This window comes from Homoserinimonas sp. OAct 916, assembly GCF_003260275.1.
Taxonomy (GTDB): Bacteria; Actinomycetota; Actinomycetes; order Actinomycetales; family Microbacteriaceae; genus OACT-916.
This window is the reverse complement of the sequence record NZ_QJHB01000002.1, coordinates 230,687-321,396: the sequence shown is the minus strand read 5'-3', so window position 1 is coordinate 321,396 and position 90,710 is coordinate 230,687. Positions and strand designations below refer to the sequence as shown.

Annotated in this window: 94 protein-coding genes, 2 pseudogenes and 1 riboswitch (1 of these 97 cut by a window edge); of the genes and pseudogenes, 55 read left to right on the top strand and 41 right to left on the bottom strand. The window is 61.8% G+C overall.

Annotation, left to right across the window (positions count from 1 at the left end):
• Positions 1-228 precede the first annotated feature (228 nt).
• Positions 229-930 carry a hypothetical protein gene (locus tag DL891_RS03875; RefSeq protein ID WP_111719097.1) on the bottom strand — a complete coding sequence of 234 codons (702 nt, stop codon included), beginning with the start codon at positions 928-930 and terminating at the stop codon, positions 229-231.
• Positions 931-1,875: 945 nt separating this feature from the next.
• Between DL891_RS03875 and DL891_RS03865 the strand changes: the two genes are divergently transcribed.
• The gene (locus DL891_RS03865) at positions 1,876-2,451 is read left to right on the top strand and encodes a CPBP family intramembrane glutamic endopeptidase (RefSeq protein WP_157962376.1); all 576 of its coding nucleotides are present in this window, start codon (positions 1,876-1,878) and stop codon (positions 2,449-2,451) included.
• Between the two features lie 204 nt (positions 2,452-2,655).
• On the opposite strand, the gene DL891_RS03860 is transcribed toward DL891_RS03865, so the two are convergent.
• Positions 2,656-3,378 carry a polysaccharide deacetylase family protein gene (locus DL891_RS03860; protein ID WP_198668759.1) on the bottom strand — a complete coding sequence of 241 codons (723 nt, stop codon included), beginning with the start codon at positions 3,376-3,378 and terminating at the stop codon, positions 2,656-2,658.
• Positions 3,379-3,557: 179 nt separating this feature from the next.
• On the opposite strand from DL891_RS03860, the gene DL891_RS03855 reads away from it, so the two are divergent.
• Complete coding sequence (locus tag DL891_RS03855; RefSeq protein WP_157962375.1) at positions 3,558-3,755, top strand: hypothetical protein; 198 nt, start codon at positions 3,558-3,560, stop codon at positions 3,753-3,755.
• Between the two features lie 118 nt (positions 3,756-3,873).
• On the opposite strand, the gene DL891_RS03850 is transcribed toward DL891_RS03855, so the two are convergent.
• The 3 genes from DL891_RS03850 to DL891_RS03840 form a co-directional block, all read right to left on the bottom strand.
• Entirely contained in the window at positions 3,874-4,473 is a 600-nt protein-coding gene (locus DL891_RS03850; RefSeq protein WP_111719093.1) for a hypothetical protein, read from the bottom strand.
• A 65-nt stretch (positions 4,474-4,538) separates the two neighbouring features.
• Positions 4,539-4,841, bottom strand: a complete 303-nt coding sequence (locus DL891_RS03845) for a type II toxin-antitoxin system RelE/ParE family toxin (protein ID WP_198668758.1) — start codon at positions 4,839-4,841, stop codon at positions 4,539-4,541.
• Positions 4,842-4,855: 14 nt separating this feature from the next.
• Positions 4,856-5,125, bottom strand: a complete 270-nt coding sequence (locus DL891_RS03840) for a type II toxin-antitoxin system ParD family antitoxin (RefSeq protein WP_111719091.1) — start codon at positions 5,123-5,125, stop codon at positions 4,856-4,858.
• A 1,396-nt stretch (positions 5,126-6,521) separates the two neighbouring features.
• On the opposite strand from DL891_RS03840, the gene DL891_RS03835 reads away from it, so the two are divergent.
• From DL891_RS03835 to DL891_RS03815, 5 genes are all read left to right on the top strand, one after another.
• Positions 6,522-7,283 (top strand): hypothetical protein, encoded by a 762-nt coding sequence (locus DL891_RS03835; protein ID WP_157962374.1) that lies wholly within the window; start codon positions 6,522-6,524, stop codon positions 7,281-7,283.
• Between the two features lie 4 nt (positions 7,284-7,287).
• Complete coding sequence (locus DL891_RS17755) at positions 7,288-7,626, top strand: trypsin-like serine protease (RefSeq protein ID WP_111719089.1); 339 nt, start codon at positions 7,288-7,290, stop codon at positions 7,624-7,626.
• Positions 7,627-8,052 carry a hypothetical protein gene (locus DL891_RS03825; protein WP_111719088.1) on the top strand — a complete coding sequence of 142 codons (426 nt, stop codon included), beginning with the start codon at positions 7,627-7,629 and terminating at the stop codon, positions 8,050-8,052.
• A gap of 407 nt (positions 8,053-8,459) precedes the next feature.
• Positions 8,460-8,747, top strand: a complete 288-nt coding sequence (locus DL891_RS03820) for a ribbon-helix-helix protein, CopG family (RefSeq protein ID WP_111719087.1) — start codon at positions 8,460-8,462, stop codon at positions 8,745-8,747.
• Positions 8,744-9,007, top strand: coding sequence for a type II toxin-antitoxin system RelE/ParE family toxin (locus tag DL891_RS03815; RefSeq protein WP_111719086.1), 264 nt, complete (start codon positions 8,744-8,746; stop codon positions 9,005-9,007). Before DL891_RS03820 ends, DL891_RS03815 begins: the two co-directional genes overlap by 4 nt.
• Positions 9,008-9,168: 161 nt before the next feature.
• On the opposite strand, the gene DL891_RS03810 is transcribed toward DL891_RS03815, so the two are convergent.
• Complete coding sequence (locus DL891_RS03810) at positions 9,169-9,444, bottom strand: type II toxin-antitoxin system RelE/ParE family toxin (RefSeq protein ID WP_111719085.1); 276 nt, start codon at positions 9,442-9,444, stop codon at positions 9,169-9,171.
• A complete protein-coding gene (locus tag DL891_RS03805; protein WP_111719126.1) occupies positions 9,441-9,719 on the bottom strand; it encodes an antitoxin of toxin-antitoxin stability system in 279 nt (92 codons plus the stop codon). The genes DL891_RS03810 and DL891_RS03805 overlap by 4 nt, the downstream gene beginning before the upstream one ends.
• Positions 9,720-10,110: 391 nt before the next feature.
• On the opposite strand from DL891_RS03805, the gene DL891_RS03800 reads away from it, so the two are divergent.
• The gene (locus DL891_RS03800) at positions 10,111-10,401 is read left to right on the top strand and encodes a DUF4287 domain-containing protein (protein ID WP_111719084.1); all 291 of its coding nucleotides are present in this window, start codon (positions 10,111-10,113) and stop codon (positions 10,399-10,401) included.
• Positions 10,402-10,598: 197 nt separating this feature from the next.
• On the opposite strand, the gene DL891_RS17750 is transcribed toward DL891_RS03800, so the two are convergent.
• On the bottom strand, positions 10,599-10,721 hold the full coding sequence (locus DL891_RS17750; protein ID WP_198668757.1) for a hypothetical protein: 123 nt from the start codon (positions 10,719-10,721) through the stop codon (positions 10,599-10,601).
• A gap of 28 nt (positions 10,722-10,749) precedes the next feature.
• On the opposite strand from DL891_RS17750, the gene DL891_RS17260 reads away from it, so the two are divergent.
• Positions 10,750-11,160, top strand: coding sequence for a hypothetical protein (locus tag DL891_RS17260; RefSeq protein ID WP_198668756.1), 411 nt, complete (start codon positions 10,750-10,752; stop codon positions 11,158-11,160).
• A 166-nt stretch (positions 11,161-11,326) separates the two neighbouring features.
• On the opposite strand, the gene DL891_RS03790 is transcribed toward DL891_RS17260, so the two are convergent.
• Positions 11,327-11,980, bottom strand: a complete 654-nt coding sequence (locus DL891_RS03790; RefSeq protein WP_111719083.1) for a GNAT family N-acetyltransferase — start codon at positions 11,978-11,980, stop codon at positions 11,327-11,329.
• Between the two features lie 182 nt (positions 11,981-12,162).
• On the opposite strand from DL891_RS03790, the gene DL891_RS03785 reads away from it, so the two are divergent.
• The gene (locus tag DL891_RS03785) at positions 12,163-12,426 is read left to right on the top strand and encodes a type II toxin-antitoxin system Phd/YefM family antitoxin (RefSeq protein WP_232818992.1); all 264 of its coding nucleotides are present in this window, start codon (positions 12,163-12,165) and stop codon (positions 12,424-12,426) included.
• Positions 12,423-12,680, top strand: a complete 258-nt coding sequence (locus tag DL891_RS03780; protein WP_111719082.1) for a type II toxin-antitoxin system RelE/ParE family toxin — start codon at positions 12,423-12,425, stop codon at positions 12,678-12,680. Before DL891_RS03785 ends, DL891_RS03780 begins: the two co-directional genes overlap by 4 nt.
• A 90-nt stretch (positions 12,681-12,770) precedes the next feature.
• On the opposite strand, the gene DL891_RS03775 is transcribed toward DL891_RS03780, so the two are convergent.
• The 3 genes from DL891_RS03775 to DL891_RS17025 form a co-directional block, all read right to left on the bottom strand.
• A complete protein-coding gene (locus tag DL891_RS03775) occupies positions 12,771-14,624 on the bottom strand; it encodes a DUF2207 domain-containing protein (RefSeq protein WP_111719081.1) in 1,854 nt (617 codons plus the stop codon).
• 153 nt (positions 14,625-14,777) lie between these two features.
• Complete coding sequence (locus tag DL891_RS03770) at positions 14,778-15,401, bottom strand: M23 family metallopeptidase (RefSeq protein WP_232818991.1); 624 nt, start codon at positions 15,399-15,401, stop codon at positions 14,778-14,780.
• Between the two features lie 392 nt (positions 15,402-15,793).
• Positions 15,794-16,603: a hypothetical protein gene (locus tag DL891_RS17025; RefSeq protein ID WP_232818990.1), complete on the bottom strand. Its 810-nt coding sequence runs from the start codon at positions 16,601-16,603 to the stop codon at positions 15,794-15,796.
• A gap of 248 nt (positions 16,604-16,851) precedes the next feature.
• On the opposite strand from DL891_RS17025, the gene DL891_RS03760 reads away from it, so the two are divergent.
• From DL891_RS03760 to DL891_RS03720, 9 genes are all read left to right on the top strand, one after another.
• A complete protein-coding gene (locus DL891_RS03760) occupies positions 16,852-17,148 on the top strand; it encodes a hypothetical protein (RefSeq protein ID WP_232818989.1) in 297 nt (98 codons plus the stop codon).
• Between the two features lie 106 nt (positions 17,149-17,254).
• Positions 17,255-17,689: a VOC family protein gene (locus tag DL891_RS03755; protein ID WP_111719077.1), complete on the top strand. Its 435-nt coding sequence runs from the start codon at positions 17,255-17,257 to the stop codon at positions 17,687-17,689.
• 319 nt (positions 17,690-18,008) lie between these two features.
• Positions 18,009-18,272 (top strand): DUF1905 domain-containing protein, encoded by a 264-nt coding sequence (locus tag DL891_RS03750; protein ID WP_111719076.1) that lies wholly within the window; start codon positions 18,009-18,011, stop codon positions 18,270-18,272.
• A 266-nt stretch (positions 18,273-18,538) separates the two neighbouring features.
• Entirely contained in the window at positions 18,539-19,432 is an 894-nt protein-coding gene (locus DL891_RS03745) for a GNAT family N-acetyltransferase (RefSeq protein WP_157962371.1), read from the top strand.
• A 345-nt stretch (positions 19,433-19,777) separates the two neighbouring features.
• Complete coding sequence (locus tag DL891_RS03740; protein ID WP_157962370.1) at positions 19,778-20,449, top strand: hypothetical protein; 672 nt, start codon at positions 19,778-19,780, stop codon at positions 20,447-20,449.
• Between the two features lie 645 nt (positions 20,450-21,094).
• Entirely contained in the window at positions 21,095-21,430 is a 336-nt protein-coding gene (locus DL891_RS03735; protein WP_157962369.1) for a helix-turn-helix transcriptional regulator, read from the top strand.
• The gene (locus DL891_RS03730; RefSeq protein ID WP_111719072.1) at positions 21,427-21,921 is read left to right on the top strand and encodes an SRPBCC domain-containing protein; all 495 of its coding nucleotides are present in this window, start codon (positions 21,427-21,429) and stop codon (positions 21,919-21,921) included. The genes DL891_RS03735 and DL891_RS03730 overlap by 4 nt, the downstream gene beginning before the upstream one ends.
• Positions 21,922-22,423: 502 nt before the next feature.
• Positions 22,424-22,825, top strand: coding sequence for a VOC family protein (locus tag DL891_RS03725; protein ID WP_111719071.1), 402 nt, complete (start codon positions 22,424-22,426; stop codon positions 22,823-22,825).
• Between the two features lie 255 nt (positions 22,826-23,080).
• Positions 23,081-23,815, top strand: coding sequence for a GAF and ANTAR domain-containing protein (locus DL891_RS03720; protein ID WP_111719070.1), 735 nt, complete (start codon positions 23,081-23,083; stop codon positions 23,813-23,815).
• Positions 23,816-24,187: 372 nt separating this feature from the next.
• On the opposite strand, the gene DL891_RS03715 is transcribed toward DL891_RS03720, so the two are convergent.
• On the bottom strand, positions 24,188-24,412 hold the full coding sequence (locus DL891_RS03715) for a VOC family protein (RefSeq protein WP_111719069.1): 225 nt from the start codon (positions 24,410-24,412) through the stop codon (positions 24,188-24,190).
• Between the two features lie 164 nt (positions 24,413-24,576).
• On the opposite strand from DL891_RS03715, the gene DL891_RS03710 reads away from it, so the two are divergent.
• From DL891_RS03710 to DL891_RS17020, 3 genes are all read left to right on the top strand, one after another.
• Positions 24,577-25,008 carry a nitroreductase family deazaflavin-dependent oxidoreductase gene (locus tag DL891_RS03710; RefSeq protein ID WP_111719068.1) on the top strand — a complete coding sequence of 144 codons (432 nt, stop codon included), beginning with the start codon at positions 24,577-24,579 and terminating at the stop codon, positions 25,006-25,008.
• 165 nt (positions 25,009-25,173) lie between these two features.
• A complete protein-coding gene (locus DL891_RS03705; RefSeq protein ID WP_111719067.1) occupies positions 25,174-26,076 on the top strand; it encodes a formate/nitrite transporter family protein in 903 nt (300 codons plus the stop codon).
• 23 nt (positions 26,077-26,099) lie between these two features.
• Positions 26,100-26,270 carry a hypothetical protein gene (locus DL891_RS17020; protein ID WP_157962368.1) on the top strand — a complete coding sequence of 57 codons (171 nt, stop codon included), beginning with the start codon at positions 26,100-26,102 and terminating at the stop codon, positions 26,268-26,270.
• Between the two features lie 233 nt (positions 26,271-26,503).
• On the opposite strand, the gene ppk2 is transcribed toward DL891_RS17020, so the two are convergent.
• The 5 genes from ppk2 to DL891_RS03680 form a co-directional block, all read right to left on the bottom strand.
• Positions 26,504-27,310 (bottom strand): polyphosphate kinase 2, encoded by an 807-nt coding sequence (gene ppk2, locus DL891_RS03700; RefSeq protein ID WP_111719066.1) that lies wholly within the window; start codon positions 27,308-27,310, stop codon positions 26,504-26,506.
• A gap of 120 nt (positions 27,311-27,430) precedes the next feature.
• Positions 27,431-28,840, bottom strand: a complete 1,410-nt coding sequence (locus tag DL891_RS03695) for a hypothetical protein (RefSeq protein WP_111719065.1) — start codon at positions 28,838-28,840, stop codon at positions 27,431-27,433.
• Positions 28,841-29,074: 234 nt separating this feature from the next.
• On the bottom strand, positions 29,075-29,584 hold the full coding sequence (locus tag DL891_RS03690) for a universal stress protein (RefSeq protein ID WP_111719064.1): 510 nt from the start codon (positions 29,582-29,584) through the stop codon (positions 29,075-29,077).
• Between the two features lie 59 nt (positions 29,585-29,643).
• A complete protein-coding gene (locus tag DL891_RS03685; RefSeq protein WP_232818988.1) occupies positions 29,644-30,528 on the bottom strand; it encodes a DNA-3-methyladenine glycosylase in 885 nt (294 codons plus the stop codon).
• On the bottom strand, positions 30,525-31,019 hold the full coding sequence (locus DL891_RS03680) for a methylated-DNA--[protein]-cysteine S-methyltransferase (protein ID WP_111719063.1): 495 nt from the start codon (positions 31,017-31,019) through the stop codon (positions 30,525-30,527). Before DL891_RS03680 ends, DL891_RS03685 begins: the two co-directional genes overlap by 4 nt.
• Before the next feature lie 59 nt (positions 31,020-31,078).
• On the opposite strand from DL891_RS03680, the gene DL891_RS03675 reads away from it, so the two are divergent.
• Positions 31,079-32,482: a CoA transferase gene (locus DL891_RS03675; protein WP_111719062.1), complete on the top strand. Its 1,404-nt coding sequence runs from the start codon at positions 31,079-31,081 to the stop codon at positions 32,480-32,482.
• Between the two features lie 63 nt (positions 32,483-32,545).
• On the opposite strand, the gene DL891_RS03670 is transcribed toward DL891_RS03675, so the two are convergent.
• From DL891_RS03670 to DL891_RS03650, 5 genes are all read right to left on the bottom strand, one after another.
• Positions 32,546-33,340 (bottom strand): aspartate dehydrogenase domain-containing protein, encoded by a 795-nt coding sequence (locus DL891_RS03670; protein ID WP_198668755.1) that lies wholly within the window; start codon positions 33,338-33,340, stop codon positions 32,546-32,548.
• A complete protein-coding gene (locus DL891_RS03665; protein WP_198668754.1) occupies positions 33,337-34,329 on the bottom strand; it encodes a pyridoxal-phosphate dependent enzyme in 993 nt (330 codons plus the stop codon). Before DL891_RS03665 ends, DL891_RS03670 begins: the two co-directional genes overlap by 4 nt.
• A gap of 64 nt (positions 34,330-34,393) precedes the next feature.
• Entirely contained in the window at positions 34,394-35,977 is a 1,584-nt protein-coding gene (locus DL891_RS03660) for a S8 family serine peptidase (protein ID WP_232818987.1), read from the bottom strand.
• A gap of 92 nt (positions 35,978-36,069) precedes the next feature.
• A complete protein-coding gene (locus DL891_RS03655) occupies positions 36,070-36,402 on the bottom strand; it encodes a multidrug efflux SMR transporter (RefSeq protein ID WP_111719059.1) in 333 nt (110 codons plus the stop codon).
• A gap of 14 nt (positions 36,403-36,416) precedes the next feature.
• Positions 36,417-36,480: riboswitch (guanidine-III (ykkC-III) riboswitch) on the bottom strand.
• Positions 36,481-36,556: 76 nt separating this feature from the next.
• Positions 36,557-37,216: a TetR/AcrR family transcriptional regulator gene (locus DL891_RS03650; RefSeq protein WP_111719058.1), complete on the bottom strand. Its 660-nt coding sequence runs from the start codon at positions 37,214-37,216 to the stop codon at positions 36,557-36,559.
• Positions 37,217-37,394: 178 nt separating this feature from the next.
• Here DL891_RS03650 and DL891_RS03645 point away from each other — a divergent pair, with 178 nt between their 5' ends.
• The 7 genes from DL891_RS03645 (at position 37,395) to DL891_RS03615 (ending at position 45,183) form a co-directional block, all read left to right on the top strand.
• Complete coding sequence (locus DL891_RS03645; RefSeq protein ID WP_111719057.1) at positions 37,395-38,999, top strand: carboxyl transferase domain-containing protein; 1,605 nt, start codon at positions 37,395-37,397, stop codon at positions 38,997-38,999.
• A gap of 6 nt (positions 39,000-39,005) precedes the next feature.
• Entirely contained in the window at positions 39,006-41,063 is a 2,058-nt protein-coding gene (locus DL891_RS03640; protein WP_111719056.1) for a biotin carboxylase N-terminal domain-containing protein, read from the top strand.
• 89 nt (positions 41,064-41,152) lie between these two features.
• Positions 41,153-41,914, top strand: coding sequence for a CoA transferase subunit A (locus DL891_RS03635; RefSeq protein WP_111719055.1), 762 nt, complete (start codon positions 41,153-41,155; stop codon positions 41,912-41,914).
• Positions 41,911-42,564 carry a CoA transferase subunit B gene (locus DL891_RS03630; protein WP_111719054.1) on the top strand — a complete coding sequence of 218 codons (654 nt, stop codon included), beginning with the start codon at positions 41,911-41,913 and terminating at the stop codon, positions 42,562-42,564. Before DL891_RS03635 ends, DL891_RS03630 begins: the two co-directional genes overlap by 4 nt.
• Positions 42,565-42,581: 17 nt before the next feature.
• Entirely contained in the window at positions 42,582-43,181 is a 600-nt protein-coding gene (locus DL891_RS03625; RefSeq protein ID WP_111719053.1) for a MaoC family dehydratase, read from the top strand.
• Positions 43,178-44,014 (top strand): CoA ester lyase, encoded by an 837-nt coding sequence (locus DL891_RS03620; protein WP_111719052.1) that lies wholly within the window; start codon positions 43,178-43,180, stop codon positions 44,012-44,014. The genes DL891_RS03625 and DL891_RS03620 overlap by 4 nt, the downstream gene beginning before the upstream one ends.
• Before the next feature lie 248 nt (positions 44,015-44,262).
• Positions 44,263-45,183: a succinylglutamate desuccinylase/aspartoacylase family protein gene (locus tag DL891_RS03615; RefSeq protein ID WP_111719051.1), complete on the top strand. Its 921-nt coding sequence runs from the start codon at positions 44,263-44,265 to the stop codon at positions 45,181-45,183.
• An 81-nt stretch (positions 45,184-45,264) separates the two neighbouring features.
• On the opposite strand, the gene DL891_RS03610 is transcribed toward DL891_RS03615, so the two are convergent.
• The 3 genes from DL891_RS03610 to DL891_RS03600 form a co-directional block, all read right to left on the bottom strand.
• On the bottom strand, positions 45,265-45,744 hold the full coding sequence (locus DL891_RS03610) for a GNAT family N-acetyltransferase (protein WP_157962367.1): 480 nt from the start codon (positions 45,742-45,744) through the stop codon (positions 45,265-45,267).
• A gap of 39 nt (positions 45,745-45,783) precedes the next feature.
• A complete protein-coding gene (locus tag DL891_RS03605; RefSeq protein WP_157962366.1) occupies positions 45,784-47,061 on the bottom strand; it encodes an amidase in 1,278 nt (425 codons plus the stop codon).
• A gap of 123 nt (positions 47,062-47,184) precedes the next feature.
• The gene (locus DL891_RS03600) at positions 47,185-48,759 is read right to left on the bottom strand and encodes an ABC transporter substrate-binding protein (protein WP_111719048.1); all 1,575 of its coding nucleotides are present in this window, start codon (positions 48,757-48,759) and stop codon (positions 47,185-47,187) included.
• Between the two features lie 377 nt (positions 48,760-49,136).
• On the opposite strand from DL891_RS03600, the gene DL891_RS03595 reads away from it, so the two are divergent.
• From DL891_RS03595 to DL891_RS03560, 8 genes are all read left to right on the top strand, one after another.
• Complete coding sequence (locus DL891_RS03595) at positions 49,137-50,720, top strand: ABC transporter substrate-binding protein (protein ID WP_111719047.1); 1,584 nt, start codon at positions 49,137-49,139, stop codon at positions 50,718-50,720.
• A gap of 83 nt (positions 50,721-50,803) precedes the next feature.
• Complete coding sequence (locus DL891_RS03590; protein ID WP_111719046.1) at positions 50,804-51,763, top strand: ABC transporter permease; 960 nt, start codon at positions 50,804-50,806, stop codon at positions 51,761-51,763.
• On the top strand, positions 51,760-52,644 hold the full coding sequence (locus DL891_RS03585) for an ABC transporter permease (RefSeq protein ID WP_111719045.1): 885 nt from the start codon (positions 51,760-51,762) through the stop codon (positions 52,642-52,644). Before DL891_RS03590 ends, DL891_RS03585 begins: the two co-directional genes overlap by 4 nt.
• Before the next feature lie 38 nt (positions 52,645-52,682).
• Positions 52,683-53,639, top strand: coding sequence for an ABC transporter ATP-binding protein (locus DL891_RS03580; protein ID WP_198668753.1), 957 nt, complete (start codon positions 52,683-52,685; stop codon positions 53,637-53,639).
• The gene (locus DL891_RS03575) at positions 53,636-54,664 is read left to right on the top strand and encodes an ABC transporter ATP-binding protein (protein ID WP_111719043.1); all 1,029 of its coding nucleotides are present in this window, start codon (positions 53,636-53,638) and stop codon (positions 54,662-54,664) included. Before DL891_RS03580 ends, DL891_RS03575 begins: the two co-directional genes overlap by 4 nt.
• Entirely contained in the window at positions 54,661-55,497 is an 837-nt protein-coding gene (locus DL891_RS03570) for a M55 family metallopeptidase (RefSeq protein ID WP_111719042.1), read from the top strand. Before DL891_RS03575 ends, DL891_RS03570 begins: the two co-directional genes overlap by 4 nt.
• Positions 55,498-55,545: 48 nt before the next feature.
• Complete coding sequence (locus DL891_RS03565) at positions 55,546-56,460, top strand: isoaspartyl peptidase/L-asparaginase family protein (RefSeq protein WP_111719122.1); 915 nt, start codon at positions 55,546-55,548, stop codon at positions 56,458-56,460.
• A gap of 70 nt (positions 56,461-56,530) precedes the next feature.
• Complete coding sequence (locus DL891_RS03560) at positions 56,531-57,427, top strand: MurR/RpiR family transcriptional regulator (RefSeq protein WP_111719041.1); 897 nt, start codon at positions 56,531-56,533, stop codon at positions 57,425-57,427.
• A gap of 6 nt (positions 57,428-57,433) precedes the next feature.
• Here DL891_RS03560 and DL891_RS03555 read toward each other — a convergent pair whose 3' ends face one another.
• The gene (locus DL891_RS03555; RefSeq protein WP_198668752.1) at positions 57,434-58,237 is read right to left on the bottom strand and encodes an SDR family NAD(P)-dependent oxidoreductase; all 804 of its coding nucleotides are present in this window, start codon (positions 58,235-58,237) and stop codon (positions 57,434-57,436) included.
• Between the two features lie 214 nt (positions 58,238-58,451).
• On the opposite strand from DL891_RS03555, the gene DL891_RS03550 reads away from it, so the two are divergent.
• The 12 genes and pseudogenes from DL891_RS03550 to DL891_RS17430 form a co-directional block, all read left to right on the top strand.
• Positions 58,452-59,204 carry an alpha/beta fold hydrolase gene (locus DL891_RS03550; RefSeq protein ID WP_232818986.1) on the top strand — a complete coding sequence of 251 codons (753 nt, stop codon included), beginning with the start codon at positions 58,452-58,454 and terminating at the stop codon, positions 59,202-59,204.
• Positions 59,205-59,477: 273 nt separating this feature from the next.
• On the top strand, positions 59,478-60,176 hold the full coding sequence (locus DL891_RS03545) for an SDR family NAD(P)-dependent oxidoreductase (RefSeq protein ID WP_198668751.1): 699 nt from the start codon (positions 59,478-59,480) through the stop codon (positions 60,174-60,176).
• A gap of 56 nt (positions 60,177-60,232) precedes the next feature.
• Positions 60,233-61,939, top strand: coding sequence for a DUF885 family protein (locus DL891_RS03540; protein ID WP_157962365.1), 1,707 nt, complete (start codon positions 60,233-60,235; stop codon positions 61,937-61,939).
• Positions 61,940-62,003: 64 nt separating this feature from the next.
• A complete protein-coding gene (locus tag DL891_RS03535) occupies positions 62,004-62,852 on the top strand; it encodes an alpha/beta fold hydrolase (RefSeq protein ID WP_111719037.1) in 849 nt (282 codons plus the stop codon).
• Positions 62,853-62,878: 26 nt separating this feature from the next.
• The gene (locus DL891_RS03530; protein ID WP_111719036.1) at positions 62,879-63,835 is read left to right on the top strand and encodes a ketopantoate reductase family protein; all 957 of its coding nucleotides are present in this window, start codon (positions 62,879-62,881) and stop codon (positions 63,833-63,835) included.
• A gap of 147 nt (positions 63,836-63,982) precedes the next feature.
• A complete protein-coding gene (locus DL891_RS03525; protein ID WP_111719035.1) occupies positions 63,983-64,696 on the top strand; it encodes a creatininase family protein in 714 nt (237 codons plus the stop codon).
• Positions 64,697-64,713: 17 nt separating this feature from the next.
• Positions 64,714-66,096, top strand: a complete 1,383-nt coding sequence (locus tag DL891_RS03520) for a M20/M25/M40 family metallo-hydrolase (RefSeq protein ID WP_157962364.1) — start codon at positions 64,714-64,716, stop codon at positions 66,094-66,096.
• Positions 66,096-67,283, top strand: coding sequence for a dipeptidase (locus DL891_RS03515; RefSeq protein ID WP_111719033.1), 1,188 nt, complete (start codon positions 66,096-66,098; stop codon positions 67,281-67,283). The genes DL891_RS03520 and DL891_RS03515 overlap by 1 nt, the downstream gene beginning before the upstream one ends.
• Before the next feature lie 10 nt (positions 67,284-67,293).
• Complete coding sequence (locus DL891_RS03510; protein WP_111719032.1) at positions 67,294-68,529, top strand: CaiB/BaiF CoA-transferase family protein; 1,236 nt, start codon at positions 67,294-67,296, stop codon at positions 68,527-68,529.
• On the top strand, positions 68,526-69,374 hold the full coding sequence (locus DL891_RS03505) for an acyl-CoA dehydrogenase (RefSeq protein ID WP_111719031.1): 849 nt from the start codon (positions 68,526-68,528) through the stop codon (positions 69,372-69,374). The genes DL891_RS03510 and DL891_RS03505 overlap by 4 nt, the downstream gene beginning before the upstream one ends.
• Positions 69,375-69,478: 104 nt before the next feature.
• Complete coding sequence (locus DL891_RS03500) at positions 69,479-70,759, top strand: methylaspartate ammonia-lyase (RefSeq protein WP_111719030.1); 1,281 nt, start codon at positions 69,479-69,481, stop codon at positions 70,757-70,759.
• Positions 70,760-70,786: 27 nt separating this feature from the next.
• Positions 70,787-70,981, top strand: a pseudogene (locus DL891_RS17430) (CoA ester lyase); the annotation flags it as partial.
• Between the two features lie 58 nt (positions 70,982-71,039).
• On the opposite strand, the gene DL891_RS03490 reads toward DL891_RS17430, so the two are convergent.
• The 5 genes from DL891_RS03490 to DL891_RS03470 all read right to left on the bottom strand — a co-directional run bounded on the left by DL891_RS03490 (position 71,040) and on the right by DL891_RS03470 (position 76,649).
• Positions 71,040-72,488 (bottom strand): cytosine permease, encoded by a 1,449-nt coding sequence (locus tag DL891_RS03490; protein WP_111719121.1) that lies wholly within the window; start codon positions 72,486-72,488, stop codon positions 71,040-71,042.
• 209 nt (positions 72,489-72,697) lie between these two features.
• Positions 72,698-73,714: an ABC transporter ATP-binding protein gene (locus DL891_RS03485; protein ID WP_232818996.1), complete on the bottom strand. Its 1,017-nt coding sequence runs from the start codon at positions 73,712-73,714 to the stop codon at positions 72,698-72,700.
• A gap of 26 nt (positions 73,715-73,740) precedes the next feature.
• Positions 73,741-74,553 (bottom strand): ABC transporter permease, encoded by an 813-nt coding sequence (locus tag DL891_RS03480; protein WP_232818995.1) that lies wholly within the window; start codon positions 74,551-74,553, stop codon positions 73,741-73,743.
• A gap of 17 nt (positions 74,554-74,570) precedes the next feature.
• Positions 74,571-75,392 carry an ABC transporter permease subunit gene (locus DL891_RS03475; RefSeq protein ID WP_232818994.1) on the bottom strand — a complete coding sequence of 274 codons (822 nt, stop codon included), beginning with the start codon at positions 75,390-75,392 and terminating at the stop codon, positions 74,571-74,573.
• Between the two features lie 129 nt (positions 75,393-75,521).
• On the bottom strand, positions 75,522-76,649 hold the full coding sequence (locus DL891_RS03470; RefSeq protein ID WP_111719026.1) for an ABC transporter substrate-binding protein: 1,128 nt from the start codon (positions 76,647-76,649) through the stop codon (positions 75,522-75,524).
• Positions 76,650-76,914: 265 nt separating this feature from the next.
• Here DL891_RS03470 and DL891_RS03465 point away from each other — a divergent pair, with 265 nt between their 5' ends.
• The 4 genes from DL891_RS03465 to DL891_RS03450 all read left to right on the top strand — a co-directional run bounded on the left by DL891_RS03465 (position 76,915) and on the right by DL891_RS03450 (position 81,346).
• Positions 76,915-78,294, top strand: a complete 1,380-nt coding sequence (locus tag DL891_RS03465; RefSeq protein WP_111719025.1) for a glutamine synthetase family protein — start codon at positions 76,915-76,917, stop codon at positions 78,292-78,294.
• A gap of 2 nt (positions 78,295-78,296) precedes the next feature.
• A complete protein-coding gene (locus tag DL891_RS03460) occupies positions 78,297-79,736 on the top strand; it encodes an aldehyde dehydrogenase (RefSeq protein ID WP_111719024.1) in 1,440 nt (479 codons plus the stop codon).
• Positions 79,737-79,814: 78 nt separating this feature from the next.
• Entirely contained in the window at positions 79,815-80,597 is a 783-nt protein-coding gene (locus tag DL891_RS03455; protein WP_111719023.1) for a 3-oxoacyl-ACP reductase, read from the top strand.
• A gap of 35 nt (positions 80,598-80,632) precedes the next feature.
• Entirely contained in the window at positions 80,633-81,346 is a 714-nt protein-coding gene (locus tag DL891_RS03450; protein WP_111719022.1) for a gamma-glutamyl-gamma-aminobutyrate hydrolase family protein, read from the top strand.
• A gap of 29 nt (positions 81,347-81,375) precedes the next feature.
• On the opposite strand, the gene DL891_RS03445 is transcribed toward DL891_RS03450, so the two are convergent.
• The 9 genes and pseudogenes from DL891_RS03445 to DL891_RS03405 all read right to left on the bottom strand — a co-directional run.
• Positions 81,376-81,768 (bottom strand): globin, encoded by a 393-nt coding sequence (locus DL891_RS03445; RefSeq protein WP_111719021.1) that lies wholly within the window; start codon positions 81,766-81,768, stop codon positions 81,376-81,378.
• 21 nt (positions 81,769-81,789) lie between these two features.
• Positions 81,790-82,815 (bottom strand): mechanosensitive ion channel family protein, encoded by a 1,026-nt coding sequence (locus DL891_RS03440; RefSeq protein ID WP_111719020.1) that lies wholly within the window; start codon positions 82,813-82,815, stop codon positions 81,790-81,792.
• A 120-nt stretch (positions 82,816-82,935) separates the two neighbouring features.
• Positions 82,936-83,637 carry a response regulator transcription factor gene (locus DL891_RS03435; RefSeq protein WP_111719019.1) on the bottom strand — a complete coding sequence of 234 codons (702 nt, stop codon included), beginning with the start codon at positions 83,635-83,637 and terminating at the stop codon, positions 82,936-82,938.
• Positions 83,634-85,082 (bottom strand): sensor histidine kinase, encoded by a 1,449-nt coding sequence (locus tag DL891_RS03430; RefSeq protein ID WP_111719018.1) that lies wholly within the window; start codon positions 85,080-85,082, stop codon positions 83,634-83,636. The genes DL891_RS03435 and DL891_RS03430 overlap by 4 nt, the downstream gene beginning before the upstream one ends.
• Before the next feature lie 10 nt (positions 85,083-85,092).
• On the bottom strand, positions 85,093-85,944 hold the full coding sequence (locus tag DL891_RS03425) for an ABC transporter permease subunit (RefSeq protein WP_111719017.1): 852 nt from the start codon (positions 85,942-85,944) through the stop codon (positions 85,093-85,095).
• A complete protein-coding gene (locus tag DL891_RS03420) occupies positions 85,941-86,852 on the bottom strand; it encodes an ABC transporter ATP-binding protein (protein WP_111719016.1) in 912 nt (303 codons plus the stop codon). The genes DL891_RS03425 and DL891_RS03420 overlap by 4 nt, the downstream gene beginning before the upstream one ends.
• Before the next feature lie 232 nt (positions 86,853-87,084).
• Positions 87,085-89,628: an aminopeptidase N gene (pepN, locus tag DL891_RS03415; protein WP_111719015.1), complete on the bottom strand. Its 2,544-nt coding sequence runs from the start codon at positions 89,626-89,628 to the stop codon at positions 87,085-87,087.
• 292 nt (positions 89,629-89,920) lie between these two features.
• Positions 89,921-90,454, bottom strand: coding sequence for a hypothetical protein (locus DL891_RS03410; RefSeq protein ID WP_198668749.1), 534 nt, complete (start codon positions 90,452-90,454; stop codon positions 89,921-89,923).
• Positions 90,455-90,690: 236 nt separating this feature from the next.
• Positions 90,691-90,710, bottom strand: a pseudogene (locus DL891_RS03405) (nitroreductase family deazaflavin-dependent oxidoreductase) (it continues 424 nt past the right edge of the window).

Sequence of the window (90,710 nt, the reverse complement as noted above, 5' to 3'; positions counted from 1 at the left end):
TGGCGCCAACGTCGTCCAGTTCGTCGATCCACACCCACAGCATCACACGCCGCAGACGATGTCGAACCCCCAGCAACTAACACCCAGAATCGTTCCCGCTTCTGAACCAACTCATCCTTTGACCACATGGGCAACACCTCACAGATAAACGAGTGTTGCAACGACCGGTTGAACCCAAGATCCGCCTGCGGGCGTGTTTCTGTTGATCGCTGGCCATCCACCAACAAACTACGGGTGCCCTACGATACTGCCTGAAGGAAGCGTGTCTTCAATGGCGCCGATTTGCACATCGTCGCCAAGAGGCCAAACGATTTCCTTCGATTGTGCATACTGCACCGCGAAACCCTGCGGCGAGATGAGCATGTACAGTTCTTGCCCAGCCGGGCGACCCGCGTTTGGCTCCACGAGCCGTATCTCATCAATCTCACCCTGTGCGCCATCCCATGCCAGTTGCAGGTACGCAACAACGGACGTATTGGCGGGCAGAACCTTCTCGTACACATCTGCGCCTTGTCCTCCTGGCGAGAGAAGTTCGATATACGCATATCCGTCGGACGAGCTTGACATAGTGCCTTGAGCCACTTCGGTGGGCCTGATGACGACCACTATTGTTTTAGTTGGCACCCCACCTGCAGCAGATTGTTGCTCTCGGCCTTTCTGGACCGCGACGACCTCCCCTTGCAGAACGAGTTCAGCGTTTTGCGCCAATTCCTTTGGTGATTCGGCAACATTGTAGTCAGCATGATATCCGCTGAACACCGCGGAAAGTTCGTCACTCCGAGGTGTCTGGACTTGTTCCGGTTGAACTTGTTCCGCCTGACCGAGTGCCGTGCAACCACTAACGAGGACCATCGTCAGCACAATGATGGGGATCGCGAAAAGTCGTAGACCAAACATTGAGTGCGCCTTCCTGATACGGATGTTCAACATGCTCTAATAGTTCGCGTCGACGTGCGTGGCGTGGTGCGATGAATACGTGCTGTTCGTTGAGGAGGCCGAGACCATACATCCCCGTAGCCGCTCCCGTGGGAGCCCGACTGCGTGGCCAGTCTCATGGACATAGTTTCGCGTCGTTGAAACAAAAGGCGGTCATCGTTCAAACGTAATTCGCCTTCGCCGCATTTCGCATGCGCGCCTGTGGATAGCGTCACTGGCCTCATTGTCAGTTCTCTCTCCAGGAATCGCCGGGCAGGCGGTACTGGCTCTCTACCCAAGTTATGTGCAACCGCAGTCACATCGTCTCATTCTGGTTCACGCGACGGCGACTACCCTGCTACGCACAGCGATTCATCGGTGATCCAGCGGGTGGCGGAGTACATCCCGTCCCTCGCGGACGTCCGTAGACGGACCCGCTTGCGGGTCAGATGACACACGTCGCGCGCTAGCTAAAGGTCCGTTGCGGTCACTAATCGGACTTGAGTCGATTTAAAGTGCCCGGTACCATCTCGATTTTTAGTCAGTTGAGTTGGACTCGTCGGGTCTGATTTGCTGTGAAACAAGCTGTTCTTCGATCAACAGTAAGGAGTCAAGTAATGAAAAAGATCCGAAACGCACAGCTCTTTTCTGCAGTCGTCTTTCTTCTTACGGCCGTTGCATTTCTCTTCGGTGACTCTGACATTCAGTGGGCCTGGAGGGACAACCCAATTGTGGGTGTGATTTTGGCCGCAGTATCGCTTGTTTTCTGGGGATTCTTTGCATGGTCGGTAATAAGAATCCGTCGCGCGGGGATCCAGGAGTAGTAGTACTCGCCATTACGGTGGCGGCTGCTTGCGGACACGACCAATCCACTATCGGATGAACCGTTGTAGGATCCTCTCACGTTTCCTGCGAGTCGGCGCTTTCGTTCTTGAGCCAGGGCAACTGCATAATGGGGTCGTGCGGTATCGATTCTTCCTTAGTGCGGGCATGCTGTTCGTGTGGGTCACTATTGTCGCGATTCTGGGCGTTTTCTTGATGTTCCCGCGCATTCACTCCACATGGGTCCTGACTGGCACACAGGTCCTGCTCTACTTCGCAATGGTTCTCCCGATACTTGTGTGGTCGCGAACCACATTCCGCGACTTTGCCTCGCCGAAGTGGCAGCGACTGGCCGCAGTGTTGTTGGCGGCAGGCTCGCTGGTCATTGCCGCCGTCATACACCATCAGGGGATCGAGTTGATCGGGGCTGTGGTTCGCGTTGGGGTCACCGCTGTCGGGGAGGAGGTCATCTTCCGCGGGTTCATCTGGGACCGAACGAGACGTGCAGGATGGGGAGCACCGTTGGCTATCGCTGTGAACGTCGTTGCATTCGCACTTTGGCACATCCCCTCAATGCTGGCAGGATACAGCTCGGCATCATTGGGAGCGTTCGTGGTGCTCTGCCTGGTTGGCCTAACTTTGTGTGTTCTGCGACAGGTCACCGGTAGCCTGATTCTTCCCACTGCAGCGCACTTTGCCATAGACATCTTCTGAACTCACAGCTGTTTGATCGGAGACCAGATCCGCCCACTTAGGGGCACCCTGCGGGCACCTGGTCCAGGCCGGGACTCCGGTCTCGACCGGCCCTACCCAAGGGCATGAATTGCGTCCGGTGATGGATCTACTTCCGGGGAGTCTCCTTCGAAGGTCGGCGCGGTTGTCTGCGAGTGAGAATCGTGGACTGCAGGCGGCCGGCGGCTACTGGTGATGTGTCAACTCGTCCACTGTGACGAATCGGTATCCCTCTTGCTTGAGGGAGCCGATAATGAGGGCAGTGGCGGTTTGGGTTGTGGTGCGGCCGTCCATCGGGTGCAGCAGGATGATTGAGCCTGGTCGAACGGCTTCCATCACAATGTCGCGGAGTTGCTCTGCGGTCTGGGTCTTGCCGGTGAAGTCTTCCGGGGAGACATCCCAGGTGATAGTGCGGGTGCCGCGCTCTTGCAGCATCCAAGGCAGCACGAACAGTTTCTTCCCATACGGTGGCCTGAAATCTATACTTCCCCGGTAGCCGGCAGCGCGGATCGCTTCATCCGTGTCCTCCAGCTCGGTTCGCACCTCGTCAGGGCTGACAAACCTCATGCGACGGTGAGACCAAGTGTGGTTGCCCACTTGATGGCCGGCATCGACGATCTCCCGTGCCTGGGCCGGGTGCTCGTCGATGGCAAAACCACACAGGAAGAAGGTTGCCGTGACGTCTTCGTCGGCGAGGATCTGCAGCACGTTCTCGGTGTCGCCGGGCGTGGGTCCGTCATCGAAGGTCAATGCGACGACCTTCTCGGTGGTGTTTACCCTCTTGATCAACTCGCCGAACGCTTGAAACTGCCGGGAGTTGCTTCCCTTATCTACGACGACTGCGAGAATGAGAATCAGAACGACAGTCCCGGCCATCCACGCGAAAATCTTCCAACGTCGACGGTTCATGCGATAAGTCTTTCATGACACCGTGTTGCAACGTGGCACGGCTGGGAGGAGGCTTAGACACCACGAAGACACTTGGCGAAAAACCGCGGCCCTGACTGATCGTTGAGTGTTGGAGCGAGCGGCTCGCGCAAGGATCGCCTACTGGGCGCCTCGATAGCGCTCGTGTGAAGCATGACTACATGGAAGAATCGCAGATGAGCGGGCTGAGTGTTTTTGCCTCTGGCGTGTATCCCGTTGAACTGTCCGTCGGAAAGCGTGTCGATGCACAGCACAGAGCAGCTGTTCGAGCTTCGGTGGATTTGTCGACCGGCGAGGTGCGCTTCTATGTTGATACGGAGGCGATCGAGGTTTTGAGCCGTGATAGCGATCGTCCTTGATTGTGCCCCAATCGCCGGCTGCTCAATTGCCGTCGAGAGACTCCGGGACGCGGGCGCGCGGTCGCCTTGCGGAGACACCGGTAAGGCATCAAATCGTGGGCTCCCGGGCTCTGTTCGTCTACCGCGTGACGGATCGTTGGGTCAAGGTGTGAATGGCGACGATGAATGCTGTGCCCAACAGCACGATTCCTGAGCCGACACCAGATACCAGAGTGACAATATCCATATTGTGCGTGGTGAAGGCGAGCACCAGGCCAACAATGCCGAGCACGGTCATGGCGTACGCGATCGCCACAATCTGGGCGCGGCCTGAGGACCACAAGCGCGAGAGCGGGAAGAAGTGCACGCCGACGACCAGGGCGATCCAACCGAGGGTGGCCGCCGGTTCGAATTGCTGGATGATTGCGAGTCCACCGAATAGCAGAATGGCCTCGGTACCGACGATGATCCAGTAGCGAAGCGGGAAGCCGACGACGGCATCATCCGCTTCACCGTGTAACGCTCCGCCACGCCGCGACAATCGAGCAGTGCGACCGAAGGCAGCGAGGATGACAAGGAACACAGCCACAGCCAATACACTTGCGCCGATGCGGAGCCAAGGCGTGAACGGTGCACTGTTGACGAGCACGAAAACCAGACCGAATGAGGAGCCGATGACGTGGCCGATAGTTGTGGGGGCGATCGTCGGCTGCCTGGAGAGGGACTGGTGAGAGCTCATTTGATTTAGTCAAACACACCCGCGCCACACACCCGCGTTTGGGCGAGTAGAGGATCCACTATCGGTCAATCGGGCTGCGCTGCGGAAGCTAGTAGGGCCTCGTGGTCCTGGCCACCATAGAAGATACCAACGACCGCGACGGTCTCGTTCAGCACGGCGTACGCTACGACGACCCGTTTTTTGTACCCGATCGTCCGCAGCCTCGGACGGAGGTCGTCTCGTGCTGTCCCGCGATACGGAAAATCGGCGAGCCCCTCACAGAACGCGACGATCGATTCAGTGAAGCCTGCCGCGTTGCTGGGTGAGGCGGCATTAGAGATGAAGTCGTAAAGCTCCTCAAGCTGTAGGGCGGCTTCGGGGCGGAACACAACTCGGTAGCGTGTCACCGCTGCGCGGAGTGCTTGGCTGAAAGCTTCGCACGCACCTCATCGACGCTCACTACAGCATCTGGATCGGCCACGAGTGCGTCATAGGCGTCCACAATCTCGGTGCGCAACCAGGACTCCAAAGCTTGATCGCGGGCGAATAAGGTGCGCAGCCCATCTCGAATGACTTCGCTCTCGCTCGCATACGCGCCCGACGCCACTCGTTCCCGTAGTGCGTCCGCCATCTCGTTCGGAAGGGTAATGCTCAGTTGCCGCGTGGTACGCATGATCGCTCCAATGCCAGTAGGACTAAATCATACTCGTCGCAGATTGTGATGGGTAGGTGCCATGTGCGATCCGTGAAACCCACTCAGAATCGGCTACCGACGAACTTTCTGTTTCGTTCGACGACCCTTCTGTGGGCCACGAAGAGATGCGACGCCCACCCTGTACTTGCGTGCGTTCCGCAACAATTATCGGCGATAATCTAGGCATGACTACTGTCGGCGTCGAGACTCTCCGAGCTCGATCACGCATATGGGTGTCGCCGATGAGTCAATTCATGGTCGATGTTGTCGGAGCGCCGATGCGGTTAGTCTTCTCCTCCATACAGTCTGATCCGGCACATTCGAGAGAACCGAGGATCCCGCGATGACGCGAATCCGAAGATCTACCACTGGGTACATGTGGCTTATACCGTTGGTGGGCAGTGTTGTCGGGGCCGGTTACGGCGCGGCTATCATCGCTATTCAGTCTCCGGAGTTATCTGGACTGGTCCTCTACGGACTAGTGCTTGGAGCGGTCCTTGGCCTTTTCGTTGGCGGGTTAGCTGGCCTTGGATGTTGGCTTTCGTTGCGTTGGTCGTCGTCAGTCGCAACCGTTCTTTTCAGCACCGTAGGTGTTGTCATCGCGTGGTCATTGATTCTGGCTTGGTCTCTTGCGACGACTACTTCAAGTATTGACAGCACCACCTGGCTCGCTGCGATTCTCAGTGTGACGCTCGTAGTCATCTATACGGCACTCGTCTACAGTCGTATTTCCGGCCAGCCCACTGCTGACAAAGTAGGTCATGGCTGAACCGTTCTCGTAGCCCCTGAAACGCTCAATCAGACAGGTCCATTTTAGTCAGGGTTGTGACTGCCGGATCGGTGCCACTGGCTCCTGGATTCAGTCCGTGATTGACGCCCAACAATGATCTCGAACTCACCGCGGACGCCCGTTAGCCGGTCGGCTTGCGGGCCGGTCCGGACAGTCCTCGTATTGGCAAGGCTCTCGGAAGTAAGTCTGTTGGATTAATCGTAAAACGGTGGGGCGGGTTTTGGATCTGAAAGGTGTCGAGCTGCTGCCAGAGTATATACCCGCCACTGAACTGCGTGTTGCCGAGGGCGTCGCGCGTCAGATTGGTTTCCGGTTGAGGCCGGAAGTAGCGGCCGTGACAAATAGGCATAGTTCTGCGCTTGGTTATGTACATCCCCGCCGTTCAGTGTTACGTTCGCGGGAATACTTTGCGTCAAATTGAGTGCAGCAAAGGAATGGGCAATGATGCTTTCTAGGTTGGGTCAAGCTTCAGGGCTAATCGCACTTGCCCTCATCGCTTGCGTCATGCAGGGCACGAGCGCTACAGCGGCGCCTTTTGAACCGCCCCGAACTCAGTGGGAGCAGCCCGCGACGGAGGCTTCGCCTGTGAAGGCTGTTCCGCCAGATTCACCGAGCTACGCTGAGTGGCAGATCGCTTTTGGCGAATTGACGATGCAGCTTCAGAGGCACTTTCCCGCAGCTTACGCCGGTCACACTATCGCGTCCGACCACGTGTCGGGAACGGTGATGTTCGCAGATAGGATCCCGGCCGCAGCCGAAGAGCTACTTCTCCTTTCCGGTATCTCCGGAGTCAGCGCTGTGGGAGGGACTGGATACACGATCGAGGATCGCGAAGCGACAGAACAGGTTCTCTATAAGGCCGCAACGGAGGCTATCGGCGGCGACACAGAGTACCTGATCCATTATGACTACGCTACTAACACCCTTTTTGTGGATTACGGTGGCTCGGATGTGTCCTTGAACGGTAATCAGTTGCAGATCGAGATCGAAACTGAGGTGCGGGCGGCCATCGAAAGTCCTGAGGTTCCGAAGGTAGTGATCAAGAAGAGTGACAGCCCGCCATTGACTGCGCAAGCGCTTACCGCCGGAGGCAAAATCTACAAGGGTGGCGCTTTTCAAGGTAGTTCTGCATTCTCAGTCAAAAAGACAAACGGTCCGCAACTTGGCCTCCTTACGGCCGGGCATTGCCCCGGCCGAAACGTTTCGTATAACTCGCCCACTTCTCCGGAATATTTCACGGTACTTCCGTATTCGCAAGCAACCACGACAGCTTCTCCAGGCGGGGACTTTCGATGGCTCTGGAGCGACACCATGTTCAACGGATATACCACATATTGGGGCTACTAGCAGGATGTTCGCATCGAGCGCTGTTGCCCAGACTGGTTATTACATTTGTCGATTCGGTCACACAGGAGGTTACGCGTGTGGGACAGTGGCAGGGTCAAATTACATTGCGAACATCACTCTCCCCTCTGAGCCCGGGGGCGGGATACGTCAGGTTGGCCCCTTGGCTTGTGTCACTGCCGTCCAAAATGGAGGGCAGTCCCAACCAGGTGATAGCGGGGGACCGTGGTTTCTGAACAATACGGCTTATGGAATTCACAGTGCCGGAGACGGCTCCACTATTTCTTGCTTCTCACAAGTGAACAATGCATTGTCTCGATTTGGCCTTAAGCTCTGGGCCGGGTAAATGAAAAGTGCCGCGCTTCTGCTCTCCCTTCTCGTCATGGTGGTTGGGGTGACGGGATGCACTTCGGGGCCGGAACTAACGCCCATTCTTTTGCAAGGGCGCATCATCCCTGATGGCGTCGGTATAGAGCCGCTCTCAGGGCACGTTGTCGTCTCTGACGGCTGTCTCGCCATCGCGCTTGATTCGGGGCCGACATACCCAGTTGTCTGGCCAGCGGGTGCCGCACTCGAGTCCGGCGAATCGACACTCATTGCGTTCCCAAACGGCAAGATCGCTGTCGGCGACAGGCTCGACCCGTCGGCCGGCTTCCTGATCCCGGCTAGCTCTGTGTCCAAATCGGTAGTCGACATCGACTCATGCGTCGAAGCACCCGATGAAATTGTTGCCGTTCTGACCTCGATCAACGGCATCGTTTTCGGGCAGTAGCAAGGTATTGCGCCGTCCGACGTGGACTTGATCTAGGAACTGCTCCTGGCCGTTTTCGTGGGCACCCTCGCGATACCATGCGGTCTCCACGACTACAAACACTTCGTGGCCCGCATCGACGGCGCGACCATGTACCGCTCGAATGTTTCGCACCTCGATTTGGAGTTTCAACTCATTGCCGCGACGGAGGATCGAGCGGTGGAATTCGCCGGAAGCCGATCCACTTGCGGGCGCGGTGGCGAGCATATTGGGGCAGTGCCGTTTGGTCTGAGAAAGTGTCGACCATATCCTCGCCACAGCGAGCTGGCCTCAGCAGACAATTCGAGCAGCAGTCACGACGCACCGAACAGGAGATATGCAGGAGCCAATAGTGCCGCATTTCCGTAAACATCGCTTACAATGTTTACATGAACCCTACGACACCACTTGGACGACCCATCTCAGTGCGGCTTCCCGAAGACCTGCGCGAGCGCGTCGAGGCACTTGCCAAAGCGACCAGGCGCAGCAAGGGTGATGTCGTGCGCGAGGTATTGGAGCGCGACCTCTCAGAGCTGGAGTGGGAGCAGCGCATCATCGACCGTGCTGCGGATCTTCGCTCGGGTCGGGTACAGGCCGTCCCGCTTATTGTGGTCGAGCGCGAACTGGGGCTCAACGACGCCCCAGTCGATACCAGCATCCTGAATGAGGTCGAGTGACTTGGGAAGTCAATCTTTCGCCCGACGCGGTGAAGTGGTTTCGGAAAGCTGACCCGCAGACGGCCCGACGAATCCGTGCCGCACTTCGAGCAATCACGACCCTTGATAACCCCCGAAACCGGGGCAAAGCCCTCACCGGGGGACTAGCGGGCCTGTGGCGATATCGCGTCGGTGATTATCGAATTGTCTGTGACCTTCAAGACGCAGGCCTGGTCGTCTTGGTGATCGATATTGATTATCGCAGCAGCGTCTATGAATGAGTAGAGGGCCTACTGCATCACGAGAAGCCATTCAGACACCAAAACTTGAGTGCGGGTCATTCAACTCCAGCCCAATCCATCGTGTCTTTGGGTAATGCGACAGGAATGTACCGCAAGTGGATCGGTTCACGGATGCGTGCGGTACGACGCCGGCAGGCTGTTTAGAGCTTGCGATAGACAACACTGCGATGCGCGACGCGAAGGACAAGCACGATCAGCTCGGCGCCTTTGACCGTGTAAACGATGCGGTAGTCACCGACCCGAATTCGAAACAGGCCAGGAAAGCCCACGAGTGCCCGCACTCCTGCGGGGCGAGGCTCAGAACTTAGTCGATCAATCGCTTTGACGACACGGCGCGCGACCGCTTTGTCGAGGTTGCCGATCTCTTTAAGCGCTTTTGGGTCATAAAGAACCGAGTACCGTGATTCCTCGTTCACAGCCCGAGCGCCCGGGCAACCTCATCTGCCGGGATGGCGTTCACTGTTCCCGCATTGATGTCGTTCAATCGCTCTTGCGCAATTCGTCCCTCTTCTTGGTCGATCATTGCTTCAAACTGTTCGACAAGCTCGGCAGGGACGATCGCCGCGGCACGTTTTTGGTTTCGACCACGCGTGATGAAAGTAATTTCTCCGCCGAACGCAGCACGATTGACCGCATCAGAAAAATGATCCCGCGCACTGCTGACTGACAACTCGATCGATTCTGAACTCATATAACCATTATGCGCCAAGTACGCCAACATGGTTAGTATAATTCTCATTTGAGGATCCACAAATGAGCAAGATCTCACCGCGCAGCAAAACGCCTTGGAATCACGTGGCGTTGGATCGAACTTCGTCAACACCGACCACGGGCTCACCGGCACCAATCGTCTACCGGACCGTTCAACGACAGACGGGATGACTGCAACGTAGGCAATGCGCAGTATCCCGCCAGAGCAATTTGTCAGAACTAGCCGCTCTCAGCTAATGCTCTGCCTCACAGGGCAAGGACGTGCCGCGTATACCGCACACTGGAAAGCCCTCGAAGACATCGCCCGCTCACCACTTGGCGCCCGCATATAATCGCACCATCCACAAACGCAAGGCTAGGGAGCTAACGCGATGTCGTTCCAAGCATACCTCGACACTATCGAAGTCAAGACAGGCCTCACGCCCCGAGCGCTACTCGCCAAGGCACATGAACGCGGTCTTGACGAATCAACGGTGAAAGCCGGCACGATTATCGATTGGCTCAAGGAAGATTACGGGCTTGGGCGCGGACACGCGATGGCCATGGTTCATGTGATCAAGAACGGGACGACCATAAGCGAGAAACACGTTGGCTCGGACGGAGTTCACCGGGATGTGTCGACCGAACTCTGGCTGGATGGAAAGAACAGTCGTCCCAATTAGATTTTCCGCGACCACACCCCCGGATTCGACGTCCGTAGGTTGATACCATGCCGGCGCCCGTGCCGAGTTGAAATTGGCTCTGTAATCGCATTTCGCGAGCTCTCGAAACTACGTGCGGTGATGGACCGGCTATCGGTGTGCTTCGGTCTCATTGATCGATTCACTAACTTGACAGGATGGGTGTTGGCGGCGAAACGTTACGCGGCAAAGCCGAGAAACACGATAAGTGCCCGATCAAGTCGAACAAGGTCGGAGTCTTCGAGTCGTCCGAGTCGATCACTCACGTTTGCTCGCGGCATGGTCGTTATCTTGTCGACCATGATGTAGCTCTGGTGCTCAATCCCTGTGATGCTGCTCTCGCTTCTCGTGATGGTGGTTGGGGTGACCGGATGTACGTCGGTACCTGAACCGACCCCCATTCTTCTGCAAGGGCGCATCATTCCTGAGGACGCCGTTATAGAGCCCCTTCCGGGGCACGTCGTCATCTCCGGCGGCTGTCTCGCACTAGCGCTTGATTCGGGGCCGACGTACCCAGTTGTCTGGCCAGCGGGTGCCGCGCTCGAGCTCGGCGAACCGAAACTCATCACATTCCCGAATGGCAAAATCTCGGTGGGCGACACGCTTGACCCATCGGCGGGATTACTAATCCCGGCGAGCTCCGTGTCCAAAGCGGTAGTCGACATCGACTCATGCGTCGAATCAGCCGACGACATCGTTGCCGTTATGACCTCGATCAACGGCATCCTATTCGGGCAGTAGCAAGGAATTGCGCCGTCCGACCGCCCACTATCCGCACATATCCCGTCGCACTGACGGGTCGACTATCGGTGCATGCTGTTGCGTTGACCGACCGACTTGCGGGACGATTGAGATTGCCTCCTCCCGCGCCAGGGGACGTTGACTGGTCTTCGCATTCACATATATTTCAGTTCTCGATGCGCAATGCTTTTCGGACAGGTTCCAAGCCGTGTATCTGAACGTCGTCGCGCTGATGCCGTTGCCATCGTTCACGGCTGAGCTTCCAGCGCTGCAGCTCGGCCGTCGCGCCTCGGCGCGTTGCCCAGTTTGTGCCATTGGCTTCATATTCGAGTGCCTCGGACACCCTGTTGGAACCGATGTTGTCCAGAAACGCCTCACTGTGGGCTTCCTTGGCGTCGAGTCCGGCGAACGCCAAATGCAAAATTGCTGACCGCATTTCACGCCCGAGACCCTGTCGGCGCTCGGACGACGATAGCCAAGAAAAGCTGTCCACCGAACCGAAAGCTCCAAACTGTGTGCCAACCAAATCCTGCATTCCGACCGCTCGTCCATCGAGAACGACGGCAAAGTACAGACGCCAATTTCCGGGGCCAAAGTTGCCTCGACCGCGCCAGATACCCTGTAACCAGGTTGATACTCGGACCTCCGGATCGTTTTCATACAGCGAAATCGGATCGTCGTATGGCGGTGGTTCCGCAGAGGCGAGGCCAGCTTGAACGATGGGCGCCAGCTGAAAGAGAATTTCGTCTGTAGCTGCTACCAGCTCAATTCGGGGCGTCACAACTCGCAGGCCGAACGGGGGATATGAATTCTCAAGCATCCCCTGACTCTAATCGCGGTGACGGCGAACCAGACGCGAAAGCCGGGTTGTTCAACCACAATCAGGAACGTCTGCCGTCCATCCGGTCGGCTCTCGTTCACTGAGGGTTCTATCAGTGGGTATAGCGATCAGCGTGACTTCCCTTTCAAAGAGTCAGATTCATGTACATTTCGAGATATAGGATGCACGACAAGACTATGTCCGTAGTCAGCGTCGCAGACGCACGCAACCACTTTTCAGACGTCATCGATCGCTCGAAGACCGAAGCGGTGTTCATCGAACGCCGCGGTCAGCGCGCCGCCGTGGTTGTCAGTCCTGAGCATTACGAGCGGATGCTCGAAGCTCTGGAAGAAGTCGAAGATGTCGCCGCGTTCGACGAGGCGATGGCAGAGGAGGGACCCAATATCCCTTGGGCTCAGGTGAAAGCCGATCTGGGCTGGGTATGACCTACCAAATCGAGTTGCGACCTGCCGCAGTTCGCGCGTTGAAACGAATTGACCATCAGGATCGCGACCGCATACGTGGAGCGATTGCGCTCCTCGGAGAGGATCCACGTCCGCCAGGTGCCAAAGCTCTCCAAGGGCGTCCCGGCCTCAGGGTTCGTATAGGGGCCTACCACATCGTCTACACGGTTGACGACAACATCCTCGTTGTCGCAGTAATCACCCTCGGTCGTCGAAGCAACATCTACGAACGCTGACTGCCCCGGTGGATCCTCTTTTCGCTCACCCCCTGGTATCCCGCTGAGGGTTCGATCACCGGGCAGCGTTCCACCGGCTGGTCGAGAGCGCTAGACGCCTCCGCCACCTCCGCCACCTCCGCCACCCCCTGACGCTGCCCCGCCGCCGGAGCCACCGGAGGTGCTGCTGTATGCGGACGACGCGCTCACCGACATCGAACCGATGCTGCTGGCGAACAGTGCCGCGTTGAAGCCCCCAGATCCGACAAACCAGGAGGGACGCTCGCCCACTTGTTCGTAGTTCCGACCGAGCTCCTCCGCCCACGACTTCTCAATGCCGAACAGGACTGCATACGGGAGCAGACGTTCGTTGATCTTGATCACCTGTCGCGGGTCGCCCGTTGTGACCGGCGTGCGCTCAGCGCCCTTGATTGACTGTAGGTAACGAAGGCGATCTGCTTCTGCCAACGAGATGTACTCTCGGAGGCCCAACAAATAGTCCCGCAGCTTCACGCCTTTCGTATCCAACGGATTGTGCGAGATCAGAACGGCACTGGTGGCGAACGCCAGCACGGAGATGAATAGGAAAACCGCCAACAAGGCCGGGCTGCCGTGCACCGAAGACAAGGAAACGATGGCGAAGACGACTCCCGAGATCGAAGCCAGGACGGACGCAAGCACCAGCAAACCGAGGAGCCCGGCCGGCCTGCGCCGTCTATAGCCGTTGGCCACAGCATCTGCTGTTACTCGCTTGGTCAGTTCGGTGAGCCGCTTGATAGCCTTCTGGTCTCTCTTCTTCAGATTGCGGTGCTCGCCCTCGGTCAGCGTGTCTCCGAAGACAGCGTGCAGGAACTCTGTCGCATCAGCATCGGCGCCGTCGGCTGACACAAACTCCAGCTCATAGCTCGGTTTGCGGCTGAAGCCGGATGCTTCACTCTCGATGATTCGCAGATTGCCGGCCACCGCAAGCGCGAGAACCTGTGCAGGCGTGGACTTTGCTGTCGTCCTCGTTATCACTGAAGACAGGAGCAGGCTCGCATCTTTCGGCGGTAAATATTCTGCGATGATGATGCCGCGGCTTGGGGCATCCCGCAGGTGGGTTCGTCGGATTAACAGCGCCCATCCTGCCACCAGCAGGGCAGCCAGTGTCCCGAGAAGTGACAGGATTGGCCAGGGCGCCGACAGGAACGAGTCATCGCGCGGAGTGAACGTGCCGGGGTCGAAGCCGATCGCGAAGGTGAGATTCTCACCCGGTCCAAGGTTCGTTGCCGACACCGCGAATCCGTCGTCGGTCTCCGTGATCGTCGCCGGACCCCTCTCACCCTCGAGCCCTGAAGCCGCATTCGCGTTCCCTGTCAGCTTCGCTTGGAGCGCCGCAGACAGATGAACCTCGGCCGATACTTTCCCGAACGGCTGTCCCCATCCTGTTCCGTTGGTGTCCCAATAGAACTCGTCGGCGTTCGTATCGGCGAAGTACCGGGTCACATTACGTGAGGTGTAGGTGATGACGTAGATCTCCGTACCGTGCACGTAGTCACTGTCGGCAATCGTCAACGTGCGGAACCCGTCGTCTGAGGATTCCGTAAACGCTCGCGGTTGTCCGCGTTCATCAGTCACCGAGGTGACATTGAGGTCGATGGGATGCCCGTCATATCGCTCGGCGAGCTCGCGACGGATCCCACGGTTCTGGTCCGAATCGGGAAAGCGGGCGACCAACGTTTCGACCGTCTTCAGTGTGGACCGGCCAGCCGAATCTCGCCCGAGCGTGTAGTCTCCGTCGAAACTATCGAACTCGAAGTCATTGACCCCGGTTGTGACGGGCCCAGTGCCGACCGCCACGGTATCAACGGTGGCACTCTCAAGGGATGCGGCAGCCACTGGCTGTGCGGTCCAGCAAGTTGTCGCCGCAAGAGCCCCGAGAGCAAGTCCTGCGGTCACTGCCATCACGAGAAGTCGTCGACTCATTCAACCCAGCGTACAACGAGGGTCCACGAAGCGAGTGCACGGATCATGATCCCACGAACTCTTTCAACCCTCCAGAAGGCGCCCGCAGGGGATCCAATTGAGCACGCATTGTTGGCCCAGGAACTAGTACTGGTTTACTGGCTGTGCGGAGCTCTAGCCCTGAACGATTTCGGATTCTCTTGGCAGCCAGCTCGAGCCGTCGGTCTTGCGAAAGACGATGGGAATGCCACGCGCGTCGACCCATGCGGTCGAATCGGAAACCTGCACGTGAACGTGCGGCTCCGTACTGTTGCCCGAGTTGCCGCACCGGCCGATCTTTTCGCCCGCTTGCAGGTGATCGCCGACACGGACGTTCACCGTGCCCTCCTGGAGGTGTGCCACAAGAACGAAAGGGCCGCGATCGCTCATGGCGATGACGACATGATTGCCTGCCAGCCCAGCAGCTCCTCGCCGTGCCCGTTTGGCCTGTCCCAGCATGTACGGAATGAGTATCAGCTGTGAGCGCCGGCCGTCATGGTCCGGCTCGTGATTATGGGTTGCCACGACGACACCCGTCACTGGCGAAAGGATCGGCACCCCAAAGCCGAGAAATCGCTCAGGAGGTTCAGCGGCCACCATACTTCGCCAGGTAAAAGGTGCAGAGCGACCATTTTTGTCCACGTGGACGAAGTCGATGGCGTATGAGGAACCAAAAGCGGCGGTGCCGTGGCTCGGGACACGACGCGCTGGACTGTTCTCCACCCGCCACATACCGTGAAACGGAAGATCAAGAACCACTGTCGTCGGCGATGATCTCGGAAGCATAGGACCAGTATGGTCAAATCGGATGAACCAAAACTGAATCAACCGTTCGGCACCTGCTTCTAGGTAACTGCTGTTCGTACCCCTTTCCACCACTCCGAGAGCTCGTACGCGTTGACTCGGTCGATGGGTGTATGTGAGATAAGTGAGGTCGGCACCTCATTCTGTAGGCCTCGAGAGTGCGAGTCCACCAAGCTCCGGTGATTCACCGCGAGGAGGCAACAAGACCCGAACCGTGCGCGTGACCAAGGCGAACAGCTGAGCAAATAGATGGCCGATATAACCTGCCCCGACAACACCGACCGCACCACCAACAGTGCTTTGCGCCTTCATTTCGGTGCCAGCATGGCTTGAGCGCGATCGCGTGCTCATGGTCGATCGAGTTGTTCGAGGCGTCGGTCGGTGCGCCGTCGTGCAGCAAATGCCCAGAACGGTGTCGCAACCGCGGCAAGGATGAAGATGATCATGAAGACAAACCCTTGGATCCGTTGTGGGGTTGCTGGATCAAACAGCAGCCAGGCTGATATCGCGGCCAGCAGTATGAAGATGATCGGCCCCAGCCACACGGTGATGGATTGGCCGCGTCGCTGACGCTCCAACCGGGGCCTCGCATGCTGGGCGGTTTCGCAGTCGGCTTCGCGGGCGTTCTGCTGGTGCCGCCGCTGACTCAGTGCGGTCGTCATACCGCCGACGAACAGGCCGACTCCGGCGTAGCTGATCAGCAGGCGCCCATCCAAGGGTTTGCCCATGATGAGGCCGAACGCCAGGGCTGCGATGAAGAAGATCACGGCTGAGATCAGGGCCCGGTAGGTAGCCGCGAAACGACCCGGACCAGGCTCCGGGAGTGGAGTTGATTGAGACATCGTGGTTCTTACTTCCTTCGAACGCTGGCAAGCTCGACTGCAATGGTTCTGCGAAAGCATCCGGGGTATCACTGTAGGGAAGTAGGCCACTCCCAGCGTACGCTCTCCGGGTGACAGACCCAGCCCGACGCAAACACATTCAAGCCGCACCGAAACCAGCACCCTGAAAGCGATCGCCTGGCCGGACCAAAAGGAAGAAGAGAGCGCCCACGTCAACGGCCCAAGAGGCACAAGATACTGAGGCAGATCCAGTTTTAGCAGCAGAAGCACCGTGACCAGGATGACCACCGTTTCGACAACAAGCACCACCACCACGAATCGTGAGTCCGAGGGAGCCGATACTTGAGGACCCTGCCCTGGCCCAGGACCGCCCACGCCCCAGGGAAAATTCCCATGGCGACCAAGCCGGTTCGCTGCGCTCGCATCGCATCCGGGCTCGGAGTCATCTGGCGAGGTTGCCGATCGGCCTGCGAGCAACCTGTGAGCCAGATCGTTATCGTTGAGGCGTGGAAGCGGACTGGATTGAGCATCGGCGATCTGATGATGGTGAGCGCGTGGGCTGGATGAAACCTGTTGACGAAGGATTCGTCGCCATCGATTTACTGGGCCGTCCGCGGACAGGCGTAGTGGGCTGGATGGTCGCAGACGAGACTCTCGACGACCTCGGACTGGGCTACCTTGCCGACCCATACGAGTTGCTACTAGACGACGGCTCATGGTTGCGAGTGCGCATCGCCGAAGTGTCGACCGGCAGAATCCGTGTGAAGAAGGACGATTGGGGTGACATGAACGCAACTCAGATCTATTACACCGCTTCACTTCCGGTAACCGAAGACAAGCTTCGACCACTGTCTCGCTGAACGATCCGCTATCGCGACTGAGTGTGTGCGAGTGATGGATCTGCGCCAGGATCAGACCTTGCCGACCTCTTATGATCGGTGGCGATGCTGGTGTGAGAATGTGCTTATGGCAATCGCAGCGAACTTCACAATAGTCACTCTCGGTGTCGCCGACCTGGACAGAAGCGCGACTTTCTACCGAGCGCTCGGCTGGCAGCAACGCGGAGATCCGTTGGCCGGCATCACTTGGTTCCGGACCTCGGGAACGTGGCTCGGCCTCTTCGGATACGAAAACTTGGCGGCCGATGTAGGTGTACTTTCGGAGTCGCCCGCTGTATATCGCGGGATCACGTTGGCCCTGAATTTCAACGACACGACTTCGGTTGATCTGGCGCTAGCCGAAGCTGTTGAAGCGGGGGCGCGACTGGTCAAGGCTGCGGAGCGCGCTGAGTGGGGCGGATACTCCGGATACTTCGCTGACCCTGATGGGCACCTCTGGGAGGCTGCATTCGCACCTGGGTTTCCCGTCTCGGACGAGGGCACCATCGAGATTGAAGAATGATCAGTCACGCCCGCGAATATTCCCAGAGGCCGCTTTAAGCATCATCCGCACCGCGATTCCATGCGGCAGCTGCTACTACGCGGAAGCCCACGTAAACTGTGCTCTCGTCAGGCTGTGAAACACCGCGCTATGACGGACGGGTCACCGACGCATCACTCGCTCTCACGATGGTCATGAACGGACGCGCCAGCTTTTGCGCTGAGCCTGATGGAGAGGGTGTGGAAGCCCTGCACGGGCGTTGCGCAAGCAAGGAGCACGAATTAGAACCGCCTGCCCGACCAGCCAACAGAAGCGCGTCAGAGGCATCTAGAATATCGGCATGTCTGACACTCTCTCTTTTACAACCGATATTGTGAATCCCGAATGGATGCCGGACTGGTCAGTGATCGAGGTGCCCGGTTCACGCGAATTCTTCGGTACCGGCAAGTCGGTGAAGGCCAACACGACGGTAGACGGCATCACGGTGACGTCTGCGCTGATGCCCACCGGGCAAGGTCACCACTTCATCTCAGTGAGTGCCGTCCTGCGCAGAAAGCTCGGTAAGGGCGTCGGGGACAGTGTCGAGGTTGTAATCGTGCGATGACTCCACGGTCGACACCGTTTCGGCAGATGTCGTGCTCGGCGAGGATCGCGCGCAAGCGGCGCGCGTCGCATCGTCATCGCAACGACGCAACTTCGCGAAGCGGAACCACGCCTCACCCTCAAGGCAGCCAGGTTCAGTTCAGCAAGTGCGCGCGCGGATTGTTCATCTATCCTGAAGTTCACCCCCAGAGCTGCCGCCTCATCCTTTCGCGGCCGGCGACCAAGAATTCGGGCGACGGATCGCACGATTCTGACTATCGTGGTGGTATGCCGATCCTCACGCCGAACGCTGACCAACTGGCAGCTGCCCGGAGCCTCCTGACTGCGGCTCAACAGGACCCGCGAACCGCATGCGCTTATGTGGGGACCGAGCCAGCCGGGGTCGAGGCAGAGCTAGAGGGGTTGTCACCGCCGTGGACCCAGACTGCGCGGGTGGCCGTGCGTGGGGAGCACGTCGTGGGCGTGGTAATCGTCGACAGCGATGAGGAGACCGGACGCAGCTGGATCCACGGTCCCTGGACGAAGGATGAGGACGCCTGGGAGCAGTGGGCTCGACCACTCGTCGACGCCGCTATCGAGCAGACCTCGGACGGCATCGATGACCATGAGATCAGCGCGGATCCGGCCAACACGCGGATTGCCGGTCTCGCCCGCACGCTTGGCTGGCACCGCAGCGCGGTCAATATCGCCTACGTCGCCCGAGGCGATGAGGGCTGGCCACTGCCCGACGGAGGGTCTACGAGTGTCGTGCCGCGTCGAGCCACGGCTGCGGACCTCCCCTCGATCGCGGAGTTGCATGTCGCGGCGTTTCCCGGCACCTACGCAACTGCGCGCCAGCTTGTCGAGGACGACGAGCGCGTCACCCTGGTCCTAGCCCACGAAGGTGGGTCCGAGATCCTGGGCTATGCGTCGGCGGAGGTGCAGGCAGATGGGGCGGGCTACCTCGACTTCATCGCGATCACACCGCCGTCCCGCGGAAACGGGCTGTCCAAGGTGCTTCTCGCTGCAATCGGACGGATGATCCTTGCCGCGTCGGACAAAGGCAGCCTGAGCCTGACGGTCAAGGAGGACAACGCGCCGGCGGTAGCTCTCTACGAGTCCTTCGGATTCACCCGCGACGCCGTGCTCGTCGGCTATCGCAGCAAGCCCTATCAAGGGTGAGGCTCGCGGACTGGGCGTGGCAAGAGAATGTTGTGTGATCTTGGACGAGTGGTGACACGTGAAAGCGCCCAGGTAGAGCCGACGGTCAGACCGTTCGCCATGACGAGCCCGAGACAGGTCATCGGAGCATCACACGGCATCACGGCCACGCGTGGACCGTAAGGGTTGCACAGCCCTACCGCGCATCCGCTGTAGCCCAACCGCTCAGAACCCCAATCGCAATACGGCGCCCATTCACCGCGCTTTGGCGCGTGGGGTAACGAGGACGGTGGAGCCGCGGAGGCTTCGCTGTTATGGTGGGGGCCAGCCCGCCAGCCAGCGTCGACGCTACGAAATGGTTCCAGAATGAATGACAGAGCCGCACGTTCGCTCTTATTCCGAAAAGGGCCAATGCTCTCGGCCGGCCTCAGCGTTGCTCTCGTCGGTGGGTTGCTTCCCGTTTCTATCGCAGCGGGCAACGCAAATAGCAGTTCTTACGTGGCGACGGACGGATCTGAGCAAATGGTCTTGCCTGATTCAAGCCAAGCGCTGAACGACGGTGAGCCACTCGCGGAAGCGCTCCGTATTCTTCAGACTGTTCGGCATTCATCAACTCTCAATCACGTTCGGGTCGACGACAGTTCCGGAGAAGTGGAGATTTACTATGACGGGACAGCTGACCCCGTCGAAGTACAAAATTTTTTGGCTGATGTCGAGAACCTGCCGAAGATAGCCGGTGTGACTGTTTCGACTTCTGAATTGGACTACTCGCGACAGGACAGTCAGGCAGTGGTCGAAGAAATATTTGAGGAACGAGAGCATTGGGCTGAGGTGTTCGGTGGTCCGATGATGAGCCTCGGCGTAGATTCTGAGACTGGCGCGGTTCGGATAGCGCTCTCTCATAAGGTTTTAGAAGCGTCGAAAAGTGTACTCAGTGAGGTGGACGGCGTTCCAGTTGTCTTCGACGTTTTTCCTGACAGCGATGCAACAGAAATTGGCCCACAGGTGTTGTCTCGTGTGACCGAGGTAAATCCATGAGCAGGTAAGCCGGCTCTTTCTTCCAACGCGAGTAGCAGCGCTCGCAACGCGTTTCGCGAATATCGAGCGGCGCAGAACGCGGCAGCTCGGGCGCTAACGCAGCAATGCCTCCGAGGGTCACTTCTACGTTTTCGTCATCGGCACTCGACCAGAATGCTTCGAGCCGTTCTTCTCACTCCGCGATGGTTCCGGTATTCGTGCGGTCACGGTGACAGAGACACGCTGCGTGATCAGACGCGACTGGCTGTAATGTTTGCGCAAGATGTGACCGCTTCCGCCCCAAGTTGTTCAGCTTTTGCGCGCCCCAGGCAGCAGAACCGTCCCGACGCCCCGGCACCCGAACGCAGGGTCCCTGAACATCATTGATGTAGCGCGCGGTACTCACATCGGTAGATCCTGCGCCTGCGCCACGTCCGCTGCGACTGACGCGGTGAGCTGCAGTGGCGGCAACCGGCGTCAAAACGCCGAGAAGTACCGCACTGACAGCAACCACACCAATAACTCGCTGGGTCATGGCCTGCTGCTCCCGTCATGGCCTGCCTCTCCGCCTGGGCGGATGCCGCTCACCATGAAACAAGTGGTGAAAATACTCAAATCGTTTGATATTCAAGCATCGGGTTGAATAATGGGAAGGTGACTTCAGCTGTGACACAAACGTTCGCCGCCATCGGTGACCCCGTGCGATCGACCATCATTGACCGACTGGCGACATCGGATGCCACTGTTGGCGAGCTTGTCGCCCTGTTCGAAATCTCCTTTCAAGCCGTCTCCCAACAACTTGACGTGCTCGAACGGGCTGGACTGATCACACGCCACAAGGAGGGCCGAACGCGCCGTGTGCGAATCGAGTCACAGCCACTGGACGACGCAATGCGCTGGATGGAAGCTCAAAGACATCGGCTCGAGGATCGATACCAACGACTTGATCTCGTACTCACTACTCTCACCGATCCGACCGAACCACATGAGGAGAAATCATGAACGACCACGACATCCGCCAGCCAGGGCTCACCGAGCACTCACGCACCGGCGAACAAAGCATCTTTCACCGGAGAGAGTTCGCCGCACCAGCAGCACTCGTGCAACGAGCGCACACCGAAGTTGACCTGTTCACACAATGGATGGGCCCGCGAGGGACAACTGTGCGGGTTGACCGTTTCGATGCGACTACCGGTGGAGCATTTCGATATGTCGTCGAGGCGGCATCCGGCGGCAGCTGGCCGTTCCGAGGCTCTTACCACAGGGTCGAGCCGGGTCTCATTGTGCACACCTGGGAGTACGAGGATGAACTCGGCGTCACCTTGGAGACGTTGAAGTTCATCGATCTCGACGGTGAATCCAGCGCGCTGGAAGTCACCTCCACATACACGTCCAAGGAAGGGTGCGATGCAATGCTCGCATCGGGCATGGACGCGGGCATGGATGAAGACTTCGAACGGCTCGACGCTACTCTGGCTGAAGCTCAAAAGTGAGGCTCTCAGGCGGCCTGCGATTAGACGCCATCCACGAGATGCACACTTGAGGGGACGATCGGCCGCAATCCCGGTGAATGGCCAACAACAGTCACGAGGGGATGACCTTCAACGAAAGGTGGAATCACTTTTCCCCCGCGAAGCCGCGGCCAGTGTCGTCTCAGACGGGGATCCGCTGAGGGGGCCGACTCTGTACTAACACTCGAGTCGGTAGAGCAGCTCGACGACGTCGTGACCCAAACCGTCTGCAAACGAATTTTCTGCGGATATCCAATCTGATCTGATCGTTGACTCGCTCATAGGCAACTCCGTTGAGTTTGTGAGGGTGCCAAGTCGCTAACCAAAAAGGAATCCGCGCGGGCCCCAAAGTGCTCGGTCACCTCGGTGAGCGGATGCTGCCGGCCGCCCCTGACCTTACGGGTAGTTGCCTACTTACCGACCGGATTACGGGCGAGTTGGGGCTCGTATTGTCATTCGACCCCAGCAACATTATGGTCGAATAATGCTGATCGTCGGATCTGTCGTGATACGCGTGAGTGACTTGGCAGCTCAGGTGGAGTTCTGGTCGAAAACGCTGAACTACGCGGTCCGCGAGCCAATGGACGTTGACTTCGCGTTACTGCATCCGCGCCAGGGCGCAGGACCGAACGTTTCTCTGGATGCGCATTCCTCGGAGCGAGTGCTTCCGCCGCGGATTCACCTCGATTTGTATGCTGAGGATCAGACCGCAGAGGTCTCCCGACTGATTGAGCTTGGTGCGCACGAAGTGCACTGGGAACGACGGCCCCTGGACGCCGACTACGTGATCATGGAAGACCCGGAGGGCAATCGATTTTGCGTCGTCGATGCCCAAGGCTGGTCAGGATGGACCCAGCGCAGCTCAGCGAACAACGACGAGCCATAAACCTGGAATCGAGGGTACGGGCGTCACAGCTCATTTTGTGATCCGTACCCGCGGGAATTGATAGCGGCAACGGCGATGAGGCCCGTTGGGTCTGTTGAATCAGAGCCGGTCGTTACAGAAGGCATGACTCGTCGGGCACCTGTCTCTTGTATGATATCAACTGGTGGAGCAATGCCATTCGCCTATGTTTTGGAAGATGTTCACAAGAGCTCGAATCAGTTTACGAAATAGCCCAGTCACTGAAGAGGGGAAGCCATGGCCGATACCGGGCGCGAGCAGAAACTGATCACAGCTTTTGCAACTCTCGCGGACACCATGATCGATACCTACGACATGGCCGACCTGCTCCACACCCTGTTGCATGAGTGCACGGAACTCATGCCCGTCGACACCGGTCGCATCCTGCTCCTTGCTGCCGGTGGGGGGCTTCAACTCGTCGCATCCTTCAGCGAAGGGAGCGAGTTGGCAGAGATTATGCAACTGGATGCGGAATCGGGGCCAGGTGTTGATTGTCTCGCCACCGGCCAACCGGTCGTCGTGGAAGACCTCGCTGACTCCGAAGGACGCTGGCTGGAGTTTCGGCCGGCGGCCCTCAAATTAGGATTCCGTTCGATCCATGCCGTCCCGATGACGTTGCGCGGAGAAACCATCGGCGCGATGGTTCTGTTCAACCGGCGTGTCGGTGTATTGAGTGAACGGGATACCATCCTCGCCCAGGCGCTGGCCGGTGCCGCGACGATCGGTATCCTGCACGAACGTAGTGTTCGCGAATCAAGCGTGGTCACCGCGCAACTAAAACGGGCACTGGACAGCAGAATCATCGTTGAGCAGGCCAAGGGCATTCTGGCCGCATCCAAAGCCATGGGGATCTCTGAGGCCTTCGCCGCGATGCGTTCCTATGCCCGCAGCAACAACCTCAGCATTCACGCCGTCGCCAAACAGGTCATTGACCGAACCCTGGACATAGAAGCTGCACCACCCCATCCGTAGCGGAGTTCGGTCTGTGACTGGAGCGCCCTCCCGCAGACCGATCGCCTCCGCATCTGTCCCTGGAGTAAAACGCCTAACCCTTCCTTTGCTGTTCGTGACCGGCGCGTGCTCTCCACTGATCGGCGCCACCGGGTGGCCGACGCTAGAGACGAACGTTCATCGGTGTGCCATGGTTTCTGAACGAACGAGCAACCATTTTCCATCGATGCTCGAGAAGCCGACGCCACCACCCCTATCGGTGCACATCTGTTGGATCACCTGATCCGCTTGCCGGCTGGCCGCGACCGTTCGTCGAAGCAGCCCCATAGATTCTGCGCGCTACGGGTGGTCCGATTCTTGGGTCGGACAACCGCAACTGCTCATGCATCGACCTCAGATTTCCGAGCGCTCAACTGCGGTTCGAAGAATGCAGAACTCGTTTCCGTCGGCACCAGCCAGGATGGCCCATCCGGTTCCAGGGCCGTACTTTCCGCGGAAGTCGGCGACCGCGACCGCTCCGTAATCGACTAGTCGGGCCCGCTCGTCTTCGCGGCCACCCTTGACCGGCACGAGGTGGAGGTGCAGTCCGTTCTTCACTGTCTTCGACTCGAGGATCATTCCACGATCTTCCGACGGGCGCGACTCCCTGTTTGCGATCCGCCGACGAGAAGCCGGCCGATAGCGTCTTGGAGGCCCTGTCCCAAACACCTTCACTCAAAATAAAGGTCTGCCCACCGCTACCGATCTGCACTAATCTTTCATATCTCCGGCATCATGGAACAATGGCCAAGACGTATCGACTCGGACCCGCGCGGCGCGCGACCAACGCAATGATGACTGTTTTGATCCGAGCGGGGATCGGCGCGAAATCGAGTTATCTGCTCACCACGACGGGCCGCCGGAGCGGAAAACGCAGGACGACACCGGTCACCCTCGTCGAGTCTGGGAACCAACGATGGCTTGTCGCGCCGTACGGGAATGTGAGCTGGGTTCACAACGTACGCGCAAACGGTGAGGTGTCATTACGGCGGGGGAGACGGACCGAGGTGCTGCACGCCGACGGCGTGGATGCACAAACTGCAGGGCCGGTGCTGCAGCAGTACGTGCGCGAAGTGCCAATTACCGCGTCATACTTCGACGCGACGGCTGGTGACCCGGCAGACAGCTTCATCGATGAAGCGTCACGGCACCCTGTGTTTCACCTTACGGAGTAGGCGAGCTGACACTCTGACCCATCTGGATGACAATGGCGCTCCTGTTGCCTAAAGCGTTGCATCGCGCGCTGTCGCTGACTTTGTCGCTGACCGCTCAGCGTCTATTTCGCTTACCTCTACGCCATCACTGCGGCACGCACTGTCCTCGCGAGCTATTGTTATGCGATGACGTTCGACAATGCGAATCAGGAACCCCCCGCTGAGGGCGCTCGACTGACCGCCGCACAGATCTTCGCCGTCGCTCACGACACGGGGGAGGACGAACTCAAGCGCTCGTCCGTCGGCCTGGCGCTGTCGGGCGTGGCCGCCGGGCTGGGAATGGGCCTCACCGGCCTTGGGGCGGCCACCATTCTCGCTGCCGTTGGTCCCGCGGCACCTGCAGCGCACCTGTTGGCCGCACTGCTGTATCCGATCGGGTTCATTGTCGTTGTGATGGGGCGCGCCCAGCTGTTCACAGAAAACACGTTGTTTCCGGTTCTCGTCGTTCTGGCCACGAAGAAGCACATAGTCAAGACCCTTCGACTGTGGGTGATCGTGTTCGCCGCGAACATATTGGGTGCGCTGTTGTTTGCCGTGCTGGTCATGAAAACGCCTGCCTTGAGTGCAGACTTGCGCGAGGCACTCAGCATGCTCGGCGAGAAAACGGTCGGGAGCGGAGACTTCGCACAAATCTTCTTCTCCGGCATCATCGGAGGGTGGATCATCGCGCTGATGGCGTGGCTGGTCTCTGCCGCCCGCCACAGTATCGGGCAAATCGTGATCGTCTATCTCACTACCTTTGTTGTGGGCGCCGCCGGACTGGCCCACTGCATCGCCGGCAGCGGCGAAGCGCTGGCCGCCATGCTCGACGGCCGCATCACGGCCGGCGAGTATGGCATGTGGCTGGCCGCGGCGGCATTGGGCAACATCGTCGGCGGCGTGCTCATCGTGAGCCTTCTCAATTACGGCCAGGTCATGGGATCCGGTCGTGACATCGAGCGTGCCGGGCAAACACTCGACGAGGTCGTTCAAGATTCCTCGGACCGCCACGAGAAAGAGCGCAACGGCGAACGATCTGACGACGCCTAGGCATCCGGATACGGAGGGCCTCTGTGTCAGTGATCGCCGCCTGCGCCGACGAGCGCTCAGCCAATCAGGGGCATTTATCGGTACGTGACAACAAAAAGCTATTCTCCATTCAGAACTGGCTCCTCGCGATCCGCGGAGCCATCATCGTGCTGCTCGTCTACGGCTTCTTCGCAGGATGCGAACCCCGCGCCTGAGTCACCACCCGTTCCCGTTGCGGACAGGTTTGGCTCCGCAAACGGAACGCTGGTTCCTCACCCGAATGAACGCGCTCTCGAGCCTGCGCGGCATCGCAGACGACCGCGCGCGACAGAGAACCGTCCCGCACGCTCTGGCTCGTGCAACCCCTACGGCACCCGGAGAAAAGGATCAGATGGGACAGCCGAGGATGTGTTCAAGATTCTCGACTCGCGCCTTCAACATGCTCGATTCACTTCGAGTGTTTCTTGTGCCGGTGTTCGACTTCGGCTGCGTGGTCGGGCACGAATGTCATTTCGTCGCGCGGTGGCCGTTCGTAACCGCCAGAGCGCGGGCGCTCCGGGATGACAACCGCTTCGCGCTCCATCAGCTGGTACGGAACGCGCGCAAGCAGGTGCGCGATCATGTTGATGCGCGCCCGCCGCTTGTCGTCGCCATCAACTCCGATCCAGGGCGCTTCGGGAATGTCGGTGTGCACGAGCATTGTGTCTTTCGCCCGTGAATAGTCCTCCCATTTGGTGATCGACAGCACGTCGTTCGGGCTGAGCTTCCAGCGCCGCATCGGGTCATTGCCGCGAGAGCGGAAGCGGCTCTCCTGTTCGACGTCGGACACGCTGAACCAATACTTCAGCAGGATGATCCCGTCCTCGACCAGCATCCGCTCGAAGATGGGCGTCTGGTGGAGGAACCGGTGGTACTCGTCGTTCGTGCAGTAGCCCATGACCCTCTCGACCCCGGCCCGGTTGTACCAGGAGCGGTCCATCAGCACGATCTCGCCTGCCGCCGGCAAGTGTGGCACATACCGTTGGAAGTACCACCGCGTCTTGTCACGTGCGCTCGGAGTGGGCAGGGCCACGATTCGTGCGACACGAGGGTTGAGGTATTCCGCAACGCGCTTGATGGCGGAGCCCTTGCCCGCCCCATCTCTTCCCTCGAAGATCACCACAACCCGGGCTCCGGTGGCCTGCACCCATGCCTGCATCTCAACGAGCTGCGCCTGTAACCGTTTCAACTCGGACTCGTAGAGACTCTTGGACATGCGCGCACCCACTGTGGTTCCCTTCTCGAGATACTCGAATTCTATGGGTGCAACAACGTCTTGGTCGCGACATCGACCTCAGTGTGCCCGTTCCTCTCCAAGGGGAGCGGGGGAGCGCTGTTACGACCCCGGGAGTAGCACTGCACCACTGGTTTCGGCCAGGGAGTAGTGGATCACGCCGAATTTGATGTGGAACTTAGGGTTTACGCTACCGGGGGTGACATCAATGATCGTCTCCCCGGTCTCAACGTCGATGAGAATTGCATCTTCATCAAAGAGGTCAGCCGTGTACAGAACTGCGGCACCGTTTGCGGTGACACCGACCGGAATCCCCGTGAACAGCTTCTTCCCGTCGCTGATCCGCTCCATCTCGGCGCCGTCAAGTGCTGACGCCCTCAGTGGATCTGTGCTCCTCAGTAACGGTTCACCCTGCGCGTTGATCACCAAGGTGTCGAGGATGCTGCCCTGCATGTAGGACTCAAGCGGATAGGTCACGATGGGCTCGGACGCGATGACACCAGGTGCCGGCACCAGGTTCACTCGGCCCATTCCCTCCTTGAGTTGCTCTGCGAACTCATAGCTGATGCCGTGACCCTCGTAGTCGTAGATGCTTTCCGAGCTGGAACCAGGCGGTTCGGGGCTCACGTTTATCACTGGGCTATCAAGATTGATCCAGCCATTTTCTCCGAACAGTTGCCATGACCCCGTAGGCGACTCGGAGACCTTTTCTCCGCTGGCGGCATCAATGGCTTGGACTGTGCGGGGCACGTCTGTGTCGGTGAAGCCCAAGACTGCGCAGGCGACACGTGCGCCCGCGTCCACCAATAGACAGCCGTCCGAAATCTCTTTCTTCGTCTCGCCTATCTGGAATTCCCAGACATATTTTCCTGTCGACTGGGATATCGCGTACACAAACGAGGTTCCGAGGGTGCCCAAAGCGTCCGAAGAGTTCACTTCGACAATTGCATTGCCGCCCGAATCGCCCAGGTACCGCACCTCCTGGGTGCCCTTTGCGGGCAGTTCGAGCTCGTTGACGATGTCACCCGTCATAACATCAAACTCGATCAGTTTGCGCTTTTTCACCGCGAGCACACCGCCGTCGGCAAAGGTGTGGCGGGTGCAATACACCGTGTCTTCGGGAGTGGTGCGCGAGCAGGCAGCCACACCGTTGACGGTCTGCATCAATTCACCCGAGGCGACGTCGTAGAGCTGCAGTTCATTGTCGGACGGGACCCAGCCGACAGCCTCGGGCATCCGCCAGATTGCCAGGATCTTTCTATCGCTCGAGAAGCCCCTGGGCTCCACTGCGATGCCGTCGATGGCCAGCTCACGTGCTCCAGACTCGTACCGGTCGTCCAGAAAGGCATCAGGCTGAGTCGGAGTGACCTGCACCGCTGTGGTGCTTATCTCGTTTTCCTTCTGACCCATCGTGTACATCACGTTGCTGATTGCCAGAAGGCTGACGATCACCAGCACCGGAACGAGCACCACAATTGATATCACGAGGGCAACTATTTTGCCCGTCGTCATCCTGCGCTTCTTTGGAGCCCGGGGTTCGTGGCCGGCGGAATCGCTGACCGGAGCCGATTGCCCACTCGCTGGCTGGGACTGATGGGGCGTGGTATCTCCCGCTGGGTCTTCGGGTTCAGCAGACGGCTCAGTCGGTTTGTTGTCGTCGTGCTCCATGAGTATGAGCCTAGCGGCGTTCCTGCAACCGCCTTTTCAGGCCGTACCGCTGGGTCGTGACCCCAGCGGTACGGCAGGTCACTTGCCTGCGGGGCGCTTGGTCTCATCGTCTGCAGCGTCGGCATGCACGATGAGCACCGGGCATTTGGCGTGAGCCGAGACGGTGCGGCTGACCGAACCGAGCAGCATTCCCGTGAAACCGCCCAGACCGCGGGAACCCAGAACCAGCATGCTGGCTGATTCGCTCTCTCCGATCAGCGCACGAGTGGGGATGCCTCGCAACACCTCGCTTCTGAACCAGTCGGGGCGGGTATCGCCGAGCACCGTCTGGGTGGCCTCATCCAGCACCTTCTGGGCATCAGATTCGGGGGACCATCCCGGTGATGGCTGGTAGACGTCATAGATCGAGGTCGGGTAGTCCCAGAGAGCGAGTGCGACCAGCTTCAGACCGAGCGCGGGAGCCAGGTGTGCGGCATGGCGAAACGCGGCGAGGGAGATGTCAGAACCATCGACGCCGACGATGATCGGTTTGCTGGTGTCGCTGAAGGGTTCGACGATCTCGCGGGGACTGTTCGTATTTTCGGTCATGGGTACAGCTTGACGTGTTTCGGTGCGCGAATCCACCCCGGCATGGTGTGGTCAGCGTGTCACACGTAGGCGGCACTGGTCCACAGATGGAACAGTGCGTAGGAGCGCCACGGCCGCCAGGCCTCGGCGACCGCCAAGGCCTGGCGTGCCGAAGGCACGTTGAGCGCCCGTTGCAGAACGAGGTCTCCGGCCGGGTAGGCGTCCCGGTCGCCCAGAGTACGCAGGGCCAGGTAGTCGGCGGTCCATGGGCCGACCCCCGGCAGGGCGAGCAATCGTGCCCGGGCATGCTGGGCGTCGACATCGGGAGCCAGGGCGAGGCCACCGACAAATGCCTCGGACATGGCGAGTACGGTTCGCGTGCGGGCGTTGGTGAGGCCGACGGTGCGCTGAAGTTCAGCGGCAGATACGCCCGCGAGCCGTTCCGGCGTGGGAAAGAGGGTGAAGCCCTGCTGGGCCTCCTGCCCCCACGCGGCGACCAGACGCCCACCGAAGGTGCGCCCCGCGGCTACCGAAACCTGCTGGCCCAGCACGGTGAGGATTGCCTGTTCAAAGCCGTCGACGGAGCCGGGCACTCGCAGCCCGGGTCTGGCCTGCACCAGTGGTCCGAGCCGAGGATCGGGCGCGAATGCACGCTGGATGACGGCAGGGTCGTGGTCGAGGTCGAGCCAGCGACGGCACCTGCCGACGAGCCGGTCGAGCGTCGCCGGGTCATCCGTGTCTGCGGTGAGCAGCACATGGTCGTCATGGAATGTGACGGTCGCGACGACTGCACTGCCGCCTATGGCGATGATCCGGGTGTGACTGCGAGTGCCCGGGTCGGTCACTTCCAGCCCCGGTGTCGCGTGCGCGGCGAAGGCGGCGAGCAGGGAATCGTGCGCGTACGGAGGGGTGAACGGCAGGATGCGGCTGGTGGTCGGTCGTGCGGGGTCGGCGGGTTCGCTCAAAACAGTCTGTTCTCGTTCGGCGGCTCCTCGAGCTGCAGCAAGAACCGTTTGCGATCGAGGCCGCCTCCATACCCGGTGAGGTTGCCGTCAGCCCCGATCACCCGGTGGCAGGGCACGATGATGCTGATCGGGTTTCGGCCGTTGGCAGTTCCCACCGCGCGTGCCAGGTTGATGTCTCCGAGAGTGGTCGCCAGCTGGCCATAGCTGCGAGTTTCGCCGTAAGGGATTTCACGCAACAGAAGCCAGACCTTCTTCTGAAAGTCGTTGCCGGCCGGTTCGAGGAGCAGGTCGAACTCCCGACGCTCGCCGGAGAAGTACTCGGCCAACTGCCGGGCAACGTCGTCAAAGCCTTCGCTGGTGCGCTCACCAAGGGAGCCGTCGGCCGGTGGGTGCCTGTGCGGCTGAAAATACAGACCGGTGACGGCATCCTCGTCAGCCGTTAACAACAGCGGGCCGACGGGGGAGTCGATCAGGGTGTGGCGGGCGGTCATTGTTCAATCTTCGCAGGGACTGGGCCGAACTGGGCCTCTCGAAAGAGTAGTCTGCCCGTATGCAGGCGAAACAACCGGTTTTTCTCCGCGAGATGTGGCAGTGCCTGGGCGAACATTCCGCGGAACTCGAGCGGGTTCCACGCGGAGGGTATCCGGCGTTGCCGAGCGTCTTCGACACATCCGCCCTGGTGCGGGATTCGGTGGCCGCAGCCTCACTGTCGGCCGCCCTGTTGGCCGACCATGTCGAACCTCGAGCTGATGCCACGGCGCGCACCATCACCTTGGATGCTGCGCGCATCACGACGCAGGTCACCAGTGCTTCTCACTTCCTGCTGAACGGAGAATCTCCGGATGTCTGGGCAGAGTTCTCCGGTTTCTGGCGCACCAGTGACGGCTGGGTGCGCACGCACGCCAACTATCCGCACCATCGCGCGCGCCTGCTCGAGGCGCTGGAACTCGACGGCGCCGCCGACCGGCCCTCCTTCGAGCAACGCCTCGCCGACCTGCCTGCCCACGAGATCGAGAGGCGTGCGGCGGAGAACGGGGCGGTCGCCGTTGCCGTTAGGAACCTGCACGAATGGGATGCGCATCCGCAGGCGGTTGCCGCCGGTACCGAACCACTCATTCGCATGTCGTCGCGCGGTGCGGCACCGCGCCGTGAATGGCGGGGTGGCCGGGCGAACGCGCCGCTGACGGGCATCCGAGTGCTCGATCTCACCCGGGTGATTGCCGGGCCGACCGCCACCCAGACCCTCGCCCTCCTCGGTGCCGATGTGCTGCGTATCGACTCGCCCCGCCTTCCTGAGATCTCGTGGCAGCACCTTGACACGGGTGCGGCGAAACGAAGTGCCCTGCTCGACCTGGCTGTTGCCGCTGACCGGTGCACGTTCGAAGACCTGCTCGCGGGCGCCGACGTGGTTGTCACCGGCTACCGGCCCGGGGCCTTGGAGCGCTTCGGCCTGGACTGCCTCTCAGGAGGTATCGCCGGTGACGGGAGTTCGTGTGGGCGCGTCGTGGCCCGATTGGGTGCTTGGGGCAGCATTGGGCCGTGGGCGAACCGACGGGGGTTCGACAGCATTGTGCAGGCCGCATCGGGCATCGGCTGGGCGCAGACCACAGATGGGACACGACCGGGTGTACTGCCCGCTCAGGCGTTGGACTACTCGGCCGGGTTTCTGATGGCAGCAGGAATCATCTCGGCACTGCGGCAGCAGACCGAAGAAGGAGGGTCGTGGCTTCTAGAGATTTCTCTCGCACGCATAGCACGCGCCCTGATGCAGACCAGCGGGCGCGAACGCCCCGGTCGAGACAGCGGCGACCTCCAGCCGACGACGCGAGACTACCCGGGGCCAGCCGGCGTGATCACGGGCGCCCGGCCGGCCGTGCAGTTCCAGGACGGTCCGGAGGACTGGCCGGCGCCGGCCCGGCCATGGGGTCAGGACCAGGCACGTTGGATTGACTGATCCGGGTACTCGTGCTGGGCCGTTCGTACCGAACTTCTCGGAGCAAAGCCCTGCCGGGCACTGCTAGAGAAAGGTGCCCGAGGGGTTGGCGAGCTTGGCCAGGCCGTGGAGGATCGCCTCAGGCACCAGCCCACTGGTAGTGGGATTCTCCTCCAACGGGTGGTTGGAGATTGTGAATCGGTAGTCACCTCGCCGGCCCTCGGCGTGAATGTGGTGGGTGGTGAGGTGCGCCAGTGGGTCGGCCAGCATCTCAACCTGCAGGGTGTCCCAGGTGTCGGTCGCGATGGCGATCGCCGCTGCCACGTTCAACGACTTGGGAAAGAGGCGGATCGCCTCCCTGACGGAACCCTCGAACACCGAGATCGCCTTGGTCGTGTCGTGCAGCCTCGCGGCGGTCACGTCGTCCATCCACGGTTGTACCAAGCTGTTCGCCTTCTTCGCCGACATCAGGGTCACCGAATCCAGACCGCCGTCGAGGGCAGCAGCAGACAGCAGGTCGAGGCCACCGATCGCGCCGGCAGTGAGATATGACCGCCCCGGGCCATCCACGAGCAGACGCGTGCGCAGCCCATCAACGGCCAGCGCCCCGATCGACGTGATCAGCAGGTCGCAACCGGCGGCGATCACCCTCGGCCCGCATTCACCGACCGCCTGGATCGCGGCGCACTCGACAATGATGTCTGCGACTTCGATGGCTTCATCCAGCGACAGTTCCGGCAACCCGTCCGACGCGGCGTTGCCGGACGTGCGATTGATCACCCCTGACAGTTCGACGCCGTCGACGGCCCCCGCAGCCAACCGGGTGGCGACGACGCGGCCGATCGCGCCGTATCCAAGTACGCCTACTGTCAGACTCACGGGTTCTCTCCTTCGTGACCTGCATTTTGGCCAGGTATGTTCGCCGTCAGTTCGCGAAACCGTTCGACGCCGACATTGCCGCCGGAGAGGATGACTCCGACCCGCGCGCCGGCGTCGAACCCACGGCCGTTCATGACTGCGGCCAGCGCCGATGCCCCCGAAGGTTCCAAGACGATCTTCAACCGGTCGAAGGCGAAGACCATGGCGTCGATGATCTCCTGGTCGCTGACAACCTCGACGCTGTCCACCAGGCGCTGGTTCACTGCAAAGGTCATCTCACCCGGAATCTCGGCGCCCTGACCGTCGGCGATGGTCTTCGGAACCGGGATGCGCACACGTTTCCCCGCCGCGAGGGACCGCTTGGTGTCGTCCCCGGCCGTCGGTTCTACACCCACCATGCGAATGTCGGGCTTCAGATGCTTTGCCGCCGTGGCACTGCCCGCCATCAGCCCGCCGCCCCCGATCGGCACGAGGAGGGCGTCGAGGCTCCCAGTTTCACGAATCAGTTCAAGGGCTGCGGTGCCCTGCCCGGCCATGATGCCCGCGTGTTCGTAGGGCGGAACCAGGGTGAGCCCGCGCTCGGCCGCGAGCCGGTTGCCGAGGGCGACCCGGTCTCCGGTGTACCGGTCGTAGAACTCGACTGACGCGCCATATCCTCTGGTGGCTGCGATCTTCGCCGCAGGCGCATCTTCGGGCATCAGGATCGTGGCCTGGGTTCCGGCCATCGATGCGGCCAGAGCCACGGCCTGGGCATGGTTTCCCGAGGAGTATGCGGCCACACCATGACGCAACTCGTCGGCATCCAGCCGGGAGATCACGTTGTACGCGCCACGGAACTTGAAAGCACCGATGCGTTGAAAGTTTTCGGCCTTGAGGTACACGGTCGCCCCGCTCAGCTCGTCCAGTGTGCGCGACGTGAGCACGGGGGTGCGGTGGGCCACGCCGTGCAGTTGCCGGGCGGCCTTTTCGATCATTTCGAAGTCAAGCATGCGGTTACCTCCCAGCCCCAAAGTCATTATCTTCAGGATACTGGGGTCTTGGGTTGGCAACGTGTCAGCGTGTCGTCTGCACGGCCTTCAGCAGGGCGATGCCATTGGGAACGCCAAGCCCGGTACAGGCATCCCAGCCGGGTTCCGCCCGATAGGCGCCATTGTCACCAGAGGTGATGTCGCGAAAACCGTTCGGAGCGCCGCCCGCGGCTGCCAAACCATAGAACTTGGGCAGTACCGGGCTGAGGGGGCCCGCGGCCTCGACAAGGCGGGCGATCAGCGCGGCCCAGAGCGGCGCGGCTGCGCTGGTACCCCCGATGGTCAATTCGCGGCCGTCCACGCGCACCCAGTACCCGGTCTCGGGGTCGGCGTCGGCAGCGACATCCGGAACACCACGCCCGCGGAACCCATTGACAGTGGGCACCCCTGCGCGTGCCTGCCAGGCCGGAAGGTCGAACCGGTCACTGACACCGCCCCCGGTGACACCCTGTGCCGGGCCGTCGTTCCAGACGGTCTCGCTGTAGATCGCCCCCGAGGTGGCATCGGCATCGAGGGTGGTGCCTCCGCAGCTGAGCGCGTGCGGACTCGAGGCCGGAAAATCGACGTGGGCACGCCCGTCGGTCGACTGGTCTGCACTGCCGTTGTCGCCCGCTGCCACAGTCACGGTGGCGCCGAGGGCGACTGCATCGGCGAGAGCCTCGTCCAAGGCAGTTCGCGCCTGTTGGGTCCAGTCGTCCTCACTCTGACCCCAACTGATGCTGATCGCGGTCGGGGTGGGAGTGGCATGCGCGGCCTGACTCACCGCGTCGACGAATCCGGCATCGGTGTTCGGCGCGAAGTAGACGGTCAACGCGGCACCGGGTGCGAGCGCACCAGCCACCTCGATGTCGAGGAGGACTTCGACGTCGGTTCCGTTCGGGTTCTGCCCCGGCTGGTTCTCGGCGCCGTCGATACCCACTGAGGTGATGGCGGGCATGGCCAGCCCCAGTGAACTGAAGTAGGCATCCAGGTCGGCTGGGGAGTAACCGCCGCCGAGTTCGATCAGGGCGATCATCTGGCCCGCGCCGGTTGCGGGGGAGGGGAACTCGTAGATCTCACCGAGCTGGGGCGGGGTATAGCTGAATCGCACTGCTGCGGAGGGTGCCACACGAAATTGCACGTGGGCCTGGGGGCGATCGTCCAGCCCAAGAACGGCGACGATGACGCCGTCGAGTGCGGCGGGCAGGCGGAGAATCCCGGTGCGCTGGCGGTGGGAGACCCGGCGCCCGTCGGGGTCTCGACTGGTCACCATCTCCAGCGTGGTGCCGAAGATCCAACCGAGCAGACCGACGGTTCCGGAGATGCGGACGCGCCGTTGCGCGGCCACTTCCTCGATGACGTCGACTCCGAGCCCGCGGAGTGTGTCAGTCACCAGGGCCACATCGGCCGGATCGGCGCCATGACTGTGAGCGAACTCGTCTGCCGTCAACGCAACCCGCAACCGCTCGACTCTCAGCGGCAGTCGGCGCCGCAGGATGAGGGTCGCTGAGACCGGCGAGTCATCGTCCAGGACCGTGCGGTGGCTGGTGGCGTCTCTGGCCTTCAGCCGGGCGCTGCCTTCCAGCGGCACGGTCCCGCCAAAGTTCGAGTGCATGGTATGTGAGTGCATGGTCCCCATGCTTCAGGTCTACTCCCCGCCGGGTGCAGGTTCTCTGGGAATCGGCGTCACCGGTTGCCGCCTGTGGCCGTGGTGACGCCGGGTCAGGAGCCGGCGGTCTGGCCGTCGACGAGTTTGAGCCCGATGATGCAGCCGATCAGCCCGAGAATGAGCAGGATCTTGACGATCGAGGCCGGCTCGCCGCCAAAGATCATGGCGTAGACGACCGTGAGCGTCGCGCCGATTCCCACCCAGACCGCGTACGCGGTGCCGGTCGGGATGTCACGCATGGCCCAGCCCAGCCCGCCCATGCTGACCACGAGTGCGGCGGCGAAGATGACGGTCGGCCACAGCCGCGTCAGCCCGTCTGATTTGCCCAACGCGGTGGCCCAGACGGCCTCGAACATACCGGAGACGATGAGAACGATCCATGCCATGACAACTGACTCCTTGTGGCCAGTCTTGTCGCGTTCCGGGTACTGAACCCTCGTCCGGGAGCGTGATGCGCGCTCTGCGCCCAGCTTAGCAACGCCGCACTTGGTGCGCCCGGCCTGCTCACCCCGGGCCTGCTGAAGCACAGTCTGTTGACGCTCAGCCGGTGATCGCCGGGGCTTCGAGGGCCGCGAGGGCCATCTGCTCCAGAACCGACCGAACGGCCTTCGAAGCGGAGGACGCGTGTCCCTTCGGAGCTCCGGTCGAATACGGAGTCGAGTTCATCAGGCCGAAGGTGGCATGGGCGCGCAGGCGCAAGTTGGATGCCTCCAATTCCGGGTGGATTCGCGACAACACACCCACCCACAATTCCACGTAACGGCGCTGGAGGGTACGCACTTCGTGACGGGGTTCCGCGCTCAGCGAGTCGAGATCGCGACCCTGCACATGAATGACATTCGGGTTGCTCAGGGCGAAATCCACATGAAAGGCGATCAGCGACCTGAGCGCGTCTTCATCGTTCGTGGTGTCGGCGATCACGCGTCGGCCGCCCGCGAGCAGATCTTCGCTGACGCCGACCAGGAGTGCCTCGAGCACCGCCTGTTTACCGCTGAAGTGGCGATAGAGTGCTGGGCCGCTCACACCTACGGAGGCTCCGAGGTCTTCGATCGACACACCGTTGAAACCGCGTTCGGCGAAGAGTCGTGCGGCCTCGGTGAGTAACGCGGTGCGGCGACTGGCCTTCGCTCGGCTGCGTTTCGTCGCGGCCGCCGGTGGCTGGTTGGGCGGCGGCGACACGACGGATGCGTGCTTCGACATCGAATCTTCCTCCGTAGTCACCCCAGGCGGTTACCTGCTGGACAATTCAGTTAGTAAATACTAACGTAAGAGCAAGCAATCTTCGTGAACAGTATCTCCGGATCCAAGGAAACCAAAAAGCTTCGGGTCGTGCATACAGGACCCGACCGTGGCCGACGGCATCCGAGAAGGGGCGTCAATGCAGATCCTGAAGACTGAGATCGACCGTGCCGGCCAAGCGTTCCACGACAACGACCGTGACCAACGCGCGTTGGTGGCAGAGCTGAACCAGAAGATCGCCGCCACCGCCCTCGGCGGGTCGGCAGCTGCACGGGAGCGGCACCTGGCCCGAGGCAAACTGTTGCCCCGGGAGCGGGTGAACCGGTTGCTCGATGAGGGAAGCCCGTTTCTGGAGATCGCGCCGTTGGCCGCGAACGGGCTCTACGACGACGACAGCCCGGGGGCGGGCATCATCACGGGGATCGGCCTGGTGCACGGCCGCCAGGTGCTGGTCATCTCCAACGACGCCACGGTCAAGGGCGGAACGTACTACCCGATGACGGTGAAGAAACACCTGCGGGCGCAGGAGATTGCCCTCGAGAATCACCTGCCGTGCATCTACCTGGTCGATTCGGGCGGGGCCTTCCTGCCCAAGCAAGACGACGTCTTTCCCGACCGTGAACACTTCGGACGCATCTTCTACAACCAGGCCCAGATGTCGGCCAAGAAGATCCCGCAGATCGCATCGGTGATGGGTTCGTGCACCGCCGGTGGAGCGTATGTGCCTGCGATGAGCGACGAGACGGTGATCGTGCGCGAACAGGGCACAATCTTTCTCGGTGGTCCACCCCTGGTGAAGGCGGCGATCGGTGAAATCGTGTCGGCTGAGGAGCTGGGTGGTGGCGAGTTGCACTCCCGGGTCTCGGGGGTGACCGATCACCTCGCCGAAGACGATGCGCACGCTCTGCAGATCGTACGCGACATCGTCGCCACCCTGCCGGCGGGCCAGGAGCACCTCGATCGTGTGCCCAGCCGGGAGCCGGTGGCCGACCCGGCCGAGTTGTATGGCGTGGTGCCGGTCGACGTGCAGTCACCGTACGATGTGCGCGAGGTCATCGCCCGCGTGGTCGACGGCAGCGAATTTCACGAGTTCAAGAAGGAATACGGCACCACCCTGGTCACCGGGTTCGCCCGGCTCAACGGCTACCGGGTGGGCATCATCGCCAACAACGGCATCCTCTTCAGCGAGTCGGCGTTGAAGGGTGCCCACTTCATCGAGGTGTGCGACCAGCGCGGTATCCCACTCATCTTCCTGCAGAACATTTCCGGCTTCATGGTGGGCCGCGACTACGAGGCCGGCGGTATCGCCAAACACGGTGCCAAACTGGTCACCGCCGTCGCCACCTGCCGCGTTCCGAAGCTGACGGTGATCATCGGTGGTTCGTTCGGTGCCGGCAACTATGCGATGTGCGGCCGCGCCTACAGCCCCAGATTCCTGTGGATGTGGCCTTCCGCGCGTATCTCGGTGATGGGCGGTGCGCAGGCGTCTTCAGTGCTGGCAACGATCCGCGGCGACCAGCTCGCGCGCACGGGCGAAAGTTGGAGCGACGCTGACCAGGCCGCGTTCAAGGCCCCGATCGCCGAACAATACGAATCGCAGGGCAGCCCCTACTATTCCACCGCGCGGTTGTGGGACGACGGAGTGATCGACCCTGCCGACACACGCATGGTGCTCGGTCTGGCGCTCGGTGTCTGTGCCGGGGTGCCGCTGCCCGAGACCAACTTCGGTCTGTTCCGGATGTGAGAGACCATGACTGAAACCAACGGCGCTGTCGCCGACAATCGACTGTTCGACCGGGTACTGGTCGCGAACCGCGGCGAGATCGCCTGCCGGGTCATCGACACGCTGCGCCGGCTGGGCATTCGTTCGGTCGCTGTCTACAGCGATGCCGATGCCGACGCCCGCCATGTCGCCCTTGCCGATGAATCGTTGAGGATCGGCCCAGCGGCACCGAACGAGAGCTACCTGAACATCGAAGCGATCGTTGGGGCAGCTTTGGCCACGCACTGCCAGGCCATCCACCCCGGCTACGGTTTTCTTTCCGAGAACGCCCACTTCGCGGAGGCCTGTGAGGCGGCGGGCCTGGTCTTCGTCGGCCCAGGGGTGAACGCACTGGCGGTGATGGGCGACAAGATTCGCTCGAAGAATCATGTTGCCGCGTACGGGGTGCCGGTGACCCCCGGCATCGCCGAGCCGGGCCTCACCGATGAACAGTTGATTGCGGCCGCTGGTGACGTGGGTTATCCACTGCTGATCAAGCCGTCGGCCGGAGGTGGAGGCAAAGGCATGGAAGAGGTCGAGTCGGCCGACCAGTTGCCTGCGGCGCTGGCCACAGCTCGCCGGATCGCCCGCTCCTCGTTCGGCGACGACACCCTCTTTCTCGAGCGGTTGATCACCGAGCCTCGGCACATCGAGGTGCAGGTGCTCGCCGACAATTACGGGAACGTCATCCACCTCGGTGAACGGGAATGTTCGTTGCAGAGGCGCCACCAGAAGGTGATCGAGGAGGCGCCGAGCGCCCTGCTCGACGAGGCGACCCGGGAACGCATCGGCCAGGCGGCCTGCCGGGCGGCGGCCAGCGTGCAGTATCGCGGGGCCGGAACCGTCGAGTTCCTGGTCTCCCAGGCCGCACCCGACGAGTTCTTCTTCATGGAGATGAACACACGGCTGCAGGTGGAGCATCCGGTCACCGAAATGGTCACCGGCATCGACCTGGTCGAACAGCAGCTGCGTATCGCGGCTGGTCACCCGCTGGCCAGTGAGCAGCCTGCCGTGCAGTTGAGCGGGCACGCGATTGAAGCGCGCGTCTATGCCGAGAACCCCGAGCGAGGGTTTCTACCTTCGGCCGGGCGCGTGCTGGTGCTCGAGCAGCCGACCGGCGAGGGTGTTCGCGTTGACAGTGCGCTCGTCGCAGGGCTCACAGTCGGCTCCGACTACGACCCGATGCTGGCAAAGGTGATTGCCTGGGGCACAGATCGTGCCGAGGCGCTGACCCGGTTGGACGCGGCGCTCGCCGACACCGTGGTGCTGGGCGTGCCAACCAACATCGAATACCTGCGCCTGCTGCTGGCAGACGCCGATGTGCAAGCGGGCAACCTCGACACCGGGCTGATCGAGCGCCGGGTTCCCGACATGGAGTTTCGACAGGCGGATGCTCGCGTGATGGGTGTCGCGGCGCTGTACCTGCACTCCGAGCGGTGGGGACGTGGTCGACAGGGCCCCTGGCAGGAGCCGACCGGGTGGAGGGCCGGGGGAGTGACCCGGCCGTGCCGGTACCCACTCATGACCGCACAGGGGGAGCTGGTCGAGCTGTGGGTGGGCGGGCACCCTCGGGACGCGACCATCACCCTCGGGCACCCGAATGGCGCGGCGCCGGTTCGTGCCGCAATCCGTGCGCTCAACGGCCCGGCTGTCTGGCAGGTGACCGTCGACGGTGTCACCTCGGTGTTCCGGATCGTGCGCGACGGCGAGAGCCTGTGGTTGGGCCAACGCGGGTTCTCCTGCCGCATCCCACTGCCGTCTCGGGCAGAGGAACTGGCCGACCGTCTTGCCGGGATCAGCCGTGCCCCCGGCGCGGCGAACCCTGATGTTCGGGCCCCGATGCCCGGAACCGTCGTCGCTGTCGAGGTGCGCACCGGTGACCTTGTCGAGGCCGGACAGACGCTGCTCACCATCGAGGCGATGAAGATGGAGCACAAACTGAAAGCCCAACTTGCGGGTGTGGTCACGATCGATGTGCAACCGGGCGATCTGGTCTCACTCGACCAGGTGGTCGCCCAGATAACCGAAGCAGAACCGCAGTCATGACCGATTCGACCCGGCCCGCTTTCGTTGCGGGTACGCTCCTTGGGTAACCGGGCTCGGTGTGAAGAGACTGAACAGGGAGGAGACCTCAGATGATCGAGAAGGTGGTGGCGACGGCGAGGGAAGCCGTGGCGGATATCGCGGATGGGGCGTCGATCTCGGTCGGCGGATTCGGTCTGTGCGGTATTCCGGTGGCGTTGATCGAGGCCCTGCACGAGAAGGGCACGCGCGAATTGGAGACCATCAGCAACAACTGCGGAGTTGATGACTGGGGCCTGGGGATTCTGTTGGCCGATGGTCGGATCCGGCGCACGATCAGCTCGTATGTGGGGGAGAACCAGGAGTTCGCCCGGCAGTTTCTGGCCGGTGAACTCGAGGTCGAGCTCACCCCGCAGGGCACCCTGGCCGAGCGCATGCGTGCCGGGGGTGCGGGCATTCCGGCGTTCTACACGCCGGCCGGCGTCGGAACGCAGGTGAGTGAGGGCGGACTGCCGAGACGGTACAACCCCGACGGGTCGATCGCGATCGCAAGCGAACCCAAGGAGGTGCGCAACTTCGACGGGAACGACTACGTGATGGAACGGGCGATCACCGCCGACTACTCACTGGTGCACGCGGCCAAGGGAGACCGCTACGGCAACCTCGTCTATCACGCAGCCGCGATGAACTTCAATCCGCTTGCGGCGATGAGCGGCAGAATCACGATCGCCGAGGTCGAGGAACTGGTCGAACCGGGCGAGCTGGCGGCCGCAAGCATCCACACCCCCGGCATCTTCGTGCAACGGGTGGTTGTGGTGCCGAAGGGGGAGAAGCGCATCGAGAAGCGAACCGTGAGGCTTGAGGAGACGTCATGAGCTACACACGCAACGAGTTGGCGGCCAGGGTCGCCCTCGAGCTCGAAGACGGCCAGTACGTGAACCTGGGCATCGGCATGCCGACCCTGATCCCGAACTTCATTCCGCCGGGAATCGAGGTCGTGCTGCACTCGGAGAACGGCATCCTCGGCGTTGGGCCGTACCCGACCGAGGCGGAGCTCGACCCCGACCTGATCAACGCGGGCAAAGAGACCGTGACAATCAACCCCGGCGCCGCCTACTTCGACTCGGCGGCATCGTTCGGCATGGTGCGCGGCGGACACGTCGACGTCGCCGTGCTTGGCGCCATGGAGGTGGCGGCGAATGGGGATCTCGCCAGTTGGATGATCCCCGGAAAGATGGTCAAGGGCATGGGCGGGGCAATGGACCTGGTGTTCGGCGCCAAGAAACTGATCATCATGATGGATCACGTGGGTCGAGACGGAAACCCGAAGATTCTGGAAAGGTGCACCCTTCCGCTCACCGGCCGTGCCTGCGTGGACCGGATCATCACCGACCTCGCCGTGATCGATGTCACCGCAGACGGTTTGGTGTTGCGCGAATGCTCTCCGGGCGTGACTGTGGACGAAGTGGTCGCCGCAACCGGGGCGCGACTCACCGTGGCTCTGGATACGGCGGAGGCGCCCTGATGGCTGGAGAAACAGTGATGGGCGCAGACGAGACTTCCGGGGGCAAACAGAAGATCGTCGAGCCAAGGATTGTCGAGCAGCGCGGCCTCTATTACGAGGAATTCGATCTGAACACGCGGTACCTGCACCGGCCGGGCCGTACGGTGACTGAAACAGACAACGTGTTGTTCACCACGATGACGATGAACACCCAGTCGTTGCACCTGGATGCTGCGTGGAGTGCAACCCAGCCGTTCGGCCAGCGGCTGATGAACTCGATGTTCACGCTTGCCACCCTGGTGGGCAGTTCGGTGGCGCAACTCACGCAGGGCACGATCGTCGCAAACCTCGGCTTCACCGACGTGCGATTTCCCCACCCGCTCTATCACGGCGACACCATGTACTCCGAGAGTGTTGTCGACGCGAAGCGGCTGTCGAGCTCGCGCCCCGGCCAGGGCATCATCACCCTCACCCACACCGCCCGCAACCAGGATGACGTAATCGTGGCCACAGCCGTGCGCTCGGTACTGGTCTGGTGCCGCGATGCCTATGACGAGACCCAGAAGGCCACAGCGGACGCCGCCGCGCGAGGGGTCGATGTGCCGGGCCCCGGCACAGCTGAGGGGCGCACTTCATGACCGGTGCCAGCGGCTTTGCCCTTGGCCCGGCGCTGTTGTTCTGCCCGGCGGACCGACCTGAGCGTTATGCCAAAGCGGCCGAACGCTCGGACGCGGTGATCCTTGACCTGGAGGATGCGGTGGCGGCTTCGTCGAAGGAGGATGCCCGCTCGGCGCTCGCCGCGAGCACTCTCGACCCCGAGCGCACGATTGTGCGGGTCAATCCTGTCTCGAGCGCCGACTTCGCCCTGGATATCGCTGCCATTGCCCAGACCTCGTACCGCTACTTGATGGTGCCCAAGGCGGAGAGTTCGGGCCAGATGCAGGTGCTCGCCGCCTCTGGCGCGCACTTTCGTGTGATTGCCCTCTGCGAGAGTGCTGCCGGTGTGCTGGCATCGGCCGAGATCGCCGCCGAACCGAATGTGGTCGCTCTGATGTGGGGGGCCGAAGACCTGGTCGTCTCGCTGGGGGGAACCGCGAGCCGCTTTGCTGACGGCCGTTACCGTCCGCTCGCGGTGCACGCACGCTCGCAGGTTCTTCTTGCGGCGGGCGCGAACGGGAAAGCCGCGGTGGACACGGTGTATTTCAACATTCCCGATACGGCAGGGCTTGAGGTGGAGGCATCGGATGCGCGCGCCAGCGGCTTCGTGGCCACCGCCTGCATTCATCCGAGTCAGGTTGCGGTCATCCGGGCTGCTTACCGGCCGGGGGACCACGAGGTGGCCTACGCGCGTGATGTGCTTGCTGCAGCCGCGGGTGAGCGGGGGGTGTTCAGCTTTCGTGGGCAGATGGTTGACAACCCGGTGTTGCGCAACGCGGAACAGACCCTGCGCAGGGCAGCGCCGGAAGAGTGATCTCGACAGGGCGCCGCCCGAAGCTGATCCGCCTGGTTCTTCAGCGATCGAAGTGACTTGCGGCTGGCGTGCCATACCAGCGCGGCGCCGTGAGCGTGAAGAACACACTCAACTGCACTCAGCGCGATTTCGAGTTCTTCGGAACTGGTCGCAATGCTGGAGGCGGACAGGATGCCCGTGCTCGAGACCAGGCGCAGATGGTTGACTGTCAATCGGATTCTTGTTTCAACTCGAATTGAGGTAGATCTGTGATCACACGCAAGACGCTCCACATCCCCGAGCTCGGTTCGGCGGGTCTCGACATTCCCTATTTCGAAATTGTCGGGAACAGGGACGGGCCGCAGCTGACGCTGATGGCAGGGGTCCACGGAGCGGAGTACACATCGATTGCGGCGGTTCGGGAATTTATTCGTGACCTTGATCCAGATGCTGTCTCTGGTCGGATTGTTGCCATACCAATCGTTAATGTGCCCGGCTTCTGGGCTCGTTCTGCCTTCGTCGTTCCGGCCGACGGCAAGAACTTGAACCGGAGTTTCCCCGGCGACCCGAACGGGACCTACACCGAAATTCTCGCCCACCACGTTTTTGACACGTTCATTGCCGGCACAGACTATCTCGTGGATCTCCACGCCGGTGACCTTCCGGAATCGCTCGAGCCGTTCAGCATGTTCGAGGAGTCTTCTGTGGAGGACATATCGCGCGGTCTTGCGGTGTCGTACGGCCTGGCACACATCATGCGACAGAGCGCAGCGGTTCGTACAGTGGCCGGCAGCAGCTGCGCGGCAGCCGCCGATATCGGTGTCCCGGCGATCATCGCCGAATCCGGCCAGAACGGACTGCTTGACCGTTCGGCGATCGACAGGCACCTGGCGGGCCTCAGAAACCTCTCACGGAGCATCGGCGTGCTCGACGGTGCCCCGTGGCCCGAGCGCAACCTTCATGAGCACGAGGGATGGCATTGGCTGCGCACCGACAGGGAGGGTTGGTGGCAACCTGTTGTGGTGACGGGCGCATCGGTTGCTGCAGGCGAGCTCTTGGGCACAGTGAGCGACGTCTGGGGTGACGTGTTCGCCGAAGTGCGAGCGCCGGAAGTCGGCACAGTGCTGTTTCTCACCAGCAGCCCGGCGGTCTCTGCCGACGGCCTGTTGCTCGGGCTTGCGCGCGGCTGAAAAGCCACCACGTGGCAGACAGCCGGCCAGATTACCGGAGGGGCGCCGCGGGGCTGCCGACCCGAACATCCACTCGATCCATCAGTCGATGGCGCGAGTCATGCGCAGGTAGGCCGGATGTTCGGGGTCGCCCTCCAGAACGCGAAACCCCAGGCTGCGATAGGTGCGCATGGCCGGATCATTTCCGGTGACGACGTTCAGGTCGATTCGGCTGAGACCGAGGCCTTTCGCCGCCTCGATACCGGCCCCGACGAGGAGTCGCGCCAGGCCACGGCCACGGGAGCCCGGTTCGATCATGACGCGGGCGAACCGCCCGACCTCCGTCGAGGTCTGCACCAACTCGATGTGTCCTACCGGCTTCTCGTCAGGCTCCAGAACTGCGGTCCAGGAACGGATGTCTTTGTTCAGAGCACGGTGCGCAAGATCCTGTTCGACGAGTGGCCAGGGCTCGGTTGTGCCGCTGAACAGGTAGAAGTCATTCACTGTGGGTACCCACGAGATGAGTTCAGCGTAGTCCTGAGCGACAAACTTTCGCAGGCAGATGGCCAGGTCTTGTTTCACGGGGATACTCAATCTGTGGTGGGCGCTCGCGCCGCCAGTTCAGGGAATGATCGGGGATCGCCGCGGTACAGCGAGCAAGGCTTCGATGCGCGCGGCAATCGTCAGCAGAGCGGCGTCGGAACCGATCGGTCCGACGAGTTGGATTCCGATCGGGAGGCCGTCGCGGCTCCATCCGCACGGCAGGACCAGGGCCGGATCACCGGTCAGATTGAAGACCGAGGTGAACATTCCCTCAGCGGCCCCCTTCGCCGTGTCAGATGGTGGCGTTGTGGCGGGTGCAACGAACGGCGCCGCGGGGGTCAGGAGCACATCGATCTCGCCATAGAGGTGCTCCGAATCCGGCAAAATGGCCTGCCTCTCGGCCATGGCGGCGTCGTACTGTTCGCGGCTCACCGTTGCGGCCCCGCGCAGCATGCGCAAAGTTTCTGCACCATAGTGCTCTGGGTCTGCCCTGATCCGGTGGCCGTGAACCTGCCAGGCTTCATACAACAGGATGTCGTCGAACAGGGGCTGGAGCTTACTGAAGATCGAGCCGTCAACCTCGATGATCTCGCAGCCGGCAGCCCGGAGCGTTTCCACGGCGAGGGTGACAGCATCCGCGACATCCCTCTCCAACTCAACTGCCTTCAACCAGGAAGTGATGACCCCCACCCGCAATGGGTGTGCTGGCAGTGGGTCAGAGCACTCCAGACCAGTGAGGGCACTGAACACCCTCCGTGCGGTCGAAACAGTGTCACTCAGAAGGCCAACGTGATCGAGCGTCGGTGACAACGGCTCGACGCCATCGGTGGGGAGTGCCCCATAGCTCGGCTTGAAGCCCACTGCGGCACAGTAGTGTGCGGGGATCCGGATCGAACCGCCGGTATCGGTTCCGAGCGCAACCGGGCATGCGCCGATGCCCACGAGTGCCGCCGATCCGCCGCTGGAACCGCCAGCAGTGCGTGTGAGCGAGTACGGGTTGAGAGTTTCAGGAATAAGCGGGTGCGTCGCCCCGGCCGCGTATTCAAGCATCGCGGTGGCGGCAAAGACCACGGCTCCGGCCTCACGCAGCGCGGCGACGACCGGAGCATCGGTTCGCGCCTGCTGCCCCTTCATCGCCTCGGGGTTTCCGTTGCCGCGTGGGTGCCCGGCGATATCGATAATGTCTTTGACGGCGACCGGCAGATTGTGCAGGGGGCCCGCCGGCACCGGGGCGGGCGGACTGAACAGCGCGACCACGGCATTGAGCGTGCGGCCCGCCCCGGCGGCACGCTCGTACGCAAGGCTCAGACTCGCTGTGTTCGGATTCATCGCCGGCTGGCTCTCATCTTCAGTCAAATTCTCGCCCCTCGATCCCTGTCTCACAGAATGTTACGTGTCTTTCAGGACGAATGATGGATGTGACGGGCCTCCGCGCCCACTGCCGATGACGGCTGCGGGCGCGGAGGGTGAGTCGCTGTACTACTTCGTCTTGTAGATGTCCTCGACGTGGTAATTACCCAGCGGAGTGACGTGGAAACCCTGAACCTTGTCCGTGGACGCATAGGCGTACGGGGAGTAGTAGAGGTACGTGAGGAATGCATCCTCGCCGGTCACCGCCTGCAACTCTTTGTACAACTCTGCCCGCTTGTCCAGGTCAGCTTCCTGCTGCGCCTGCTTGTTGAGGGCGATTGCCTTCGGACTGTTGTAGAAGGTGCTCGACGAGTTCGCACCCGAGGCCGGGTCGACCGCAAAGGACGTCCACTGGTCGGGGTCGGGAATGTCCATCGTCCAGGCAGAGAGGATCATGTCGAAGTCGGAATCAATGTCTGCCTGCAGTGCGGCGGTCGCCTCAAGTTGCTTGATCTCGATGGTGATTCCGATCTCCTTGAGCTGGTCCTGCATGATCTGCGCAACGGACGCGCGGTTGGCATCCCCGGAACGAATCAGCAAAGTCGTCGAGAAGCCGTTCGGCTGGGAAGACATTGCAAGCTCGGCCTTGGCCTGCTCAACGTCGTACTGGATTCCGGTCGCGTTCTTGTCGTAGAACGGGGTACCGGGTGACAGCAGGGAGTTCGCTGGTTCGCCGTTGCCAAACAACACCGCATCGACAAGCGCGGCGCGGTCTATCGCGAACGCGATCGCACGGCGAACGTGCACATCCTCGAAGGGTGCGCGCTGCTGGTTGATCTCCACGAAATCGTGCTGGGTCGATGGAAAAGCATCGACTTTGAGGCCCGGGGTGCTGCCCAGTTCGGCGAAGCTCGACCAGTCTGGAGTCGTGTTGATGTCGATCTGACCACCCTGCAGCTGGAGCTTGCGGGTGTTCGCGTCTGGGACGACATTCCAAGTCACGCTGTCCAGATACGGTTTGCCACTCTGCCAGTAGTTGGGGTTCTTGACCAGAGTGAGTGACTGGCCCTTCTTCCATTCGCCCCACATGAACGGGCCGGTGCCGATGGGCGATTCATAGAACTCGTCGACCGTCTTGCCGCCATAGTTCTCGGGAATGATGGCGTTGCTGAACATCGACAGGTCGGCGATGATGGGCGCCCACTGGTATTTGAGGTCGAATTCGACCGTGGAGTCGTCCACGACCTTCACTTCTTTGATAGCGGCGTTGACGTAACCCCATCCTGTCTCAGCCGTGGCCGTGTCCTGATCGATCGAGAACTTGACGTCTTTGGCGGTCATTGGAGTGCCATCGGAGAAGTTGACCCCCTCACGCAGCTTGACCGTGTAGGTGAGCCCGTCTTCAGAAACCGTGTAGCCGGTTGCGAGTAGAGGCTCCAGATCCTGGCCGTCTGCACTGACGGTGAACAGGGATTCGCCCAACTGCTGGAAGACATAGATCGAGTTGTTGTTGAATTGCGAGGCGGTGCTGTTCATCGTGATCACATCACCGGCCCGGGCGATCACCAGATCACCTCCGAGAACCGGACCGGCGTCGCCCGCAGGGGTGCTGGCCGCCGGATCGGCGGTTGCGCTGCACCCGGTGACAACCAATGCCGTGGCCGCTAAGAGGCCGACAAATGTTAAAGGACGTGTTTTGTTCATAAGTTCTTCTCGTGTCTCCGCTCGCTGTCGCGCGCTCTGTCTCTGGGGAACGAACTGCCTGTATTTCCGATTACAGTATCATCAAGAATTTTGTTCTTTATAACGATTGGAACACTCCTGTGGGGGGCGGGCTACGGTCGAAGTCGGGCGAGAGGTGACTATCTGCCATGGGGTGAGGGTCGAGAGCGCGGGCTGAGGTATATTCACGCCTTATCGTGTTTCTAATGTTATAAATCAACCCGAATCTCCTGCTAATGTAATTGAAAATACAGGCACTGGTGTGTTCGGACTGCGCCGTCTCCCGACGGGGCAAACCGAATATCGGTTCTGCAGCGTCCTGAAGGAAATTCAGCACTCGAAGGAGAGTGAAACAGTACATGAGAAAGAAAAACCGAATCGCGTTCGTTGGATTTCTCGCAGCGACCGCCCTGGTATTGACGGGTTGCAGTGCGGGCACGGCAACCGAATCGCCCAGCAGCGGAGCACCGAGCGAAGCCGGCGGCCCGGTCATGGGCGGCGATCTTGTCATCGCGCGAGGCCCGGACGCCCTGACCATGGACAGCACGTCAGCGCAGTTCGAGAACTTCTCGATGTCGGTCTTCCAGCAGATGGGGCAGTCGCTGTTCAGCCCGACCCCAGACGGCCAGGAACTTGTTCCTCTTCTGGCCACCGGTTTCACCGTGTCTGACGACGGCCTCACCTACACCATCCCGTTGCGTGATGACGTGACGTTCTCGGACGGCCAGAAGATGACGTCCAAGGACGTCAAGTTCTCCATCGATCAGGACACGGCCACCGCTGACACCGGTTGGGGCTTTGTCAACGCCGCAATCGACAAGGTGAACATCGTCGACGATTACACAATCGACGTCGTTCTCAAGTATCCGTGGGCGCCGATCATTGCCGACCTGTCAATGTTCAGCAACGCCATCGTGCAGGACAACTACGGCGGAAAGACCAAGGAGCAGTATTACGAGGCTCCGGTCATGACCGGACCGTTCATGTGGGGCGAGTGGAAGAAGGGCCAGTACCTCAAGCTCGTCAAGAACCCCACCTACTGGGAAGCCGGCAAGCCGTACCTTGACAGTGTGTCGTGGAACGTCGTGCCCGATGCCAATACTCGCAAGCTCCAGCTGCAGGGTGGCCAGATCGACATCAACGACACTCCCGACTGGTCAAGCTTCGCATCGTTGAAGGAAAGCCCGGGCGTGGAGGTCTACGCCTTCCCGTCGACCCAGATCGATTACGTGTCGATGAACGAAGACCGCGAGCCGTTCGCTGACGTTCACGTGCGCCGCGCCATCGCGTATGCGATCGACCGCGACGCACTTGTTGAAGCCGTGTTGTTCGGCAATGGCGAGCCTGCGAACTCCATGCTGTCACCCGGAACCCCGTTCTACGACAAGGATGCACAGGGCCCGACGTACGACGTGGCCAAGGCGAAGGAAGAACTCGCACTCTCGTCCAAGCCGAATGGTTTCTCCACCACGCTGTTGATCCGTTCCGGCAACGCCAACCAGGCTGCCACATCGCAGATCATCCAGGATGAGCTCAAGGAGATCGGTATCACAGTCGAGATTGTGCAGCTCGATCCGACGGCGAACAAGAAGGCCCGTCAGGCGATGGAATATGACATGGCGTTCTCTGCCTGGACCATGGACATCCCGGACCCCGACCAGTGGACCACCTTCGCTCTCGACCCGAAGGGTGGTGCGCACTCCGCGTTCACCAACTACAACAACCCCGAGGTCATTGCGCTGAACAATCAGGCGCAGCGTGAGAGCGACCTGACAAAGCGGGCGGACCTGTACAAGCAGATCCAGAAGCTCACCGGTGAAGATGCGTTCCTGGCCTACCTTTACTACTCTCCGTACGCCTTCGCGTCAACGGACAAGGTCAAGGGCTTTGAGGTGACTCCGCTCGGTAACTACCACACCGAGAACATCTACAAGACAAAGTAATCTCAACCCAGCGGCGGGTGGCTCGAACCCGAGCCACCCGCCGCTGCCCACTTCTTACCCTCTAGATATCTTCGGGAGTGTCGATGCTCCATCGGCTTAGCTTCATTCCAGGACGGTTGCTCCAAGCGATCCCGGTCGTGTTCGGGGTGACTCTGCTTGTCTTCTTCATGGCACATCTGTTGCCCGGAGACCCTGCCCTGGCGATTCTGGGTGACAAGGCCACTGAGGACAGAATCGTGGCCTTGAGGACCCAACTCGGACTGGACAAACCACTGCTGGTGCAGTACGGGTTGTTCCTCTCCAACATCGCTCGCGGCAACCTCGGGGACAGCCTCACCTATCAAGTACCAGTCAGCAGCTTGGTGCTGGAGGCGGTTCCCGTCACACTGTCACTGGTCTTCTTCGCCCTGATACTGGGCTTGCTGATCGGGATCCCGCTCTCCGGAATCGCGGCGGTGAAGCCAAACAGGCCAGCCGACCTGGGGGTGCGGGCCTACACGCTGGTGGGACAGGGAATGCCCCAGTTCTGGGTCGGCATTATGCTCATCCTGTTTTTTTCGCTCAAGCTGCGCCTGTTCCCAGTCGGTGGTTACGGTCAAACTGCCGCTGACCACCTGTACTACTTATTCCTACCGGCATTGACGCTTGCGATCGCCCTTTCTCCGACACTCATCCGAAGTTTGAGGTCGTCCACGATCAACGTGCTGGGTTCGGAGTATGTTGCGACGGCTCGGTCGAAGGGAAGTGGGGGAGTCGCCCTCTTTCGACAGCACGTCTTACGCAACGCCATCATCCCGACCGTGTCCATCATGGGTGTCAACCTGGGTTATCTGGTTGGCGGTTCCATCGTCATCGAGAAGGTCTTCGCCCTGCCAGGGCTCGGATCGCTCATGCTCAACGCGATCTTTTCACGAGACTTTCCCACCATTCAGGGCGTCACATTGTTTGTTGCGCTGTTCGTCGTCGTCGTTGGCATCCTGACTGACGTCGTCTACACGCTTTTGGATCCCCGAGTGAACTTCAGCAGCAAGGAGCGAGAATGAGCACGCCGACCGCGATCCTCGCGGGTTTCCAAGCGAAGCGTCGGGCCACTCGATCCCGCACTCTCAAGCCGTGGTACAAGAATGGCTCACTGGTTGCCGGGATGATAATCGTCGGCGCTCTCGTCCTGATGGCGATCCTCGCACCGATCATCGCACCGTATGATCCCATCCAGCAGAACCTGACGAACACGCTTCAGGCTCCGAGTACCTCCCACCTGCTGGGCACAGACAAATACGGCCGGGATGTTCTGTCCCGCCTCATCTGGGGTGCGCGTGTGAACCTTCGGATCGGGTTTCTCGCTGTCCTGATCCCCTTCGTGTTCGGCTCCATCCTTGGCGGGCTGGCAGGATACTTCGGCGGCTGGCTCGACGCGATTGTCATGCGTGTCGTCGATGTCTTCTTCGCCTTCCCGTTCTATGTGATGGTGATCGTACTGGTGTTCATCCTCGGCTCCGGCGAGGCAAGCATCTACCTGGCGATTGCCGCGGTCTCCTGGGTCTCATACGCGAAGATCGTGCGTGGGGAAGTCATTGTCGCGAAGAAGCAGGATTATGTTGTCGGGGCGCGGTTGGGCGGAATGTCACACGGCCGGGTACTCGTGAGACACATAGGTCCGAACGTGCTGTCCCAAGCAATCATCTACGGCATGAGCGACATTGTGATGGACATCATGGCTGTCGTGACCCTCGGCTACCTGGGTCTCGGCATCGCCCCACCGACCGCTGAGTGGGGGAGCATGATCCTCGACGGGCAAGAGTTCATCACCACGCTGTGGCAGCAGGCGACCATTCCAGGGCTGATCGTGGTTGTCACAAGCCTTGGCGTCTCTTTCCTGGGGGACGGTCTTTCTGATCTCCTCAGCCCCGATCGGAGGAAGTAACCATGACGGAATCTCCTTTACTCAGCGTCACCGACCTCGTGCTCGGCGTCAAGCGCTCCAAAGGCTCTACGGTCATCGTCGATGGCGTCAGCTTCGATGTGGCGACCGGAAATCGGTTCGGCATCGTCGGTGAGTCGGGCTCCGGCAAATCGATGAGCCTGCGTGCCATCGCGAACCTGCTGCCGGCGGGCGTGAACGTCATGTCAGGCAGCATCAAATACAACGGTGAAGAACTCGTCGGGATGAATCGCGTCAAACGCCGTCGACTCATGGGCCCGGAGATCGCCATGATCTTCCAAGAACCCATGACCGCGCTGAACCCGGTGATGCGCGTCGGGGACCAGATCGCCGAAGGACCTCGCCGGTACCTCGGCCTGTCGCGCAAGGCTGCGATGGAACTGGCTGTCTCGATGATGGCACGGACCGGTATCCCGGACCCGGCCAAACGTGCCCTCGCCTATCCCCACCAGCTTTCCGGAGGATTGCGCCAGCGCATCATGATCGCAATGGCGATCTCCTGTCGCCCGAAGCTCATCCTGTGCGACGAGCCGACGACCGCGCTGGATGTCACCGTGCAGCACCAGGTGTTGCGGCTGCTTGAAGAACTCTGCGACGACTTCGGCGCCTCGCTCGTTTTCGTCACTCACGACCTGGCTGTGGTCAACCAGACCTGCCGCGATCTTGCAGTGATGTATGCCGGTCGCATGGTGGAGACCGGCGCGGTCAAAGATGTCTTTCGTGATCCTAGACATCCTTATACCAAGGGGCTGCTGGACTCCGCCCCCGACTTCGACCAGCCGGGCCGTGCGCTTGTGCCGATTCCAGGATTTCCCCCCAACCTCGCCCACCGCGAGAACGCGTGTTCTTTCGCGCCGCGATGTCCGTTCGTGCAGGAGCGCTGCCTCGAGGGGGCCCCGGTGCTTGAACGCGTCGAAGACGGCCGGGAGTCCGCCTGCTTCTTTTCGGACGAGATCTTCAAGAAGGTGAGAGTATGAGCCCCGACACCTCGATATTGCGAGTCAGCAACGTCACGAAGACCTATCATTTGGGAAATGCCCTGCTCGAGAAGTTCTCGAAGAACCCCGAGAGCAATTCCGCACTCACAGCCCTCGACGGCATCGACCTCCAGTTGCGCAAGGGCGAGATTCTCGCCCTGGTCGGCGAGTCTGGCTCGGGCAAGTCAACTCTCGCGAAGATTCTGGTCGGCAGTGTTGCGGCGTCGACCGGTGAAATTCAATACCAGGGTTCGCCAATGCCCGCACGGCGCGGCAAAGACGTGACCCGACGCATCCAGATGGTTTTTCAAGACCCGTATTCGTCGCTGAATCCGCGCATGAGCGTCGGGGCTGTGCTCTCAGAACTTCTGCTGCTGCACAAAATCGTGCCCCGCCGGGAAGTGCGGGCCGAGAGCATTCGTTTGCTGAACCGCGTGGGAATGGAAGAGGACGCGTTGGACGCGTACCCCAGCCAGTTCTCCGGTGGCCAGCGGCAACGCATTGCGATCGCCCGGGCACTCGCAGTGCGCCCGGATGTCTTGATCGCCGACGAGCCGGTGTCTGCGCTGGATGTCTCGGTGCAGGCTACGATCCTTGAACTGTTCACCACACTGCGCGATGAGCTGGGTCTGAGCATCCTGTTCGTTGCACATAACCTGGCGGTCGTTCAGCACCTCAGCCAGCGAGTGGCGGTCATGTATCTCGGGCGAATCGTCGAGGTGGCGGACACCGCAGAGATATTCTCGAATCCGCGCCATCCATACACGCGGGCATTGATCGAGTCGATCCCGCGAATGACTGCCGAAGGCGCCAACGATGGCATCGTGCTCGAGGGTGAGCCGCCCAGCCCGTTCAACATTCCAGCAGGTTGCCGGTTCAATCCACGGTGCTCGTTCGCCCAGGTTGCGTGCACTCTGACAGACCCCGCCCTCATGCCTGTCGGCCCCACACACGAAAGCGCGTGCATTCGCGCCGACGAGTTGCCGATATTCTCGTCCATCCCCATCCACCAGGAGGAATTGTGAAAGTTTGGATCTCGTTCGATATGGAAGGTGTCGCAGGTATTGTCGACTGGGAACAATGCCGTCCCGGGAGCGGTGAGGCGTACACCTTGGGCTGTGCGCTGCTTCAAGATGAAGTCAACGCTGCCATCGAGGGCGCCATCGCTGGAGGTGCGACGGAAGTCGTACTCAACGACTCGCACAGCCGGATGGCCAACCTCGACCCGCGAAAGATCGCGGGCAATGCGCAATACATTTCCGGAAGACACAAGCCCTATTACATGATGCAGGGCCTCGATGGAAGCTTTGATGCCATATTCTTCCTCGGTTACCACGGGTCCATTTCGGGCAAGACTTCCGCAATGAGCCACACCTACAATCCGGAGGTCTTTTCTGGGGCCAAGGTCAACGGGCGCTACGTGGGAGAGAGCGGAATCAACGCCCTGGTCGCCGAACACTACGGCGTGCCGATTGCACTGGTGACCGGCGATTCGGTCACCGCAGACGAAACTCGCCCGTTCGCCGAGGGTGCCGTGAACGTCACCACCAAGGAGTCGATCAGCCGGTTCAGCGCAAAGAACCTGCATCCCACGGAATCCTGCGATCTTATTCGCGCCGGTGCCGAAGAAGCCATGCGCAAGGTCGCCGCGGGAAAGATGCCGCTTCCGGGTCTCGCCAGTCCGTCCACCCTCGATCTGGAGATGCAGACCGCGGACATGGCAGATGTCGCGACTTGGGCCCGAGGTACCGTGCGAACCGGAGACCGTCAGGTTCGGATCGAGAGCGAGAATCTGCTCGAAATGTTCGAGTCGTTCGTTGCCGTCAACTACATCACGCGCCAGGCCGGAGGACGCTGAGTGAATCCGGCCGAATCGAGATCTGAGAAAACTGAGGAGAACACGAGCATGCGCGTATTCACAGTCGAACCGGCGCCAGCCGGCTATTCACTCGTCCTGCACGGCGGAGCCGGCGGACGATTGTCCGAGCTGTCCCTTGACGAACAGGGACGATACTCCACAGGTCTGACCGACGCGTTCCTCGCCGGCGAGCACGTACTCGCCGCAGGAGGAAGCGCACTTGATGCCGTTTGCGCGACCGTGGAGCAGCTGGAGAACAACCCACTGTTCAACTCGGGTCGGGGTGCCGCGCTGACGGCAACCGGACAGGCCGAGCTCGACGCGTCAGTCATGACCGGTGACGGGCGGGCTGGCGCGATTGCCGTATCACGGTACGCCAAGAACCCAGTGCGACTGGCGCGCAAGGTGATGGAGGAGTCTGAGCATGTGCTTCTGGTCGCCCCGACCAAAAAGCTTGTCGAGGACTGGGGGCTCGAAAGCGTTGAAGCCGACTACTTCATCACTCCTCTTCGGCAGGATCAGTTGAAGAATGTGCAGGCGAAGCTTCTTGAGGGCTCTCGTCACGGAACGGTCGGGGCTGTTGCGCTCGACGTCCATGGAAACTTGGCGGCAGCAACCTCCACGGGAGGAATGGTCAACCAGAGCGATGGTCGCGTTGGCGACACTCCGATCATCGGCGCAGGCAACTATGCCAAGGACGGTGTGGTTGGAGTGTCGTGCACAGGCGCAGGCGAGGCTTTTATCGAGGGGGTTGTCGCACACGAGATTTCTGCTCGGATGCGTTATGCCGGTACCGCAGTCGACGATGCCGTGAGCGCGACGATCGAAGCGGAACTCGCGACCCGCTCGGTGGATGGCGGCGTTATCGCCATTGACGCGGCCGGTCGTATTGTCGTGGCCCATAACTCGCCCGCCATGTTCGCGGCGTACCGGGACGCTGAACAATTGATCACGCTGACGTAAGATGCTCAGTTTCGGTGGCTCGATGATACGGTGTCAACCGGCGACGGCGTAGCCGGCGCGGTAGGTGAAAATGTATAACGTTGAAGGGACCGCAATGCTGCGCATCGAAGAGATCGTCTTTGCGCGAATGGACCAGCTGAGCCCGGCGGAGAAAAAGGTTGCCCGGTCGCTGCTTGCTGATTACCCGAGCGCGGGGTTGGCGAGCGCAACAGCATTGGCAGATGCCGCCGGTACGAGTACACCGACCGTTCTGCGGTTTGCGGCCCGGCTGGGATACGGGAGCTACCCCGAATTCCAGAAACAGTTGCGTGACGAGATCACCCTGCAGGCCAGCAGCCCGGTGAGCAGAGCGACCCAGGCGTACGTCGAGCGTGCCGAAGGCAGTCATTTCCAGAGGGCCGTCTCCGAACGCATCAGCCTGGCCGAACGCCTGCTGACGAGTGTGCCGCCAAGCGAATTTGACGAGGCGGTTCAGCTGTTGTCGAATTCGCCGAGACACGTCGTGATCTCCGGGGGGTATTTCACCCGGCAGATCGCCCGGCTCCTGGCGTACCAGCTTGACCAGATCATCCAAAACGTGGATTTCGCGGAAGAGCCTCTCGGCCACGACATCAGCAAGTACTTGAGATTGCGCAAAGACTCAGTTGCCATCGTCTTTGATTTGCGCCGGTACGAGCTGCGGGCGAAGCAGATCTCTGGCATGGCGAAGAAGCACGGCGCAACCCTGATTGTGATCACCGATCAGGAGCTGTCGCCCAGCGCCGAGCTCGCCGACGTGGTTCTGCCGGTCCCAGTGGATGGGATTCCCTTCGATTCCGACGTCGCCCTTCTGACGCTGGTCGAATGCCTGGTCGAAGCTGTGTTCCGTGAGATCGGCGACAAGGCCTTAAAGCGTATGGCCCTGTACGAGGACGCGATCCAGATCCATCGTGCATTTCGGGGGACAACCGACCAGATCGTTCCCTAGCCGGGCTCAGTTACTGGCTTCGCCGTAGTTGAAAGTGGTTGTGCAGCCGCCGTCAACCGTCACGATCGAACCGGTCATGAAGGATGCGCCGTCGCCGGCCAGGAAAAGTACGGCGTCTGCGACCTCGGAGGGCTGAGCCTGCCGGCCGAGCGGTTGCATTCCGGCGGCCTTTTCGCGGCGGGCTGTGGCCTCGGCGATCTGTTCGGCGTTCAGGCTCGACCGGCGACGACCGAGGCTAGTGTCGATGTATCCGGGACAGATGGCGTTCACACGGATCTGGTCGTGGCCGTAGTCGACCGCCAACTGCCTGGTGAGATTGATGATGGCGGCCTTCGAGGCGCAGTAGGCCGGAGCGTTGGGTGCACCGACGAGGCCGTAGGTCGACGCGATATTAACGATGCGTCCGTCGCCCTGTGCGAGAAAGTGTGGGATAGCGTATTTGGAGCACAGAAAGGTACCACCGAGGTTGACCCGGACGACCCGGTCGAAAGCCTCGGGGTCAACCTCGTGCAACCGTGCATAGCCCCCGCCTATGCCCGCATTGTTGACGAGGATGTCGAGGCCGCCGTAAGTCGAAGACGCGCTTTCGATAAGGTTCTGCGCCTGTTCGGGAACCGAGACGTCCGCAGCCACGAACGCCGCTGATCCACCCAGGTCACTGATTTCCTGGACGGTGCGTTGGCCGTCTTCCACGAGAACATCGGAGACCACGACTCGAGCCCCCGCGTTGGCCAGCGCCAGTGCAATTGCGCGTCCAATCCCGTTACCCGAACCGGTTACCACGGCGACCTTGCCATCGAAACGTGTCATCTGAATCTTCCTCTTTCGCTCAATTGTTGTGGCACCGTGCGTCGAGTAGAAGCTCTTCTCTCATCCTGCGGCGGTGTTGTCGATCTTCGCCCGTCGAGTCACGTAGTGATCGTAATAAATTGTGGAGATGGACTACGCTTGTAATCAATAATACATGAAGCAGGCTTCCCGAGAATGGACTCGCGAGGCTGATCTGAGTGAAGATTGGGTACTCATGGACGTCATCATCAACGGATGTCGCTTGAACGTGGAAGTGTTTGGTCCCGAGGATGGCCCGGTGCTCATCGCGCATCACGGCGGGGGTGGGATTGGTTCGTTGGCTGAGCCGAAGGCGACATTCGGTCCGTTGGCGGATCGGTTTCGGGTGATCGTGTTCGACGCTCGCGGCTGTGGCCTGAGCGAGGGTATTCCGCCGTATTCCCACGCGCAGTGGGCTGCGGATGTCGACGGATTGCGTCAGTGGGCCGGGGCGGACAAGATTGTGGTGGCCGGTGGCTCCTACGGTGGCTTCATCGCGTTGGAATATGCGCTCGCCTACCCTGAACACGTGTCAGCGATCATCCTGCGCGATACCTCTTCCGATTCGTCTGATGATGAACTGGCCTTCGAGTTTGCGCGCAACCAGGATCGTGTCGAGATCAACTGGGACAACTTCAACCGGTACTGGACGGGAAACATTCGCGACGACGCCGATCTGAAGGCGTGCTGGGCCGAGATGATTCCGTTGTATGACTTCGAGTACGACAAGGAAAAGTCGGATGCGGCCGTCGAGGCGGGCATCTACCGGCATGAGGCACACAACTGGTGCTTCCAGCACAATTCTCCGAACTACGACCTCAAGCCGCGCCTTCCTTCTGTGGTCGCGCCGACACTGGTCACTGTGGGGCGCAGCGACTGGGTGACACCGCTTTCTTCTTCCGAGACGATTGCGCGGCTCATCCCGAATGCAGAACTGGTGATCTTCTAGAAATCCGGACACTCGCCGCAGAAGGAGGAGCCGGAGAAGTTCCAGCAAGTCATGCGCGATTTCATCGACCGGATGTTCCCCAGCCCAGTTCTCTGATTGTCTCAATTGTTATATTTTCGCACGAAAGAGTTGCTAATGTAATTAGTAGTACAGATCGAGGTTGATCTCTGACGAGCAAGTTCGTACGCAGCTGTTCCTCACGATCTGTGAAACTCCGCGTTGTTCAGACCCGAATGGCGCGGCCCCAATTACGGATGAGAGAAGGCACGTGACGTGGCTGAATTGGACGGAATGGTTGCGGTCGTATCGGGAACCGCGCAGGGCATCGGACGGGCGATCGCGCAGAGTATCCGTGCTGCGGGTGCAATCGTGCACGAAGTTGACAAGGACACGGTCGATCTGAGCGATTCTGCCGCTGTCGAGGAGTTCTTCGCAGGAATCGGTGCCATCGACATTCTCGTCAATGTTGCCGGCGGTGTCTGCGGTCAGACCCATGTGCCCATCGACGAGGTCACTGACGAGTCGTGGAACGCGGTCATCGATGCCAATCTTCGCACCACCTTCAACTGCACCCGCGCCGCCGCACGTGTGATGAAGAAGCGGGGCTATGGACGTATTGTCAACATCTCGTCGGGCGCGGGACGCAGCGTCAGTCTCACCGGCATCCAGGCCTACACCTCGGCGAAGGCGGCGCAGATCGGTTTCACCCGACAAATGGCACACGAACTGGGCAAGTACGGCATCACCGTCAATTGCATCGCGCCCGGCTTCGTGCTCTCCAACCCGACCACCCAGAAGCAGTGGGAGAGCTACGGCGAAGAAGGGCAGCGCGCCCTCCTGGAGAACATTCCCGTGCGCAAGACCGGTTCCTCGGAGGACATCGCCCGAGGCGTGCGGTTCTTCGTCGCCCCAGACGCCTCATGGGTCAGCGGCCAGATCCTGTCGATCGATGGCGGCCACTCCCTCTTCTAAGATTTTCCGACACCCTGAATAGTCGACGAGCAGAAACGGCGCGTGAGAAAGGCATCATGGAAACGGCAATGCGGCCCACAGGTGAATCTTTAGCGGAACTGGGGGAACGATACTTTCGTACGCAACACACCTACGACCCGTACAACGCCACCCTGCTCGGCCTGCATGACTTCGACCAACTCCCGGGCGATCCCAGTCGCGAGGCCAGCATCGAAGCGGCCGACAGTTTCGCGGGCATTGCCGATGAGCTGGCCGCGATCGACGTGTCCACGCTCGACGAGAAGGATGTTCTGGATCACAACGTGCTCACCGTGCTGAACCGGGGGGCAGAGCGAGATGCACGCGATTCGCTCTGGGCGGCCAACGCGTCGGCGAAGAGTTACGTCAGCCGGCAGGGATTGGTCTTCCAGACCGTGCCGGTCATGACGATCACTGACGACGACGGTGCCGAGCGATATTTGTCACGCTTGGACGGTATTGGAGATTTCCTGCGCTCGCTCGGCGACCGATACGTCGAAGAGGCGAAGGACGGACGCACGCCGACCGCTCTCGGAGTGGACCACGCTGCCCGCCAGCTGGACGGCTACCTCGCCCTCGCGCTGGACAAGGACGCATTGCTCAAGCCCACGATCGCGTACAACGACGACGTCGTGACCCGTCGTGCCCGGGCGATGGTGGAGGATTCGATTCGCCCGGCCATGGTCGAACTCGCCCGGCGGTTGAGGGATGACCTGCTTCCGGTCGGACGCCCCGACGACATGGTAGGCATCCGTAATATCCCCGGCGGGGAGCACGGTTACATCGGTGCGGTGGCCCGCAACACTACAACAGACCTCACGCCCGAGCAGATTCACCAGATCGGGCTGGACACGCTGGGCGAGTTGCGCGCGCGGTGGAGCGAGGTCGGTCAGGGCGCGATCGGTGAGAGCGACTTCACCGTCATCGCGCAACGCATGCGCAGCGATCTGTCGCTGCGCTTCGAGAGCAGTGAGCAAATTGTGAAGGTCGCTGAGGATGCCCTCATGCGGGCGGAGGCCGTCCAGGACCAGTACTTCCCGCATTACGAGATTCCGAACTGCGTCGTCGAGCAGATCAACCCGATCGATGCCGAGAACACGGCCCTGGCGTATTACCGACCACCGGCTGTTGATGGCAGCCGTCCCGGTGCGCACTGTCTTCTCGCATCTGACCCACAGAGCCGCTTCACCTTCGAGTACGAGTGCCTCGCGTTCCATGAGTCGGTTCCCGGGCACCACCTGCAACTGGCAACCGCGCAAACTCTCGACATCCCGCGTTATCGAAAACATCTCGATGTGGAGGCCTGCAGCTTCAACGAGGGCTGGGGCCTCTACTCCGAACAATTGGCAGAAGAGATCGGTCTCTATTCCAGTGACCTGGACATACTCGGCATGCTGTCGTTCTCGGCGCTCCGTGCGTGCCGCCTGGTTGTCGATACGGGGATTCACTACTACGGCTGGTCGCGAGAGAAAGCCATCGACTTCATGTGGGAGAACACCGCCACCACCAAGGCGCACGTACGCAATGAGGTGGACCGCTACATCTCCTGGCCCGGACAGGCACTGTCGTACGTTATTGGCAAACGCGAGATACTGCGCCTGCGGGAAGGGGCGAAGGCTGCACTCGGGGGGCGGTTCACGCTCAGCGGGTTTCACGGCGCAGTTCTGGAGAATGGGGCCCTGCCGCTCTCGGTGCTCGAGCAGCAGATCGGCCGATGGCAGACGAAGGTCGCCCAGGGAAGCTGACGTCGCGCCACTCGCACACGAACCAACCCTCACGTAATCGGATCGTCAATACTAAGGAGTAAGAATGGACGTCATCATCAACGGATGTCGCTTGAACGTGGAAGTGTTTGGTCCCGAGGATGGCCCGGTGCTCATCGCGCATCACGGCGGGGGTGGGATTGGTTCGTTGGCTGAGCCGAAGGCGACATTCGGTCCGTTGGCGGATCGGTTTCGGGTGATCGTGTTCGACGCTCGCGGCTGTGGCCTGAGCGAGGGTATTCCGCCGTATTCCCACGCGCAGTGGGCTGCGGATGTCGACGGATTGCGTCAGTGGGCCGGGGCGGACAAGATTGTGGTGGCCGGTGGCTCCTACGGTGGCTTCATCGCGTTGGAATATGCCCTCGCATACCCGGACCATGTATCGGCCATCATGCTCCGCGACACGGCGGCTGATGGGAGCAACCTCGAACTGGCCTTTGAGAATGCGCACAACCAGGATCGTGTCGAGATCAACTGGGACAACTTCAACCGGTACTGGACGGGAAACATTCGCGACGACGCCGATCTGAAGGCGTGCTGGGCTGAAATGATTCCGTTGTATGACTTCGAGTACGACAAGGAAAAGTCGGATGCGGCCGTCGAGGCGGGCATCTACCGGCATGAGGCACACAACTGGTGCTTCCAGGAGAATTGGCCGACGTACGACCTTAAAGATGCGCTGCCATCGATCACCGTTCCGACGCTGGTCACTGTGGGGCGACGCGACTGGGTGACACCGGTGAGTGCCTCCGAGACAATCGCCAGCCTCATTCCGAATTCTTCACTGGTGATCTTCGAGAAGTCCGGACACTCGCCGCAGAAGGAGGAGCCGGAGAAGTTTCAACGTGTCATCCGCGACTTCATGGATCGCGCGATTCCGGTTTCCGTCGACTGACCGATGAGACGAGTCGAGGAGACGCGATGAAGATGGTGATAATCGGTGCCGGCGCAATTGGCGGCACGATCGGTGCTCACATGCACCGGGCGGGGCACGAAGTGCTCCTGTGCGACGCGGATGAGAGCCACGTGGCACAAATCCGCAGCAAGGGCCTACAGATCGAGGGCCCTGTGAACGAGTTCACTGTGCAGATTCCGGCGGTGACTCCTGATGGGCTCCCCGACACCATCCACCACGCGATCGTGGCGGTGAAGAGCCATCACACGCGCTCGGCAGCAGAGCTTCTGCGCACCCGCTTGAGCCCCGATGGCTACGTCTTGTCGGTGCAGAATGGGCTCACTGCAGATATTCTCATCGACGCCGTCGGCAGAGAGCGGGTACTGTCTAGCTTCGTGAACTTCGGGGCAGACGTGATGGGGCCCGGCCGGATCATGCAGGGGAACATCGGCACGTTCCGTGTCGGCGAACTCGGTGAAGGCCCCGCCACCGCCCGGGTCATCGAGTTGGCGGAGGCGCTGCCGTATGCCGAACCCACCGATAATGTTCTGGGATACCTGTGGGGCAAGGAAGCCTATGGTGCGATGCTCTGGGCCGGAGCAGTCTCGGACCTGTCGATCGCTGAGACGCTGAGACGGCCCGAGTATCGCCCGTTGATGATCAGGGTTGCCCGTGAGGTTCTCGCCCAGGCGCCGGTCGTGGTGGAGAGTTTCGATGGTTTCGTTCCCGACGACCTGGAGGGCTCGCTGGATCGTCTCATCGACTTCAATCTGCGAAGCGCCAAGTCGCACAGCGGGATCTACCGCGACCTGGCCGTGCGCAAGCGCAAGACCGAGATCGATGAAATGCTCCGCGATATCCGCGGGCCAATCTTTGACAAGATCGGTGAACTCATCCATGACATCGAAGAGGGCCGACGGGTCTGCGAAGTGGCGAACCTCAACGAACTCGCCGAGTTCGCCGCCACCCTTCCGGAGACATGACGAGGCGCAGCCTGCCACGGCCCTGAAGGCTGAAGCACTGCTGGCGGCAAATCTACGCACAGCAGCCCGGCTGGTGGCCGGGCATGGGAACAGAACGGAAATGGACAGTACTGAGATGGACAGCATGACACTGGAGGCCAGAAGACGATGAGAGTATTCGAGAGAAACTGGATGCAGATGGAGCAGTATCTCGAAACCGACGACCGCATCGTTCTGCCAATCGGTTCGACGGAGCAACACGGCTACCTGTCGCTTGGAACCGATGCGATCTTGGCCGAGCGAGTTTCAATCGAAGCCGCCGAACCCTTGGGTGTGCCGGTGCTTCCGGTGCTGCCCTTCGGCATGGCGCCGTACTTCACCGAGTACCCGGGCACCATGAGCCTGCGCATGAGTACGTACATCGAGGTCGTCCGTGACTTGCTCGACTGCATTGCCGGCCAGGGATTTCGCAGGATCGCGATCGTGAACGGACACGGCGGCAACTCCCCGGTCACTGGGCTCATCCGGGAGTGGTCGAGTGTTCCGCGCGAACGGTCAGTGGAGGTTTTGTTCCACAGTTGGTACAACGCCCCCGCAACGGCGGCCGCTGCCAGCAGGTTCGACCCCGATCAACTGCACGGCGCGTGGGTCGAGAGCTTCCCCTGGACCCGCATCGATGGGGTAGAGGTTCCTGAAGGAAGCAAACCTGTACTCTCGCGCGGGCTGAGCGGCAGCGTCGACCGGGTCGAGATGCGGCGGCTTTCTGCCGATGGTAGCCACGGTGGAGCCTACGAACGCCCGGACGCCGACATGGCCGAGGTTTGGAAGGCCGGAGTGACGGAAGTAAGAGACCTGCTTGAGAACGGATGGACTCAGCGATGAGAGAACAAGGAAGATTTGTGCACGAATTAGAATTTCCGACCACCGAACAGCTCTTGCCGGAGCTGGCGGAATACGTCGGAATCCCGAGCAACAGCCGAAGCGCTTCGAGTGAGACGATGCGCGAGGCCGCAGGGTGGCTTGCCAACCAGTTGTCCTTCGCGAACGGCCGAATCGTGGAGACCGCAGGCTTCCCCGTGGTCCGGGCCGACTGGCTCGAGGCACCGGGAGCGCCCACTGTTCTGATCTACGGCCACTATGACGTGCAGCCCACGGGCAGTCTTGACGAATGGGACTCCGAACCGTACACGCTCACCGTCGACGGCGACATCGCGCGTGGCCGAGGCGTCACCGATGACAAGGGACCCGTTTTCATCGTTCTCAAGATGGCGCAGGCGTTCATGGCCCAGCGAGGCGGACTTCCGCTGAACGTGAAATTCCTGCTCGAGGGCGAAGAAGAGATCGGCAGCCCCAACTTGCCGCGATATGTTCGAGAGCACGCCGAGGAACTGGCAGTAGACCTCGTCATCTCCGCGGACGGCGCCCAATGGCGCCCGACCGAACCCTCGCTGTCTATCGCGTCGAAAGGGCTGGTGACCCTCGACGTGGTGGTGACCGGCGCGCACCGCGACCTGCACTCCGGTCGTTTCGGCGGTACGGTCGCAAACCCCGTTCACGCACTGAGTGCCATCCTCGCCAGCCTGCACGACGACACGGGTCGTGTTGCCGTCGACGGGTTCTACGACGGGGTCAGCGAGCTCAGCGACGAACGCCGGGCCGAGATTGATGCTGTCTGGTTCGACGAGGAGGAGTACCGCGACTCCGTCGGATCTCCCGCGCTGTTCGGCGAAGCCGGCTACAGCACTCTGCAACGACTGTGGGAGCGACCGACCCTGGAGATCAATGGCGTCAGCGGTGGCGGCAAATACACGGTGATCCCGCATGTTGCCACCGGCAACATCTCCTGCCGACTGGTCGGCATGCAGGACCCGGGCCAAGTTGCGGACGCCATCACCCGGCACATCGCGGATCTTGATCTCCCGGGAGTCGAAGTCGAGGTCAATGTGGACAGAGGGGGCGTCCCCGCGTATCGAATTGACGCCGACCATCCGGCGATCCGCGCTGCCACGGCCGCCTTGAACCATGTCTACCCGGGCGAAGACGTGCTGCTCGCCGTTATCGCGGGCACGCTGCCGCCGACGACGATGTTCGAGGAGGTGCTCGGCGCGAAGACCATCTTCTTCTCCTTCTCGACAGCGGACGAGAACCTGCACGCCCCGAACGAATTCTTGCGGCTCCGCCGCATTTCCGAGGGAATGCGAGCCTGGGAGAAGCTCTGGATCCTGTTGGCCGAGCACCTCGTTCCTGCCGGCGAACAGACAGACGCGATCGGGGTGGCCTGATGTCATCAGGCGACTACCGTTCCTACGACTACCTCGGCTTGGATCGCACGCCTCCCGCGGAGCTCGCACCGGAATTCGATCGGGTGCCCGCGTATGACGGCGGTTTCGACACAGCGACCATAGCCCGGGCTGAAGCACTGCTGGCCGAGAACATCACGATCAGCTTGCACGATCACCCGGTGCTCTTTCCGGCGGACATGAGCGACACGCCGGCCTATAACCGCACCGGCCGCCAACACACCGCGTTCAACGGTCTTGCGGCGTCGGGGCTGACAGTCGTCTTCGACAACATGATGAACGGCACCGCCTGCGTCACCGGCAACGCCCCGTGGCAATGGGACGACGTTGTCACTGACCTCGGGATGCGCCAGGCAGATCTCGCCCATCAGTCCCGGGTCGTGGTGATCAAGACAGTGGCAGACATCCGTGCCGCGCACGCAGAAGGAACTGTTGGTCTCGTCTTCGGTTTGGAGGCTGCGACGCCGATCAACAACGACATCGAAAAACTCGACGTATTGCACGGACTCGGATTGCGGCAGATCGGCATTGCATACTCTGACTCGAACGCGCTGGGCTCGGGATTGAACGAGCCCACCGATGGCGGTCTGACAAATCTGGGGCGTAAAGCGGTTGCGCGAATGAACCGGTTGGGGCTGGCGATCGACGTCTCGCACTCCTCGGATCTCACGGGCATCCAGACGTGCGCGGTGTCTGACCGTCCCGTGTTCATGACTCACGCCGGTGCACGAGCGATCTGGGACATCCCCCGTCTGAAGTCTGATGCCGCGCTGAAGGCGATCGCCGAGACGGGGGGTGTGATCGGCATGTCGGCTGCGCCCCATACGACCATCTCGAAAGCCCACCCGAAGCACAGCATTCTTTCGGTGATGGACCATTTCATGTACTGCCTGGATCTCGTGGGAATTGACCACGTGGGGTTCGGGCCGGACACACTGTACGGAGACCACGTCGGGCTGCACACGACGTTCGCGGGACTGCTGAACAAGGATGCGATCGCCGCGGGACCGGAACATGAATTGGTCCCGTATGTCGACGGCTTGGAGAATCCGACCGAGAACTTCCACAACATCGCCGCGTGGCTGGTGCGTGAAGGTTTCAGCGATGAAGAGATCATCAAAGTGCTCGGCGGCAATATCCTGCGCGCCCTTGAAGAAATCTGGGTGTGACGAGCCCATCATGACATTGCCACTCAGCGGGATTCGAATACTGGCCCTTGAGCAGTATGGAGCCGGCCCCTTCGGCTCGTCCCACTTGGCCGACCTCGGCGCAGAAGTGATCAAGATCGAGGACCCCAACGTCGGAGGCGACGTCGGGCGCACGGTTCCGCCGTATCGACAGGGTGAGGACTCGCTCTTCTTCGAAACATTCAACCGCGGTAAGAAGTCCATCTCACTCGACTTGAATTCCGCGGTGGGCCGGGATATCTTCAACCGACTCGTGCGGGTCAGCGACGCGGTGTACTCGAATATGCGCGGTGACGTACCCGAGAAGATCGGGATCACGTACGACGACTTGAAGACATTCAACCCCGCGATTGTCTGCTGCTCCCTGAGTGGATTCGGCATGACCGGGCCGCGTCGCGCCGAACCCGGGTACGACTATGTGATTCAGGGGCTTTCGGGCTGGATGGACCTCACTGGGGAGCCGGATGGCCCACCCACCAAATCCGGTCTCTCGATCGTCGACTTCTCCACCGGCTATGTTGCAGCACTGGCGCTCCTGGCGGGACTGCACGCCGCCAACCGCGACGGAATCGGTATGGACTGCGATGTGAGCCTCTACGACACGGCATTGAGCATGTTGACGTATCCCGGAGTCTGGCATCTCAACGCGGGCTACACCCCCCGGCGGATGCATCACTCCGCCCACCCGTCGATCGTCCCCTTCCAGGCCTACAAAGCATTGGACGCGTGGATGGTCATCGCTGCACCCAAGGAGAAGTTCTGGCTACGCCTGACCCAGGTGATCGGACGTCCCGACCTGGCCGAGAACCCGAAGTTTCGGCTTCTGGCAGACCGGCAGCGCAATGCGGAGGAACTCCAAGAGGTTCTGGATGAGATCATCGCCACGCGCACGGTCGCCGAGTGGATGGTGCCGTTGCGGGCTGCGGCAGTGCCGTGCGGCGAGGTGAATACTGTCGCTGACGCGTTCCTGGATCCGCAGGTTGCCGCACGCAACATGATCGTGGAGGCGGAGCACCCGCTTTACGGCACGGTCAAGACGATCGCGTCACCGGTCAAGGTCGGAAACCACACCGCACCCGTCGCGCGCGCCCCGCAACGTGGCGAACACACTCACGACGTTCTGCGTGGCCTGATCGAATTCACCGAAGATGACGTGGCCGAAGCGGAGGCGTCCGGGGCTTTCGGGCCGGTGAAACCAATTGCGCCCGAGGCTGGAGTCAGCTCGTGAATGCCCGCTGGACTCCGACCGAGGAGTATCGGGAGGACGCGATCGCCGAGGCCGCTGCGGGCAACCTGCATGACCTGTTGGACCGTCCTGGAACTGCACCTATCACCGGGCAACCGTTACCGATCCTCTGGCACTGGCTGGCGTTCACACCGCGGGCCCGACAGTCTGAGATCTCTCCAGACGGGCACCCGGTCACCGGCAGATTTCTGCCTCCGGCAGCGGGTCGGCGCCGCATGTATGCCGGCGGCACGGTCTCCGTCAGCGGGAACGTGGCGATCGGTGCGCCGTTGCAGCGAAGGTCCCTGGTCACGGATGTCACTGAAAAGAGCGGACGGTCCGGTGACCTGCTGTTCGTGACCGTCGAGCACGAGATCGCGTCCGAGGGCGGATCGATCTCAGATCGCAACGACATCGTCTACCGTGATGCCACAGGTTCCGCGCGGATGGCCGAGAGCACTCAGGTCGACACCGACTGGACGTGGGGTCGAAGCGTAGTGATCGATCCCGTGGTCTTGTTTCGAATGTCGGCACTCACCTACAACGCGCACCGCATCCATTACGATCGCGACTACGCGAGGGGTGTCGAGGGATACCCCGGTCTGGTGGTGCACGGGCCCCTTCAGGCCCTTCTGCTCGCCGACCTCGCTGATCGAACATACCCGGACCGACAAGTGGCGTCGTTCACCTTCCGTTCAACCGCCCCCGCATTCGACGAGAACCCCCTTGAGCTCCGCGGACGAATGGACGAGGAGACGGGCATGTTGGATCTGGCGGTCTTCACCCGCGGGGGAGTTCAGAGTATGAGGGCGAGCGCAGTGCTTGCCACGCCGTGCGCGCTCCCATAGCGGGCAGTTCGCTCTGTGCGGCCGACGGCCGGCAAGCGGACAGCCCAAGCCGAAACAGCGTTCGCCCAATCCAAGATGTGTGTTGCAGAGAAGGAAGATCACCAATGACCGAACGCCGAACAACCCTCCACGTCGAAGCCCTGATTGCCTCAGCAGGGCTCGGCGGCTTCTTCTTCGATGATCAGGCCGCCATCAGATCGGGCGCCGAGCGCGACGGGGCGACCTACCGCGGCAATGCTGTGACACCGGGTTACTCGTCGGTTCGGGAGCCAGCCGAATCGGTATCGGTCATGTTGGTTCTGAGCGACGGTTATGTCGCGGTCGGCGACTGCGTCAGCGTGCAGTACTCCGGTGTCGGCGGCCGTGAACCGCGCTTCCACGCAGCGCACCTGGTCGAAGTGCTGCAGGAAGAGCTTGCCCCGTTGCTCCGAGGATTCGACGTGAGCAACTTTCGGGCTGCGGCGCTGGCTGCCGAGTCCCTGATCGCCGGAATCGACGGCCTCGGGCGTTCAGCAGCCTACGGGGTCTCCCAGGCGCTTCTGGATGCGGCGGCGCACGCCGCCGGGCACCACCTGATGGCCAGGGTGGTTCGAGACGAGTGGAACCTGTCTGAGCCGTGGGCGACGGTGCCCATCTACTCCCAGTCGGGGGAGGAACGCTACGAGAACGTTGACAAGATGATCCTCAAGAATGTGCCGGTTCTCCCGCACGGCCTGATCAACACCCCAACCCTCGTCGGTGTGGGGGGAGAAGCGCTTGAGGCGTACGTGCTCTGGATCCGGAAACGTCTGGCCGAACTCTCCGCGAATGCGGATTACCTGCCGACCCTGCACCTGGACGTGTATGGCCAAATCGGGGTGCAGGCCGAGGGCTCCGTTGAAGGGACTGCCGACATCATCCAGCGGCTCGAACGCGCGGCGGGACCGCACGGGCTTCGTATCGAGCATCCGATCGACGCCGGGAGCCGCGGCGGCCAGATCGAGACCCTCGGCGCCCTGCGACGCCTGCTCGCCGAGCGGGGCTCACGCGTTGAGATCGTCGCCGACGAGTGGGCGAACACAGCCGAGGACATCCACCTGTTCGTCGAGGCGGGGGCGGTCGATCTGGTGCAGATCAAGACACCTGACCTCGGGTCGATCCACCATACTGTCGATGCGATCCTGGACTGCCAGGCACATGGGGTAGGGACCGTGCTCGGTGGGAGCTGCTCGGAAACTGACCGCTCCGCCATTGTGACCGCCAATATCGGCGTTGCCACCGGAGCCACCCAGATGCTGGCGAAGCCGGGAATGGGCGTGGATGAGGGGTTGGCAATTGTTTCCAACGAGATGAACCGCATACTCCGCCTGGATCGCCATCTGGACGATGTGCGGTCTCGTGCCTGACGCATCGGATAGGGGAGTGACTCTGGCATGTCGAGCGTGATCGCCAGCGGCTTCACCCTTGGCCCGGCGCTGTTGTTCTGCCCGGCGGACCGACCGGAGCGTTATGCCAAAGGGGCCGAACGCTCGGACGCGGTGATCATGGACCTGGAGGATGCGGTGGCGGCTTCGTCGAAGGAGGATGCCCGCTCGGCGCTCGCCGCGAGCACTCTCGACCCCGAGCGGGCGCGAACGGGGAGGCTGCGGTGGACACAGTGTATTTCAACATTCCCGGTACGACACGTCAGCCCGCCATCGTCGATGTGTGGGTGCTCATGGGGGTTGTGCTGTTCGAATGGGACAGTTGACTCAATTGCCGGGCGGCCACAGGGCGCATGAGCACCACATAGAGCCCAGCAGCCACGATCATTCCGATGATCCAGGAGATGTCGGCGCCGCCGAGCGGGTCGACGAATGGCCCGACATAGAACGACGAGTTCACGAACGGGACTTCAACCACGATGGCGACAACGTAGGCGATCATCGTGCGCCAGTTGACGCGACCGTAGATGCCGTTGGCGTCGAAGATCGCGTCAAGGTCGTAGGCACCGTGCCTGACCAGGTAGAAGTCGGCCAGGTTGATCGCTGTCCACGGGATCAAGAAATATGCCAGGAACAGGATGAAGTTCGAGAAGTACTGGAGAAAGTTGTTCTCTCCGATTATTCCGACGGCCGTACCCACCACAGCGGCGACCAGAATGAACCAAACGCGGGTCGAGGTGTGCATGCGCAACTTCTTCAAGGCGTCGATCGTCGTGGTTGACGACATGAACATGCCGTACAGGTTCAGCACCTGCACCGCGGCGATGCCAAGGATCAGCACAATGGAGATCGACCAGCCCCAACCGCCGGGGGCGAGACCGACGATGAAGTCGGAGGTGCCCCTGTTGAACGCATCCGAGGCGACCGCGACGGCGATCGATCCGAGCGACATCATCCAGATCGCTGCGATCACGGTGCCGGCATAGGTCCACCAGAACGAAGCGCGGATGGAGGTGTTCGAGGGCAGGTAGCGGGAATAGTCGGCCACATACGGCGCGTAGGTGATCTGCCAGGTGGCTGCGATCGCCACGACCAACAGGAAGGTTCCGGCCGTGAACTCGCCCCCCGCAACCCAGGCGTGCCCGATATTGTTCTGGGCGAACAACTCGATCGTGATGTAGATGAATGCGATCGCCGCGATGACGCTGACCACACGCTCGAAACGGTGAATGGTGCGGTACCCGTAGATCGTGACAATAGTGATCGCAATCGACAAGATGATCGCGGCGAGCACGAATGGGATGTGCCACCAGGTCGCGAGAGCCTGCCCGCCGAGAACGGCGCTGCTGGCGAAGAAGCCGATGTACATCAGCAGAACCAGGATCAGGGGCACGATCGCGCCGAAGTAGCCGAACTGCGCCCGACTTTGGATCATCTGCGGAATGCCGAGCACGGGCCCCTGTGCCGAATGAAGCGCCATGAAGACGGCCCCGAAAAGATTCCCGACCACGATGGCAAGAATCGCCCACGGCAGCGGAAGACCAAGAACCACTCCGAGGGCGCCGGTGACGATCGTGGTGATCTGCATGTTTGCGCCGAACCATACGGCGAACAGGCTCCACGGATGCCCGTGCCGATCTGTTTCGGGAACGTGCTCGATGGTATGACGCTCGATACCGGCCGTCGATGCTGCCGGATGGATCCTGGCCATGATCTGTCCCACTTCACATCAGGTACGTCCTCGATCCCGTTGTGGAGGTCGTGGGTACCGGGGCCGCAGATCGGCGACGCACGTGAATGTGTGGAGCGCGGATTCTGGTGGGGTCCTGTGTGCTGCCTGACAATTCATATTTTACGCCTGAGCGCGCTCGCTGGGAGGGGGGCCCGAAAAACAGCGTGAACGTGGGGCGCGCTGCTGGGTCAATCGACCGGCGCCGGCACCACGGCGACCGCGGCCCCACTCAACTCCAGGTGCACGGTTTCGCCCACGGCGGGCGTGTGTCTGGCCGCGTGCTGCACGGCAATCACGGAACCATCGGCCAGACGTACCCCGGTGCGACGGATCGAACCGAGAAAACTCGTTGTCACGACGGTACCGGGAATGCCCGAGGCCACCAGTTCGATCTCCTCCGGGCGCAGCAGCACCAGCACGGCGCCCGGCGGGGTCTCCGGGTGAAGCAACGGCAGCCGGGAGTCGAGAACCAGCACCTCGCCACCGGAGACCACACCCGTGACACGGTTGCTCAGCCCGATGAATTCCGCCACGAATGGCGTCGCCGGGCTGCGGTAGAGCTCTTCCGGGGTGCCGATCTGCTCGATCGTGCCCGCTTGCATCACCGCGACCCTGTCAGCGATGGCGAGCGCCTCCTCCTGGTCGTGGGTGACGAACAGTGTAGTGATGCCGAGGTCGATCTGAATGCGACGGATCTCTTCGCGCAGTTGCACCCGCACCTTCGCATCGAGGGCCGACAATGGCTCGTCCAGTAGGAGCACCCGGGGTTCGGTCACCAGCGCACGGGCCAGCGCGACTCGTTGCTGCTGCCCTCCGCTCAACTCATGGGCGTACCGGGCCGCGTGGGTATCAAGGCCGACCAGGGCGAGGGACTCGGCTGCCCGCTGCCGCCGCTCGGTTGCCGGAACCTTGCGCATCCTCAGCCCGAACTCCACGTTCTCGCCCGCGGTCAGGTGGGGAAACAACGAGTATGACTGGAAGACCATGCCCATGTCGCGCTTGTTCGTCGCCTGGTCGGTGACGTCTTCGCCGTCGATCATTATCGTTCCCGAATCGATGGTCTCCAGCCCGGCCAGTGAGCGCAGGGCGGTCGTCTTGCCGCAGCCGCTGGGCCCGAGCAGGGCGACGAACTCGCCCGGGTGCACGGAGAGGTCGAAGCCGCTCAGGGCGGGCTGTCCCGCGAACGTCTTGGTGATGTTCGCCAGGGTGACGGCGACGGATTGAGTGGATCTCACGATTGGGTCCTGGTCTTTCTCCGGCCCTTTTGACCGGCTGCTCCCACTCCGCCGATCACGAGGAGGAGCACGAATACGAAGGCGAGTGCGAGAAGCGCGATGATCACCGCGACGTAGGGGTCGGTCTGCGACATCAGCAGGATCGAGGTCTGCAGGTTCTGCCTGCTGAGCAATGAGGCGATGGTGAACTCGCCGAGTACCACGGCCACAGAGATGAAGGAGGCGGCCAGGATGCCGCGGCGCAGGTTCGGGATCAGCACCCGCCAGAACACCGAGCCCCAGCCGGCGCCGAGCGAGCGGGCCGCCTCACTCAACGTGATCACGTCGATAGCCCCGAGGTTCGACTGGAGGGTGCGATACGCGTAGGGCAGAACCGTGATGCCGTAGGCGAACGCGAGCGTCCAGACGGAGCTGCCAAAGATCTGTGCCACGACCGAATAGACCGGTGCGAGCCCGACCACCAGCACGATTGCGGGAACAGTGATCGGGATGATGCAGATGAACTCAAGCAATCGTACGAGCGACGGAAAGCTCAGCTGTACGAGCACCATGGTTGGCAGAAGCACGAACAATACGATTGCGACGGTGACGACCGCCAGCACGAGAGAGTTGACCAGACCGGTCCACACCACTTGGTACCGCGATGCGTTGGCCGGGTTGAACAAGCCGGTCCAGTGGTCAAGCGTGTACCCGCCCGCGAGTCCCTGGCGAAGCGAGAATTCGATCATCGACAGAATAGGAATGGCGAAAAGCACGCCGATCACCGCAAGGATCCAGCGCCGCGTTCCGGCGGTGGGGGCGCTGCGCACGCCGGTTGCCGCGCGGCTCACCGCTGCCACCTGGTCGTGCGTTTCTGCAGGAACGAATAGGCGGTCATCACGATGATCATGACGACGATCATGCCCAGCGCGAGTGCACCGGCCATGTTCGACCGGCCGAGAATGGTCTCACTGACCAGGGCCGCGCGAATCTGCAGGGGCACGATCTGCGACCCCTGGCTGATCAGTGCAGCAGCTGTGGCAAAGGCCGAGAACGCATTGGCGAACAGCAACAGCAGGCTTCCGAAGAAAGCCGGCGCCAATACGGGGGCCGCGATCCGCGTCCAGTAGGTGAAGCGGGTTCCACCGAGTGTCGCGTTCGCCTCGGCCCATTGTGGTTTCAATCCCTCCATCGCCGGCAGGAAGACGATCACCATCAACGGGATCTGAAAATACAGGTAGGGCAGGATGAGCCCCGGAACCGTATACAGCCAGACCCCATCCGCGTAGATGTCGAAATGGATCGTCGACTTCAACAAAACGGTGACCAGCCCGGCCGCACCCATCATGGAGATGAACGCGAAGGCGAGCATCACACCACCGAATTGGGCGAGCACGCTCGACGCCGACTCGATCGTCTGCCGCAGGCGTCCCTCCGGCCTGGCCCCGAGCATTGCGTAACAGATCACCGCTCCGACGATCGCCCCGACGACCGCGGTCAATGCTGACAACCAGAACGAGGAGATGAAAGTGTTCACAATCACCGGATCGAACAGGGCCGCGATATTTCCCAGGGTGATAGTGCCGTCAGTGTCGAAGAAGCCGGTGGCCAGGGCCAGAATCGTCGGCAGTGCCAAAAAGGCGAGCACATAGAACGCGAACGGCGTCAACCCGAGAAAGGCCCAACTGCGCTTCTTGCGACGAGTCGGCTCGGCCGCGGGGCCGGGGTGACGTCGGGGTTCGACCCCGACGTCACCACCCGCACCGCCAGGCGTGTCAGCGATAGTCACTGGTATCAGCTACTGGCCGATAGCCGCCGCCCATTCCTTGGACAGAAGGGCGTTGGCCGCGTCGGTCTGCTCCGTGGTCGGGGTGACCCGTTTGTCCGGAAGGGGACCGACCGCGTCGAGCGCCGCCTGGTCGACGGTTTTGGCCGTGATCATCGCATCGAGGGTCACCGGGTAGGCGCCGGCGGCTAGATACAGGTTCTGGGCTTCGGGGGTGTACAGGAACTCCTGCCACAGGCGGGCTGCGGCGGGGTGCGGGGCATCGATGTTGATGGCCTGGTTGTAATAGCTGATGTACGCGACACCGGGGAGGCCGGTGACCTTCCAACCATCAACCGTCGCCGCGGCAGCAACATTGTTGAAGCTCCAGTCGAAGACAACGCCGGTCTCACCCGAGGCGATGGTCGCCGGCGTGGGGTCCACCGTCAGGAAGTTGCCGGCCTTGCTCAGCTTCTGCACGAAGTCGATGCCCGGCTGGAAGTCATCCAGGGTGCCGCCGCTCTGCACCGTGATGAACCCGATGGCGGCGAACGCGGCCCCGGCCTGAGTGGGGTCTCCGTTGATGGCCACGGCGCCCTTGTAATCCGCTTTCAAGAGGTCATCCAACGACGTCGGTGCCGCGTACTTGGCTGAGTTGTAGCCGATCGACATGCTGCCGGTGTAGTCGTTGACCCACAGGCCGGTCGGCTCCTTGTTGCCGTCGGGGATCTCAGCCCAGTTCGCAACCTTGTAGGGCGCGAACTTCGCCGTGCTGGCCAGGGCGACCGCCGTTCCCAGGTCGAAGACGTCGGGCGCGGTGTCCTGGCCCTTGTTGTCGTCGGCGGCCTTGATCTCGTCGGCGCTCGACCCGTTCGGGTTCGCGGAGTTCACGGTGAGCCCGTACTTCGTCTTGAACGCGGCGATGATTTTGCCGTAGTTGGCCCAGTCGTCGGGAAGGGCAATGACGTTGAGCGTACCCTCTGCCTTGGCGGCGGCGACCAGGCCGTCGATTCCGCCGAATGCCTCAGCGCTGGTCGCTGTCGAGGCGTCAACCCCACTAGCGGACGGCGTGGCGCCAGAGCCGGACGAACAGCTGCTCAGGGTGAGTGCTGCAACCGCCGCGACGGCCAGAGCGGCGGTGATGGTGCGTGTCTTGAACATTGTTCCTCCATTGGTACAATTTCAGCCATCCGTGCACGTCGCCGACGAAGAGAAGTCGAGTGTGGCGTTTGGCCGCCTTGTCTGCATGCTACTGGGTGGTGGCGACGGTTTGGGGTATCAGTTTGTGAACGATTGGGAAACTATCGCGCCCGAGATCTGTTCCGGCTGACCGGGTTGGATCCCTATTGGGGGCTGGCAACCAATAGCATCGGAGATACGGACGCCACGGCGGCGCCACGTGGACTGAAATGAGTGGTTGCATCCCATGACGCAGGCCCCCCATCCTCGCAACAACCGCATGCTGACCGTCGAACAGTTGACCGACATGATCTCAAGCGGTGAGACCGACACAGTCATTCTTGCCTTCACCGACATGCAGGGCCGGCTCCAGGGAAAACTGCTGCATGCACCCTTCTTCCTGGAATCGGCACTTGCCGACGGAACCGACGGCTGCAATTACCTGCTGGCCGTTGACGTCGAGATGGAGACGGTGGGCGGTTACGACAGCACGTCCTGGGAAAAGGGCTATGGCGACATGGCGTTCGTGCTGGATCTCGACACGATACGCCGGTTGCCACACCGCCCCGGCACGGTGATGATCCAGTGCGACCTCGGCCAGATCGACGGTGGTTCGGTTCCGATGTCGCCGCGCACCATGTTGCGCGTCCAGGCCGAGAGGGCGGCCGCCCGCGGATGGAGGGTCCTGGCGGGAACCGAGCTCGAGTTCATGATCTACGAGAACACCTACGAAGACGCCTGGAACAGGCGTTACGTCGACCTGACCCCGTCAAACCAGTTCAACGTCGACTATTCCATTCTCGGATCCCTGCGTGTGGAACCGCTGCTGCGCACTCTCCGAAGCACTCTTTATCAGGCCGGCATGACGGTTGAGAGCGCCAAGGGCGAATGCAACCTGGGCCAGCACGAGATCGCCTTCGAATACGACGAAGTGGTCACGACGGCCGATAACCACACTGTCTACAAGACGGTCGCAAAGGACATCGCCCACCAGCAGGGCAAGTCGATGACGTTCATGGCCAAGCCCAATGAGCGCGACGGCAGCTCCTGCCACATTCACATGTCGCTGCGCGGCATCGAGGGGGAATTCGTCTTCTGGGATCAGGAAAGAGGGCGGCGCACGCCGCTGTACGACCACTTCATCGCCGGGGTGCTGCACACCATGCGCGAGTTCACGTTGTTCTACGCGCCCAACATCAACTCGTACAAGCGCTTTGTACCGGGTTCGTTCGCGCCGACTGCGGTGGCGTGGGGCATCGACAATCGCACCTGCGCGGTTCGGTTGGTCGGGCACGGCCGAAGCGCCCGCCTCGAGAACCGGTTGCCCGGTGGTGACGTGAACCCGTACCTCGCGTTGGCTGCCATGCTCGCCGGCGGCCTATACGGCATCGAACACGAGCTTGAGCTTCCGGCGGCGGTTTCCGGAAACGCCTACACCTCCGGTGCCCCGACGGTGCCGACCACCCTGCACGAGGCCAGAGACCTGCTCGCGAATTCGACGATCGCGCGAGAGGCCTTCTCCCACGAGGTCATCAAGCACTACCTGAACTATGCCGACGTCGAGATCGCGGCCTTCGACGCGGCCATCACCGACTGGGAGCTTCGTCGCGGGTTCGAAAGGCTCTGAAAATGAACTCAACCGTCACACAGTCGCAACCCGCCGAGTTCTCGCCATTGAGATTCCCGGCCTCACCGTTCTCTGGCGGCGGGAGTGTGGATCTCCTCAACCCGGCCACCGCAACACGGCTCACCACGGTGCAACTGGCCGATCGGAACGACACCGACCAGGCGATCGAGCACGCCCACCGGGCCTCAGCTCCTTGGAGCGCGATCGCCCCGGGGGAGCGCGCCAGGCTGCTGCGCTCCTTTGCATCGGCAGTCGAGGAGAATCTGGAGGAACTGGCCTGGCTGGAGGTCGCGAACTCAGGGCACACCATTTCGAACGCCCGGTGGGAGGCCGCAAACGTACGGGACGTGCTCAACTACTATTCGGCGGCACCGGAACGGCTGTTCGGCCGCCAGATCCCGGTGGCTGGCGGCCTCGACGTCACATTCCACGAACCGCTCGGGGTGGTCGGCATCATCGTGCCGTGGAATTTTCCGATGCCGATCGCGGGATGGGGATTCGCGCCGGCGCTTGCCGCCGGGAACACTGTGGTGCTGAAACCAGCCGAGCTGACTCCGCTCACCGCGATGCGCCTGGCCGAGCTCGCGGTGGAGGCCGGACTTCCGGAGCATGTGTTCACGGTGATCCCGGGACCGGGGGCGGTGGTCGGGGACCGTTTCGTGACCCATCCGCTGGTGCGCAAGGTGTCGTTCACCGGGTCGACCAGCGTGGGCAAACAGATCATGCGTGGCTGTGCCGACCAGGTGAAGCGCCTCACCCTGGAGCTCGGAGGCAAGAGCGCAAACATCATCTTCGATGATGCCAACCTCGAAGTGGCTGCGGCCACGGCCCCCGGCGCAGCCTTTGACAACGCCGGTCAGGACTGCTGTGCCCGGTCCAGAATTCTGGTTCAGTCGACCGTGTACGAGCGCTTTCTGGAGTTGCTGGAACCCGCGGTCAAAGCCTTTCGAATGACCGACCCAGCCTCGGCCGACGCGCAGATGGGACCGCTCATCTCGGCCAGCCAGCGCGACTCGGTCCTCGCCCACCTAGACGGGGCGAACGTGGCGTACCGGGGCGCCACGGCCGGGCCCAGCGCCGGGTTCTGGCTGCCGCCGACCGTTGTGCTGCCGGATACGGCCGAGGATGCGCTCTGGCGCGCCGAGATCTTCGGGCCGGTCGTCGCTGTCATGCCCTTCGATGACGAGTCGGATGCCATCCAGAAAGCGAATGACACGGAATACGGACTGTCTGGCTCGATCTTCACCTCGGACATCGGCTGCGCGCTGCGGGTGGCGCGGGGGGTGGCCAGCGGCAATCTGTCAATCAACTCGCACGCATCGGTGCGGTACTGGACCCCGTTCGGCGGCTTCAAACAATCGGGGTTGGGGCGCGAACTGGGGCCGGATGCGCCGAACTCGTTCACCGATGTGAAGAACGTCTTCATCGCCACCGACGATTGACCACTGACGACTGACCGACGCATCCGAAATTTGAATCAGCGCGAATGAACCGACAATGAAAGGGCGGAGGCACACAGAATGACGGGAAAGCTCGAAGGAAAAGTGGGCGTGATCACTGGGGGCTGCTCGGGGATCGGACTCGCGACGGCGAGGAAGTTCGTGGCCGAGGGTGCGCGAGTGGTCATCGGTGACCTCGACAACGTGAACGGGCCGCGGATCGCCGAAGAACTGGGCGGGTCGTTTCTCCGGACGGATGTCACCGATCAGGCCGAGGTCGAGGCCCTGTTCGCGCACGCCAAGGCGACATTCGGCAGCGTCGACATCGCCTTTAACAACGCTGGGATCTCGCCGCCCGACGACGACTCGATCCTGAAGACCGGCATCGAGGCCTGGAACCGCGTGCAGCAGGTAAACCTCACCAGCGTCTACCTGTGCTGCAAGGCGGCGCTGCCGTACATGTTGGAACAGGGCGCGGGCTCGATCATCAACACCGCCTCGTTCGTGGCGCTGATGGGGGCGGCCACCTCCCAGATCTCCTACACGGCCTCGAAGGGCGGGGTTCTGGCGATGACCCGCGAGCTGGGAGTGCAGTTCGCCGGCAAGGGGATCCGGGTGAATGCCCTCTGCCCCGGGCCGGTGAACACGCCGCTGCTGCAGGAACTGTTCGCCACGGATCCGGAACGTGCCGCACGTCGCCTGATCCACATTCCCATGGGGCGCTTCGCCGAACCGGAGGAGGTCGCGAACGCCGTGGCATTTCTGGCCAGCGACGAAGCCAGTTTCATCACCGCGACGGAATTTCTGGTCGACGGCGGCCTCTCACACGCCTATGTGACCCCCTTGGAATCCGACTTTGAGTGAGACGGCACTGTGAGTGAGATGACACTGTGAGTGAGATGGCCGAGGGCCTTCCCCTGATCGGAGTGAGCACGTACCGCCAGGCGGCGACCTGGTCTGGCTGGCGAGACGTTCCCGCCGACGTGCTTTCAGCCGAGTACGCCGAATCCGTGCGGGCCAGCGGCGGTGTGCCTGTGCTCATCCCACCGGTGGCGACCGAGGCCCAGGCGCACGCTGTGGTGTCGAGGTTGGACGCGCTGATCATCGCCGGCGGAGCCGACATCGCCCCCGCCCGGTACGGCGCTGAAGTCGACCCGAGTGTGACGGTGTGGTACGACGACCGTGACGCCTCGGAGCTGTGGTTGTTGGATGCTGCCGAGACGAGGCAACTGCCGGTGTTCGGCATTTGCCGGGGAATGCAACTGATGGCAGTGCGGTCAGGGGGCACCCTGATTCAGCACCTGCCGGACGTGGTCGGGCACGAAGACCACTCCGGTCCGGCCAACGGCTATGGCCAGGTGCTGGTCGAGGTCGCATCCGGCCACCGCATCTCAGAGTTGGTCCCGGCCGTTTCCACCGTTCCCTGCCATCATCACCAAGCGGTGGCCAGCCACCCGGGGTTCATCGCCACGGCCCACGCGCAGGACGGCACGATGGAGGCGATGGAGGCGCCGGGGCCGCGCTTCGTGGTGGCTGTGCAGTGGCATCCGGAGACTGCCAACGACAAGCGACTGTTTCAGGGGCTCGTCGCTGCTGCCTCGCAGAAGCGCTGAGTCGAAAGCATGAGTTGAGGTAGGACGGGTCAGGGTTCGAACGTGTTCACCAGCGAGTGTGCGGCGCGGTCGAGGTAGTCCCAGAGCGTTGCCTCGTGCATGGGCGACATCTCCATGGTGTCGAGCGCGGCCCGCATGTGCTTGAGCCAGCGGTCGCGGGCATCCGGGTTGACCTTGAACGCGGCGTGCCGCATGCGCAGCCGCGGGTGTCCGCGGGTCTCACTGTAGGTGGTCGGACCACCCCAGTACTGCTCCAGAAAGCCGGTCAATCGCTGCACTGCGCCTTCGAGGTCGTGCTGCGGGTACATGTACCAGAGGCCAGGATCCTGGCGCACGCCCTCGTAGAACGCTCGCACGAGTTTCTCGAAGGTGGCGCGGCCGCCGACCTGCTCGTAGAAGGTCTCTTGGCCCGGAATGGTCATCGGTAATTCACCTGACACGATCTAGTTCGTCTCCCTGGGTTTCTCGGTTGCAGGTTTCGCCTTCGTGCGGCGCGCCTTCTCGGGCGCGAACGGCAGGGGTCTCGTGTGGGGGGGACGGGCGCCGCGCACGCTGGCGGCCCGCTCGAAGCCGGTCAGTAAGGTCGACGTCAGCCCGGGGAGTTGGATCTCCTGCTCATCGAACGCCTCTTTCAGGCGCATTCGCAGTTCCCGCGCCACGTCGTCCTTCGTGCTGCTACGGGTCTTGACCGTGAGTCGCAAGATGGCCGAGTCGGCGGTGATCGACTCCAGTCCCCATACTTCGGGTTTGTCCAGAAGCAGGGCCTGCCACTTCACCTCCGAAGTGAGTGACAACGCGGTCCTGCGAATTGTCTCCTCGGCAGCGGACGTGTCGGTGCCGCTCGGAACGGACACGTCGATGATCACCCGTGCCCAGCCTTGTGAAGTGTTGCCGACTCGGAGGATCTCGCCATTGCGCACGAACCACAGGATTCCGTTGACGTCACGCAGCTGGGTGACCCGGATGCCGACCGTCTCGACCATGCCCGTTGCCGGACCGAGGTCGACGATGTCACCGACACCGAGCTGATCCTCCATCACCATGAACAAGCCGTTGAGAACGTCTCCCACGAGCTTCTGGGCGCCGAACCCGAGCCCGGCGCCGACCGCCGCGGTGAGCAGTGTGAAGGAGCCGAGGATGGTTTTATCAATGACATTGACGATCAGCAGCACGGACACGACAAAGAGGATGATGTTGACGACATTGCTGAGCACCGAGCCGAGGGTGCGACTGCGCTGCACCAACCGCACTGCCGCCAGGGGCGAGGCGGAAAGGGCCTGCGTGTCATCAACGTTCTGGGTCTTCTTCACACCGGACACGATCCGATTCACGACCCGGCGAATCACAAAGTGCAGCAGCCAGCGCACCACGAGCACCACCACGATGATGATGATGATCGGCACGATCTTGCCGGTGAGCAATGTCCAGGTAAAATCGCCGAGGTCTGCCCAAAATGTTTCCCAGTCCATAGACCAGCCAGTCTAATCTGCCGTACTCGTGAGTCCCGCGGTGCCCTGGCGTTCAGAGAGCCGGATGTCGGCACGCCCGACGCGACACGTCTTGGCAACGGGCCACTGGCGTTCGAACGGTCAGCCCTGTGCGACCACGCGGTTCTCGTAGGCGAAGATCACGGCGTGCACGCGGTCGCGAAGGCGCAGTTTCTGCAACACGCGACCCACGTGAGTCTTCACGGTCGACTCCGAGAGAAAGAACCGCTGAGCGAGTTCGCTGTTCGTCAGCCCCTCGGCAATGGCCAGAAAGATCTCCCGCTCCCGAGGTGTCAAGCCAACAAGTGCGTCGTCCTCCACACCGTCGGATGCCTCGGGTAGACGTTCCCCGAACAGCTCCAGCATGCGCCGGGTCACCCGGCCCGACACGACCGCGTCACCGGCCGCCACTCCCCGGATGGCAGCCATCAGCTCGGCCGGGCGGGCGTCTTTCAACAGGAACCCGCTGGCACCAGCACGCAGCCCACCGAACGCGTAATCGTCGAGGTCGAACGTCGTAAGAATGATGACCCGGCAACTCGGGTCCGCGGTGACGATCTGCCGGGTGGCGGCAATGCCGTCGAGTCCGGGCATTCTGACGTCCATCAAGACGACGTCTGGTTTCAGCTCGGCCGCGAGCGCCACGGCGGATGCCCCATCACCGGCTTCGCCAACAACAGTCAGGTCGTGTTCGGCTTCCAGGACCATGCGGAATCCCAGGCGCATGAGCACCTGATCGTCGACGATCAGAACGCGGATGTCGCCAGTCGCGGGCGCGGCCTCGTTCCCGTTGGCCTCGGTCATTGTGCACTCCCTGTTCGCCCTGGCGTGGTCAATCGGGACATGCTCGCCGCGTTCAGCGGGCTCAGCGGGTTCAGCGGGTTCAGCGGGCTCAGCGCAGCGGGGGGTGTCACAGCCGACTCATTCTCCGGCATGAAGGCAGCGTACACGCGCCAACCACCGCCGGGTCGGGGCCCGGATTCCAGGGTGCCGGCGTAGAGCGCGATGCGTTCCCGCATGCCCACCAGGCCGCGGCCGGAACCGGGTGAGACCGGGGCATCTGCGCGCCCATCGTCGTCGATGCGAACGCTGACTGAATCTGGTGTGAACGTCGCGATCACGTCGATTTCGCTTGCGCCGGTCGCGTAGCGCAAGGCGTTCGTGAGCGATTCCTGCACGATGCGGTACACGGTCAGCTGCTGCACGGGGTCTGCCGGCGGCACCCCGGTAGAAGCGAATGTGACGGGAAGCCCGGCGGTGCGGAAGGTATCAACGAGGTCGGCAAGATCTTCGATGCTCGGCTGCGGCTGGAGGGCCGCCCCTCCGGTCGCGGAGGCGGGGGGTTCGTCGATCAGAACCCCGAGCATTCGGCGCATGTCCGCTAATGCGTGCCGTCCGGTTTCGGCGACTTGGTCCATGGCGATCCGCGATCGCGCGGGATTCTCGGCGATGGCGGCAACCGACCCGTCGGCCAGTGACACCATTACGCTGAGACTGTGCGAGACGATGTCGTGCATCTCGCGAGCGATGCGGGCGCGTTCGGCAGAGGCCGCCAGTTGCGATTGCTGGTCCCGCTCGCGTGCGAGCTGAGCGGCGCGATCGACGAGGGCGCCGACGTAGCGTTTGCGATTACCGACATTGATGCCGACCAAGGTGGCCAGAAGCATGACAACGATGGCCCAGCTGCTCACGGATACGGGTTCGCTCTCCCCGCCGGCCACTCCCGTCGCGCTGAACACCTCGGAGAGAGCCAGTCCGGCGGCCCGCACGATCTGGTTGGCGAGCAGGGCGGCCATAATGCTGACGAAGGCGGATGCGACCAGGCCGAGCCAGCCATCCCTGGTTGACCGATGCACGGCGAGTGAGTAGAGCCCAACAGGTATCGCGAGCGCCGTGATGCTTCCGATCAGGAATGATTCCATGCCTCCAAACGGTGAGACTGCAGCGACCAGGGCGCAGCCCAACATGCCGGCCAGGGCGGTCCACGGCCGGTGACGGCGAACGACCAGCGCGGCCGTTGTTGCGGCCACCGTCAGCATCCATACACTGACAAGCCAGGGTGACGGAGGAGTGTCAAGGTAGAGGGAGAACACTCCGACGGACATGACGACGAAGAAGGTCCCCGCGATCAAGGAATCGGTCCACCACGGATGTCTCGCCCAGAACTGGCGAATCACTCCAGGCGGTTTCGGCAGTTCTCGCTCGACCGACGAAACTCGTTGGTCGAGCGAGAACGTGTTCGTAACCATGTCGAGGACTTTACCCGTCGCGGTGCTTCAACAGCACCACGCCGACGAGCAGGGTGACTGCCGCCCAGGCACAAGTGACCAGAATCAGCTGCCAGGATTCCATTCCGCTCGGCATCCCGAACACAAGCAACCCGAACGATTCCATGCCCGCGTTCATCAACAGGAATGACGCAATGTCTCGCGTCCAATCGAACGGCATCATTGCGACTGCGATCGGCAACAAAAGGATCGCGCCCAGGGCCGCGGCGATTCCGCCTGCACTGCTGCGCACGATCGCGCCGAGACCCAGCGCGAATATGGCCACCACAGAGAGGTAGAGGGCTGCGATGGTGAGAGGTGCCGCCACGCTGTCGCGGAACAGGTCTGCGTGCATTCCTTGATCAGCCAGCAGCGGGGCAGCGATCAGGAACGCACCGAAATTGGCAATCAGGGCAACAATGAACGTGGTCACGCCGACCACGAGCGCCTTGGCAACCAGCACGGATGTGCGGGTGGGGACGGCCGTCAAGGTCGACCGAATCATCCCGGTCGAATATTCGCCGCTGATCACCAACACGCCGAGCACTGCGGCGACCAACTGCCCAAAGAAGACGCCGAAGGTGGCGGCCTGAAACACGTACTCCACCTGCTCTGCTGCGGTCAGGTAGGAGCCGTCAGCTTCCGAGGCCGATGACACGAGGAGGGTCAGCCCCCAGGAGACCAACACGATGAGCGCGAAGGACCAGACGGCCGAGCGCAGGCTGCGCAGCTTGATCCACTCGGATGCAACAGTGCGTCGAAAAGTCACCGCGTGACGCGGCTGAAGTCCGGTCTGGCGCGCGGCTTGGGCGGCACTGACCGGGAGGGTTGCTGTCGTGGTCATCGGGTGTCCTCCGTGCGATATTCGACGTCGTTGGCGGTGAGAGCGAGGTAGGCGTCTTCGAGCGATGCATTGATCGGGGTGAGTTCGTGCAGGGCGATGCTGGAGCGGGCGGCCGCGTCGGCGACCTGGGTCGGGGTGAGCCCGCCGATGGTGAGCAGGTCCGGTTCGACGCTGGTCACGGTGATGCCGTCGCGGGTCACCAGCCGGGCCAGGTCTTGAGCGCGCGGGGTGCGCACCCGCACCGCCTTGGTGCTGGCGGCGGCAAGGATCTCGGCGATCGGGGAGTCCGCGATTATCCTGCCGCGCCCCAACACGATGAGGTGGTCTGCGGTCTGGGCCATTTCGCTCATCAGGTGCGAGGAGAGGAAGATGGTGCGGCCCTCGGCGGCGAGTTGGCGGGCGAGGTGGCGCACCCAGAGCACGCCCTCGGGGTCGAGACCGTTGACCGGTTCGTCGAGGATCACCGTGGCCGGGTCGCCGAGCAGGGCGGCGGCGATTCCGAGGCGTTGGCCCATGCCGAGTGAGAAGCCGGCGACACGTTTTTTGGCGACCGGTTCCAATCCGGTCATTGCGATCACTTCGCGCACGCGCGATTTGCCGATTCCGTGGGTGGCGGCCATGGCGAGCAGGTGGTTGTAGGCACTGCGCCCGGAGTGCACGGCTTTTGCGTCGAGTAGGGCACCGACTTCATGCAGCGGCGCGCGATGCCGGGCGTACTGTTTGCCGTTGACGGTGACGCTGCCGGCGGTGGGGGAATCGAGCCCGACCACCAGGCGCATCGTGGTTGACTTGCCGGCGCCGTTTGGCCCGAGGAATCCGGTCACCAACCCCGGTCGCACCGTGAATGTGATGTTGTCGACGGCGAGCTTTGCGCCATACCGTTTGCTGAGTTGTTCTATTTGGATCATGCTTCAAAATTACGGATGAGGCGTGACGGATACATCCACCGTCGGGCCCGCTTCGTGGCACCGGTCGTAGTACCGCGGTACGAGGTTGCCCCGCCCCCCGACGTGTTGCGTCTTCGAAGGTCAGACTAAAGGACAGCGTTAGCTTTGAAGGACGGTTGCTGCAGGATTGTGCCTTCTAAGCGCACCATTGCCTTCCGACTGCGGTAGGTATTGCTTCGCGTTACGGAACGGGTCAGGCGTCGCGGGCCTGGGCGGCGAGGGCGCGGGTGACGCCGGCGAGGTTCTCGATCACGAGGCGGCGGAACGCCGGCACCTGGTCGGGGTTCTCATCCAGCCATTTCTGGGTGGCGTCGCGCAATGCCGGGCTGGCCAGTGGCGCCGGATACAACCCCTCGACCAAGGTTTCGGCGATGTGGTAGCTGCGGTTCGCCCAGATGTCGTTGATGCTCGCGAAGTAGCGCTCGACCAGGGGTTCGAGCAACGCCTGCTCGTTCACGTGCAGAATGCCCATCGCCGTCGCCCGCACGATTGCGTTCGGGGCGCTGTCATCGGTGACGATGGAGTCGAAGGCAGCCTGCTTCGCCTGAACCGTCGGAATGGTGGCGGCCGCCCGAGCCGCGGCCTGATTGCCGTTTGCTGTCGTGTCGGTTGCCAAGACCTGCTCGATCTCTGCGTGCCCGGCGACACCATTCAGAACCAGCGCGTTCAGCAGCACCCAACGCAGGTCGGTGTCGACGGTGAGCCCGTCGAGCGTGATGGTGCCGTCGAACAGTCCCTGGATCGACTGCGTGTGGGCCGGCGAACAGGCGACCTGGGCGAAGTGGGTCACGAACTGGAACTGGGCATCCGACCCGGCCTCGGCACCTTGGGCGAACTCCCACAGCGCATCCCCGATGCGGGCGAGCGTGTCGGCGCGAACGGTCGGGTCGACATACCGCCGCGCGGTCAGCACGACCTGGCCGAGCACCGTGCGCATTGTGGTGCTCTCGGTCTCGGTGGCGACATTCGCCAACACCAGATCGACGAATTCGCGTGGCCTGGTCTCGGCATCCCGCATTGCGTCCCACGCCGCCCCGAGCACCAGGGCGCGGGCGAGTGGGCTCTGGATGTCGGACAGGTGCGCCGTGGCCGCAGCCAGTGACAGATCATCCAGCCGAACCTTCGCGTAAGCCAAGTCGTCGTCGTTCACCAGGATCAGGTCGGGCCGGGAGCGCCCGATCAGCTCAGGGACATCCGTTCTGGCCCCATCGACATCGAGTTCGAAACGTTCGGTGCGCACCAGGGCGCCGTCGGCCACAGTATAGAAGCCGATCGCGAGGCGGTGCGGCCGAAGCGTCGGATACGCATCCGGGGCCTCTTGCAGCACGGTGAACGAGGTGATCACCCCAGTTTCGTCGGTGGCCACCTCCGGCCGGAGGGTGTTCACACCCGCGGTCTCCAGCCAGAGTCTCGACCAGGCCTCAAGGTCGCGGCCGCTGGTTGCGCTCAGCTCGGTGAGCAGGTCGGGCAGTTCGGTGTTGCCCCACTCGTGCTTCGTGAAGTAGGAGGCCACACCCGCCATGAAGGCCTCTTGGCCGACCCAGAACGCCAACTGCTTGAGTACAGACGCACCCTTGGCGTAGGTGATGCCGTCGAAGTTCGCCTGCACGTCGTCGAGATCGTTGATGGTCGCCACGATGGGGTGAGTCGACGGCAATTGGTCCTGCTCGTACGCCCACGCCTTCTCCATCGCCGCGAAGGTGGTCCATGCCTCGTGCCATTCGGTCACCTCGGCCGTGGCCAGCACCGAGGCGTATTCCGCGAACGATTCGTTCAGCCACAGGTCGTTCCACCAACGCATGGTGACCAGATCGCCGAACCACATGTGGGCCAGTTCGTGCAGGATCGTCACGACCCGGCGTTCCTTGATCGCGTCGGTCACCTTGGAACGAAAGACATAGGTCTCGGTGAAGGTGACGGCCCCGGCGTTCTCCATCGCCCCCATGTTGTATTCGGGCACGAACATCTGGTCGTACTTCTCGAACGGGTAGGGGTAGTCGAAGTTCTCCTCGAAGAAGGTGAATCCCTTGCGGGTGATGTCGAAGATGTAGTCGGCGTCCATGAATTCGGCCATGGAAGCCCGGGCGAACACTCCCAGGGGAATGACGCGGCCATCCGAGCTCGTCAGCTCGCTGCGCCAGTCGATGTAAGGCCCGGCGACCACCGCGGTGATGTAGCTGGGCAACGGCGGCGTCGGCGCGAACTCCCAGCGGGCCACCCCGTCGCGCACGGCGACCGGCGCGGGCATTGGCGAGTTGGAGATGACCTGCCACTTCGCCGGCGCGGTGATCGTGAACTGAAAGGTGGCCTTCAGATCGGGCTGCTCGAACACGGCGAACACGCGTCGGGAGTCAGGCACCTCGAACTGGCTGTACAGGTACACCTCCTGGTCGACAGGGTCAACGAACCGGTGCATGCCCTCACCGGTGTTCATGTACACGGCATCCGCCACGATCTTCAACACGTTGTCGTCGGCGAGGTCGTCGAGTTGGATGCGCACCCCGTCACTGACCGCGGCGGGGTCGAGCTCCACACCGTTCAATGTGACCGAGTGCACTGTGCGGGTGATCGCGTCGATGAAGGTCGACGCCCCTGCGCTCGCGGTGAACGCCACGGTCGTCGTGCTCAAAAACGTCTCGGGGCCGGTCGTGAAGTCCAACGCGATCTCATAACGTGAGACGTTCACCAGTGTGGCGCGCTCCCGGGCTTCGTCGCGGGTCAGGTTTTCTCCAGGCACAGCACGCTCCTCAGGTGTGGAAATTCTGGGCGGCCACGCAAGACTGCGCCAGACCGTCCACAATTCTAACGCCGATGCCGCCCCGAGCCGCAGGGCGATGATCACCGGGCAGGGGGTGCCTCGAGTCGGCAACGCATGAAAAAGGTGCCCGGGCAGGCGGGTGTGCAACGCGGATGCCCGGGCACGAGCGCGCCGAATCCGTCACCTGGGCTCACAACGACACAACGCATACTGGTGCGAATGCTTTGATATCGGTAGCGGCCCCGATGCCGGTCGACGCGCGACTGGGAAGTTATCCGGCCGGTTTGTCCAACACCGCCGTGCGAGGCGCACCCGTGACGAGCGTGGCCGCCGGCTCGCGGCGGTGCAGGTAGGCAACACAATCATCGATGGTTGTGGCAAGCATGACGCGCAACCGCATATCGGTGTCGCTCACGCAGGCGTGGGCGATTCCCTCGACCGCGGTGCGGACGATGGCCGGGCTGACCTGTTTGACGAATTTTGCGGTGGAGCCGAAGCCGAGGGCGGCAACGAACTCGCGTGCCCAGGCGTCGGCGTCGGGTGCGAGGGCGAACGCCCGCGCGACCTGTTCCGACGCTTCTTCAGATATGCGCCCGTCGAGGTCGAGCAGTGCCCGTTCGCAGGAGAGGATTCCCACGGCGAGTGCCCGTTGGCGATCCGCACTGGACACCGGTAGCGCACTGGTCGCTGCGCGCAAAGCAATCAACACGCTCAGGCGGGGATCGTTGCTGGTGAGTCCGATCACCGTCGGGGTGAGCTCGGCCAACTGGGACCGGGAGTCGTCACTGCTGAAATCGTTCACCATTCGAGCAAGGGAAGCCAATAGCGAATGAGTGCATTTGGGGTGGTCACTCCACGGTTCGCCCGCGAGATACGAAGCGAACTCCATGAAGCATGCTCCGCTGCGGGGGCTCCGGTGTTTTCCCCGTGAGAGTACCGGCATCCCATCCGGCATGATCGCTCGTGACATCATGGCCTCCATCGCTTGAAACCGTCACCTCCAGTGTGACCCTTTACAACGCGGATGGAAAGAGCCAGAGTTCAGTCTGTGGATGTCGGCG

What these genes read in the sequence shown, in the direction of transcription:
- DL891_RS03875 (WP_111719097.1), bottom strand. Translation starts at nt 930, where the DNA reads ATGTTGAACATCCGTATCAGGAAGGCGCACTCAATGTTTGGTCTACGA.
- DL891_RS03860 (WP_198668759.1), bottom strand. Translation starts at nt 3,378, where the DNA reads ATGAACCGTCGACGTTGGAAGATTTTCGCGTGGATGGCCGGGACTGTC.
- DL891_RS03855 (WP_157962375.1), top strand. Translation starts at nt 3,558, where the DNA reads ATGGAAGAATCGCAGATGAGCGGGCTGAGTGTTTTTGCCTCTGGCGTG.
- DL891_RS03850 (WP_111719093.1), bottom strand. Translation starts at nt 4,473, where the DNA reads ATGAGCTCTCACCAGTCCCTCTCCAGGCAGCCGACGATCGCCCCCACA.
- DL891_RS03840 (WP_111719091.1), bottom strand. Translation starts at nt 5,125, where the DNA reads ATGCGTACCACGCGGCAACTGAGCATTACCCTTCCGAACGAGATGGCG.
- DL891_RS17755 (WP_111719089.1), top strand. Translation starts at nt 7,288, where the DNA reads ATGTTCGCATCGAGCGCTGTTGCCCAGACTGGTTATTACATTTGTCGA.
- DL891_RS03825 (WP_111719088.1), top strand. Translation starts at nt 7,627, where the DNA reads ATGAAAAGTGCCGCGCTTCTGCTCTCCCTTCTCGTCATGGTGGTTGGG.
- DL891_RS03820 (WP_111719087.1), top strand. Translation starts at nt 8,460, where the DNA reads ATGAACCCTACGACACCACTTGGACGACCCATCTCAGTGCGGCTTCCC.
- DL891_RS03805 (WP_111719126.1), bottom strand. Translation starts at nt 9,719, where the DNA reads ATGAGTTCAGAATCGATCGAGTTGTCAGTCAGCAGTGCGCGGGATCAT.
- DL891_RS03800 (WP_111719084.1), top strand. Translation starts at nt 10,111, where the DNA reads ATGTCGTTCCAAGCATACCTCGACACTATCGAAGTCAAGACAGGCCTC.
- DL891_RS17750 (WP_198668757.1), bottom strand. Translation starts at nt 10,721, where the DNA reads ATGGTCGACAAGATAACGACCATGCCGCGAGCAAACGTGAGTGATCGA.
- DL891_RS17260 (WP_198668756.1), top strand. Translation starts at nt 10,750, where the DNA reads ATGCTGCTCTCGCTTCTCGTGATGGTGGTTGGGGTGACCGGATGTACG.
- DL891_RS03790 (WP_111719083.1), bottom strand. Translation starts at nt 11,980, where the DNA reads ATGCTTGAGAATTCATATCCCCCGTTCGGCCTGCGAGTTGTGACGCCC.
- DL891_RS03785 (WP_232818992.1), top strand. Translation starts at nt 12,163, where the DNA reads ATGCACGACAAGACTATGTCCGTAGTCAGCGTCGCAGACGCACGCAAC.
- DL891_RS03780 (WP_111719082.1), top strand. Translation starts at nt 12,423, where the DNA reads ATGACCTACCAAATCGAGTTGCGACCTGCCGCAGTTCGCGCGTTGAAA.
- DL891_RS03775 (WP_111719081.1), bottom strand. Translation starts at nt 14,624, where the DNA reads ATGAGTCGACGACTTCTCGTGATGGCAGTGACCGCAGGACTTGCTCTC.
- DL891_RS03760 (WP_232818989.1), top strand. Translation starts at nt 16,852, where the DNA reads ATGAAACCTGTTGACGAAGGATTCGTCGCCATCGATTTACTGGGCCGT.
- DL891_RS03755 (WP_111719077.1), top strand. Translation starts at nt 17,255, where the DNA reads ATGGCAATCGCAGCGAACTTCACAATAGTCACTCTCGGTGTCGCCGAC.
- DL891_RS03750 (WP_111719076.1), top strand. Translation starts at nt 18,009, where the DNA reads ATGTCTGACACTCTCTCTTTTACAACCGATATTGTGAATCCCGAATGG.
- DL891_RS03745 (WP_157962371.1), top strand. Translation starts at nt 18,539, where the DNA reads ATGCCGATCCTCACGCCGAACGCTGACCAACTGGCAGCTGCCCGGAGC.
- DL891_RS03740 (WP_157962370.1), top strand. Translation starts at nt 19,778, where the DNA reads ATGAATGACAGAGCCGCACGTTCGCTCTTATTCCGAAAAGGGCCAATG.
- DL891_RS03730 (WP_111719072.1), top strand. Translation starts at nt 21,427, where the DNA reads ATGAACGACCACGACATCCGCCAGCCAGGGCTCACCGAGCACTCACGC.
- DL891_RS03725 (WP_111719071.1), top strand. Translation starts at nt 22,424, where the DNA reads ATGCTGATCGTCGGATCTGTCGTGATACGCGTGAGTGACTTGGCAGCT.
- DL891_RS03720 (WP_111719070.1), top strand. Translation starts at nt 23,081, where the DNA reads ATGGCCGATACCGGGCGCGAGCAGAAACTGATCACAGCTTTTGCAACT.
- DL891_RS03715 (WP_111719069.1), bottom strand. Translation starts at nt 24,412, where the DNA reads ATGATCCTCGAGTCGAAGACAGTGAAGAACGGACTGCACCTCCACCTC.
- DL891_RS03710 (WP_111719068.1), top strand. Translation starts at nt 24,577, where the DNA reads ATGGCCAAGACGTATCGACTCGGACCCGCGCGGCGCGCGACCAACGCA.
- DL891_RS03705 (WP_111719067.1), top strand. Translation starts at nt 25,174, where the DNA reads ATGACGTTCGACAATGCGAATCAGGAACCCCCCGCTGAGGGCGCTCGA.
- ppk2 (WP_111719066.1), bottom strand. Translation starts at nt 27,310, where the DNA reads ATGTCCAAGAGTCTCTACGAGTCCGAGTTGAAACGGTTACAGGCGCAG.
- DL891_RS03695 (WP_111719065.1), bottom strand. Translation starts at nt 28,840, where the DNA reads ATGACGACGGGCAAAATAGTTGCCCTCGTGATATCAATTGTGGTGCTC.
- DL891_RS03690 (WP_111719064.1), bottom strand. Translation starts at nt 29,584, where the DNA reads ATGACCGAAAATACGAACAGTCCCCGCGAGATCGTCGAACCCTTCAGC.
- DL891_RS03680 (WP_111719063.1), bottom strand. Translation starts at nt 31,019, where the DNA reads ATGACCGCCCGCCACACCCTGATCGACTCCCCCGTCGGCCCGCTGTTG.
- DL891_RS03675 (WP_111719062.1), top strand. Translation starts at nt 31,079, where the DNA reads ATGCAGGCGAAACAACCGGTTTTTCTCCGCGAGATGTGGCAGTGCCTG.
- DL891_RS03665 (WP_198668754.1), bottom strand. Translation starts at nt 34,329, where the DNA reads ATGCTTGACTTCGAAATGATCGAAAAGGCCGCCCGGCAACTGCACGGC.
- DL891_RS03660 (WP_232818987.1), bottom strand. Translation starts at nt 35,977, where the DNA reads ATGCACTCACATACCATGCACTCGAACTTTGGCGGGACCGTGCCGCTG.
- DL891_RS03655 (WP_111719059.1), bottom strand. Translation starts at nt 36,402, where the DNA reads ATGGCATGGATCGTTCTCATCGTCTCCGGTATGTTCGAGGCCGTCTGG.
- DL891_RS03650 (WP_111719058.1), bottom strand. Translation starts at nt 37,216, where the DNA reads ATGTCGAAGCACGCATCCGTCGTGTCGCCGCCGCCCAACCAGCCACCG.
- DL891_RS03645 (WP_111719057.1), top strand. Translation starts at nt 37,395, where the DNA reads ATGCAGATCCTGAAGACTGAGATCGACCGTGCCGGCCAAGCGTTCCAC.
- DL891_RS03640 (WP_111719056.1), top strand. Translation starts at nt 39,006, where the DNA reads ATGACTGAAACCAACGGCGCTGTCGCCGACAATCGACTGTTCGACCGG.
- DL891_RS03635 (WP_111719055.1), top strand. Translation starts at nt 41,153, where the DNA reads ATGATCGAGAAGGTGGTGGCGACGGCGAGGGAAGCCGTGGCGGATATC.
- DL891_RS03630 (WP_111719054.1), top strand. Translation starts at nt 41,911, where the DNA reads ATGAGCTACACACGCAACGAGTTGGCGGCCAGGGTCGCCCTCGAGCTC.
- DL891_RS03625 (WP_111719053.1), top strand. Translation starts at nt 42,582, where the DNA reads ATGGGCGCAGACGAGACTTCCGGGGGCAAACAGAAGATCGTCGAGCCA.
- DL891_RS03620 (WP_111719052.1), top strand. Translation starts at nt 43,178, where the DNA reads ATGACCGGTGCCAGCGGCTTTGCCCTTGGCCCGGCGCTGTTGTTCTGC.
- DL891_RS03600 (WP_111719048.1), bottom strand. Translation starts at nt 48,759, where the DNA reads ATGAACAAAACACGTCCTTTAACATTTGTCGGCCTCTTAGCGGCCACG.
- DL891_RS03595 (WP_111719047.1), top strand. Translation starts at nt 49,137, where the DNA reads ATGAGAAAGAAAAACCGAATCGCGTTCGTTGGATTTCTCGCAGCGACC.
- DL891_RS03590 (WP_111719046.1), top strand. Translation starts at nt 50,804, where the DNA reads ATGCTCCATCGGCTTAGCTTCATTCCAGGACGGTTGCTCCAAGCGATC.
- DL891_RS03585 (WP_111719045.1), top strand. Translation starts at nt 51,760, where the DNA reads ATGAGCACGCCGACCGCGATCCTCGCGGGTTTCCAAGCGAAGCGTCGG.
- DL891_RS03575 (WP_111719043.1), top strand. Translation starts at nt 53,636, where the DNA reads ATGAGCCCCGACACCTCGATATTGCGAGTCAGCAACGTCACGAAGACC.
- DL891_RS03565 (WP_111719122.1), top strand. Translation starts at nt 55,546, where the DNA reads ATGCGCGTATTCACAGTCGAACCGGCGCCAGCCGGCTATTCACTCGTC.
- DL891_RS03560 (WP_111719041.1), top strand. Translation starts at nt 56,531, where the DNA reads ATGTATAACGTTGAAGGGACCGCAATGCTGCGCATCGAAGAGATCGTC.
- DL891_RS03555 (WP_198668752.1), bottom strand. Translation starts at nt 58,237, where the DNA reads ATGACACGTTTCGATGGCAAGGTCGCCGTGGTAACCGGTTCGGGTAAC.
- DL891_RS03550 (WP_232818986.1), top strand. Translation starts at nt 58,452, where the DNA reads ATGGACGTCATCATCAACGGATGTCGCTTGAACGTGGAAGTGTTTGGT.
- DL891_RS03540 (WP_157962365.1), top strand. Translation starts at nt 60,233, where the DNA reads ATGGAAACGGCAATGCGGCCCACAGGTGAATCTTTAGCGGAACTGGGG.
- DL891_RS03535 (WP_111719037.1), top strand. Translation starts at nt 62,004, where the DNA reads ATGGACGTCATCATCAACGGATGTCGCTTGAACGTGGAAGTGTTTGGT.
- DL891_RS03530 (WP_111719036.1), top strand. Translation starts at nt 62,879, where the DNA reads ATGAAGATGGTGATAATCGGTGCCGGCGCAATTGGCGGCACGATCGGT.
- DL891_RS03525 (WP_111719035.1), top strand. Translation starts at nt 63,983, where the DNA reads ATGAGAGTATTCGAGAGAAACTGGATGCAGATGGAGCAGTATCTCGAA.
- DL891_RS03515 (WP_111719033.1), top strand. Translation starts at nt 66,096, where the DNA reads ATGTCATCAGGCGACTACCGTTCCTACGACTACCTCGGCTTGGATCGC.
- DL891_RS03510 (WP_111719032.1), top strand. Translation starts at nt 67,294, where the DNA reads ATGACATTGCCACTCAGCGGGATTCGAATACTGGCCCTTGAGCAGTAT.
- DL891_RS03500 (WP_111719030.1), top strand. Translation starts at nt 69,479, where the DNA reads ATGACCGAACGCCGAACAACCCTCCACGTCGAAGCCCTGATTGCCTCA.
- DL891_RS03490 (WP_111719121.1), bottom strand. Translation starts at nt 72,488, where the DNA reads ATGGCCAGGATCCATCCGGCAGCATCGACGGCCGGTATCGAGCGTCAT.
- DL891_RS03470 (WP_111719026.1), bottom strand. Translation starts at nt 76,649, where the DNA reads ATGTTCAAGACACGCACCATCACCGCCGCTCTGGCCGTCGCGGCGGTT.
- DL891_RS03465 (WP_111719025.1), top strand. Translation starts at nt 76,915, where the DNA reads ATGACGCAGGCCCCCCATCCTCGCAACAACCGCATGCTGACCGTCGAA.
- DL891_RS03460 (WP_111719024.1), top strand. Translation starts at nt 78,297, where the DNA reads ATGAACTCAACCGTCACACAGTCGCAACCCGCCGAGTTCTCGCCATTG.
- DL891_RS03455 (WP_111719023.1), top strand. Translation starts at nt 79,815, where the DNA reads ATGACGGGAAAGCTCGAAGGAAAAGTGGGCGTGATCACTGGGGGCTGC.
- DL891_RS03450 (WP_111719022.1), top strand. Translation starts at nt 80,633, where the DNA reads ATGGCCGAGGGCCTTCCCCTGATCGGAGTGAGCACGTACCGCCAGGCG.
- DL891_RS03445 (WP_111719021.1), bottom strand. Translation starts at nt 81,768, where the DNA reads ATGACCATTCCGGGCCAAGAGACCTTCTACGAGCAGGTCGGCGGCCGC.
- DL891_RS03440 (WP_111719020.1), bottom strand. Translation starts at nt 82,815, where the DNA reads ATGGACTGGGAAACATTTTGGGCAGACCTCGGCGATTTTACCTGGACA.
- DL891_RS03435 (WP_111719019.1), bottom strand. Translation starts at nt 83,637, where the DNA reads ATGACCGAGGCCAACGGGAACGAGGCCGCGCCCGCGACTGGCGACATC.
- DL891_RS03430 (WP_111719018.1), bottom strand. Translation starts at nt 85,082, where the DNA reads ATGGTTACGAACACGTTCTCGCTCGACCAACGAGTTTCGTCGGTCGAG.
- DL891_RS03425 (WP_111719017.1), bottom strand. Translation starts at nt 85,944, where the DNA reads ATGACCACGACAGCAACCCTCCCGGTCAGTGCCGCCCAAGCCGCGCGC.
- DL891_RS03420 (WP_111719016.1), bottom strand. Translation starts at nt 86,852, where the DNA reads ATGATCCAAATAGAACAACTCAGCAAACGGTATGGCGCAAAGCTCGCC.
- DL891_RS03410 (WP_198668749.1), bottom strand. Translation starts at nt 90,454, where the DNA reads ATGGTGAACGATTTCAGCAGTGACGACTCCCGGTCCCAGTTGGCCGAG.